Source organism: Kitasatospora sp. NPDC004614 (genome assembly GCF_042873675.1).
Taxonomy (GTDB): Bacteria; Actinomycetota; Actinomycetes; order Streptomycetales; family Streptomycetaceae; genus Kitasatospora.
This window is the reverse complement of sequence record NZ_JBIALR010000016.1, coordinates 1-115,343: the sequence shown is the minus strand read 5'-3', so window position 1 is coordinate 115,343 and position 115,343 is coordinate 1. Positions and strand designations below refer to the sequence as shown.

Genomic DNA, 115,343 nt, shown 5'->3' with positions numbered 1-115,343 from the left:
ACGCGGTACTGAACGAGCTCGCCGGGCGCTTCGTCCAGCGCGGCTTCAGCGCCGGTGAGGTACTGGTCCAGGCGGGCACCCCGATCACCGAGGTCTTCCTGATCGCGCACGGCAAGGTCGAGCGGATCGGCACCGGCAAGTACGGCGACGACACCGTGCTCGCCGTGCACGCCGACGGCGACCACCTCGGCGACGAGGCGCTCAACGTCCCCGACGGCCACTGGCCGTACACCGTGAAGGCCGCCACCGCGGGCACCGCCATGTCGCTGGCCTGGCCGGCCTTCCAGGAGGTCGTGGACCGCTCCCCGGGCCTCCAGGCACAGATCGCGCTCTTCCTCGCCGGACAGGCCGCCGGGCAGAACGAGCACGGCGAGGCCGAGATCGGCATGTCGGCCGGCCACGAGGGCGAGTACGCCCTGCCCACCGCCTTCGTCGACTACGAACTCGGCCCCCGCGAGTACGAGTTGAGCGTCGCCCAGACGGTGCTGCGGGTGCACAGCCGGGTCGGCGACCTGTACAGCAAGCCGATGGACCAGACCCAGGAACAGCTCCAACTCACCATCGAGGCGCTGCGCGAGCGCCAGGAGCACGAGATCGTCAACAACCCCGACTTCGGGCTGCTCTCCAACTGCGCCTTCGACCAGCGGATCCAGACCCACAGCGGCGCACCCACCCCCGACGACCTGGACGAACTGCTCGCGATGCGCCGCGACACCGACTACCTGTTCGCCCACCCGAAGGCGATCGCCGCGTTCGGCCGGGAGGCCAACCGGCGCGGCGTCTACTTCTCCACCGCCGAGGTGCACGGCCACCGGGTGCCCGCCTGGCGCGGCGTCCCGCTGCTGCCCTGCGGCAAGATCCCGGTCCGCGGCGGCACCACCTCGATCCTCGCGATGCGCACCGGCGAGCACAACCAGGGCGTGGTCGGCCTCACCCAGGTCGGCATCCCCGACGAGGTCGAACCCGGCCTGAACGTCCGCTTCATGGGCATCGACGAGAAGGCCGTCGTCAAGTACCTGGTCTCGACGTACTACTCCGCCGCGATCCTGGTCCCCGACGCGCTGGGCGTGCTGGAGAACGTCGAGGTCGACCACCCCCGGTCCTGACCGCCCCCACGCCGAAAGACGACCGACATGCCCTCACTGCTCACCCGGACGCTCGCCCCGCACGGCACCCACGAGCTGGCGGCGCTGGTCTCCGCCATCCTCACCCACCCCGAGCGCCCCGCCCCCGGCCGGCTCACCTGGCACGCCCCCGGCCCCACCGGACTCGGCACCAGCGGCCTGCTGACCCACCGCCCGACCGTCCCGAACCAGGCCACCGGGGCGACCGACGACATCGTCCGGGACGCCCCCAGGGCCAGGCCGATCACCAACGGCAAGGCGCCCGCGCTGTACTGCCCGCCCGCGGTGCGCGACGACCCGGCGCTCGGCGACCTGGTCAACGAGCGGCTGATCGAATGGGCCGAGGGGATCGGCATCTACCCCGGCCGCACCGACATGCTGCGCAAGGCCAACTTCGGCCGGCTGATGATGCTCGGCCACCCCGAGACCGACGACCCCGACCGGCTGCTCGCCGCCGCCAAGTGCGGCCTGGCCGAATGGTCGGTGGACGACCACATCGTGGACGCCGAGGTCGAGGAACCCCGGCACGAGGTGATCGGCCAGCGCCTGGCGATCTGCCACTCCGTCATCGACCAGGCCCAACTGCCGCTGCGCTACGCCCCCCAGCTGGAGGAGAACGTCCAGCGCGACCCGGTCGCCATGGCACTCCGCTCCTCCCTCGGAGACCTGGCCGCGTACGCCAGCTGGAACCAGGTCCGGCGGCTGCGGCACGAGCTGGCGATCATGTTCGTCGCGTACGGCCAGGAAGGCATGTGGCACACCACCGGGCACCGCCCGCCGGTATGGGAGTACCTGATGCACCGCCACGAGAACTCCTTCATCCCGTGCATGGTGCTGGTCGACGCGATCGCCGGCTACGAGGTGCCACAGGCCGAGTTCGCCGACCCCGCCGTGCGCCGCACGTTCAACCTGGCCGGCACCGCCACCGTGCTGATGAACGACCTGTACTCGATGGGCAAGGAAGACCCCAGCGACTTCAGCCTGCCGATGCTGATCGCCACCGAGGAGGGCTGCTCGCTGGACGAGGCCGTCCGGCAGAGCGTGGCGATCCACGACGAACTGATGCACACCTTCGAGGCCGAGGCCTCCGCCCTCGCCCTGACCGGCTCGCCCGAGCTGCGCCGCTTCCTGGCCGGCACCTGGGCCTGGGTCGGCGGCAACCGCGAGTGGCATGCGGGCAGCGCCCGCTACCAGACCGACTGATCCCACCGTCCCCGCCAGTTGAGGAGCACGCCGTACATGACCACCACCGCCGTCCCGAGCGCCACCAACGTGCTGCGCACCGCGTTCCAGAAGTCGGTCGCCAACTACTGGAACCTGGAGAAGGACCCGGTCAACATCAAGCTCGGTGAGGTCGACGGCCTCTACCACCACCACTACGGCCTCGGCCCGGTCGACCCCTCGGTGTTCGAGGGCCCGGACGAGACCCGCGACGAGCGCATGATCAAGGAGATGCACCGGCTGGAGACCGCCCAGGCCGACGTGCTGCTCGACCACCTCGGCGACATCGCGCCCACCCACGCGCTGCTGGACGCCGGCTCCGGCCGCGGCGGCACCAGCATCATGGCCAACCAGCGGTTCGGCTGCGAGGTGGACGGCGTCTCCATCTCCGAGCAGCAGGTGGCGTTCGCCAACGGGCAGGCGCACGAGCGAGGCATCGCCGACCGGGTCCGGTTCCACTTCCGCAACATGCTGGACACCGGCTTCGAGACCGCCTCCCGCCGGGCGATCTGGACCAACGAGACCACCATGTACGTGGACCTGTTCGAGGCGTTCGGCGAGTTCTCCCGGCTGCTCGCCCCCGGCGGCCGCTACGTCTGCATCACCGGCTGCTCCAACGACGTGATGGGCCTGCGCTCGAAGGCCGTCAGCCGGATCGATGAGCACTACATCTGCAACATCCACCCGCGCAGCCAGTACTTCAAGGCGCTGGCCGCCAACAACCTGGTGCCGATCAGCGTGGTCGACCTGACCGCCGACACCATCCCGTACTGGGAGCTGCGCGCGCAGTCCTCGGTGGCCACCGGCATCGAGGACCCGTTCCTGACGGCGTACAAGGAAGGCAGCTTCCACTACCTGATGATCGTCGCCGACCGGGTCTGACGGCCGCCTCGGCGGGAGGCCCGGGCCGGTGCCCGGGCCTCCCGTCATGCCGTCAGCAGCACGGCCGAGCGGGCGGCCAGGGTGACTTCGGCGACCGGCCCGGGCGCCGGCGGGCCTGCCAGCGCGGTGTCGATCAGCGGGCGGTGCGGGCCGGGCAGGGTGAAGTGCCGGGGCTCGGGGCCGGCGTTCAGCAGCAGCAGGAAGTCGGCGTCCTGCACGGCGTGGCCGTGCTGGTCGCGTTCGGCCATCGCGGTGCCGGACAGCCGCATCGCCAGCGCGTGGCCCGGGGCGAACCAGTCCGCCTCGGTCATCTCCCGCCCGTCCGGGGTGAGCCAGCTCAAGTCCCGCGGGCCGTCGGGCCCGGCCGGGCGGCCGGAGAAGAACGCCCGCTGCCGCAGCACCGGGTGGGCCCGGCGCAGCCGGATCAGCCGGGCCGTCAGCTCGGCCAGCGAGCGCCACTGCGGGTCGTCCAGCAGCGACCAGTCCAGCCAGCCGGTCTCGTTGTCCTGGCAGTAGGCGTTGTTGTTGCCGCGCTGGGTGCGGCCGAGTTCGTCGCCCGCCGTCAGCATTGGCACGCCGCTGGACAGCAGCAGGGTGGTCAGCAGGTTGCGCAGCTGGCGCACGCGCAGTTCGCGGATCGCCGGGTCGTCGGTGTCGCCCTCCGCGCCGTGGTTCCAGGACCGGTTGTCGTCGGTGCCGTCCCGGTTGTCCTCGCCGTTGGCCAGGTTGTGCTTGCGGTCGTAGGAGACCAGGTCGCGCAGGGTGAAACCGTCGTGCGAGGTGATGAAGTTGACGGAGGCGTAGGGGCGCCGCCCGCCGCGCTGGTACAGGTCGGAGGAGCCGGCGATCCGGGTGGCCAGCTCGCGCACGTCCGGCCGGATGCCGCGCCAGAAGTCGCGCACGGTGTCCCGGTAGCGGTCGTTCCACTCGCCCCACAGCGGGGGGAAGCCGCCCAGCTGGTAGCCGCCCGGGCCGACGTCCCACGGCTCGGCGATCAGCTTGACCCGGCTGAGCACCGGGTCCTGCGACACCGCGGCCAGGAACGGGTGCTCCATCTCCACCGCGTCGCTGCCGCGGGCCAGCGCCGCCGCCAGGTCGAAGCGGAAGCCGTCCACGCCCATCTCCTGCACCCAGTAGCGCAGCGAGTCGGTGATCAGCCGGATCACCTGCGGGCGGCGGGTGTCCAGGGTGTTGCCGCAGCCGGTGTAGTCGGCGTAGCCGCGGCGGGAGCGGTCGAGCCGGTAGTAGCCGGCGTTGTCGATGCCGCGGAAGGACAGCGCCGGGCCCATCACGCCCGACTCGGCGGTGTGGTTGTACACCACGTCGAGGATCACCTCGATGCCCGCCGCGTGCAGCGCCCGCACCATCCGCTTGAACTCGCCGACCTGCTGGCCCCGGCTGCCGGAGGACGAGTAGCCCGCGTGCGGGGCGAAGAAGCCGAGCGTGTTGTAGCCCCAGTAGTTGACCAGGCCGCGCTCCTGGAGGTGGTCCTCGCTGACGTGGTGGTGGACCGGCAGCAGCTCCACCGCCGTCACGCCCAGCCCCGTCAGGTGGGCGATCGCCGCCGGGTGCGCCAGGCCCGCGTAGGTGCCGCGCAGCTCGGGCGGGATGTCGGGGTGGCGCTTGGTGAAGCCGCGCACGTGCAGTTCGTACAGCACCGTCTCGGCCCACGGCGTCTTCGGGCGGTGGTCGTCGTACCAGTCGTCGGCGTCGTGCACCACCACCGCCCGGGGCACGTACGGCGCCGAGTCCCGGTCGTCCCGGACGGTGTCCGCGACGTCCCGCTCCGGCCAGTGGCGGACGGCCGAGCTCACCGCGTCGTGCGTCACGCAGCCGCCGTCGATGGCGCGGGCGTACGGGTCGAGCAGCAGCTTCGCCGGGTTGTGCCGGGCGCCCGTCCACGGGTCCCACCGGCCGTGCACCCGGAAGCCGTAGCGGGTGCCGGGCAGCACTCCCGGCAGGTAGCCGTGCCAGGTCTGGTAGGTCTGCTCGGTCAGCCAGTGCCGGCTCTCCCGGCCGCGGTCGTCGAACAGGCACAGCTCGACCGCCTCCGCGCCCGGTGACCAGAGCGCGAAGTTGGTGCCCCGGCCGCCCTCGCCGTCGGTGCGGAACCGGGCGCCGAGCGGCTGCCAGCTGCCCGGCCAGGGCGGCGCCGGGGCCGGCCGGGGCGCCGAGCCGTTCGGCCCGGCGGCCGGTCGTGCCTCCCGGGACGTGCTCCTGCCCAGCTCCTGCCACGCCGTCATGGCGACCCTCCCAGCCATCCGGGGGCCTGTCCCCGTTCTTCCGGTTGTTCCCTGTGCGACGGCGCTCGTCACCCCGGGTCGGAATGCGTGACGCACCGTGATCAATCCTGTGCCCAGCGCGGCCGGGTGGGGAAACCATCCGGTCGTGTCCGGGGAGTGCGATCGGTCGTTGTCCCCGGCATCGGGTGGTTCGCACGACAGCGGGAGGACGGCATGCGCGCCGCGGTACGGCTCTGGGCTCGGCGGGCGGCCGCTGCCGGACTGGTCCTGCTGACCGGCTGCTCGGGCGTGTTCTCGTCGGGCGACGCCGGGCCGCCGGTCTCCCGCGCCCAGCTCACGATCGGCCCCGCCGACGGCGCGCAGGGCGTCGCGGTGGACGGCGCGGTCAGGGTGAACGTCACCCAGGGCCGCCTGCTGGACGTCGAACTGACCGACGACAAGGGCGCCCGGGCGCCCGGCACGTTCACCGGTGACGCCACCGGCTGGACGCCCGACAACCGGCTGGCCGCCGGCACCGCCTACACCCTGGACGTGACCGCCGAGGACGCCGGCGGCCTGCGCGCCGTCCAGCACGCCCGGTTCGCCACGGTGCCACCCGACCGCACCTTCGTCGCCTTCTTCACCCCCGAGGACGGCTCCACCGTCGGCGTCGGCATGCCCGTCTCGCTGCGCTTCTCCCGCCCCGTCCCGGCCGAGAACCGGGCCGCCGTCGAACGGGCCGTCTCCGTCACCGCCGACCCGCCGGAGGAGATCGCCGGCCACTGGTTCGGCGACCAGCGGCTCGACTTCCGCCCGCACGCGTTCTGGCCGACCGGCACCAAGGTCACCCTGGGGCTGCGGCTCAAGGACGTGGAGGGCGCGCCCGGCTTCCTCGGCACCCAGAACAAGGACATCCACTTCACCGTCGGCCGCTCACTGATCGCCACCGTGGACCTGGACCGGCACACCATGACGGTCCGCCAGGACGGCCGCCTGCTGCGCACCCTGGAGGTCAGCGGCGGCAGCCCCGAGCACTCCACCTACCTCGGCACCATGGTGGTCTCCGAGCGCTACGAGGTGACCAGGATGAACTCGCAGACCGTCGGTCTCGGCGACGAGTACGACATCAAGGACGTCCCGCACGCGCTGCGGCTCACCACCTCCGGCACCTTCGTGCACGGCAACTACTGGACCGGCCGCGAGGTGTTCGGGGCCGCCAATACCAGCCACGGCTGCATCGGCCTGGCCGACACCAACGACGGCAGCCCCAACACCCCGGCCGGCTGGCTCTACCAGCACATCCAGGTCGGCGACGTGATGGAGGTGCGCGGCTCGCACGGCGACCGGGTCTCGCCCGACAACGGCCTGAACGGCTGGAACCTCTCCTGGTCGCAGTGGACGGTCGGGCGGTCGGCGCCGGTTCACTGAACGGGCACTCGGCTACCTCGGAAGATTCACTCAGCTTTGACGGTTATTGTTGCCCGCGCGCCCGACACGGTCGGGAGTGCGGTGGCTGTGCATACCGGAGGGGAGCAGCGCGGTGAAGGCGGTTCAGAAGGCCGAGGGCGGAATAGTCGGGGGCGGACGGCGGGCGCGGCAGGCCGCGACAGCCGTGCTGGTGGGCGGTGTCCTGCTGCTCGGTACGGCCTGCAGCAGCGGCGGCGGCGGCTCGAGCGACGCCAAGGGCGGCGGCGGCGGTTCCTCGTCCGCTTCGGACGCGACGCCGAAGGTGTCGACCGCTCAGCTGACGGTCACTCCGGCCGACGGGGCGAACGACGTGGCGCCCAAGGACGGTCTGCAGGTGACGGTGGCCAGCGGCAAGCTGACCACGGTCGCGGTGACCGACAAGAACGGCAAGGCGGTGGCCGGCGAGATCGCCGCCGACGGCCTGAGCTGGAAGCCCACCGAGCAGCTGACGGTCGGCACCACGTACACGGTGAACGCGCAGGCGACGGACTCGGCCGGCCTGGTGGCCGCCTCCACCACCTCGTTCACCACGCTGACGCCGGCCAAGAAGGTCGCCACCAACGACAACATCGCCGACAACGGCCAGTACGGCGTCGGCATGATCGTCTCGGTGAACTTCAGCAAGGCCGTCAAGAACAAGGACGCGGTGCTGGCCGGCATCACCGTGGTGGGCTCGGACGGCACGGTGGCCAAGGGCCACTGGTTCGGCACCTCCCGGCTGGACTTCCGGCCGGAGAAGTACTGGCAGCCCGGCACCAAGGTGACGGTGAAGTACCGGCTGAAGAACGTCGAGATCGCGCCCGACGTGTACGGCGACGTCGACAAGGACGAGCCGTTCACCATCGGCCGCTACCAGGTCTCGACGGTGGACGCCGCGACCCACCAGATGACGGTCTCGCGCGGCGGCAGCGACAACCAGACCATTCCGATCACGGCGGGCGACGACCAGAACCCGTCCTGGAACGGCACCATGGTGATCGCCACCAAGGAGAAGGTCACCCGGATGAACTCCGCCACGGTGTCCAACATCAAGGGCAAGGAGTACGACGTCCCGGACGTGCCGCACGCGATGCGGCTGACCACCTCCGGCACCTACGTGCACGGCAACTACTGGGGCGACGCGTTCGGCAAGTCGAACGCCAGCCACGGCTGTGTCGGCATCGCCGACGTCAAGGGCGGCAGCGACGGTTCGAACGCCGGCAAGTTCTTCAACACGTCGATGGTCGGCGACGTGGTCAAGATCGTGAACTCCAAGAACGGCAAGACCGTCTCCGGGGACAACGGTCTGAGCGGCTGGACCATCCCGTGGAGCCAGTGGTAGCCGATCGGTTCAACCGGCAGTGGGACGGCCCGGCGATCGTGCGATCGCCGGGCCGTCGACCGTTCGTGACCGTACCGGGACACTTGGCGCGCAACGTTTCCCGCCGCCGACCCGTCATATCAACCGAAAGACCTGTCAGCCGACAGGCAGGGTGTTGGGGAGAGCGGAACGTGAAGGCTATACGCGGGGGTTACGCGGTGGGGGCACTCGCAGGAGCCCTGGTGCTGATGGCCACGGCCGGCTGCAGCACGAACCCGGCCAAGGCCGACAGCCCGGCGGCGGCCGCGAGTTCGGCCAAGCCGAGCGTGTCGGCCGCGACCATCGCGATCGAGCCCGCCAGCGGCGCCACCGACGTCAAGACCAACGGCACCGTCAAGGTGTCGGCCACCGGCGGCAAGCTGACCTCCGTCAAGGTCACCGGCCCCGACGGCGTCGAGGTGCCCGGCGCGCTCACCTCCGACGGCGCCGGGTGGGCGCCGTCCGGCAACCTCAAGATATCCACCGCCTACACGGTGGACGCGCTCGCCGAGGACTCCCAGGGCGTGGTCGCCAACGCGCGTTCCACCTTCACCACCCTCACCCCGGAGAAGGACGCCGGCGTCAACGACAACGTCGCCGACAACGAGCAGTACGGCGTCGGCATGATCGTCTCGGTCCGGTTCAACCGGGCGGTGAAGAACAAGGACGCCGTGCTGGCCGGCATCACCTTCGAGGCCTCCGACGGCACCGTGGTCAAGGGCCACTGGTTCAACGACAAGCGGCTGGACTTCCGCCCCGAGAAGTACTGGAACCCCAACACCAAGGTCACCATCCACTACAAGCTCAAGGACGTGGAGACCGCCCCCGGCGTGTACGGCGGCGTCGACAAGGACGAGCCGTTCACCATCGGCCGCTCCCAGATCTCCACCGTCGACGTCAAGACCCACCGCATGGCGGTCGTCCGCGACGGCCAGCAGACCGACTCCATCGCGTTCACCGCGGGCAAGCCCGGCTACGACACCTGGAACGGCACCATGGTGGTCGAGGCCATGGAGGGCACCACCCGGATGACCTCCGCCGGCGTCACCAAGGCGGGTTCCGGGGACGAATACGATCTGGTGGTCCCGCACGCCATCCGGTTGACCGACACCGGCACCTACGTGCACGGAAACTCCTGGAGCGACGGGGTCATCGGCTACTCCAACGGCAGCCACGGCTGCATCGGCCTCACCGACACCAAGGCCGGCAGCGCGAGCAGCCCGGCGGGCAAGTTCTACGCCTCCACGCTGGTCGGAGACGTGATCACGGTCGTCAACTCCAAGGGCGCGGTGGTCGACCCGGTCAACGGACTCGGCGGCTGGAACGTCGACTGGGCGAAGTGGTGATCGTCGGGCGCCTGTTCGGTTGCTGACGGCATATGCCAAATGCGCGGTGATCGTTTGCTCATTGTCCGTACGCGGCTGCCCACGTTCCGCAATGATGGGCGCCATGGCGGGATGGGGCGAAGCGGAACAGGCATCACTTCCATTGGTCGACACCCGCGGTGACGGCCCGCCAGGGGCCGGCACCGCGGTCGTGCTCGCCGAACTGGAACGGATGACCGCGGACGAGATGGAGCACGCCTTCCTGGGCGTGCTCCGCGACACCGAGACCGCGGAAGAGGTGCGACTGCCCTCCCGGCCGGAGTCGGCAGGGGTCGCGCGGCGGCTGGTGCTCTCGGTCCTGGACTCCTGGAAACTCCACCACCTGCTGGAAGTCGGGGAGTTGCTCACCGGCGAGCTGGTCGCCAACGCCGTGCGACATGCCGGCGGGCGGATGATCGGACTCAAACTCGTCCGGCGACCAGGGTGGCTACGGATCGAAGTCCGGGACTCCTCGCGGGCGATGCCCTGCCTGATAGTCGCCCCCGAGATCGGCTACCAGAACGGCCACGGCCTCCAAGTGGTCAACGACCTCGCCGACCGCTGGGGAGCGGACCTGCTGCCACGCGGCAAGGGCGTCTGGTTCGAGATGAGGACCCGGGACCGAATGGCCCCCTAATTTTTTCACCCTCTGCAAAAACGATGCGGGGCCCCTGTCCGCGGTTGTTCGCGGTCCGGGGCCCCTGCGCGTCATCCGGCAGCCAAGGGGGTGCGTGCCGCCGGATGGAAGTGGCCGGGCCGTAACGCCCGACACCCATAACTATCGCACGCCGTGGTGCCAAAAACAAGTCGAAACCAAGGTCTGCATCCCGTTAAACCTTAGGATCTCAGGCCACTCGTAAATCATCTCATAATCCGGACACGCACTAACAGTCCCGAAGGTCCCGCGAACAGGGACCTTCTAGCTATACCCAAACCCCGCCGCGGGCGGAGCCCCGAGCGGCCCCTGCGGGGAGCGTCCAGGGGGGACCTGAGTCGGCAGGCTCTGTGCGGCCGGCCTGGCGGCAGCCGGGAAGCCCCCTGCGGGGAGCTTTCGGGCAGACGCACGAGCCCCTGCGGGGAGCGTCCAGGGGGGGCCTGAGTCGGCAGGCTCTGTGCGGCCGGCCTGGCGGCAGCCGGGAAGCCCCCTGCGGGGAGCTTTCGGGTAGACGCACGAGCCCCTGCGGGGACGTCACGCAGGGGCTCAGTGCTTGCGGGGGCTTGCCGAGGGGACTCCGGGTCCATCGGGAGTCCCCTCGGGGAGGTTCTGGCGGCTGTCCCGGGTTCGCAGGGCTTGCCCGGGGCCGGCTCGGGGGTGGCCGGGAATTCCTGGCTGGCGCCCGTGGGGGATCAGTGGGGTGGCCGGCCCCTGGTGGGGGCAGGTGTCAGCATTCGATGACGTTGACGGCGAGGCCGCCGCGGGAGGTCTCCTTGTACTTGATCTTCATGTCGGCGCCGGTCTCCTTCATGGTCTTGATGGCCTTGTCGAGGGAGACGTGGTGGCGGCCGTCGCCGCGGAGGGCCATGCGGGCGGCGGTGACGGCCTTGACGGAGGCCATGCCGTTGCGTTCGATGCAGGGGATCTGGACGAGGCCGCCGACGGGGTCGCAGGTGAGGCCGAGGTTGTGTTCGATGCCGATCTCGGCGGCGTTCTCGACCTGTTCGGGGGTGCCGCCGAGGACCTCGGCGAGGCCGCCGGCGGCCATCGAGCAGGCGGAGCCGACCTCGCCCTGGCAGCCGACCTCGGCGCCGGAGATGGAGGCGTTCTCCTTGAAGAGCATGCCGATCGCGCCGGCGGCGAGGAGGAAGCGGACGATGCCGTCCTCGTCCGCGCCCGGGATGAAGTTCAGGTAGTAGTGCAGGACGGCGGGGATGATGCCGGCGGCGCCATTGGTGGGGGCGGTGACGACGCGGCGGCCGGAGGCGTTCTCCTCGTTGACGGCCATCGCGTAGAGGGTGACCCATTCCATCGCGTTGCCGGGGCCGATGCCTTCCGCGCGCATGGCGCGGGCCGCGGACGCGGCGCGGCGGCGGACCTTGAGGCCGCCCGGGAGGATGCCCTCGCGGGACATGCCGGCGGCGACGCACTCCTTCATGACCTCCCAGATCTCGAGCAGCCCGGCCCGGATCTCGGCCTCGGTGCGCCAGGCCTTCTCGTTCTCCAGCATCAGGCCGGAGATGGACAGGCCGGTCTCCCGGGTGAGGCGGAGCAGTTCCTCGCCGGTGCGGAAGGGGTGGCGCAGCACGGTGTCGTCGGGCTTGACCCGGGCCTCGCCGATCGCGTCCTCGTCGACCACGAATCCGCCGCCGACGGAGTAGTAGGTCTTCTCGAGGAGGACCTCGCCGTTGGCGTCGTAGGCCCAGAGGGCCATGCCGTTGGCGTGGTAGGGCAGGGCCTTGCGGCGGTGCAGGATCAGCTCGGTGTCGGGGTCGAAGGCGATCTCGTGGCGGCCCAGCAGGTTGAGCCGCTTGGCGGCCCGGATCCGTTCGACGTCCACGTCGGCCTGGTCGACGTCGACGGTGCGGGGGGAGTTGTTCTCGAGGCCGAGCAGGACGGCCTTGGGGGTGCCGTGGCCGTGTCCGGTGGCGCCGAGCGAGCCGTACAGCTCGGCGCGGAGCGAGGCGACCTGGTCGAGGAGTCCTTCGGTGGCGAGCCGACGGGCGAACATCCGGGCGGCCCGCATCGGGCCGACGGTGTGCGAGGAGGACGGTCCGATGCCGATGGAGAAGAGGTCGAAGACGCTGATGGCCACGGGGTGACGTCCTTGTCTGGTCTCGTGGAGTGGTACGTCCGGTGGGACGGGGGCTGCGCATGGAACGGGGCACCGCGCGCACGTTCCAGTGTGCGTGGTGCCCCGGGGGTTCCGGGCGACCGCCAGGTGTCGGCGGTCACAAGGAGGGGTTACAGCTCGGGGTACAGCGGGTGCTTGGCGGCGAGCGCGGCGACCCGGGCCTTCAGCGACTCGGCCTTGGCGGCGTCGAAGCCCGGCTTGAGGGTCTCGCCGATGATGTCGGCGACCTCGCGGAAGTCCTCGGTGTCGAAGCCGCGGGTGGCGAGCGCCGGGGTGCCGATGCGCAGACCCGAGGTGACCATCGGCGGGCGAGGGTCGTTCGGGACGGCGTTGCGGTTGACGGTGATGCCGACCTCGTGCAGGCGGTCCTCGGCGTCCTGGCCGTTGAGCTCGCTGTTGCGCAGGTCGACGAGCACCAGGTGCACGTCGGTGCCGCCGGACAGGACGGAGACGCCGGAGGCGGTCACGTCGTCCTGGAGCAGGCGCTCGGCGAGGATCTTCGCGCCTTCCAGGGTGCGGCGCTGGCGGTCCTTGAACTCGTCGGTGGCCGCGACCTTGAAGGCCACCGCCTTGCCGGCGATCACGTGCTCCAGCGGGCCGCCCTGCTGGCCGGGGAAGACCGCCGAGTTGATCTTCTTGGCGAACTCGGCCTTGGACAGGATGACACCGCCGCGCGGGCCGCCCAGGGTCTTGTGGGTGGTGGTGGTGACCACGTCCGCGTACGGCACCGGGGAGGGGTGCAGTCCGGCGGCGACCAGGCCGGCGAAGTGCGCCATGTCGACCATCAGCAGGGCGCCGACCTCGTCCGCGATGCGGCGGAACTCGGCGAAGTCCAGCTGGCGGGGGTAGGCGGACCAGCCGGCGATGATCAGCTTGGGCTGGTGCTCCTTGGCGAGGCGCTCGACCTCGGCCATGTCGACCCGGCCGGTCTTCTCGTCGACGTGGTACGCGGCCACGTTGTAGAGCTTGCCGGAGAAGTTGATCTTCATGCCGTGGGTCAGGTGACCGCCGTGGGCCAGGTTCAGGCCCAGGATGGTGTCACCCGGCTGGATCAGCGCGAACATCGCCGCGGCGTTCGCCTGCGCGCCGGAGTGCGGCTGCACGTTGGCGTGCTCGGCGCCGAACAGCTCCTTGACCCGGTCGATGGCGAGCTGCTCGACCACGTCGACGTGCTCGCAGCCGCCGTAGTAGCGGCGGCCGGGGTAGCCCTCGGCGTACTTGTTGGTGAGCACCGAGCCCTGGGCCTCCATGACCGCCACCGGGGCGAAGTTCTCGGAGGCGATCATTTCCAGGGTGGTCTGCTGGCGGTGCAGCTCGGCGTCGACCGCGGCGGCGATCTCCGGGTCGAGCGCGTGGAGGGACTGGTTGAGAACCGTCATGAGGGGGATCTCCCGGTCAGGCGCCGATGAGGGCGTCGTAGCCGTCGGCGTCGAGCAGCTCGTCGGTGGCCTCGACCCGGACCTTGAACAGCCAACCGCCCTCGAAGGGCTCCGAGTTGACCAGGGCCGGGTCGTCGATGACCTCCTGGTTGACCTCGGTGACCTCGCCGGTGGCGGGGGAGAAGAGGTCGCTGACCGACTTGGTGGACTCGAGCTCGCCACAGGTCTCACCGGCGGTGACGGTGTCACCGACATTGGGGAGCTGGACGTAGACGATGTCGCCGAGGGCGTCGGCCGCGTGCGCGGTGATGCCGATCGTCGACACCCCGTCCACGGCGGCGGTCAGCCACTCGTGCTCCTTGGTGTACTGCAGGTGCGTGGGGTTGCTCATGACGTCATTCTCCAGGATCGCAAGAGGGGCGGGCGCGGCCGTCCGCTGGGCGGACGAACCGGAAACGACTGCTGGGACAGCAGGTGAAGGGCTGAGCGAAGGTCAGCGGGCGCGCTTGTAGAACGGCAGCGCGACGACCTGGACCGGCTCGGCCTTGCCGCGCACGTCCACCGCGACGGTGCTGCCCGGCTCGGCGTGCGCGGCGTCCACGTACGCGATGGCGATCGGCTTGCCCAGGGTCGGGGACGGCGAACCGGAGGTGATCCGGCCGATCACGGCGCCCTCGGCGTCCACCACGGAGTACTCGGCGCGCGGGACGCGGCGGCCCTCGGAGACCAGGCCGACCAGCTTGCGCGGCGCCTTGGCCTCGGCCGCGGCGGCGGCCTCCTCCAGCGCCTTGCGGCCGACGAACTCACCGTTGTTGGTGGTCTTGTCGAAGCGCACCACCCGGCCGAGGCCGGCGTCGAACGGGGTCAGCTCGGTGGACAGCTCGTGCCCGTACAGCGGCATGCCGGCCTCCAGGCGCAGCGTGTCGCGGCAGGACAGGCCGCACGGGACCAGGCCCTCGGCGGTGCCGGCCTCGGTCAGCGCCGTCCACAGGTGCTCGGCGTCGGCGGGGGCGCAGAAGACCTCGAAGCCGTCCTCGCCGGTGTAGCCGGTGCGGGCCAGCCAGACCTGACGGCCCGCCACGGTGGCGGGCAGCAGCGCGTAGTACTTGAGGCCGGGCAGGTCGGCGTCGGTGAGCTTGGCCAGGATGCCGTTGGCCTCCGGGCCCTGGACGGCGAGCAGCGCGTAGGCGTCGCGGTCGTCGCGGACGGTGGCGTCGAAGCCGGCCGCGCGCTCGGTCAGGGCGTCCAGCACCACCTGGGCGTTGGAGGCGTTGGCGACGACCAGGTACTCGTTCTCCGCGGTGCGGTAGACGATCAGGTCGTCCAGGATGCCGCCGTCCTCGCGGCAGATCATGGTGTAGCGGGCGCGCAGCACGCCGAGCGCGGAGATGAAGCCGACCAGCGCGTGGTCGAGCAGCTCGCCGGCCTGCGGGCCGGAGACGGTGATCTCGCCCATGTGCGACAGGTCGAACAGGCCGGCCTTGGTGCGGACCGCGAGGTGCTCCTCGCGCTCGCTGCCGTAGCGCAGCGGCATGTCCCAGCCCGCGAAGTCGGTCATGGTGGCGCCGAGCGAGCGGTGCAGCGCGTCGAGTGCGGTGAGGCGGAGGGACACGGCAGGACTCCCGGGATCTGGAAACGGGCAGGCTGGGGCGAACCTCCCCGTCTGTCGTCGAACCTGAGAGCTTCACCGCCATCCGAAAGGATGGCGGTTTGCACCGTGGGTGGGCGCACGGCACGGCCGTGTCCACTTTCCAGATCTGCCTCGCCCGGGCGGTTAGGGGGCCTGAGAGATTCCGGGGAGGACTTGCTCCTTCGGCGCCGGTCGCGACCTGGTGACGGTCGTTCCGGCTCTCCCGCGCGGGTTCGAGCGGCCGGTATGAAGTTTGGGCGGGCCCATCATGGCATGCCGGGACCCGCTGGTGGGAGTGGGGTTCGGCGGCGGCCGCCGCGGGGGACCCGTGCGCGCCGCTAACCTGATCGCAACCGTGAGTGTGGAGGGGCGAGATGAGCATCCCGCTGGGGCAGGTTCCGGAAGGCGGGAGCTGGCCGGCCAACGAGCTGGAGCAGGTGCTGATGGCGGCCCTGGGCGATCCGGGGGCGACACCCCGGGTGATCGAGGTGCTGGCCCGCAGCCAGGTGTGGATCCCGCTGCCGTCGGGCGCCGATCCGCAGTCCGGCGAACTCGACCTGCCGACCCTCGAACTGGCGGGCGCGCCCTACGTGCCGGTGTACAGCTCGCAGGAGCTGTACCTGCGGCACGTGCCGGGCATCCCGTTCGCGATCGCCCCGATGTGGGAGTTCGCCCGGGGGCTGCCGCTGGGCATCGGCATCGCGGTCAACCCCGAGGCGCCGGTGGGCATCCCGGTGCCGCCGGAGGGCGTGGGTGAGCTGCGGCGAGGGCCGCGCGGCGACCAGTGGGAGGCGCAGGGCGTCACCGAGGGCGCCAGGGTGGCGCTCAAGGAACCCGAGCCGCACCAGGAGCCGCTCGCCTTCCTGGCCGCCGCGACCGGCGAACTCGCCGCGCTGCCGGGCGTGTTGACGGCCCGCCGGGCGCTGGCCCGGGTGGAGGGCGAGTCGACCCTGCTGTACGTCGGCGTCCAGCTGGACCCGGCGGCCCCCGCCGACCCCGGCGACGTCAATCTGGCGCTCGGCCGGGCACTCGGAACCGCGGCGCCGAGCTGGGGCGTCCACCTGGTGCTGCTCGACCTGGTCGCCGACCCGGTGGTGGACTGGATGCTGGGGCGGGTACAGCCCTTCTACGTCAGACCGTGAATCCACCGGATGTCCGGGACGGCGGCATGACGGTTGTCGGGCGCGCCCCATAGGGTTGCCCCGGCACACCGCCGCGCGGTGGACGGGTGGACGAGGGAAGTCGAGAAAGAGGCGACGACGTGACGGGAGCAGCCGACGACCCGGGCGCGATCGAGCGCGCCCTCGCAGCGGTCGCACCGGAGCGCTGGGAGGCGTACGAGGGGCTGTTGCGCGCCCTCGCGGGCGGGCAGGTCTGGATGCTGCTGTGGCACGGCAGCCCGGGCAGCCCGGACGCCCAGTACGGGAACATGGACGTCGGCGGGCACGGCTACGCGCCCTGCGTGACCTCCCCGGGGCAGCTGGCGGCCAGCGGCTGGGCGCGCGGCCACGAGGTGGTGTCGGGGCCGGAGATCGCCGGCTCCCTGTACCGCTCCCGCTGGGGCCTGTGGCTGGACCCGCACCGCCCGGGCGGCGGCATCGGCGTACCGTGGGCCGACCTGCGGCGGATCGCCGTCGGCCTGGACCGGTTGCCGGCCGGGCCGCTGCGGATCTCCGAACCGGCCGGGCAGGCACCGCAGTTCTTCGCCGTGCTGGAGCAACAGGCCGCCGAGGTGCGCCCGTTGCGCTCGCTGCGCCGGGCCTGGGTGCAACCGGTGCTGGGCGAGCCGTACTTGGCGATCGGTCTGGACCTGTACGACACCTCGCCGCCGGCCGTGGAGGCCGCCCGGGCGCTGGTGCAGCGGGCCGCCGCGCACGCCCCCGAGGGGCCGGCCGTGTCGACCGTGATGATGGCCGACGAGTTCGACCCGGTGGCGATGTGGCTGTGGGCCAACGCCCGCCCGTTCTTCGACCGGCAGGGCCCGCCGCAGTCCTACACCACCGGTTTCGGTTACGCAGCGCAACCGCCGGCCGGGCCCGCGCCGGGCTGGCCGCAGCCCCAGTGGCCGGGATATCCGGGTCGCTGACCCTACCGCGACAGAACGCCGGAAGACCCCCGTACGAACCTTCTTTCGAAGGTCGGCGGGGGTTTTTCGCTGTCCGGCCCTCTACGCGCGCCACCACGGCGTCACCTGGCGTTTCCCCGCCACTGGCGGGGTGTCGTCAGTGTGCCCCTTGACGTGTGAGTGACGGCTGTGTGAAGAGCGATATGCCAGCGCAACGAAAGTGCATGCGAGCAGATCACAGTTAGGCATCCTTCGCCATGGGGGTCTTCCGTACGGCACATCCCATGACAGAGAGTGCTGCCCAATGCGGAGCGCGAGACGATCCTCACGAAGGTGAACGTGCCGCCGCCACAGCATGAACCGCACGATGCGCATCTCCGTGCGGCAGCACCATGCGCGCCGGGGCACTCCGCCCGGCGTCGAACGGCACCACCCCGCAACGCCCTGCTTGCCAAACGCACTTCTGCACCGCCGCAACGGCACCCGGCACCACCGCAACCGCTCTGCCTTCCGCACCAAACGCGACTCCGTGGGCCGGCCACCGTCGGCGAGGGGAACGAACTGACTCATGACCACACCCACCGAGACCTCGGGTCCGCCGGCCGGCGCGCAGCCTGACGGCGCGTCAAACTCCGAGCCGGCCAAGAAGATCGAGGGTCGCTCGCCGGGCCGCATCGCCTGGGACCGCCTCAAGCGCGACAAGATCGCGCTGGCCGGCGGTGTCGTGGTGCTGCTCCTGGTGCTCGCGGCGATCTTCGCGCCGGTGCTGACCGCGCTGTTCGGCCACCCGGTCGACGAACCGCACCCGGACCAGATCAACCCTGACCTCGGCCTGCCCAAGGGCGCGTTCGGCGGCATCAGTGGCGACTTCCTGCTCGGCGTCGACCCGGTGTTCGGCCGCGACGTGTTCTCCCGCGTCCTCTACGGCGCGCAGATCTCGCTGCTGGTGGCGCTCGGCGCGGCCGTGCTGTCGGTCTGCATCGGCGTGGTCATGGGCGTCATGGCCGGCTACTTCGGCGGCTGGGTGGACGCGTTCATCAGCCGGATCATGGACATCCTGCTGGCCTTCCCGCAGCTGCTGTTCAGCATCGCGCTCGTGTCGGTGATGCCCACCACCGCGTTCGGCCTTTCGGACAAGTGGCTCCGCGTGGGCATCCTCGCGGTGGTCATCGGCTTCTTCGGCTGGCCCTACATCGGACGCATCGTCAGAGGCCAGGCCATGTCGCTGCGTGAGCGGGAGTTCGTCGACGCCGCCCGCAGCCTCGGTGCCGGCCGCGCCCACATCCTGTTCCGTGAACTTCTGCCCAACCTGGTGGCGCCGATCCTGGTCTACGCGACCCTGATCATCCCCACCAACATCCTCAGCGAGGCGGCACTCAGCTTCCTCGGGGCCGGCGTCCGCCCGCCCACCCCGTCGTGGGGCCAGATGCTCTCCGACGCGGTCCGGATCTACCAGGCGGATCCCACCTACATGGTGGTCCCCGGTATCGCCATCTTCATCACCGTGCTCGCCTTCAACCTGTTCGGCGACGGCCTGCGCGACGCGCTCGACCCCAAGGGCAACTGAGCCCGCAACCCTGGAGGTTCCCAAACCCATGAAGCGAAACAGGACGCTCGCGGTCGCAGCCCTCGCGGCCACCCTCGCCCTCACCGCCACCGCCTGCGGCGGCAGCAAGGGCGGCGACGGCGGCGGCGACAACAAGGGCAGCGGCGCGGGCTTCAACGCCGCGGTCGACAAGGTGGTGAACGCCTCGGACAAGAAGGGCGGCACCCTCAACATGTGGACCACCACCGACGTGGACTCGCTCGACCCCGGTCGCGCGTACTACGCCTCGGTGTGGAACTTCGAGCGCTTCTACACCCGCACCCTGCTGGCCTTCGACGGCAAGCCGGGCAAGGAAGGCCTGAAGCTGGTCCCCGACCTGGCCGCCGCCCAGCCGGAGATCTCCGCGGACGGCAAGACCTACACCTTCAAGATGAAGCCGGGCCTGAAGTTCGAGGACGGCTCGGTCATCACCTCGAAGGACATCAAGTACGGCATCGAGCGCATCTTCGCGCAGGACGTCATCTCGGGTGGCCCGACCTACCTGATCAACGAGCTCGACCAGGGCCAGAGCTACAAGGGCCCCTACACCGACACGGACCCGAACAAGCTGGGCCTGAAGTCGGTCACCACCCCGGACGACAACACCATCGTCTTCTCGCTGGCCAAGCCCAACTCGGACTTCCCGTACCTGCTGGCCATGGGCTCCGCCGCCCCGGTCCCGCAGAAGCTGGACACCGGCTCGCAGTACGGCCAGAAGCCGGTCTCCTCCGGCCCCTACAAGTTCAAGTCGGCCGAGGCCGGCAAGAGCTACGAGCTGGTCCGCAACGAGAACTGGGACCCGGCCTCCGACCCGTTCCGCAAGGCGCTGCCGGACGTCGTCAAGCTGACCGTCACCACCAACGCCGACGACATGGACACCCAGCTGCTGGCGAACACCGCCGACCTCGACTGGGCCCAGACCGGCCTGTCGCAGGCCGCGCAGGTCAAGGTCCTGCAGGACCAGGCGCTCAAGGCCAACACGGACGACCCGTACAACGGCTTCATCCGCTACATCAGCCTCGTCCCGGCGGTCGCCCCGTTCGACAACCAGCACTGCCGCAACGCGGTGCTGTACGCGGCCGACACCACCGCCCTGCAGACCGCCCGCGGTGGCTCGGTGGCCGGCTCGATCTACGGCTCGATGCTGCCCCCGAACATCCTCGGCTCGGACGACTACGACCCGTACAAGCTGACCCAGGGCAAGCCGAACGTCGAGAAGGCCAAGGAAGAGCTGAAGGCCTGCGGCAAGCCGGAAGGCTTCAAGACCAACATCGCGGTCCGTGGCAACAAGCCGAAGGAGGTCAACTCCGCGGTGGCGCTGCAGACCGCCCTCAAGGCCGTCAACATCGACGTCACGGTCCAGCAGTACGACGGCAAGCTGATCGCCTCCGAGATCGGCGCGCCCGACGTCGTCAAGGCCAAGAGCTACGGCCTGATCGTGATGGGCTGGGGCGCCGACTTCCCGACCGGCTCCGGCTACCTGCAGCCGCTGATGGACGGCCGCTTCATCCCGAGCAACGGCAACAGCAACTACTCCGAGATCAACGACCCGGAGATCAACAGCTGGTTCGACCAGGCCGCCGCGATGACCGACCCGGCCAAGGCCGCCGAGCTGTACAAGAAGATCAACCACAAGGTTATCGACGGCGGCTACTACCTGCCGATCGTCGCCGACAAGGCCCTGAACTGGCGCAACCCGCGCCTGACCAACGTCTACATCTCCGACGCGTTCGGCGAGGTGGACTTCCAGGCCCTCGGCGTCTCCGACGGCAAGTGACCTGACCTTCCCCCTTTAGTTCGCACCGCTAGTCCGAAGGGCAGGTGAAGGCCCTGCCCGGGCCGGCCGGGGGCACCCCCACAGGGGAACCCCGGCCGGCCCGTGGCAGGGCCGACCGCAGTGCTCGTGTATCTCTTCAGGCGACTGATCAACGTCGTCCTCATGCTGCTGGTGGTCGCTGCGGTGACCTTCGGCATCTTCTTCATGGTGCCCAAGCTCACCGGAACCGACCCCGCGATGCTCTACGTGGGCAAGATCGCGGACAAGGTGGCCATCGAGGGTATCCGCCACAAGATGGGCCTCGACAAGTCGATCATCGAACAGTTCTGGCTCTTCCTGAAGGGCATCGTCGTCGGCCGCGACTACAACGCCGGTACCGACGTCACCCACTGCTACGCCCCCTGCCTGGGCTACTCGTTCAAGACCGAGCGCGAAGTGTGGCCGGTGCTGCTCGACCGGGTCGGCGTGGACTTCTCGCTGGCCGCCGGCGCCTCGATCCTGTGGCTGGTGCTCGGCACCGCCACCGGCATCATCTCCGCGCTGCGCCGCGGCACCGCGCTGGACCGCATCTCGATGTCCGTCGCGCTGGCCGGCGTCTCGCTGCCGATGTACTTCACCGGCCTGGTCTCGCTCGCCGTCTTCGTGCACCAACTCGGCTGGTTCCCGAGCAAGTACACCGACTTCACGGACGATCCGGTGTCCTGGTTCCAGGGGCTGGTACTGCCCTGGATCACCCTGGCCTTCCTGTTCGCCGCGACCTACGCCCGACTCAGCCGGGCCACCCTGCTGGACGTGCTCGGTGAGGACTACATCCGCACCGCGCGCGCCAAGGGCCTCCGGGAACCCGTGGTCATCGGCAAGCACGCGCTGCGTTCCACGCTGACGCCGATCCTCACCATCTTCGGTATGGACCTCGGCGGCCTGCTCGGTGGCGCGGTGCTCACCGAGTCCACCTTCAACCTGCGCGGGCTCGGCTACGAGGCGGTCCAGTCGATCGCCTCCAGCGACCTGCCGGTGATCATGGGCGTGACGCTCTTCGCCGCGTTCTTCATCGTGATGGCCAATCTCCTGGTTGACCTGCTGTACGCCGTCGTCGATCCCCGGGTGAAGCTGGCATGAGCAACATGGACAAGCCCCTCCAGGCAGACAAGTCCTTCCTTTCGGTTCGCGACCTGAAGGTGCACTTCCCGACCGACGACGGACTGGTCAAGTCCGTCAACGGCCTGAGCTTCGACCTGGAGCGCGGGAAGACCCTCGGCATCGTCGGCGAGTCCGGCTCCGGAAAGTCCGTCACCTCGCTGTCGATCATGGGTCTGCACCGCACCGGCACCAAGCGCGGCGCCCCGCAGATCTCCGGCGAAATCTGGCTGGACGGCCAGGAGTTGGTCTCCGCCGACCCGGACGAGGTGCGCAAGCTCCGCGGCCACAAGATGGCGATGATCTTCCAGGACCCGCTGACCGCGATGCACCCGTACTACTCGGTCGGCGCCCAGATCATCGAGGGCTACCGGGCCCACCACCCCGGCACCTCCAAGAAGGTCGCCCGCACCCGGGCGATCGAGATGCTCGACCGGGTCGGCATCCCGCAGCCCGACAAGCGGGTCGACAACTACCCGCACGAGTTCTCCGGCGGTATGCGCCAGCGCGCCATGATCGCCATGGCCCTGGTCAACGACCCCTCGCTGCTGATCGCCGACGAGCCGACCACCGCCCTGGACGTCACCGTCCAGGCGCAGATCCTCGACCTGATCCGGGACCTGCAGAAGGAGTTCGGCTCCGCCGTCATCATCATCACGCACGACCTGGGCGTGGTCGCCGAGATCGCCGACGACATCCTGGTCATGTACGGCGGCAAGCCCGTCGAGCGCGGCCCCGCCGACACCATCTTCGAAGCCCCCGAGCACCCCTACACCTGGGGCCTGCTCGGCTCGATGCCCCGCCTCGACCGGGAGCTCCAGGACCGGCTGATCCCGGTCAAGGGCACCCCGCCGAGCCTGATCAACGTGCCGTCCGGCTGCGCGTTCCACCCGCGCTGCCCGTACGCCGAGCTCACCGGCGGCCGCTCCACCAGCGAGGTGCCCGTGCTGGCCGAGGCCGCCCCCCGGCACCTCGCCGCCTGCCACCTGCCGGTCGCCGAACGCCACCGGATCTTCACCGAAGAGATCGCGCCCCGGCTGTGAGCACGTACCACCCACTTGGAGACAACCGATGACGGACAGCCAGACGGCGGCCCCGCAGGCCGCGAAGGTGCCCGCCCAGGCACCCGGCCAGGACCGTGAACCCCTGCTGCGGGTCACCGGACTGACCCGGCACTTCCCGGTCACCAAGGGCCTGCTGAAGCGTCAGGTCGGCGCGGTGCGCGCGGTCGACGGCATCGACTTCGAGGTCATGCCCGGCGAGACGCTCGGCGTGGTCGGCGAGTCCGGCTGCGGCAAGTCCACCATGGGACGCCTGGTCACCCGACTCGACGAACCCACCGGCGGGAAGATCGAGTTCGAGGGCGCCGACATCACCCACCTGGGAGTCTCGGCGATGCGGCCCTACCGCCGCGACATCCAGATGATCTTCCAGGACCCGTACTCCTCGCTGAACCCCCGGCACACCATCGGCACCATCGTCGGTGCGCCGTTCCGGCTCCAGAACGTCCAGACCGAGCACGGCGTCAAGAAGGCCGTCCAGGACCTGCTGGAACTGTGCGGCCTCAGCCCCGAGCACTACAACCGCTACCCGCACGAATTCTCCGGCGGCCAGCGCCAGCGCATCGGCATCGCCCGCGCGCTCGCCCTCCGCCCGAAGATGATCGTCGCGGACGAGCCGGTCTCGGCGCTGGACGTCTCCATCCAGGCCCAGGTGGTCAACCTGCTGGACGACCTCCAGAAGGAACTCGGCCTGACCTACCTGATCATCGCGCACGACCTCTCGGTGGTCCGGCACGTCTCCGACCGGGTCGCCGTGATGTACCTCGGCAAGGTGGTGGAGATCGCCGACCGCGACTCCCTGTACGCCAAGCCGATGCACCCCTACACCAACGCCCTGATGTCCGCGGTGCCGGTTCCGGACCCGAAGCGCAAGGAGCGGCGCGAGCGGATCCTGCTCACCGGCGACGTCCCGTCGCCGCTCAACCCGCCGTCGGGGTGCCGGTTCCGCACCCGGTGCTGGAAGGCGCAGGACATTTGCGCGAGCCAGGAGCCCCCGCTCAGTGCTGCGCGGGCCGGGCACCAGGTGGCTTGCCACTTCCCGGAGAACGCCGAGTAGTTCGCTGTCCGAGGTCCGCCCGTGGAGGGGAGTTCCCTCCGCGGGCGGATCTTGCCGTTTACGGGGGGCGTTCGCGCGGTTCCGGGGGAACCCCCGGCGCCCCTGACCGGGCGCGGGAATTGACGGTGCCGGCTGGGAGGATGGCGGGCATGCTTGAGATTGCGGTGCGGGACCAGACGGATGCGGTCCGGGTGCGGGTGTCGGAGGGCGAACTCCTCGACATGGTGCGGGACATGGGGGAATGGCCGGACTCCGTCCTGGTGCTGCAACGGGTGCCCGACCTGCCGCACACGTATGCGCAGGCGTGTCCGGAGTACGGGGCGTGGACGGTGGAGTACCGGGCGGGGAGCCCTGCGCGGCACTACGGGACCCAGGTGGGCGACGTGGAGCAGGTCGCCGCGCTGCTGCTCGGGTGGGCACGGGAGGACGAAGGCTGGGGCGTCGGGGTCGCATGGGAGCGGATCGAGTTCGAAGTCCCGGAGCCCGCGCCGCTGGAGCTGTCCGCGCAGGACGAGGCGACCGTGGTCGACGAGGTCCGGCGGCTGCTGGTGGCGGGCTATGCGACCCGCGCGCAGGCGGCCGAGGTCGCGGAGGAGTGCCTGGTGGACAAGGACTCCCGTCCGGTGACGAAGGAGCAGGCGAAGCAGCTGGTCGACCGGATGTGGCTGGAGCGGGTCGCCGAGCAGCGGTCGTGGGTGGGGGAGACCGACCCGGAGCGGGTGGCCAAGGCGTTCGCCGCGCTGGAAGCGACCGGCATCACGGCGCGGGAGAACTTCACCTGTTGCCGCAATTGCGGCAACGGGGAGATCTGGGCGGAGAACCCGGAGGCGCGCGGCTTCGTGTACTTCCACTCCCAGTGCACCGAGGGCGTGGCGTCCGGTGGGGACCTGTGGCTGCTGTACGGCGGCTTCGACGACTCGGCGGACACCACGGCGGCGGTCGGCCGGGAGGTCGTCGCGGCGCTGGAGGAGTGCGGCCTGGGGGTGAGTTGGGACGGCAGCCCGGACGACGCGATCCGGGTCACCGGCCTGGACTGGCGGCGCCGGCTGGTCGGGTAGTCCGAGTCGGCACGGCTTTCGTTCGTCCGGCGCAGTGCGGGGCGTGAGCTGTTGCCCGGGTGGTGGGGGTGCCTTGAGCTGGACCGGAATGTTCCGGCTCCCGTGCGAGGGGTAGGTCCACCATGCTGTCGGCCCGCAGTCTGTTCCAGGAGATCCACGACGACGACCGGGCGTTCCGGCTGTTCTGCTCGATCGCGGCCAAGGGGGAGGACCAGGGCGGCTGGGAGAACGGCCGGATCGCCCGGCTGGTGCCCGACCAGGAGTTGGCACCGAAGGTGGCCCGGCACGGAGCGGACGAGGACAAGCACGGGCGGATCTTCAAGGCGCTGATGCACAAGCGGGGACTGGATCCGGCCGAAGTCCCGGACGAGACCGACTACACGATGATCCTGGAACGGCAGGGCATCGGCCTGGCGCACGCCCGGCTGCGCCGGGACGAGCCGTTGTCCGAGCAGGACGTGATCACGTACCTGGCGCACAGCCGGGTGACCGAGCAGCGGGCGTCCGAGCAGATGCGGATGCTGAAGCGGATCTTCGGCGAGCACCCCGAGGTGGGCCGGGCGGTGCGGATGATCTCCAACGACGAGGACAACCATCTGGCGTTCTGCCACGAGGAGTTGCTGCGGCTCGCGTACCGCGGGCACGGCCGGTCGATCCTGGACACCCTGCAGGACACCGCGCGGGCGGAGATCCGCACCTACCGGGACGTCAGCCTGGCGGTGATGGCGCACATGGGGGAGCTGCTGCGCTGGCCGCGGGCGAAGTCGGCGGCGCTGGCGGCGGGCATCCACACGGTGTACGGGTACGAACGGGCGGGCGGGTGGCGGCGGATGACCACGCTGCGGATGCCGGCCAAGCTGAACGCGCTGGGCGGGCCGGCGCCGCACGAGTCGTTCGCCTGACCGCCCGGCGAACGGCGCCGGTCGGTCGGCATGGACACTGACCAGGTGAGCTCCGAGATCTTCCCGCACGACGTCCAGCAGATCCTCGACCTGGTGGGCATCTTCGTCTTCGCACTGTCCGGCGGCCTGATGGCGGTCCGCAAGAACATGGACATCTTCGGCATCTGTGTCCTGGCCGAGGCCACCGCGCTCGGCGGCGGTGTGCTGCGGGACTTGATGATCGGGGCGCTGCCGGTGGCCGCGTTCACCAACGCCGGTTATTTCGCGACCCCGCTGGTGGCGGGGCTGGTGGTGTTCTTCCTGCACCCGGAGGTGGAGCGGATCACCCGGTCGGTGATGGTGCTGGACGCGGCGGGCCTCGGACTGTTCGCCGTCACCGGCACCATCAAGGCGCACGACTACGGGCTGGGCGCGGTCCCCTCGGTGGCCTGCGGGATGCTGACCGCGGCGGGCGGCGGCGTGGTGCGCGACGTGCTGGCGATGGAGCCGCCCTCGCTGCTGCGCTGGGACCGGGAGATCTACGCGGTGCCGGCGCTGGTCGGCGCGGCGATCACGGCGATCCTGATCGCCGTCGGCCAACTCACCCCGGTGAACGCCGCGCTGGCGGCGGTGGCCGCCTTCACGATGCGGCTGCTGGCGCTCAAGTACGGCTGGCGGGCGCCGCGGGCCTGGCACCGCAACGGTTCGCGGGCCGGTGAGGAGTAAGGCCCTCACGGGCGCCGCGGGCCTGGCACCGCAACGGTTCGCGGGCCGGTGAGGAGTAAGGCCCTCAGCTGCGTGCGGCGCGCACCTCGTGCTTGGCGCCGCAGCGGTTCTCGCACCAGCGGGGGGTGGGGGAGCCGCCGTAGGCCAGCGAGATCGCCTCGACCGTGCAGAGCAGTTCCGGCAGCAGTTTGCTGAGTTCGACGACCGAGGCGACCTGCACCGGGGCGGAGATCGAGCAGGCGGCGATCGCGGTGCCCTCGGTGCCGGCGATCGGGGCGGCGATGCAGTTCACCGACGGGTGGTACTCGGCCTGGTCGACGGCCCAGCCGCGCCGCCGCACCTCGACCAGCTCGGCCCGCAGTTGCTCCGGGTCGCTGATCGACTGCGGGGTGCGGGCCGGGAATTCGGCCTCGGCGAGGTAGGCGGTGAGCCGGTCGGCGGGCAGGTCGGCCAGCAGCACCTTGCCGGCCGCGGTGGCCGCGGCGGGGGCGCGCCGGCCGATCCGGCTGTCCTCGCCGAGCCAGCTGCGGCCGGGGTCCGGGTACTTGGCGTCCACCTTGTCCAGGTAGAGAACCTCGTCGCCCTCCAGGACCGACAGGTGGACGGTGTGCCCGTAGCGCTCGTTGAGCACCGCCAGGTAGGGGGCGGCGACCTGGCGGATGTCGATGCCCTCGAGGGCCTGGTGGGCGAGCGCGAACAGCCGGCCGCCGAGCCGGTAGCGGTGGTCGGACTGCCGGGTGACGAAGCCGTGTTCCTGCAGGGTGCGCAGCAGCCGCAGGGCGGTGGACTTGTGCACGCCGATCCGGGCGGCGGCCTGCTCCAGCGAGGCCGGGCCCTCGCCGAGCGAGGCCAGGATGGTCAGCGCGCGGTCGACCGTCTGGGACACGGCCCTCCCCCTCTCACAGCGGCGTGGCCGGAACGCTAACGGCGCGTTGCAGAGGGTGCAATGGCCAAATCGTGACCTGCGGGCCGCCTACACTGGACCCGCTATGGCTTACCTCGACCACGCCGCCACCACCCCGATGCTGCCCGAGGCGATCGCCGCGATGACGGCGCAGTTCGGGACCGTCGGCAACGCTTCCTCCCTGCACACCGCCGGGCGGCGGGCCCGCCGGGTGATCGAGGAGTCCCGGGAGTCGCTGGGCGAGTCGCTGGGCGCGCGGCCCAGCGAGATCGTGCTCACCGCGGGCGGCACCGAATCCGACAACCTGGCGGTCAAGGGCCTGTACTGGGCCCGGCTGGCCGCCGATCCGGCCCGCCGCCGGGTGCTGAGCAGCCCGGTCGAGCACCACGCGGTGCTGGACGCGGTGCACTGGCTGGCCGAGCACGAGGGCGCCGAGGTCGAGTACCTGCCGGTGGACGAGGTCGGCCGGGTGCGCCCGGAGGCGCTGCGCGAGGCGATCGAGCGGGCGCCGGAGACGGTCGCGCTGGTCACCGTGATGTGGGCCAACAACGAGGTCGGCACCGTCCAGCCGGTACGCGAACTCGCCGCCGTCGCCGCGGAGTTCGGGATCCCGATGCATGCGGACGCGGTGCAGGCGCTGGGCCAGGTCCCGGTGTCCTTCGCCGACTCCGGGCTGACGGCGCTCACCGTCACCAGCCACAAGATCGGCGGCCCGTACGGGGTCGGCGCGCTGCTGCTGTCCCGCTCCGCGACGCCCGTTCCGCTGCTGCACGGCGGCGGCCAGGAGCGCGACGTCCGCTCCGGGACGCTGGACGTGCCCGGCGCGGCCGGGTTCGCGGTGGCGGCCGAGCTGGCCGTCGAGCGGCAGCCCGAGTACGCGGCGGGTGTCGGCATGCTGCGTGACGACCTGGTCGCGGTGGTCCGGGCGGCCGCGCCCGAGGCGCTGCTGAACGGCGACCCGGACCCGGCGGGCCGGCTGCCCGCGAACGCGCACTTCTCCTTCCCCGGCTGCGAGGGCGACGCGCTGCTGATGCTGCTGGACGCGGCCGGTGTGGAGTGCTCCACCGGTTCGGCCTGTTCGGCGGGCGTCCCGCAGCCCAGCCACGTGCTGCTGGCGATGGGCGTGGCCCCCGAACTCGCCCGCGCCTCGCTGCGGTTCTCGCTCGGCCACACCTCCACCCGGGCGGACGTCGAGGCGCTGGCCGCCGCGCTGCCCGGAGCGGTGGAGCGGGCCCGCCGGGCCGGACTGGTGCGGGCCGGTCGCTGACCGGGTTCGTTCGGTAGCGGAACCATCTGCTGCCGGACTTATTCTGGAGGGATGAACGCACCCCTGCCCGAGCGCACCGTCCGTGACCTCACCGGGCTGCTGGTCCAGGCCGCGCACGCCATGAACACCCGCCTGTCGCTGGCCCTGGCCGAGATCGACAGCTCCCCGCGCAAGCACTGCGTGCTGCTGCACGCCATGGAGGCCGAGCGCACCCAGTCGCAGCTGGCCGCGATCGCCGGGCTGGACAAGACCACCATGGTGGTCACCGCCGACGAGCTGGAGCGGGACGGCCTGGCCGAGCGCCACCCGTCCGTGACCGACCGGCGGGTGAAGGTCATCCGGGTCACCCCGGCCGGTGCGGAGCTGGTGCGGCGCGGCGAGGTGATCGTCGACCGGGTGCACGGGGACGCGCTGGGCGAACTGTCGGCCGGGGAGCGGCAGGTGTTCGTGGACGCGCTGGACCGGCTGCAGCAGGACGTGGAGTTCCCGATGGTGGGGGAGGGCGGCGTGGTGCGGAAGCCGCGGCGGTTCCGGCAGAGCTGACAATCCCGTTCTGGATCGTCTATTACAAAACTATCTGTTACGGTCTCTCTTGTTGGGGGAGCGCGCGCCCGCGTGCCCCCGGGGAGGGAGACACCCATGTCCGAAAACCCGTCACGCGCCCGCTGGTTGGCCCTCGCGGTGGTCTGCGCCGGCATGCTGATGGTGATCCTGGACGGCTCGATCACCACCGTCGCGCTGCCCGCCATCCAGGACGACCTGCACATCGGCCGGGCCGGACTGGCCTGGGTGGTGGACGCCTACGTGGTCGCCTTCGGTGGCCTGCTGCTGCTCGCCGGGCGCCTCGGCGACCTGCTCGGCCGCCGCCGGATCTACCTCGCCGGCATCGCCGCGTTCACCGCCGCCTCCGTGCTGTGCGGCCTCGCCGCCACCCCCGCGATGCTGATCGGCGCCCGCTTCCTACAGGGCATCGGCGGGGCGATGGCCTCCGCCGTCGGCCTCGGCATGGTGGTCGGGCTGTTCCCCGAACCCGCCGACCGGGCCAAGGCGTTCGGCGCCGTCGGCTTCACCGGCGCGGCCGGCGCCTCGCTCGGCCAGGTGCTCGGCGGCGTGCTCACCGAGGGCCTGGGCTGGCACTGGATCTTCTTCATCAACCTGCCGATCGGCGCCGCCGCACTCCTTGCCGGGCTGCGCCTGCTGCCCCGCGACCAGGTCGGCCGCGCGAAGGGCGGGGTGGACGTCCCCGGTGCGGTGCTGGTCACCGGCGGCCTGATGCTCGGCGTGTACACCATCGTCGAGGGCGGCCCGCACGGTTGGGCCCTGGCGGCCGGTGCGCTGCTGCTGCTCGCCGCGTTCGTCCTGCGGCAGGCCCGCGCCGCCACCCCGCTGCTGCCGCTGCGGGTCCTCGCCCGGCGCACCACCGCGCTCGCCAACCTGGTGCAGATCCTGCTGCTCGGCGCGATGTTCGGCTTCCAGGTGCTGGTGGCGCTGTACCTGCAGAACGTCCAGCACTACGGCGCGCTCGGCACCGGACTGGCCATGCTGCCTGCCGCGCTCACCATCGGCACCGTCTCGCTGCTGGCCGCCGCCCGCGCGATCGGCCGGTTCGGCGAACGCCGCACCCTGCTGATCGGCCTGGCCCTGCTCACCGTCGGCCTCGGGCTGCTGGTACGGCTACCCGCCGGCCACTTCGACTACGTCACCGACCTGCTGCCCACCATGCTGCTCGGCGCCGGCTTCGGACTCGCCGCCACCGCGCTCACCGCGCTCGGCATGGCCGACGCCCGGCCCGAGGACGCCGGACTGCTCTCCGGCGTGCTCAACACCACCCAGCAGGTCGGCGCGGCGCTCGGTGTAGCCGTTCTGACCGCGCTGGCCGGCGGCACCGGAGATGCGGTCGACGGGTTCCACCTGGCCTTCGGCGTGGGCGCGATGCTGCTGCTCGCCGCGTTCCTGCTGGCCACCGCACTTCCCGCGCGGACCGCTGCTGTCCCGAGCGCCGCCGAGCCGTCCGTCCTGGTGCCGAACTGACCCTCCGGGGCCGGGGCGAGCTGTCGGAGCCCGGTGCGGACTGACCGTCCGGCGCGCGCCCGGCCACCGTTAGGCTGGACTCCTTATGACTGACTTCCCCGGCGCCCCGACCACCCCGTCCACCGGCCGACTGCGCGTGCTCGCCGCGATGTCCGGCGGCGTCGACTCCGCCGTCGCCGCCGCCCGGGCCGTCGAAGCCGGCCACGAGGTGACCGGCGTCCACCTGGCGCTCGCCAGCAACCCGCAGTCCTTCCGCACCGGCGCGCGCGGCTGCTGCACCCTGGAGGACTCCCGGGACGCCCGCCGCGCCGCCGACGTGATCGGCATCCCGTTCTACGTCTGGGACTTGGCGGAACGCTTCCGCGAGGACGTGATCGAGGACTTCGTCGCCGAGTACGCCGCCGGGCGCACCCCCAACCCGTGCCTGCGCTGCAACGAGAAGATCAAGTTCGCCGCGCTGCTCGACAAGGCGATCGCACTCGGCTTCGACGCCGTCTGCACCGGCCACTACGCCCGGATCGTCGACCTGCCCGACGGCACCCGCGAACTCCACCGGGCCGTCGACGGCGCCAAGGACCAGTCGTACGTGCTCGGCGTGCTCGACGCCGACCAGCTCGCCCACTCGCTGTTCCCGCTCGGCGACACCACCAAGGACGTCATCCGCGAAGAGGCCGACCGGCGCGGCCTGGCCGTCGCCAAGAAGCCCGACAGCCACGACATCTGCTTCATCACCGACGGCGACACCCAGGGCTTCCTCGCCGAACGCCTCGGCACCGCGACCGGCGACATCCTCGACACCGACGGCACCAAGCTCGGCGAGCACGACGGCGCCTACGGCTTCACCATCGGCCAGCGCAAGGGCCTCCGCCTCGGCCGCCCCGCCGCCGACGGCAAGCCCCGCTACGTCCTCGACATCTCGCCGGTCAACAACACCGTCACCGTCGGCCCCGCCAGCGGCCTCGACGTGCACGCCCTCACCGCCATCCGCCCCCGCTGGTGCGGCACCCCGGCGAGCGGCGAAGGCCGCTACACCGCGCAGCTCCGCGCCCACGGCGAAGAGGTGCCGGTGACGGCGGTGATGACCGGTGACGAGCTGCACGTCCGCCTCGACACCCCCGCCCGCGGCATCGCGCCCGGGCAGGCCGTAGTGCTGTACGACGGCACCCGGGTGGTCGGCTCGGCGACCATCGCGAGCACCGAGCGGGCCATCGAGGCCTAGGGTCTGTCTTCAAACCCCCGCCTGCCCCACAGCGCGCCCCCAGCCCTTGGGGGCTGGGAGGTACCCCCAGGCACGCACTCTCGCCGCACCGGGCGAAAGACCAAGTACACCCAGTACGAGGCCTTCCACCCGGCACGCCGAGAGCACGCACCAGACGCCGCGGGGCTGCGCCGCGGGTTTGAAGACAGCCCCTAGCCACTATTGGTTTGACCCGGGCGTGGCGGGCGGTGATAGGACTGTTTGCACTATGAACATCACGGTCTTCTGTTCGGCGAACCTGCTCGATGCCAAGTACACCGCTCCGGCGGCGGAGTTCGCCCGGCTGCTCGGGGCCGGTGGGCACACCCTGGTGTGGGGCGGGTCGCACACCGGGCTGATGGGCCTGCTGGCCGACGAGGTGCAGCAGGCCGGGGGGCGGCTGGTCGGGGTGTCGGTGGAGTTCCTGCGGCACAAGGCGTACGAAGGCGCCGACGAGCTGGTGGTGACGCCCGATCTGGCCACGCGGAAGGCCGAGTTGCTGGCGCGCGGGGACGCGGTGGTGGTGCTGGTCGGCGGGCTCGGGACGCTGGACGAAGTCACCGAGGTGCTGGAGCTGAAGAAGCACGGGCAGCACGACAAGCCGATCGTGTTCCTCGACACCGAGGGGTTCTACGCCGGGACGCGGACCCAGCTCGAGCGGATGGACAGCGAAGGGTTCCTGCCGCGTCCGCTCGCCGAGCTGGTGAGTTTCGCGCAGACTCCCGCCGAAGCCCTCGCCCACGCCACCGCCAAGCAGAACTGAGGAATCCCATGGGTGTCCACCTGATCACCGGCGCCGGCTCCGGCATCGGCTCCGCCGTCGCCGACAAGCTCACCGCCCGCGGCGAAGAGGTCTGGCTGCTCGCCCGGGACGCGCGCCGCGCCGCCCAGTTGCGCGAGCGCTACCCCGAGGCGCGGACGCTGGTCGGCGACCTCGACGACCCGGCCAAGCTGTCCTGGGCGTTCGGCCACCAGGCGCTGCCCGTCGAACTCGACTCGCTGCTGCACATCGCCGGCGTGGTCGAACTCGGCACCATCGGCGAGACCCCCGTCAAGGCGTGGCAGCAGCAGCTGAACGTCAACACCGTCGCGCCCGCCGAGATCACCCGCCTGCTGCTCCCCTCGCTGCGCCTCGCCCGCGGCCACGTGGTGTTCGTCAACTCCGGCGCCGGCCTGCGCGCCGACCCCACCTGGGGCTCGTACGCGGCCAGCAAGTTCGCGGTCCGCGCGGTCGCCGACGCGCTGCGGCAGGAGGAGCACGCCAACGGGGTCCGGGTCACCACCGTCTACCCCGGGCGGACGGCCACCGCGATGCAGGTGAAGGTGCACCAGCAGGAGGGCAAGGAGTACGACCCCTCGAAGTGGATCGCCCCGGAGTCGGTCGCCACCGCGATCCTCGCCGCGCTCGACCTGCCGCGCGACGCGGAGATCACCGAGATCACGGTGCGCCCCGGCCAGTAGGGAGGTCACCCCAGGCGGTGGCGGAGCCAGGCCAGGCCGTGCGCACCGAGCGCGTCGGCGCGCAGCGTCCACAGCCCGGTGAGGGTCGCGACGAACGCAGTGACGGCCCCCGGTGAGGCTGCGCGCCACATCGACACGCCGTCGGCCCATCGTTCCGCGTTCTCGGGTGTGTGCCCCGCCTGGATCAGCCGGACGACCAGGTACGCCGTGTCGACCCAGGCCGCGCCGGGTGCGGGGAACGCCCAGTCGACGACCCGGACCGTGTCGCCGTCCACCAGGAGGTTGGGGCCGGTGAGGTCGGTGTGGACGAGAGTCCCGCCGTCGATCAGGGCCGGCGCTTCGTGTTCGGCCCCGATCAACGTACTCAACCGCTCCACGGCCCACGCGTCGAGCCGGTCCCGGTGCCGCTCGTCGAGCGTGTGCCAGAAGTCCTGGCCGGACCACCGGTCGGCCAGCCGCAGAGCTCGCAGCGGCGGAGCCGGGGTCAGCGTCTCGGCGAGGGTTTCCAGTGTTCGGGCGATCAGTGGCAGATCGGCCGATCCGGGGGACAGGTCTGCGTGCCGCCCGGGCGCGCGTTCGAATCCGAGGGCCAGCCACCCGGCGGCCTCGACCGTCCACAGCAGGCGGGGGCCAATGCCGGGCGGGAGGACGGTGTTGACGGCCGATTCCAGGCGGTGCATCCACGCCTTGGCGTTGTCCTCCCGGACCGCTTTGCAGAACACCGGCCCCCCGGCCGCGTCCAGTAGCGCAGCGAAGTCGGAGACGGTCCCGGCGGTCGGCGGCGTCGCGCGGGCAACTGGTCCGGTCCGTCCCTCGATTCCGCTTCGCAGTTCGGACGGCAGCTGGTGCCAGGCGTAGCCCATGGGAGTCCTCCGGAGTGCGGCCCGCCCCGGTCAAGTCGCGAGCGGAGCGGGCCGGTTGGTCGGTCGCTAACTGCTGTGGCAACCGCGATGGCACTGGCTGCAACTGCCGCTCCCGCTGGTGTCGCTGCCATCGCCACCGCTGCCCTCGGAGCCGTCGGCGGACATGGCCCACAGCTCGCCGTCCACGGCGAAGCCGCTGGCCTCGATGACGGCCACCCAAGGTGATCGCTCGCCATGCGTGCGACAGTACGCCGCTGCACGGTGTCCAACCAGAACGGCCAGCAGACGGCGCCTCCGCCGCGCTCGACCTGCCGCGCGACGCGGAGATCACCGAGATCACCGTCCGCCCCGGCCAGTAGCCGGGGGAGCGCGGCTGCGGTCCACTGGAGGGACGGGGCCGTGGTCGCGGCTCCACGGCGTGAGGAGCGGTCGCATGCCTGTGGCCCGGGTGAACGGAGTCGGTCTCTACTACGAGTTGGCGGGGGACGGCGATCCGCTGGTGCTGGTCCACGGGTCCTGGACCGACCATGCCACGTGGGGCGCCGTGGTGCCCGCCCTCGCCGAGCGGTACCGCGTGCTGGCCTACGACCGGCGGGGGCACAGCCAGAGCGAACGCCCCGCCGGGCAGGGGACCCGGACCGAGGACGAGCAGGACCTCGCCGCGCTGATCGAGACGTTCGACCTGGCGCCGGCGCACGTCGCCGGCAACTCCTTCGGGGCCTCGACGGCGCTGGGCCTGGCGGCGAGGCGCCCCGAGCTGTTCCGGAGCCTGGTGGCGCACGAGCCCCCGCTGATGGGGATCGTGGGCGAGGATCCGGACCTCCGGCCGCTGATGCGGGCCATGGGGGAGAAGCTGGAGTCCGTTCGCGCGCATCTGCGCGCGGGCGAGAACCTCGCGGGCGCCGAGCAGTTCGTCGAGGAGGTCGCCCTCGGCCCCGGGAACTGGGAGCAGCTCCCGGACTGGCTCCGGGACACCCTGGTCACCAACGCCCCCACCTTTCTCGACGAACTGGCCGATCCCGACTGGCTGTTCCTCGACCTCGCCGGGCTGTCCGGTTACACCGGCCCCGCCCTGCTGACCAACGGCACCGAGAGCCCGCCGTGGTTCCCGGCCATCATCTCCCGGCTCGGCGAGGCGCTGCCCCGGGCCGAGGTCAGGACGCTGGAGGGAACCGGCCACGTCCCGCACGTCTCGCACCCCGAGGACTACCTGCGCAGCCTGACCGGCTTCCTCGCCGCCGCCTGAGGGCAAGGCTGCGTAGGCTCTGTCCCGTGACTGACGTGGACGTTTTCGGAGAACTGGCCGGGGCCGCGACCGGGGTGGGGTCGATGCCCGGTGGGGATGTGCGGGACATGGTCCGGGGGGTGATGGCCGAGCTGGAGCAGCTGCCGCACCTGCCGGAGCTGCCCGGGCGCGGGCCCGGTGCGGACATGATCGGGCGCGGGGCGGGCCTGCTGACCGAGCTGTTCGTGCAGACCGAGCCGAGCGGGTGGCGGTTCACCGACCACCCCGGGCGGGACACCAAGCGGGCCCGGTCCTGGCTGGGCGAGGACCTGGACGCACTGGAGGAGTACACCCAGGGCTACCAGGGGCTGCTGAAGATCCAGGCGGTCGGGCCGTGGACGCTGGCCGGGTCGATCGAGCTGCGGCACGGCGAGAAGGCGCTCAGCGACCCCGGCGCCTGCCGGGACATCGCGGAGTCGCTGACCGAGGGCCTGCGCCGTCACCTGGAGGACGTCCGCCGCCGGGTGCCGGGAGCGACGATCGTGCTGCAGCTGGACGAGCCGCTGCTGCCCGCCGTCCTCGCCGGTTCGGTGAAGACCGCCAGCGGCTTCCAGCGGCTGCGCGCGATCGACCGCCAACTCGCCGAGCAGGCGCTGCGCGAGGTGATCCGGGGCGTGGAAACGCCGGTGCTGGTGCACAGTTGCGCGCCGAAGGTGCCGATTCCCTTGCTGCGCCGGGCCGGTGCGGCCGGGATCAGCCTGGACTTCTCGTTCCTGACGGAGCGTGACGACGACGACCTGGGCGAGGCGGTCGAGGGCGGGACGCTGATCCTCGCCGGTGTGGTGCCCTCCACCGACACGACTGCGGTTCAATCAAAAGGCGTGTCAGACCCGGCCGGTAGTGTCCAGGGTGTCAGGACGTTGTGGCGCAGGCTCGGGCTGGCCCCGGAGCTGTTGGGCCGCCGGGTGGTGGTGACGCCGACGTGCGGGCTCGCGGGGGCGTCCCCGGTGTACGCGCGGCGGGCGTTGGCCTCGGCGGTGCGGGCGGCACGGAGCCTGGTGGACAACCCGGAGTGACGAGCGAGGAGGACGGCGCGGTGGCGGCTGTGGAGGGCTGGGAGGAGATCCCGGCGGAGGTGCGGACCCGGCACGCCGAACTGGCGACCGAGATCGAGGAGCACCGGGCCCGGTACTACGACCAGGACGCCCCGGTCATCAGCGACGCCGAATTCGACGCCCTGATGCGCGAGTTGGAGACACTGGAGGCCGAGCACCCGGCGCTGGTGACGCCCGACTCGCCGACCCAGAAGGTCGGCGGCGGGGCGAACGAGCAGTTCGCGTCCGTGGTGCACCGCGAACGGCTGCTCAGCCTCGACAACGCGATGGACGCCGAGGAGTTGGCGGCCTGGGCCGAGCGGGTCGCCACCGAACTGTCCGGCATCGACTACCACTACCTGTGCGAACTCAAGGTCGACGGGCTGGCCGTCAACCTGACGTACGAGAACGGCGACCTCGTCCTCGCGGCGACCCGCGGCACCGGGCAGGTGGGCGACGACATCACCGCCAACGTCCGCACCATCAAGGGCATCCCGCACCGGCTCAAGGGCGACAACATCCCCGCGCTGGTGGAGATCCGCGGCGAGGTGTACTTCCCCACCGAGGAGTTCGACGCGCTGAACGCCTCCTTCGCCGAGGAGAACGAGCGCCGCCGGCAGGAGAACGAGGAGCGCGCCAAGGAGGGCAAGCGGCCGCGGGCGATGATCCGGCTGTTCATGAACCCGCGCAACGCCGCCGCCGGTTCGCTCCGGCAGAAGGACCCGCTGGTCACCGCCGCCCGCCCGCTGCGGATGGTGGTGCACGGCATCGGCGCCCGGGTCGGCTTCGGCATCGACAACCAGTCGCACGCCTACCAGCTGCTGCACGACTGGGGCCTGCCGACCGCCAAGCACAACAAGGTGGTCGGCTCGCTCGAGGAAGTGCGGGCGTTCATCAAGTACTTCGGCGAGCAGCGGCACTCCGTCGAGCACGAGATCGACGGCGTGGTGGTCAAGGTCGACGAGATCGCCCTGCAGGGCCGGCTCGGCTCCACCTCCAAGTCGCCGCGCTGGGCGATCGCCTGGAAGTACCCGCCGGAGGAGGTCACCGGCAAGCTCGCCGAGATCAAGATCGGCATCGGCCGCACCGGCCGGGCCACCCCGTACGCGGTGCTGGCCGAGCCGGTGAAGGTGGCCGGCTCGATGGTGCAGTACGCGACGCTGCACAACCAGCAGATCGTCAAGGCCAAGGACGTGCTGCTCGGCGACACCATCGTGCTGCGCAAGGCCGGTGACGTGATCCCGGAGATCCTCGGCCCGGTCTACGACCTGCGCGACGGCAGCGAGCGGGCGTTCGAGATGCCCACGCACTGCCCGGAGTGCGGCGGCGAGCTGCGCCCGATGTCCGAGGGCGACATCGACCTGCGCTGCCCGAACGCGCAGCACTGCCCGGCGCAGATCCGCGAGCGGATCGCGTTCCTCGGCGGCCGCCAGTGCCTGGACATCGAGGGCCTCGGCTACGTCGCGGCCACCGCGCTCACCCAGCCGCTGGAGCCCGCCGACCCGCCGGTCAAGGACGAGGGCGACATCTTCGGCCTGACCGAGGAGCAGCTGCTGCCGATCAAGGTGCTGGTGCGCGACCCGAAGACCGGCATGCCCAAGCCGGACGACAAGACCGGCAAGGAGAAGCGGACGTCCTTCTTCGCCACCACCGCCGGCGCCCCGAAGAAGAACACCGGTGTTCTGCTGGACAACCTGGACAAGGCCAGGGACCGCCCGCTGTGGCGCTTCCTGAACGGACTGTCGATCCGCCACGTCGGTCCGGTGGCCGCGCAGGAACTGGCCCGCGAATTCCGTGACCTGGACCGGATCTTCGCCGCCGACGAGACCGAACTCGCCGCCGTCGAGGGCGTCGGGCCGACCATCGCCAAGGCCATCAAGGAGTGGTACGCGGAGGAGTGGCACCGCGAGATCCTCCGCAAGTGGCGCGACGCCGGCGTGCGGTTCACCGAGGAGGCCGACGAGGAGCAGGGCGAACGCCCGCTGGAGGGGCTGACGTTGGTGGTCACCGGCACCCTCGCCGGGCACACCCGGGACGGCGCGAAGGAGGCGCTGACCTCGCGCGGCGCGAAGGTGACCGGATCGGTGTCGAAGAAGACCCACTTCGTGGTGGTCGGCGACAACCCCGGCTCCAAGTACGACAAGGCGGTGCAGCTCGGCGTCCCGGTGCTGGACGACGCCGGGTTCGCGGTGCTGCTGGAGCAGGGCGCGGACGCCGCCCGCAAGCACCTCGGGCTGGACGTCGAGGGGGGCGGCGCAGAGGGCGAGGCCGGTGGGGAAAATGCCGGAGAAGTACCGGAGGAGCAGGTTTCCTGACAGGTCGTTACCGTCCTGATGCCGCGTCAGTCGGGTGTTCGGGAGCGAAATCGGGCATTGTGTCATCGAGCAGCGCGCGGATATGACGTCGCGCTCGGAGGTGACCGGAAAGTGCGCCCGTACGGCGGACCCCGGCTTACCCTGGGCGCTACGAACTGTCAGCAGGAGTGTGTGGCACCGGTTCTGCCGGAGCCCCGGGGACACGCCCTCGTCTGACGTCCACCGGCATCCCGAGGAGGGGGTGCCTCACCGTGAGGCGGCCCAGCGGGGGCGGGCCCGACGGAGGACTGGGCTTATGGATCGTACGACCGGCGGCGCGCCCACACGCCCGCCGCAGGGGATGGCGGGGGCGGTGCTGCTGCTCGGCGTCCTGCTGGCCGGGGCCGCGCCGCTGATCCCGCTGGCCGTCCTGGTGTACCGCTACGAACCCGAACTGCTCCCGCTGTTCGCGGTTCCGCTGGCCGTACTGGTCGCCGCCTGGCGGATCGCCCGGGACCGGGCCAGGGACCAGCTCACCGACCCGCTGACCGACCTGCCCAACCGGCAGGCCCTGCTGATCGCCACCCAGGAGGCGCTGGCCGCGCACGAGGGCGAGGACGGCTACAGCGTCGGCCTGATCCTGCTCGACCTGGACCGCTTCCGGTCGCTGAACGACGCGCTCGGGCACACCGCCGGCGACCGGCTGCTGGTGCACATCGCCCGCCGCCTGCACCGGGCGCTGCGCTCCGGCCCCAGCTTCGCGCCGGGCCCGGACACCGCCGTGCTGCCCCCGCAGGTGCGCCGCCGCAGCGAACGCCCGGTGGTGGCCCGGATGGGCGGCGACGAGTTCGCGGTGCTGCTCCCCGGCGTCGGCAGTCCCGAACTGCTGGAGCGGATCGCCAAGGCGCTGATCACCGAACTTGCCGCACCGATCCGGCTGGACGGGCTGCTGCTGGTGCTGGAGGCCAGTGCCGGGGTCTGTGTGCACCCGACGCACGCCCAGGACGCAGAATCGCTTCTGCGGCGCGCCGACGTGGCGATGGGCCACGCCCAGCACAGCCGCAGCGGCGTCGAACTGTACGACGAGGCACGGGACTTGGAGACCCCGTACCGGATCGGCCTGCTCGGCGACCTGCGGCGGGCGCTGGAGATGAACGAGGTCGCCCTGCACTACCAGCCGAAGGTCGCCTTCGACGGCCGGGTGGTCGGCCTGGAGGCGCTGGTGCGCTGGGAACGGCCCGGGCAGGGCCGGGTGCCCCCCGACGAGTTCATCAGCCTCGCCGAGTCCTCCGGCCTGATGCCCCGGCTCACCGACTACGTGCTGGAGAGCGCCGTCGGGCAGATCGCCCGCTGGCGCCACCAGGGCCTGATGGTGCCGGTCGCCGTCAACGTCTCGCCGCGGGACGTCCTCAATCCGGGTTTCGCCGCCCGGGTCGCCGGACACCTCACCCGGCACCAGGTCCCCGCCGAGGCGCTCCAACTGGAGATCACCGAACGGCTGCTGCTCGACGACAGCCGGCGGGCCGCCGACACACTGGCCGAACTGCGCCGCTACGGCGTGCGGATGTCGCTGGACGACTTCGGCACCGGGCACTCCTCACTGGTGCGGCTGCGCAGCCTCCCGGTCGGCGAACTGAAGATCGACCGCTCGTTCGTCTCCCGGATGGTCGCCGACGACCACGACGCGGCGGTGGTCCGCTGCTCCGTCGAACTCGCCCACTCGCTGGGCCTGACGGTGGTCGCCGAGGGCGTCGAGGACGACGAGACCTGGGAGCGCTTGCACGACCTCGGGGTGGACGCCGTGCAGGGGTGGCTGGTGTCGGCCGCGCTGCCGGTCGACCAGGCGACGGCGTGGCTGCAGGTGCGGCGGACGGGGGCGGTTTCCTCGCTGCCGCGATAGTTGTTCGTTCGCGAGGTCCGTCCGGGGAGGGAGTTCTGTCCCCGGGCGGACCTTGCTGTTGGTCCCCTTCCGCCTCGCGCAGTTCCCCGCGCCCCTGAAGGGGCACATAGGATGGCCCTCAAGACCAAAAAGGACGGGTGTGCCCAGGGCCGCCCGGTCTACCGGAACTCACCCTTGAGGATCGCTGCATGCCTGGCATCACGCGCGAGGAGGTCGCCCACCTCGCCCGGCTGTCGCGTCTGGAGTTGCAGGCGGAGGAGTTGGACCACTTCGCCGAGCAGCTCGACGTGATCATCGGCGCGGTCGCCCGCGTTTCCGAGGTCGCGGGGCAGGACGTCCCGCCGACCTCCCACCCGCTCCCGCTGAGCAACGTCATGCGGGCGGACGAGGTGCGACAGTCGCTGACCCCGGAGCAGGCGCTGTCCGGCGCCCCGGCGAGTGAGGACCAGCGTTTCCGCGTGCCGCAGATCCTCGGGGAGGACTGACCGAGATGACCGACCTGATCAAGTACACGGCGGCCGAGACGGCCTCCGCGATCGCCAAGGGCGAGGTGTCGGCCGTCGAGGTCGCGCAGGCCCACCTGGACCGCATCAACGCCGTCGACAAGAAGGTCAACGCCTTCCTGCACGTCGACAACGAGGGCGCGCTGGCCGCCGCCCGCAAGGTCGACGACAAGCGGGCCAAGGGCGAGCAGCTCAGCCCGCTGGCCGGTGTGCCGCTGGCGCTGAAGGACGTCTTCACCACCAAGGGCATCCCGACCACCTGTGGTTCGAAGATGCTCGAGGGCTGGATCCCGCCCTACGACGCCACGCTGACGCGGCGTCTGAAGGACGCCGACGTCGTCATCCTCGGCAAGACCAACATGGACGAGTTCGCGATGGGCTCCTCCACCGAGAACTCGGCGTACGGCCCGACCGGCAACCCGTGGGACCTGACCCGGATCCCCGGCGGCTCCGGCGGCGGCTCCGCGGCGGCGCTCGCCGCGTTCGAGGCGCCGCTGGCGATCGGCACCGACACCGGCGGCTCGATCCGCCAGCCCGGCGCCGTCACCGGCACCGTCGGCGTCAAGCCGACCTACGGCGCGGTGTCCCGCTACGGCCTGGTCGCCTTCTCGTCCTCGCTGGACCAGGGCGGCCCGTGCGCCCGCACCGTGCTGGACGCGGCGCTGCTGCACGAGGCGATCGCCGGCCACGACCCGCTGGACTCCACCTCGATCGACGCGCCGGTGCCGGCCGTCGTCGAGGCCGCGAAGATGCGTGACATCCGCGGCATGCGGATCGGCATCGTCAAGGAGTTCGCCGGCGAGGGCTACCAGCCCGGCGTCATGCAGCGCTTCAACGAGTCGGTGGAGCTGCTGCGCGAGCTGGGCGCCGAGGTCGTCGAGGTGTCCTGCCCGTCGTTCACGCTGGCGCTGCCCGCGTACTACCTGATCGCCCCGTCCGAGTGCTCCTCGAACCTGGCCCGGTTCGACGCGATGCGCTACGGCCTGCGGGTCGGCGACGACGGCAACCGCTCCGCCGAGCAGGTCACCGCGCTGACCCGTGAGGCCGGCTTCGGTGACGAGGTCAAGCGCCGCATCATCCTCGGCACCTACGCGCTGTCCTCCGGCTACTACGACGCCTACTACGGCTCGGCGCAGAAGGTCCGGACGCTGATCTCCCGGGACTTCGACGCCGCGTTCGCCGGTGTGGACGTGCTGATCTCCCCGACCACGCCGACCACCGCGTTCCCGATCGGCGAGCGGGCGGACGACCCGATGGCGATGTACCTCGCCGACCTGTGCACCATCCCCTCGAACCTGGCGGGCAACGCGGCCATGTCGCTGCCCTGCGGGCTCGCCCCGGAGGACAATCTCCCGGTCGGCCTGCAGATCATCGCCCCCGCGATGGCGGACGACCGCCTCTACCGCGTGGGCGGCGCCGTCGAGGCCGCGCTCAACGACAAGTGGGGTCACACCCTGCTGGAGGAGGCACCGGCACTATGAGCAAGATCGAGAAGGCCAAGGGCTGGAAGCACTCGAAGCCCGGCCTGTGGCTGTCCATCGGCGGAAGCGCGTTCGGGGCGATCTCCATCGTCAAGGACATCCGCCACGCCCGTGAGGACAACGACACCCTCAAGCTGATCAACGCCGTGGTCGGGGCCGCCGCCCTGATCACCGGGACCGCGCTCCTCGTCCGCGAGCTCAAGCGTCTCGGCGACGACGACGTCCTGCTCGGCTGAACCTCCCATGACTGAAGAAGGGACGCTGTGAGCGTCATGAGCCTGGTCTCCTACGAGGAGGCACTCGCCTCGTACGACCCGGTGATGGGCCTTGAGGTCCACGTCGAGCTGGGTACCAAGACCAAGATGTTCTGCGGCTGCTCCACCGAGCTGGGCGCGGAACCGAACTCGCAGACCTGCCCGACCTGCCTCGGCCTGCCCGGCTCGCTGCCGGTGGTCAACGCGGTCGGTGTGGAGTCGGCGATCCGGATCGGTCTCGCGCTGAACTGCGAGATCGCGGAGTGGTGCCGGTTCGCCCGGAAGAACTACTTCTACCCGGACATGCCGAAGAACTTCCAGACCAGCCAGTACGACGAGCCGATCGCCTTCAACGGCTACCTCGACGTGCAGCTGGAGGACGGCGAGGTCTTCCGCGTGGAGATCGAGCGCGCCCACATGGAGGAGGACACCGGCAAGTCCACCCACGTCGGTGGCGCGACCGGCCGCATCCACGGCGCCGAGTACTCGCTGCTCGACTACAACCGGGCCGGCATCCCGCTGATCGAGATCGTCACCAAGCCGATCGAGGGCGCGGGCCACCGGGCCCCCGAGGTCGCGAAGGCGTACGTCGCCGAGCTGCGCGAGCTGATCAAGGCGCTGGGCGTCTCCGAGGCCCGGATGGACAAGGGCCAGATGCGCTGCGACGTCAACCTGTCGCTGCGCCCCAACGGCACCGAGAAGTTCGGCACCCGCAGCGAGACCAAGAACGTCAACTCGCTGCGCAGCGTGGAGCGGGCCGCCCGGTTCGAGATCATGCGCCACGCCACCGTGCTGACCGACGGCGGGACGATCGTCCAGGAGACCCGGCACTTCCACGAGGAGGACGGCTCCACCACGGCCGGCCGGATCAAGGACAACGCCGAGGACTACCGGTACTTCCCGGAGCCCGACCTGGTCCCCGTCGCCCCGGCCCGTGAGTGGGTCGAGGAGCTGCGGGCCGAACTGCCCGAGCTGCCGCGGGTCCGCCGGGCCCGGCTGCAGGCCGAGTGGGGTCTGAACGACCAGGACATGCAGTCGGTGCTGAACGCCGGCGCGGTCGAGCCGATCACCGAGACCATCGCGGCCGGCGCCCCCGCCGACCAGGCCCGCAAGTGGTGGATGGGCGAGCTGGCGCGGCGCGCCAACGAGACCGGCACCGAGCTGTCCGAGCAGCCGATCACCCCGGCGCAGGTGGCCCGGGTGTGCGCGCTGGTCGCCGAGGGCAAGCTGAACGACAAGCTGGCCCGCCAGGTCATCGAGGGCGTCCTCGCCGGCGAGGGCGAGCCGGACCAGGTCGTCGAGAAGCGCGGCCTGGCCGTGGTCTCGGACGACTCGGCGCTCGGCGCGGCCGTCGACCAGGCGATCGCCGACAACCCCGACGTCGCCGCGAAGATCCGCGACGGCAAGGTGCAGGCGGTCGGCGCGCTGGTCGGCGCCGTCATGAAGGCCACCCGCGGGCAGGCCGACGCGGCGAAGGTCAAGGACCTGATCCTGGAGAAGCTGGCCTGAGGCTGCTGCTCCGTACGGTGCCCGTCCCCGAACCGGGGGCGGGCACCGTCGTTTTCCGGCACCGTCGTTTTTCGGCACGGTTCGTTCTCCGGCGCGGTTCGAGCGGCGCTCCAGCCGTCGGCCGGATCCTGCCCACCGCGATATGCCGGAGACGAAGCGAGGTGGAGTAATGGCCGGGGTGACCCGTTCGGGACGGAGGCTGCTGGGGGCGGCCGTGAGACGGCTGCTGTGGGGACTGTCGCTGCTCGGCGACATGTATCTCTGTACGGCGGCGTCCCGGTACGAGGCGATGCTGCTGGGGCGGCCGGTGGAGCGGCCGTGGCCGCTGGAGCCGCCGATCACGCTGCTGCCGCCGCCGCCCGGGCACCCCGAGCAGCTGATCCCGGACGTTCCGCTGAGCGCGGTCGAACTCGAGCTGCGGTCCGAACTGCTGCACCTGAGGCGGCTGCTGCCCGGTGACGGGGTGCGGCGATGACCGTGCGGGAGCGGCCGAGCCGGAGGAGAGCGGGCTTCAAGAGGCGGTTGAGCGGCCCACCGGAGACTGGACGCAGCGCCGCCCGACGAGCGGGCCGGGCGCGGAACCTCCGGAGGTGCGGAATGCGGGAGCCGGCGACTCTGACCGAGGCCCTGGCCGAGCGGTTCGCCCGTGCGGCCGCCGACCCTGCGGTCCTCGAACCGGGCGATCCACACGATCCCGCTCCCGGTGCGCGCTCCGCGAGCTACGGCGAACTCGACCGTCGGGCCCGCGAGTTGGGCCAGTGGCTGACGGAACGCCAGGTGGCCGGCCGGCCGGTGCTGGTGGCGCTGGAGACCGGCGTCGACCTCGCCGTCGCGGTGGTGGCCTGCCTGTACGCGGGCGCCGTCGCGGTGCCCGTCCCGCCGCCGTCGACGTCCGCGGCCGCCGCCGAGCGGACCACCGCGATCGCCCGGGAGACCGGCGCGGCCGTGGTGCTCACCGTCGCCCGGCACGCCGCGGACGTCTCGCGCCGGCTGTCCGACGCGGGGCGCGGCGCGGTGCTCTGCCTGGCCGTCGACACGGCGCTGCCGGCGGCGGACGGGTGGCAGCCGGCCCGGCTCGGCCCGGAGGCGGTCGCGCTGATCCAGTACACCTCCGGCACCACCGCCGCCCCGCGCGGCGTCCAGGTCACCCACGCCAACCTGCTGGCCACCATGCGGGAGATCCAGCAGGCGCTCGGCACCCACGCCGGTTCGCGGATCGGCGGCTGGCTGCCCTGCTACCACGACCTGGGCCTGATCGGGCAGTTGCTGCACCCGCTGTGGCTGGGCGCGACCGCCGTGCTGATGCCGCCCCGGCTGTTCCTGGGCCGTCCGGCGCGCTGGCTGGAGGCGATCGACCGGTACGGCGTGACGGTGGCCGCGGCCCCCGACTCGGCGTACGCCCGGTGCGCCGCCGAGGTCACCGACGCGGAACTCGCCGGACTCGACCTGTCGCGCTGGGAGACCGCCGTGAACGCCGCCGAGCCGGTGTCCGCCGCCACCGTGGAGGCGTTCGCCGGGCGGTTCGCCGCGGCCGGGCTGCGGCCCGGGGCGATGGTCGCCGGGTACGGGCTGGCCGAGGCCACCCTGCTGGTCAGCACCACCGGCGGCGGCCCGGTCGCGGTCCGGACCGGGCTGCCGGTGGGCGCGGGCGACGGCCGGCGGGTGGTCAGCTGCGGCCGTCCGCGCGGTGGCGAGGTGCGGATCGTCGACCCGGCTTCCCGGGCCGAGTTGCCCGACGGCGCCGAGGGCGAGGTGTGGGTGCGCGGGGCGGCCGTCGCCGCCGGCTACTGGCAGCGGCCGCTGGAGACCGCCGAGGTGTTCGGCGCCGTCACCGCCGACGGCGCCCGCGGCTTCCTGCGCACCGGTGACCTCGGCGTCCTCAGCGACGGCGAGCTGTACCTGACCGGACGGCTCAAGGACACCGTGGTGGTGGCCGGGCAGAGCGTCCACCCCCAGGAGATGGAACGCCGCCTGATCGACTGCGGCGAACGCCTGGCCTCCGCCGTGGTGTTCGGCGCCGACCAGCCCGACCGGCTGGTCGTCGTCCAGGAGGTCCGGCACCCCGGCCGCGACCAGGCCGCGCTGGCGGCGCTGGCCGCGCGGGTGCGCGGCTGCCTGGCCGACGAGTTCGGCGCCCGGCCGGCCGGCGTGCTGCTGGTCCGCCCCGGCTCGGTGCGCCGCACCACCAGCGGCAAGGTCCGGCGCTCGACGATGCGGCAACTGTTCCTGCGCGGAGACCTGCGACCGGTGTACGCCGAACTCGACGAGACGCTGCCGGCGCCGCCCCGGGAGGTGGTCCGGTGAACGTGATCGAGCAGCAGGACGAGTGGGCCGAACTCGCCGTCGCCGCGGGCCCGGTGGGCGTCACCGAGCAACGGGTCCGGGAGCGCGTCGCGGAGTGGGAGCGGCGGCTCGGGGATCCCGACGACCCGGAGAATCCGGCCGGGTTCCGGGCGCTGCTGGCCGCCGACGAGCGGGCCGAGCCCGCCGAGGGCGCGGTGGCCGTGCTGCACGAGGGCGGGTTCGGGGCCGAGCTGGTGCCGGTGGAGCTCGGCGGGCGCTTCGAGCGGGCCGACGTGCTGGCGCGGGTGCTGCGGCCGGTGTTCCGGCGGGACGTCTCGCTGGGATTCGGGCACGGGATCACCTCGCTGTTCGCCGCCGCCCCGGTGTGGGCGGCCGGCAGCCCGGGGCAGCGGCGCCGGCTGGCCCGGCTGCTGCTGGACGGGCGGCCGGTGGCGATCGCGCACCACTCGCTGGCGCACGGCAACGCGATGTGGCAGGGGGAGTTCAGGGCCGTCGCGGACGGCGACGGGTACCTGCTGCGCGGGCGCAAGGACGTGGTGATCAACGCCGACCGGGCCGGTGCGGTGGTGGTGTACGCCCGCACCGGGCAGCAGGGCGGCAGTCACTCGGTGCTGCTGGTGGACCCGGCGGAGGCCGGCGGCGCGCTGACGGTGCTGCCGCGGCGGATCAGTACGGGCCTGCGCGGATGCCGGTTCGCGGGGCTGGAGTTCACCGACCTCCCGGTGCCCGAGGACGCGCGGGTCGGACCGGACGGCGAAGGCGTCCGGCTGGCGCTGCGCACCTTCCAGCTGAACCGGACGCTGATCCCGGCGGTGGTGGTCGCCGCCGCCGACACGGTGCTGCGGGCCGCCGCCCGGGCGGCCAGCGGGCCGCGCCACCGGGCGCTGCTGGCAGGGGTGTTCGCCGATCTGCTGGTGTGCGACGCGATGGCCACCGCCGTGCTGCGGGCCCTGCACCTGCTGCCGGACAGCGCCCACCTGGGTGCGGCGGCCGTGAAGTACCTGGTGCCCGACCTGCTGCAGGAGGACGTGGAGGAGCTGTCCACGGTGCTCGGCGCGGCCGGGTACGACCGGGCGGGCGGGCCCGGCAGCCTGCAGAAGCTGCTGCGGGACCTGCCGGCGGCGAGCCTCGGGCACGTCGGGACGGCCGCCTGCCAGGCCGTGCTGATCCCGCAACTGCCGCTGCTGGCCCGGGAGTCCTGGCTGCGGGCGGACGAGCCGCCGGCCGCGCTGTACGCCTGGGAGGAGCCGCTGCCGCCGCTCGACCTGGGCGGGCTCGGGGTGGCCGGCGGCACCGACTTCCTGGCGGCCACGCTGACGGGCGCGGCGGCCCGGCTGCGCGCCCGCCCGCCCGCGGGGCCGGACGGGGCGGCCCTGGCCGAACTGGCCGGGGTGCTGGCCGAGGAGCTGTCGGCGGTGCGGGAACGGGCGCTGGCGCTGCCCGCGGACAGCGCCGCCGCCCTGGCCAGCCCGTCCTGGTGCGCGCTGGTGGAGCGGTACGCGCTGCTGGCGGCGGCGGGGTCGGCGCTCGGCGGCTGGGAGGCCCGGCGGGGCGGGGGCGGTTTCCCGGCCGACCCGGCGTGGCCGGCGCTGGCGCTGTCCCGGCTGGCCCGCCGGCTCGGCCTGCCGGTTCCGCCGCCGTCCGCGGACTGCGTGCGGCGGGTGCACGACGAGGTGCTGGAGCGGGTGGCCGGCGGGCGCTCCCTGGACCTGTACGACACGCCGCCGGCCGGAGGAGGGGCGCAGTGACGAGCTATCAGGAGGCGGTGAACGCGCCACTGCTGATGCCCGGGCCGGGCGCCAAGTGGCTGCAGGTGCGGCAGGCGATGGCCTGGCACGGGCACGCGGTGGTGTACGCCTACACCGAGCAGTGGCAGGACGCGGTGCTGGCCGAGCCGGACCTGCGGCAGTTCCTCGGCAACCGCGACTGGCAGCGGCTCAGTTCGCTGGAGCAGGTCCGCACCCGGGAGCGGTTTGCGGCGTCCCGGCTGCTCGTCAGGTACGCGGCGGGGGCCGCGTTGCAGGTGCCGCCGGACGCGGTGGAGCTGGGCTACAAGCCCGGCGGCCGGCCGTACCTGCGGGGCTGCGACCAGATCGACGTCAGCATCAGCCACACCCGGGACCTGATCGTGGTGGGGCTGAGCCGGCGCGGCCGGATCGGGGTGGACACCGAACTGGCCGACCGCAAGGTCCGCTACCAGGACATGCGGCGCCTGCTGTGCACGCCCGCCGAGCGGGGCTGGCTGGGCGGGCTGCCGGCGCGGCGGCAGGAGAAGCAGCTGCTGCGGCTGTGGACGCTGAAGGAGGCGTACACGAAGGCGCTCGGGCAGGGCATGCGGCTGGGCTTCACCGAGTTCGGGTTCGCCGAGTTCGGTTCCGGCCCGGGGACGGCCCTGCACACCCCGGACGGTGCGGCGGCCGGGTTCGGCGAGTGGACGTTCGGTACGTATGCCCTCAAACGCGGCTACCTGGTGAGCATCGCCTGTCACGACGCCGGGCATCAGGCGGTGGCGGACACCGCGGTCTCCACCATGCTCGACGGCGGCTTCCTCGCGGAGGTGGTGAACCTGTTGAAGGCCGGTGCCCGGTAGCCGCGGACCCTGAAAATCCGTTTGCCCCAGAAGATCACAAGCTGCGCTGAGATCGTTATTGTTCAGCCTGATCGTGTGTCAAGTCTGTGGAAATAACGGGGGCAAGCCAATGATTCGCGTGCTGTTGGCGGAGGACATGCAGGTGCTGCGCAGAGCCCTGGTCGCGCTACTACAGCTGGAACCCGACCTGGACGTGGTGGCGGAGACCGGGTCCGGAGCGGAGGTGGTGACCCGGGCGAAAGAGAGCGCGCCGGACGTCGCCGTGCTCGACATCGACCTGCCGGGAATGGACGGCATCACCGCGGCCGGAGAACTGGCCAGGGAAGTGCCGGCCTGCCGGACGCTGATCCTCACCAGTCTCGGCCGGCCCGGCAATCTGCGCCGGGCCATGGCCGCGCACGTCGCCGGGTTCCTGCTGAAGGACATCGAACCGGGCCAACTGGCCGCCGCCATCCGGACGGTGGCGGCCGGCGGGCGGGCGATCGACCCGGCGCTGGCGGTCGCCGCGCTCGACTCCGAGCCCTCGCCGCTCACCTGCCGCGAGCTGGAGGTGCTCCGGCTCGCCGCGGACGGCATGGAGGCCGGGCAGATCGCCGCCCGGCTGTTCCTGTCCGCCGGGACCGTCCGCAACTATCTGACCACCGTGGTCGGCAAGTTGAACGCCCGCAACCGGGTGGACGCGATCCGGATCGCCCGGGACGCCGGCTGGCTCTGACGGTTCGCCGGAACGCGCCCGCTCAGGCCGCCTGGGCGGGCGCGTTCCGGCGGCCGGTGCCGCCGGAGCCCGACAGCGCCAGCGTCGCCGCGTCCAGGTCGATCGCGGCCTCCACCACGAACCAGCCGGTGCCGTGCGGGCCCGCGGTCAGCGTGCCGCCGAGCTCGCGCGCCCGAGTGGTGAGGTTGCCGATGCCGCTGCCGCCGCCGGTGTCCCGCACCAGCGGCGGCTGCCCGGGCACGGTGCGCCCGACGCCGTCGTTGGCCAGCCGGAACCGGACGATCCGGCCCTCGCGGACCGCCGAGATCTCGCACTGCTCGACCTTGCTGTGCCGCAGCATGTTGGTCAGTCCCTCGCGCAGCACCGTCGCCAGCACCGTCTCGACCTGCTGCGGCAGCAGCCCGAAGTCCAGCCGGGCGGTGCAGCGCACCCCGAGCGTGGCCAGCATCGCCTTGGCGCTCTCCACCTCCGCGCTGAGCGACATCTCCCGGTAGCCGCGGGCCACCGCCCGGACGTCCGATAGGGCTTGACGGGCCGTCTGCAGAATCTCCGTCAACTCCTGCTGTGCCAGCTCGTGCTGGCCTGGCACCAGCCGGTACGCGAGTTCACACTTGAGGGTGATCGCGGAGAGGCTGTAGCCGAGCAGGTCGTGCAGGTCGCGGGCGAACCGCAGACGCTCCTGCGCCACCGCCAGGTTGGCGAGTTCGGCGCGCGAGCGGTGCACCTCGATCACCAGGTCGGTCAGGCGGGACAGTCCGAAGATCACCAGGCCGTTGGTGACCGTGGCGACCGAGATGTAGAAGGTCTCACCGACCGGGTCACCCATCAGCAGCATCAGCACGTTGCTGCCCACCACCACGCCGACGAACCCGGGCCAGGCCACCACCGGCCGCAACAGCAGCAGCATCGATCCGGCCAGGAAGCTCGGGATGCCGATCCACAGCGGGCCCAGCCAGCAGAACGGCACGTAGGTGATCACCGCCTGCACGGCCAGCGTCACCGGCCAGCGCCTGGCCAGCGAGGGGACCAACCGCGGGAAGGAATGCACCAGTTGGATGCCCAGCAGCAGCGCCAGCAGGACCAGCGTGCCGGACAGCAGCAGGCCGCTGGGGTGCAGTGCGAGGACGTAACTGGTCGCCACTCCGGTGTAGCCGAGGAACACCAGGGCGGTGATCGTCACCGCGGCCTTCGGTGCCAGCTGGTTGCCGCCCGGGTCGGGTTTCGGCCATGAAGCCTCATCGTTCACGATTTCCCCCTCGGACTCGTACGTTTCCCGCTTGCCGCTGCTCCCGGATCGTACGGGACATGCCTAGCCCAGGTCTGCTGCCGGCGGGCTCGTACCGACCACGAACTCTCCGACGCTCGACTCGACGGCCCAGTCCAGTCCGAAGGCGCGGGCGGCGGTGTCCGAGTTGCCGGAGGCGAGCGCGCACGGGGCCAGGCCCATCGCGGTCGACACCAGGTAGAGGTTCTGCATCAGCACGCCGACGTCCTTCATCAGGCTGGTGTAGGCGATGCCGCTGAAGGCCTGGGTGGCGCGCCGGAACCGGGCGGTGATCACCAGCAGCAGCGGCGGCGGCCTGTCGGCGGCCAGCGTGGCCTGGGCGGCCTCCCGCAGCTCGGCGGTCTCGGCGGCGGGCGCGTCCAGCGGCTCCAGCAGGTGGCCGAGCGGGTCGTAGTGGTAGACGCCGGGCGGCAGTTCGGTGTCCGGGCCGGCCACCAGGTACAGCTCCAGGGCGTACACCGAGCCCATGCTCGGGTACGGCCGCCGGTCCCGGTCGGCGCCCTCGCGGATCCGGCAGGCCCGGAACAGCAGTTCGCCGATCTGACGGGTGCTCAGCGGTGCCGGGCCGTACCGGCGCAGCGAGCGGCGGCGCTCCAGCACCGAGCTGAACGGCTCGTCGGAGGTGCGCAGTTCGCCGAGGTCGGGGCGGGGCAGCGGGACGGCGGTGCGGGCGCCGAGCGGCTTGACGGCCGGCTCGGCGGGCATCCGGCCCAGGTGGGCGAAGGTCGCGCCGAACGGGCCGTCGCTGCGGCCGAGCCGGCTGCGGGCGTGCACCATCATGTCGTCGGCGGACCAGCCGGCCAGCGTCGGGTCGTCGTCCTCGGCGTACCGGGGCGCGTCGGCGCCGACGGCGGGGTGCTCGGCGGCGACCGCGATCCGGGAGGCCAGCAGGTAGCCGATCGCGGCCTCGGTCACCTCCTGGTCGAGCTGCAGGCCCACCGGCCGGTCGCCGCCGGACAGCAGGCCCAGCAGCTGCACCATCTCGGGGCGGTGCAGCTGCACCCGGTGGTGGGCGAGCGGCGACTCCAGGCGCAGCCCGCCCTCGGCCCAGCGCAGCACCGCGAACCGGGACAGCCGGCACGGCCGGTCCTCGGGCACCGGCTGCGGGACGAACCAGGTGTCGCGGGCCAGCGGGACGACGCTCAGCAGCGGGGTGCCGCCGAGCGCCAGGGTGCGCACCAGGCAGTGGCGGATCCGGCGCAGCCCGCGCAGCAGCGCGGCCACCTCGGGGGAGTGGGCCTCGGGCCGGTCGAGGTCCTCCAGGCCGGGGAAGCCCGGCAGCACGTTGCTCAGTGACACCGGGCCGAGCGTCATCCGCTCCAGTGCGGTCCGCAGCACCGGGTCGGGGTTCTCGAAGTGCACCGGCCCCCAGCGGGTCTGGACGGTGAGGGTGCCGTCCGGCCCGTCGTCCGGGTCGACCAGGGTGTCCTCGCGCAGCGACCACAGCTCGTTGAGCTGCGGGGCGGCCAGGCATTCGATACGCATCAGTCATCCAGCACGGTGAGCGGGGCGCTGTTCAGACGAACAGCGGTACGGGGTTGAGCAGGTGGTACGGGGTGGGCGCGGTGAGGCGGCCCAGTCGCACCGGCACGTCGAACAGGCGGCCGGGGGCGAACCGGTTCCAGTGCGGGCGCAGGCCCGGCACCACGACCTTGGCGACCGGCAGGCCGGCCTCCGGGCGGGTCTGGTCGAGCACCAGCAGTTCCATTCCGGCCCGGCGGACCAGCTGCTCGGCGGCCGTGACGTCGTCGCGCAGGTCGTCGTGCGGGCCGAATACCGAGGAGCGGCCCTGGGCCGGGCGGGCCGGGTCGGGCAGCAGGTACGGGAGTTCGGCGACCTTCGCGGTGCGCATCCAGTCCATCGCCTGCGGGTCGGTGAAGCCGTAGCCGGTGCCGTCGGCGCGGGCGTCCACCACGTTCGGCAGCAGCTGGTTGACCTCGGCGAGGGCGCGGCGCAGGGCGATCGCCGGGTCCAGGTGGGCGCCGAAGCCGGGCATGATGTCCTCGGCCGGCTTGTCGGTGCGGCGGGAGAACGCCGCGACCACCGGGATGCCCAGGTCGGAGGTCAGCTCGATCGCCCACACCTCGCGGTGCAGCGAGGCGTGCAGGTCGCGCAGCCGGGCGACCCACGGGTCGGGGCAGGCGTCCAGGTCGATGCCGGGCTGCGCGGTGCGGTTGTACCACCACAGCGCGATGGCGTCGCGTTCCACCAGTTCCAGGAAGCCCTGCAGGACGGCGTCCTCCAGGGTGCCGCCGGCCGCCGCGCCGTTGGAGTTGGCCAGGCAGTAGCGGCGGCCGCGCTGCTGCGGGGCGTTGTAGTAGAGGAGTGCGGCGGGCATCAGCTTCTGCCGCTGCTCGGTCAGCGACCACACCGGCAGCCAGTCGATCGGGTCGTTCTCGTCGAACGGGTCGGCGATCTGGTGGAAGGCGCCCGCCCGGGCGTTCCACTCCTCGCGGCCGGCGAACTGCCGCGGGTCGAACAGCTGGACGGTGTCGGGGTGGACGGCGTCCGCCGCCAGCTCCCGGTAGCGGCCGCGGACGATCGGCTCGCCGCCCTGCAGGTGGCCGGAGTGCCGCTCCAGCGACTCGGCGAGCGCGCCGACCTCGGCCTGCAGGGCGGTCTGCCCCTTGCCGGAGGCGTTGGCGCGCAGCCCGGCGCGGACCGAGGCCAGGCCGGCGGCGCCGCCCACCGGGTTCAGCCCGGCGTGGAAGCAGTTCAGCTCGGCGGGTCCGCGCGGGTCGCGGCGGATCTCCTTGACCAGGCCGGTCAGCGGATCGACGTGGTGGCCGTAGCGCTCCATCATCTGTTCCAGCGTCAGCGCCCGGTGCCCGCCGCCGTCGGTCTGCGCCTTGGGCCGCGAACGCAGCACCACGGGTGCGTTGATGCGTGCGGCGACCAGTCCGGGGTCGCCGCACTGCGGGCACTCCGGGCGGCGGGTGACGGGGTGCCGGCGGCCGTCCAGGGTGAGCGAGTCCAGCGTCCACAGCTGCCGCTGGCCCGGATACCGGTGGCCGGCCAGCCACTTGGTGGCCTCCAGCGCGGACAGTTGCAGCGCCGCGGTGCGGGCCGCGGGCAGCGAGCAGGCGCGGCGCGGGGCCGGGCCGGTGCGCTCCAGGGCGCGCTGGACGTGCGCCTCGACCTGCCGGCCGCACCACAGCCGGTCGGCCAGGCAGCTCCAGCACGCCCCGTCGGGCCCGAAGAACGGGCCGATCCAGGACTCCACGCCGTTCGCCCGGACCGGCAGCCAGGGCCGGCCGGCAGCCCGGTGCGCGGCGTCGATCGCGCCGAGCGCCGGGTCCAGGTAGTCCTCGCAGAGCACCACCGTCAGGTCGGCGCGGAGGCCTTCGGTGACGGTGTGCAGGCCCGCGGCGTCCAGCGCGCCGCGCAGCTCGGGCCGGTCGGCGCCGTCCGGGCCGATCGCCCGTACGGTGGCCGCGCCGAGCCGCTCGCCCGCCGCGAGTTCGTCCTGCCCGGCGGCCGACCAGTAGCCGTGCTGGGCGGTGGCCGGCCCGGCCGGGCGTTCGGACACCAGCCCGGCCCGGCGCAGTTTGGCGACCAGAGCGGCGGTCTGCTCCGCGCCGAGCTGACCGGCGGTCTCCCGCTGGAGGTCGTGCAGACTCCTCGTCCCGTCCAACAGCGGTGCCAGCCGGGCGATCTGCGCTCCGTGCAGCGCGGTGACCTGCTGGTCCGAGATCAGGTAGACCGCCTCGCCGGGAACCTGCTGCACGCTCAGGTGCGGCCGGAAGGCGAGGAACGGGCCGGGGCCGGCCGGGTCGAGGAGGTCGCTCACGCCAGGCGTCCGGAGGTGGCCTCGGCCGGGGCGGTCAGGTAGGCGTCGGCGGCGCGGCAGAAGCAGAAGATGCCGGGGCCGGTCGGCCGGGCGGCGGAGGAGTGCTGGCTCAGATCCTCGATGAAGAGGTCGTCGTCCTGACCGATGACACTGGCGTGGGGGCCCATGGTCTCTCCCGTGGTCGAGTTCGAGTCGCTGTTCGCTCGATGTGACCAGAAGTCTCCTGGCGGCGGCCCGGTGGCAGCCAGTGCCAGCCTCACGAGCCGGATGTGAAGGATTCACGTCCGCCGGGTGCCGAAACGCATGCCCCGCTCGGGAGCCTGGCACTGGCCGCCGCGGAGCCGGCCGAGGGAGCCTGATGACGGCAGCGGAACCGCTCCGGTCCCGCATCCCCCACGGCGCGTCCCGGCAGTCGCCGGACGGGCCAATCCACGGGAGGAACCCTCATGGACATCAGAGTGCTCGGCCCGCTGAGCGCCGAGACGCGGCGCAGCTCCATCGTGCCGAGCGCCGGCAAGCCCCGGCAGATCCTCGCGCTGCTCGCGCTGTACGCCAACCAGGTCGTCCCGGTGCCGACCCTGCTGGAGGAGCTGTGGGGCATGGACGCCCCGCGCAGCGCCCTCACCACCCTCCAGACGTACATCCTCCACCTGCGCCGGCTGCTCGGTCAGGCGCTCGGCCCGGACGCCCCCTGCGGGGCCAAGGACATCCTGGTCACCCGGCACGGCGGCTACCTGCTGGAGGTCCAGCCCGGCGCCGTCGACGTGCACGAGTACGACCGGCTCGCCGAACTCGGCCGGGACACCACCGACGCCGGCGACGACGAGACCGCCGCCGAGATCTACCGCGAGGCGCTGGCGCTGTGGCGCGGCCCCGCACTGGTGGACGTCAAGGTCGGGCCGATCCTGGACATCGAACTGGCCCGGCTGGAGGAGAGCCGGCTGCGGGTGCTGGAGCGCCGCATCGAGGCCGACCTGCGGCTCGACCGGCACGCCGACCTGGTCGCCGAACTCACCGGACTGACGGTCCGTCACCCTCTGCACGAGGGGCTGCACGCCCAGGCCATGGTCGCGCTGTACCGGTCCGGCCGGCAGTGGCAGGCGCTGGAGGTCTACCAGGGGCTGCGGGGGCGCCTGGTGGAGGAACTCGGCCTGGAACCGTCGCCGCGGGTGCGCAAGCTCCAGCAGGCGATGCTGGCCGCCGACCCAGCCCTCGACGGACGGTCCGGCCGCCGCACCCCGGTCCTCGACCTGTTCGCCGCCTGACGGCCCGGCGGCCCCAGCGCCGCCCTGCCCCGCCTCGAACGAGGTTCGAGGCGGCGACCGCACAGTGCTCCCACGCGTTCCGCCGCCCACCTGGCGCGGAACCCCGCACCCGACCGTGGGGGAGAACTTGCGGATCATCGACCTGTCGTCACCGGTGGACGCGGCCGGCTGGGAGCCGGACCCGATCGTCCACGAGATCATGACGCCCGCCGAGGGCGCCCGTCACATGGCCGACGAGATGCGCCTGCACTTCGGCCTCGACTTCGACCCGGCCGACCTGCCCGGCGGTGAGCTGCTGTCCCTGGACACACTCACCCTCACCAGCCACACCGGCACCCACGTCGACGCGCCGTCGCACTACGGCTCGGTCGGCGACTACGGGACGCCCCGCCACATCGACGCCATGCCGTTGGACTGGTTCCTGCGGCCGGCCCTGGTGCTCGACGTCTCCGACGTCGGGATCGGGGTGATCGGCGTCGAACGGATCGAGAAGGCCTTCGCCGAACTCGGCCACCGGCCCGCGCCGATGGACATCGTGCTGCTGTACACCGGCGCCTCGAGGCACGCCGGTACCCCGCGGTACTTCACCGATTTCGCCGGACTCGACGGCCCGGCCACCGACCACCTGCTCGACCTCGGGGTTCGGGTGATCGGCACCGACGCCTGGAGCCTGGACGCCCCGTTCGGGCACATGATCCGCAGCTACCAGGAGACCGGCGACAAGTCCGTACTGTGGCCCGCCCACTTCGCCGGGCGGCGCCGCGAGTACTGCCAGGTCGAACGGCTCACCAACCTGGACCAGCTGCCCGGACACGGCTTCACCGTCTCCTGCTTCCCGGTCAAGATCGCCGGCGCCGGAGCGGGCTGGACCCGCGCCGTCGCCCTGGTCGAGGAGTGAGCGGCACCCCGCCACCCCGGCTGATCTGCTTCCACCACGCCGGGGCCGGGATCTCCGCCTTCGCCCGCTGGCAGTCCGTCATCGGCCCCTCCGCCGACGTGGTGCCGCTGCTGCTGCCCGGGCGCGGCCCGCGGATCAGGGAACGGCGGATCACCGACCCCGACCGGCTGATCGCCGAACTCGACTCCCTGATCGAACCGTTGCTCGACCGCCCGTTCGCCCTCTACGGCCACAGCCTGGGCGGACTGGTCGCACACGCCTGGGCCGCCGCACGCCAACGCTCCGGCGGCCCGCAACCCGAACTGGTCGCGCTCGGCGCCGTCCTGCCCCCGCACCTGCGCTCGCCGGTGCTCGCCGCCGCCGCCCTGCCCGACCCCGAACTGCTGCGCCGGCTGGTCGGATACGGAGTACTGCCGCCCGGCGCCGTCGAGGAGGACGAGGCGACCGGACTGTGGCGGCGCCGGGTGCTGCCCGCGCTCCGCGACGACCTGTACCTGGGCCGGGCGATCTGCGAACGCGGCGGCGAGCCGCTGCACACCCGGGTGCTGGCGGTGGCCGGCGAGGGCGACCCGATCGCCCCGCTGTCCGGGGTCTCGCAGTGGGCCCGGTACGCGCCGGGCGGCTTCGAGCTGCGCACCGTCCCCGGCGGCCACTTCTTCGTCCGGGAACGGGCCGCGCCGCGGCTGCTCGCCGAGCAACTCGACGGCCCGCGGGCCGGGTCGCGAGCGTTGCCCCGCCCGGCGTCGAGCGCGGCTTGAGGACGCCGCCGCAGGCTACCGGCGAACGCGGCGCGACCGCGGACGGCGACGCAGGCTACCGGCGAACGCGGCGCGACCGCGGACGGCGACGCAGGCCACCGGCGAACGCGGCGCGACCGCGGAACCACGAGCGGCGAAACCGCAGAACCACAAGAGGAAGGAACGGCGTTGAACACGACTAAGGGGAGGCGGCCATGAGCCGGCGAGTGGTCATCACCGGGATCGGCGTGGTCGCCCCCGGCGGGGTCGGCAGCAAGGAATTCTGGTCGCTGCTCACCGACGGCCGGACCGCGACCAGGGCGATCTCGCTCTTCGACGCCTCTTCGTTCCGCTCGCGGATCGCCGCCGAGGCCGACTTCGACCCGGTCGCCGCCGGGCTGAGCCCGCAGGAGATCCGCCGGATGGACCGGGCGGCCCAGTTCGCCGTGGTCAGCGCCCGCGAAGCGGTCGCCGACAGCGGACTCGACCTGGCCGCGCTCGACCCGTTCCGCACCGGCGTCACCGTCGGCAGCGCGGTCGGCGCCACCATGGGCCTGGACACCGAGTACAACGTGGTCAGCGACGGCGGCCGCGGCTGGCTGGTCGACCACCGCTACGCCGTCCCGCACCTGTTCGACTACTTCGTGCCCAGCTCGTTCGCCGCCGAGGTCGCCTGGAGCGTCGGCGCGCAGGGCCCCGCCGGAGTCGTCTCCACCGGCTGCACCTCCGGCCTGGACGCCGTCGGCCACGCCGTCGAACTCATCCGCGAAGGCAGCGCCGACGTGATGATCGCCGGCGCCACCGAGGCCCCCATCTCGCCGATCTCGGTCGCCTGCTTCGACGCCATCAAGGCCACCTCCCCGCGCAACGACGACCCCGAGCACGCCTCCCGGCCGTTCGACCGCACCCGCAACGGCTTCGTGCTCGGCGAAGGCTCCGCGATCTTCGTCCTGGAGGAACTCGGCGCCGCCCGCCGCCGCGGCGCCCACATCTACGCCGAGATCGCCGGGTTCGCCACCCGCTCCAACGCGTACCACATGACCGGACTGCGGCCCGACGGCAAGGAGATGGCCGAGTCCATCCGGGTCGCCCTCGACGAGGCCCGGCTGCCCGGCACCGCCGTCGACTACATCAACGCGCACGGCTCCGGCACCAAGCAGAACGACCGCCACGAGACCGCCGCGTTCAAGCGCAGCCTCGGCGACCACGCGTACGCCACCCCCGTCAGCTCCATCAAGTCGATGATCGGTCACTCGCTGGGCGCCATCGGCTCGCTGGAGATCGCCGCCAGCGCCCTCGCCATCGAACACGGCGTCGTGCCCCCCACCGCCAACCTGCACGAACCCGACCCCGAGTGCGACCTCGACTACACCCCCCTCACCGCCCGCGAGCGGAAGATCGACACCGTGCTGAGCGTCGGCAGCGGCTTCGGCGGCTTCCAGAGCGCCATGGTGCTCACCCGACCCGAGCGGAGGACCGCATGAGCAGCGACCTGCTGGAACGTACTGGGACTGCCACGGCCGTGTTCACCGGCATCGGCGTGGCCGCCCCCAACGGCCTCGGCACCGACGCCTGGTGGCAGGCCACCCTCGAAGGCCGCAGCGGCATCCGCCCCGTCCAGCGGTTCGACGCCGCCCAGTACCCGGCCACCCTGGCCGGCGAAGTCCCCGGCTTCGCACCCGCCGAACACATCCCCGGCCGACTGCTCCCGCAGACCGACCACATGACCCGGCTCGCCCTGGTCGCCGCCCAGGAAGCCATCGGCCACGCCGGCCTCGACCTCGAGCAACTCCCCGAATACGCCGCGGGCGTGGTCACCGCCGCCTCCGCCGGCGGCTTCGAATTCGGCCAGCGCGAACTGGAAGCGCTGTGGAGCAGAGGCGGCAAGCACGTCAGCGCGTACCAGTCCTTCGCCTGGTTCTACGCCGTCAACACCGGCCAGATCTCCATCCGGCACGGACTGCGCGGCCCCAGCGGCGTCCTGGTCAGCGAGCAGGCCGGCGGCATCGACGCCGTCGCCCAGGCCCGCCGCCAGCTCCGCAAGGGCAGCCGGGTCATCGTCACCGGCGGCGTCGACGGCTCCATCTGCCCCTGGGGCTGGGCCGCGCAACTCGCCGGCGGCCGGCTCTCCACCGCGACCGACCCCGCCCGCGCCTACCTGCCGTTCTCGCCCGACGCGGCCGGATACGTGGCCGGGGAGGGCGGGGCGATCCTGATCCTCGAGAACGCCGAATCGGCGCGGGAACGCGGCGCCACCGTCTACGGGCAACTCGCCGGATACGCCGCGACCTTCGACCCGCGGCCCGGCAGCGGGCTCGAACCCGGGCTGCGACGCACGATCTTGCTTGCGCTTGCCGAGGCCGGGGTGACCCCCGACCAGGTGGACGTGGTGTTCGCCGACGCCGCCGGCACGACCGAACCCGACCGGCAGGAGGCCGACGCGCTGCGCGCCGTCTTCGGGCCGCGCGGCGTCCCCGTCACCGCCCCCAAGACCATGACCGGACGCCTCTACGCCGGCGGCGGCTCGCTCGACCTGGCCGCCGCGCTGCTCACCCTCCGGGACCAGGTCATCCCACCCACCGTCAACGTCGAACACGTCGCGGACGGCCTCGACCTCGACCTCGTCCTCGGCACGGCCCGACCCGCGACGGTCCGCACCGCCCTCGTCCTCGCCCGCGGCGCCGGCGGCTTCAACTCCGCCGCCGTCGTCACCGCCTGAACCTCCCCCACACCCCGCACCCCACACCCCGCACCGCACACCAGAAAGGCACCACCAGCCATGGCCGAGATGACCCTGACCGAACTCACCGCCCTGCTCCGCGAATGCGCCGGCGAGGACGAGAGCGTCGACCTCGACGGCGACGTCCTCGACACCCCGCTCGACGACCTCGGCTACGACTCGCTGGCGGTCCTCCAGACCACCGGCCGGATCGAGCGCGAGTACAACATCGAACTCGCCGAGGAGACCGTCGCCGAGGCCCACACGCCGCGCCTGCTGCTCCAGTTCATCAACGCCGGCCTCACCGAGAACGCGGCCGTCGCCGCCTGACACCCACCACCCAGGGGCGCGAGCGCCCGCACCCGCCGGAAGGGACCCCCCTCCCCTTCCGCCGGGTGCGGGCCCTCGCGCCCCTTCGCCGTGCCCGGCAGCGAGGCCCGTTCGCGGGTTCGGTGTTTCGGACGATGCGGCCCAGCAGGTGTTCCGTCCCGGGCGTGGCTGTGCCCGCCGGCCGGGGGAGGGGGCGGGCGGGCACAGCGGGGTGGGGGTGGGGTCAGAGGTCGTCGCGGGTGACCTGGCGGTGCTGGACGAGCCAGTGGCCGGATTCGCGGACGAGGAGGTCCTCGCAGAGGGTGCTGACGCGGATGGCGGCCTGGCCGCCCTTGGGGGTTTCGACGACGACGGCGTAGCTGCGGACGGCGGCGGTGTTCTCGTCGCGGGGTTCGACGGTGACCATGCCGAGCCAGTGGCGTCGCTGGATGCCCTTGGCGGCGTACGCGTCGGTCGCGGCCTGGGCGGCGGCGGTGATGGCGGCGCGGCCGGCGGCGGGTTCGGGGTGGGCGTTGGCGGCGAAGACGCCGTCCTCGGTGAAGGTGGCGGCCCATTCGGCGACCCGGCCGCTGTCGAGCAGCTGCATCTGGGACGCGAGGAACTGCTGGACCTGGAAGTACAGCTCGGCGGTGGCGGTGGCGGGCACCTGCTCCGTCGCGGTCATGGGGGAAGTCCTTTCCTGGCCGGTGCGGTCTGTCGCAGCGTCGCCGTCCGGGGTCGTGGGGGCCTCGAACGGAACTGGAGCCGCGGGGTCCGAGCGCGGCTCGATCGGGTGTCGAGACGGCGTCGGCACGCTGTTCGCCGTTGACGAGCGAAGCGAGAGGAGTGCGCCGATGAGCGGCGAGCAGCGGGTGGCTCTGGTGACGGGTGCGACCAGCGGTATCGGTCTGGCGGTGGCCCGCGGTCTGGCGGCGAGCGGTCTGGCGGTGTTCATCTGCGCGCGCAGCGCGGACGCGGTCGAGCTGACCGTGAAGGAGCTGCGGGCGGAGGGCCTGGAGGTGGCCGGCGCGACTGCCGACATCCGTAAGCCCGAGCAGGTGAAGGCGCTGGTGGACGCGGCGCTGGAGCAGTACGGCCGGATCGACGTGCTGGTGAACAACGCCGGGCGCAGCGGCGGCGGGGTGACCGCGCAGATCGCCGACGAGCTCTGGTACGACGTGATCGACACCAACCTGAACAGCGTGTTCCTGACCACCCGTGAGGTGCTGAACCGGGGTGGTCTGCAGGAGCGCGGCTGGGGCCGGGTGATCAACATCGCGTCGACCGGCGGCAAGCAGGGCGTGGTGCTGGGTGCCCCGTACTCGGCGTCGAAGCACGCGGTGGTGGGTTTCACCAAGGCGCTGGGCCTGGAGCTGGCGAAGACCGGTGTCACGGTCAACGCGGTGTGCCCGGGTTACGTGGAGACGCCGATGGCGCAGCGGGTCCGGCAGGGGTACGCGGCCGCGTACGACGCCACCGAGGAGCAGATCCGGGAGCGCTTCCAGGCGAAGATCCCGCTCGGCCGTTACTCGTCGCCGGAGGAGGTGGCCGGCCTGGTCGGCTACCTGGCGACCGACACCGCCGCTTCGATCACCGCGCAGGCGCTGAACGTCTGCGGCGGACTGGGCAACTACTGAGCCGGTCAGGACAAGGAGACAGAGACATGGCCGAGCAGCACCGCACCGTCCACAGCACCACCGTCGCCGCACCCGCCGAGGCGGTGTACGGGATCGTCGCGGACGTCACCACCTGGCCGCTGTACTTCGCGCCGAACGTGCACGTCGAGCACCTGGAGCAGTCCGAGGGCAGTGAGCGGATCCGGATCTGGGCGACCGCGAACGGCGAGGTGAAGACCTGGGTGTCGCGCCGCGAGCTGGACGCCGAGGGATTGAAGGTGACGTTCCGGCAGGAGATCTCGACGCCGCCGGTGGCGTCGATGGGCGGCACCTGGGCGGTCACCGCGATCGATGAGAGCACCTCGCTGCTCGAGCTGCACCACGACTTCACCGCGGTCGACGACCTGCCGGAGAACGTGGAGTGGATCAACGCGGCGCTGGACCGCAACAGCGCGTCCGAGCTGGCCGGGATCAAGCAGATCGCCGAACTGGGCTCCGAGCTGGACGAGTTGGTGTTCAGCTTCGACGACACGGTGCACGTGGCCGGCGCCGGTGCGGACGTCTTCGAGTTCCTCAACCGGGCCGACCTGTGGCCGGAGCGGCTGCCGCACGTCGCCGCGCTGGACCTCCAGGAGGACGTCCCCGGCATCCAGGTGATGTCGATGGACACCAGCACCGCGGACGGCTCGGTGCACACCACCAAGTCGATCCGGGTGGTGTTCGGCGAGGACCGCATCGTCTACAAGCAGATCGCCGTCCCCGCGCTGATGACCGCGCACACCGGCCGCTGGACCATCGTCCAGGTGGACGGCGGCGTGGACGTCACCTCCCGGCACTCCGTCACCCTGAAGCCGTCGGCGATCGAGAAGATCCTCGGCGAGGGCAAGACCGTCGCCGACGCCCGCGAGTACGTGCACCGGGCGCTGTCCACCAACAGCACCACCACGCTGAAGCACGCGATGGCGTTCGCGGAGGCCCGCCGTGTCTGACCGGGCACTGCCCGGCCCCGGGCGGCTGGACTCGCTGCCGGCGCGGGCCGCCGCCGACCACCCCGGGCGGGTCGCCGTCGCGGGTGTCGAGGGCGCCGAGCTGGACTTCGCCACGCTGGACGCCCGGGCCACCGCGGTGGCCCGGGCGCTGGCCGGGCGGCTGGACGGGCCCGGCACCGTCGCGGTCGCCTCCGCGTTGCACCCGGACTTCGCGGTCGCCTACTACGGCGCCGCCCGCGCCGGGCAGGTGGTCGCGGTGGTCAACCCGCTGATCCCGGAGATCGGGGTGCAGCACGTGCTGGCCACCAGCCGGGCCCGGCTGGCGTTCGTGGACGCCGGCCTGCTGCCCAAGCTGAACGCGGTGCGGGCCAACCTGCCGGAGCTGCGCGAGGTCGTGCTGATCGGCGGCGCGGAGGACGGCGAGGCGGAGACGCTGGCCGCGCTGATCGCGGGCGCGCCGGACGGTGACGGCTGGCAGCCGCCCGCCGTCGAGCTGGACGACACCGCCTGCCTGCAGTTCACCAGCGGCACCACCGGCCTGCCGAAGGCCGTCCGGCTCACCCACCGCAACCTCACGGTGAACGCCGCTCAGATCGCCGCCGCGCACCTGCTGGACGCGGACGCGACCACCCTCAACCACCTGCCCACCTACCACCCGATGCACCTCAACTCGGCGGTCGCCGCGGCCGCCACCCAGGTGCTGTGCGCCGACCCCGAGCCGGTGGACGCGGTGCACGCCGCCAACGCCCACGGCGCGACGCACTTCTACAGCCTGCCGGTGCGCCTGGCCCGGCTGGCCGCCGATCCGGCCCTCGACGGGCTCGCTCTGCGCACCGTCACCCGGATCGCCTCCGGTGGCTCCGCGCTGCCCGTGGAGGCCGCGCGTACGCTGACCGAGCGGTTCGGCATCCCGGTGTTCCAGGGTTACGGCCTGGCCGAGACCTCCCCGCTGACCCACAGCGACGACCCCGAGCACCCCGTGCACGGCTCGGTCGGCCGGACCGTGCCGGGCACCGAGTGCCGGGTGGTGGACCTGGACAGCGGCGCCGAACTGGCCGCCGGGCAGACCGGCGAAGTCCAGCTGCGCGGGCCGCAGGTGATGAAGGGCTACCTCGGCGGGCCCGACCTGGCCCCCGGCGAGTGGTTCACCACCGGCGACATCGGCCGGACCGACGAGCAGGGACGGCTGTTCCTGATCGACCGGCTCGGTGACGTCTTCAAGGTCGACAACTTCCTGGTCGCCCCGTCCGAGGTCGAGCAGGTGCTCACCGCGCACCCGCTGGTGCGGGAGGCGGTCGTGGTCGGCCTGCCCGACGGGCAGGGCTACCGGGTGGCCGGCGCCCTGCTGGTGCTCGATGAGCCCGGGCGGCTCGCCGAGGTGCTCGAGCAGGTGGGCGGCGAACTGCCGTACTACCAGCGGCCGGTGCACGCCGAGGCGGTCGGGTCGATCCCTCGCTCGGGCAACGGAAAGATCCAACGACGCGTCCTGGCCGGGCAGTTCGCCGCCCGCCTGGGCCTCGCCGACCCAACGACCGAAGGGAGCCAGGAGATGGCCGCCCCGCAGTTCACCGTCATCAACACCTTCACCCTCAAGGACCCGGCCGGCGGCGACGCCTTCGAGGAGCGCTTCCTGGACCACGTCCAGTGGATGCGCGCCCAGTTCGGGTTCCGCGCGCACCAGGCCGTCCGGGCCGCCGACCGGCCCGAGGTGTACGTCAACTTCGGCTGGTGGGCCACCCCCGGCGACTTCCAGCAGGTACTCGGCAGCGACACCTTCAAGGCGCACGCCGAGGAGTTCCACCGGATCGTGGACGTCCAGGCCGAGCCGTCGATGGGCGTGCTGCGGGTGGACGGCGAGGCCACCGGCGACGGCGCGGTGCTGGTCGTGGAGCGCTTCACCGTCACCGAGGACGCCGACAAGTTCGAGGCCGCGTACGGCAGTTGGATCGAGGCGCTGGCCGGCGGCCTCGGGCACGCCGACCTGGCCAAGGCGCTGATGCGGCCCGGCGGCTACACCGCGCTCACCCGCTGGGCGAGCGAGCAGGCCTGGCAGGCCGCCCGCGAACTGCCCGAGTACGCCGACCTGGCCGCGCTCGCCACCGTCGAGACGCAGCTCGCCGCGCCGGTGGCCGGCACCCGCACCGCCCCGGCGGCCGACGGTGCCTGAGCCGTCCGACCTCGGGCTGTCCGGGAAGACCGCGGTCGTCACCGGGGCGACCCGCGGCGTGGGGCTGGCGGTCGCCCGCCGGCTCTGCGCCGGGGGCGCCCGGGTGGTGCTCAACTACGCGCACTCCGAACAGGACGCCGCCCGGGCCGTCGAGGAGCTCGACGGTCTGGGGGGCGGCGCGCACGCCGTCCGCGCCGACATCACCACCGCGGCGGGCCTGGACCAACTGCTCGGCGAGGTCCGCGACCGGTACGGCCGGCTCGACGTGTTCGTGCACAACGCCGCACCGTGGCGGCCCACCCCCGCCGTCGGCGGGGACGCCGCCGCCGTCACCGCCGCCGTCGGCGCCGCGCTCGACCCGCTGCTGCGCGGCGGCGCCGCGATCGCCGAGCTGATGGGCGGCGGACCGGGCCGGATCGTCGCCGTCTCCAGTTCCGGCGCCCGCTCCGTGGTGCCCCGGTACGTCGCCGCGGGCGTCGCCAAGGCCGCGCTGGAGTCCCTGGTGCGCTACCTGGCGGTCGAACTGGCCGGCCGCGGCATCACCGTCAACGCGGTCTCCACCTCGAAGATCGACAAGGGCCCCGCCACCCCGCAGCCCGAGGTCGCCGCGATGCTCGCCGCCCGCACCCCGGCCGGCCGGCTCACCACCCCCGAGGACCTGGCCGACGTCGTCGCGCTGCTGTGCAGCCCCGAAGCGGCCTGGCTGCACGGCCAGACCGTCACCGCCGACGGCGGCCTCGGACTCCTCTGAAACCCCTGCACCGGAGAGGAACGGCATGAGCGAGGACACCGGCCGGGAGGCCGAGGCGGACGTCTGCGTGGTCGGCGCCGGGCCGGCCGGGCTGGTGCTGGCGCTGCTGCTGCTGAAGTCCGGGCTGCGGGTCGCGGTGGTCGAACGGGCCCGCGCCCACCAGCGGGAGTTCCGCGGCGAGATCCTGCAGCCCGGCGCGATGGCGCTGCTGGACCGGCTGGGCGTGCTGTCCGGCGCCCGCACCCGCGGCGCGCACGAGCACGAGCGGTTCCGGCTGGTCGAGGGCGGCCGCGTGCTGCTCGACATCGACTACCGCCGCCTGCCCGCCCCGTACGACCACCTGCTGAGCCTGCCGCAGGCCCACCTGCTGGACGAACTGCTGCTGCACTGCGAGAAGTTCGAGGGCTTCGCGTACTTCGACGGCCACCGGGTCGGCGAGCTGCTCCAGGACGGCGGCCGCACCACCGGCGTCCGCGCGGGAACACTGACCGTCCGGGCGGCCGTGGTGGTCGGCGCGGACGGCCGGTACTCCAAGGTGCGCCGGCTGGCCGGGATCGAGGCCGGCCGCACCGAGGCGTTCGACCTGGACGTGCTCTGGTTCAAGCTCAAGCTGCCCGGCCGCCGCCCGGGCGAGCGCCGCGACGTACGGGTGTTCCGCGACGGCGGCAACCCGGTGCTGGCGTACGACTCGTACCCGGACAGCGCGCAGATCGGCTGGACCCTGCCGCACAAGGGCTACCAGCAGGTCGCCGTCCACGGTATCGACCACATCCGCGAGCAGCTGGCCGCGGCGATCCCGCCGTACGCCGAACTGATCCGGGAACAGATCCGCTCCACCCGCGACGTCACCCTGCTCGACGTGTTCTCCGGCCGGGCCGACCGCTGGGCCGCCGACGGCCTGGTGCTGATCGGCGACGCCGCGCACACCCACAGCCCGATCGGCGCGCAGGGCATCAACCTGGCCGTCCAGGACGCCGTGGTGCTGCACCCGATCCTGGTGCGGGCACTGGCCGACGGGGACACCTCGGCGGCCCGGCTGAGCGAGTTCGAGACCCTGCGCGGGCCGGACATCGCCGCGACCATGAAGCTCCAGGGCCTGCAGAGCAAGGCCATGCTGTCCCGGGGCGGACTGGCCGCGAAGATCCGGCCGAAGCTGGCGGCGGTCGTCCAGCGCACCCCGCTGGGGCGCAAGATCCTCGACCGGATCGCGTTCGGCAACCGCCGGGTGCGGATCGCCGAGGAGTGCTTCACCGACTGAGCCCCGGAACTGAGCCCCGGAACCGGGTCCCGGAGAAGACGAAGAGCGCCTCCCCGCGGGGAGGCGCTCTTCGGCGTTCCGTTTCGGGCGTTCCGTTTCGTCAGTCCGTCGCCGGGACCAGGAACGGTGTCAGCAGGCCGGGCAGCACCTGGTCGGCGACGCCCGGCAGCTGCTCGACGGGCAGGTCGATCACCTGGTACTTCTTGCGCCCGGCGGCGGTGGTCGCGGTCAGCGTCACCAGGCCGGCCCGGCGCTGGCCCCAGGAGCGGCGCAGGTTCCAGCCGATCACGCCCTCGCCCGACAGCACCGTCCGGCGGCGCACCAGCGAACCGTGCCGGGACACCAGGAAACCGTCCGCCACGGCGTGCCCCAGCGAGCGGTACCGGTCCAGGGCCAGCGGCACGGTGAACGGCAGCAGCGCCGCCCAGCCGAGCGCGCACCAGGCCGGCAGCAGGTCCAGTGCCGCCGCCGCGCCGAGCAGCGCCAGGCCCAGCGCCCAGCCGCCCAGCGCCCTGGTCAGCCGGCGGGTGCGGGCCCGCGGGCCGTGCCCGACCAGCGGCGCGCGCAGCGGCCCGTCGCCCACCACCTCCTCGGCCACCGCCAGCGCGGTCGCCAGCGGCGCGGCCGGGACCAGCGGCGGGCCGCCGCGCTCGCGGTGCGCGACCGTCGCGACGGCCGAGCAGCGCGCGCCGCCGAGCAGCCGCACCGGCAGGCTCTCGGCCAGCTCGACGCCGTACACCCGGCGCTTCTCCAGCGCGATGGCCCGCTTGCTCACCACCCCGTGCCGGATCTCCAGGGACCCGCCGGAGCCGCGCAGCAGGGCGAAGCCGACGGTGCGTTCGGCGAAGGTCAGCAGGTTGATCGCGGTGCCGACGAGCAGGATCACCAGCGGCAGCCGGACGGCCTTCGGGCCGAGCGCGTCGATGTGCAGCAGCCATTCCACCGTCGACCCGATCGGGGTCTGCTGGGTGATGCTGGACATCGGGCCGGTCAGCGACAGGCCGATCGCCAGCAGCGGCAGGAAACCGGTCAGCGCGAACGGCGCGTACCGGAGCCAGGTGGGCGAGAACCGCAGCAGTACGGTGGAGGGCTCCTGGGCGGCCACCGGGGTGGCCCGGGCGCCGGCGAGGAGTTCCTCGCGCAGCGCCAGCGCCTCGGTGCGCCGCAGCGCGTCCAGCTTCAGCCGGTCCCCGCGCGCGGTCGCCGCCTGCCCGGTGCCGACGGACACGGTGGCCAGGCCCAGCATCCGGTGGACGGCGCCGGAGTGCAGGTCGACGGTGCGCACCCGGTCGGCGGGCACCGCGATGTGACGCCGTATCAGCAGGCCGTGCCGCAGCTCCACCAGGCCCGGGGCGACCCGGAACCGGGTGGTCCACCAGCGCAGCAGGCCGGCGCCGACCGCCAGCGCCGTCACCAGGTACGCCCAGTTGTTGTGGTGCCCGGAGCTGTGCCCGAAGACGAGCGCCGTGATCAGCAGCGGCAGCATCTTGACCACCTCGTGCACCGGGTGGACCAGCAGCATCCGCGGGTCGAGCCGCCGCCAGCCGTCCTGGTCGGCCGGCGCCTCGGCGGGCGGGGCGGGCGGGGCGGGGACGGCGGTCATGTGGCGTCCCCCGTGCCGGACCTGACGGCGGCGGTGAGGTCGGCGGTGAGCCGGCTCGCGGTGTCCTCGGCCAGGCCGCGGATCTTCAACGGGCCGGCCGAGGACGCGGTGGTGACGGTGATGGTGGTCAGGCCGAGGCGGCGCTCCAGCGGCCCGCGCTCGTGGTCGATGGTCTGCACCCGGGCGAGTGGGGCGATCCGCCGCTCCTCGACCAGCCAGCCGCTCTGGGTGTAGATCGCGCTGTCGGTGGTCTCCCAGCGGTGGACGGCGAAGCGGCGGCGCGGCATCACGGCCAGGTGGACGGCGGCCAGCACCACGGTCAGCGCCAGCGCGGCCAGCCGGGGGACCGTCGCCCAGGACGGCAGCAGCACCAGCAGCGCGATCTGCGCGGCGGCGGCGAGCAGCCAGCGGAGCAGCGCGCTCAGCCGCCACCAGCGCACCGCGCGCGGGTCGACGGAATGCTCGGGCGGCCTCAGCCGCAGTGCGGGGGGCGGGAGTTGGGACCCGGGCGGGGGCGTGGTGGCGGACATGTCGATCAGCATCGCGCAGCCCTGGCGTGCCCCGCCGGTGATTCGCTCGACTTCCGCTGGAGCCGGCCCGCGGCCCGGCCCACCGATCCTGACGGCCGGGTTCGAGGGATTCTCCACCGCGAGCTCCCATCCTCCGGCTGTCCGCGCCATTGACCGTTGAGGAAGAGGACCCCGATGAAGGCTCTGGTGCTGTCGGGCGGGTCGGGAACCCGTCTGCGTCCATTCACCTATTCGATGCCCAAGCAGCTCATCCCGGTCGCCAACCGCCCGGTGCTCGAACACGTCCTGGAGAACATCCGCGAGCTCGGGGTCACCGAGATCGGCGTGATTGTCGGCGAACGGCGCCCGGAGATCGAGGCCGTGCTGGGCGACGGCGCCCGGCTCGGGGTGCGCATCACCTACCTCCACCAGGAGCAGCCGCTCGGCCTGGCGCACACCGTGACCGTCGCCCGGGAGTTCCTCGGCGACGACGACTTCGTGATGTACCTCGGCGACAACATGCTCCCGGACGGGATCGTGGAGATCGCCGAGGAGTTCCGGGCCAACCGGCCGGCCGCCCAGGTGGTGGTCCACAAGGTCGCCGACCCGCGGGCGTTCGGGGTGGCCGAGGTCGCCCCCGACGGCACGGTGCAGCGCCTGGTCGAGAAGCCCCAGCAGCCGCGCAGCGACCTGGCGCTGATCGGCGTCTACTTCTTCACCCCGGCGATCCACCGGGCGGTCGCCGGGATCGAGCCCAGCCCCCGCGGCGAGCTGGAGATCACCGACGCCATCCAGTGGCTGGTCACCGAAGGGGCGCAGGTCAGCGCCAGTGAGTACCGGGGATACTGGAAGGACACCGGCCGGGTCGACGACGTCCTGGACTGCAACCGGCAACTGCTGGACGGCCTGCGCCGCTCGGTCGCCGGCGAGGTCGACGAGAGCAGCGAGCTGATCGGCGAGGTGCTGGTCGAGCCCGGCGCCAAGGTGATCCGCTCGCGGATCGAGGGCCCGGCGGTGGTCGGAGCGGGCAGCGTGATCGAGGACAGCCACATCGGCCCGCACACCTCGATCGGCCGGGACTGCGTCCTGCGCGACACCCACGTGTCCTACTCCATCGCGCTGGACGGCGCGACCGTCCGCGGTGTCAGCGGCGTGCACGGCTCGTTGATCGGCCGTTCCGCCAACGTCACCAGCGTGCAGAGCACCCTGCGTCACCACCGCCTGGTGGTCGGCGATCACACTCAGGTCGAGGTGGCAGCATGAGAATCCTGGTCACCGGCGGTGCCGGTTTCATCGGGTCGCACTACGTCCGGACGCTGCTCGAGGGCGGCTACCCCGGCTACGAGGACGCGCAGGTCACCGTCCTCGACAAGCTCACCTACGCCGGCAACCGGGACAACCTGCCGGCCTCCGGCCCCCGGCTGGACTTCGTCCAGGGCGACATCTGCGACCTGCCGCTGCTGCTCGAACTGATGCCCGGCCACGACGCCGTGGTGCACTTCGCCGCCGAATCGCACGTGGACCGCTCGCTGGAGTCCGCCGCCGAGTTCGTCCGCACCAACGTCGGCGGCACCCAGAACGTCATGGAGGCCGCGCTGCGCTCCGGCGTGCCGCGGGTGGTGCACGTCTCCACCGACGAGGTGTACGGCTCCATCGACGAGGGCTCCTGGACCGAGGAGTGGCCGCTGCTGCCGAACTCCCCGTACGCCGCCTCCAAGGCCGGCTCCGACCTGATCGCCCGCGCCTACTGGCGCACCCACGGGCTGAACGTCTCGGTCACCCGCTGCTCCAACAACTACGGGCCCTACCAGCACCCCGAGAAGCTCATCCCGCTGTTCGTCACCAACCTGCTGGAGGGCAAGCAGGTCCCGCTGTACGGCGAGGGCGCCAACATCCGCGAATGGCTGCACGTCGACGACCACTGCCGGGCCATCCAGCTGGTGCTGACCGGCGGCCGGGCCGGCGAGATCTACAACGTCGGCGGCGGCAACGAGCAGACCAACCTGCAGATCACCGAACAGCTGCTGGAGCACCTGGGCGCCGACTGGAGCGCGGTGCGCAAAGTCTCCGACCGCAAGGGCCACGACCTGCGGTACTCGCTGGACGAGAGCAAGATCCGTGAGGAACTCGGCTACGCACCGCGGATCCCGTTCGCTCAGGGCCTGGCCGACACCGTCGACTGGTACCGGGACAACCCGGGCTGGTGGAAGACCGTCAAGCACGGCCTGGAGGAGAGCCGGTGACCACCGCACAGGTCCTGGTCGTCGGCGCCGGGCCGGTCGGCCTGACCGCAGCCCACGAACTCGCCCGGCACGGCGTCACCGTCCGGCTGGTCGACGCCGCCGACGGCCCCGCCACCACCAGCCGGGCCCTGGCCACCCACGCCCGCACCCTGGAGGTCTACGACCAGATCGGCATCCTGGACGAGGTACTGCCGCGCGGCCAGCGCGTCGAACACTTCACGCTGCACCAGAACGGCCGCCGGCTGGCCCGCTTCGACACCGACTACAGCCACCTGCCCACCCGCTTCCCGTTCACCCTGATGGTCGACCAGGTGATCACCGAGGAGGTGCTGCGCACCGCCTGCGCCCGCCAGGGCGTCCAGGTCGAGTGGGGCGTGCGGCTCGCCTCGTTCGACGACCGCGGGGACGGCGTCGGGGCCGTGCTCACGCACCCCGACGGCCGCACCGAAGACGCCTCGTTCGACTGGATGATCGGCTGCGACGGCGGGCACAGCACCGTCCGCAAGCAGCTCGGCATCCCGCTGATCGGCGAGAGCAGCGAGACCTGGCTGATCGCCGACGCGGTGGTCGACTGCGACCTCCCCCGGGACAGCATCCACTGGATGCGCACCCCCGCCGGCACCGTGATGATGGTGCCCTTCCCCGACCCCGGCAAGTGGCGGCTGCTGGACACCGCCGACGCCTCGTACCCCAGCGACGAGGCGGTTGCCCGGCGCTTCGCCGAGAAGATCTCGATCGGCACCGGACGGCCCGTCGAGGTCGAACTTCCCACCTGGGTCTCGGTGTTCACCATCCAGCAGCGGATGATCGAGCAGATGCGCAGCGGCCGGGTGTTCCTGGCCGGCGACGCCGCGCACGTCCACAGCCCCGCCTCCGGCCAGGGCCTGAACACCGGCATCCAGGACGCCGTCAACCTGTCCTGGAAACTCGCCGCGGTGGTCAACGGCGAGGCCGCCGAAACCCTGCTCGACAGCTACAGCGCCGAACGGGTCCCGGTCGGGGCGACCCTGCTGAAGTCCACCCGGATGGCCACCATGCTGGTGCAGCTCCGCAGCCGGAAGGCCGCCGCCGCACTGCGCACCCTCTTCACCGTGGTCCGCTCGGTACGGCCGCTGAAGTCGAAGATCGAACGCAAGATCATGGGCGGCATGTCGGCCCTGGACCTCTCCTACGCCGACGGCCCGCTCGCCCTGCCCGCCGCACCCGCCACCGGCTCCGGCCCGGCACCCGGGCAGCGGGTCGCCAAGGTCACCGACCCGTCGCCCGCCTGGACCGCGCTGCTGGACGAACTGCGCACCCCCGGCTGGACACTGCTGGCCCGCGCCGTCCCCGCCCAGTACCCGGCGCTGCACCGGCTCGCCGAGGAGCACCCGGCCGTCCGGGTCCGCACCCTGGGCGAGGACGGGCCAGGACCGCTCGCCGACCCCGACGGCGCGCTCGCCGCCGACCTCGGCGTCCCGGCCGGCGGCTGGCTGCTGATCCGACCCGACGGCCACCTCGCCGCGTCCGGGCCCGGCCTGGACGCCGCCCCGCCCGCCGAGGCGTTCGCGGCGCTCGGCCTCCGCGCGGGCGCCGCGGACCGGCTCGCCGTCGGCTGACGCGGCGAGGTGGCGGGGCGGCGCACCGCCACCTCGCCACCCCACCGCGCCGGCCACTTCTTTCACCGACCACTTCGCAGACGGAGACATGTGATGGGAAAGCTGACCGGACGTACCGTCCTCATCAGCGGCGCGGCCGGCGGCCAGGGCGCCGTCACCGCACGGCGGTTCGTCGCCGAGGGCGCCCGGGTGGTGCTCGGCGACCTGCGCGAGGACGTGAAGGAACTCGCCGACGAGCTCGGCGAATCGGCCGCGGCGATCCGGCTGGACGTCCGCCGCGAGGAGGACTGGGCGGCCGCCGTCGCACTCGCCGAGCAGACCTTCGGCGGACTCGACGGCCTGGTCAACAACGCCGGCATCCTGCACCAGGGCCTGCTGGAGGCCACCACCCGCGACGACTACCTGAACGTGATCGAGGTCAACCAGCTCGGCGTGTTCCTCGGCATGCGCGCCGTCGTCCCCGCGCTGCGCGCCGCCGGCGGCGGAACGATCGTCAACATCGCGTCCGTCAACGCCCAGCAGGGCGTGCCGATGCTCACCGCCTACTGCGCCAGCAAGTTCGCGGTGCTCGGCATGACCAAGGTCGCCGCGCTGGAACTCGGCCGCGACGGCATCCGGGTCAACGCCGTCTGCCCGGGCGTGATCCGCACCGACATGACCGGCGGCATGCCCGAGCGGATCGAGCAGCGGCTGCTGGAGGGCATCCCGCTCGGCCGGTTCGGCGCCCCCGACGAGATCGCCGCCCTCACCCTGTTCCTCACCAGCGCCGAGTCCGGGTACTGCTCCGGCGGCGAGTTCGTCGCCGACGGCGGCTGGACGGCCGGCTGACACCCCGTTCGAGCGGCCCTCGACCGGCCGCGGCCAGACTCCCCGCACGGACCGAGACCACGACAGGACACCGCACATGACCGACGACCAGACCACCGACCGCCCGATCACCGTGGTCGCCACCTTCACCCTGAAGGGCGACGCCGCCGAGTTCGAGCAGCTGCTCGCCGAGCAGGCCGAACTGATGCGCGCCGGCGACGGCTTCGAACTCGGCGTCCTGGCCCGCTCCACCACCTCGCCCGACACCTACGTCAACCTCGCCTGGTGGCGCGACTCCCAGTCGTACCTGTCGGTGGTGCGCTCCTACGCCTTCGCGGCCAAGGCGATGAGCGAGCTGCCCCGGCTCGCGGACGCCCGGATCGACCGCTTCGTCCCCACCGCCGACCACGGCACGCTGCTGCCCGCCGACGGCGCCGAGCAGGGCGTGCTGGTGCTGGCGGTGCACGCCGCCGACGAGTCCGCCGCCGAACAGGTCGAGGCCGGCTGGGCCGCGCACACCGAGCAGCTGGCCGGCCAGGAGGGCTTCCTGGGCGCGGCCCTCGGCCGCTCCGAGGTCCGCCCCGGCGGCCACGGACAGCTCGGCTGGTGGCGCGACGAGGCCGCGGCCGCCGCCGCGCCCGGCTACCGCGCGGAGGGCACCGAGACGCTGGTGCTCCGCCCGGTGCACACGGTCTCCGGCCGGACCGCCTGAGCCGCGCCGCAATCGCAATCGCGACCGCCCGCCCGCCGGTACCACGGCCGGGCGGGCGGCCGTCTGCGTTGGACCGGTGGCGGGCAACGAGAAGGCCCCCGCCGGGGCGGGGGCCGTTCGGGCCCGGGGGAGCGGTGAACGCTCAGGCGGCGCCGGCCAGTTCGACCAGCACCGGGACGGTCTCCGCCGGGCTCGGCTGCCCGGCCATGCCCGCGCGCAGCCGGGCCGCGCCCTCCGCGTGGGCCGGGTCGGACACCAGCGCCCGCAGCGCCTTGTGCACGGCCTCCACGTCGTTCTGCTGCGCCGCCTCGTCCAGGCTCAGGCCCGCGCCGCAGGCGACGATCCGGTCGCCGACCACGAAGGTGTCCAGGTGGCCGGGCAGCACCAGCTGCGGCAGGCCGAACGCGGTCGCCGTCAACTGGGTGCCGGAGCCGCCGTGGTGGACCACCGCCGTGCAGCCGCCGAGCACCGCGTCCAGCGGCACCGGGTCGACCAGCCGCACCGAGGACGGCACCGGGCCGAGCTGCTCCCGGTATGGGGCGCCGACGGTGACCAGCGCCTCGGTGTCCGGGATGCCGTCGAAGGCGTCGACGATCCGGCGCAGCAGCGGCAGCCCGTTCATCGCCAGCGTCAACTGCCCGAGCGACACGCACACCCGGTGCCCGGCCGGCTCGTCGAACGCCCAGTCGGGCACCGGGCCTGAGCCGTTGCTCGGCACGTACCGGATCGGGGTGCCGGGGGTGACGGACGGGTCCTGGAAACCGGGCGGGCACGGGTCGAGCACCAGGTCCGGCTGCGGCAGGCCGTCCGGCAGGCCGAGGCGGGCGCACACCCCGCTCAGCGAGTGCGCGCCCACCGCGTGCGCGACCTCGCCGACCGGGTCGACGCCCCAGCGGTGCTGCACCACCGGGACGCCCAGCAGGCCGCCGACGATCAGCGCGCCGTACTCCAGCCGGTCGGAGAGCACCAGGTCCGGCTTCCAGGAGCGGGCGATCTCCAGGTACGCGCCCACCGTGTACCGGGTGTGCATGGTCCACGGGCGCACCGCGCCGGCGAACGCGGCCGGCGCCGGACGCCCGCCGGCCTCGATCGGACGCAGCCCGGCCGGCAGCCCCAGCGACATCAACTCGCCCGCGTGGAAGGCCTCGCCGACGCTGTGGCCGCTCAGCCCGGCCGCGTGCGCGGCGGCGATCACGTCCGGCTGGCCGGCCACCAGCACCTCGTGCCCGGCCCCGCGCAGCGCCCAGGCCAGCGGGGCGAGCGGGGCGAAGTGGGTTGCCACCGGGGTGGTGATGATGAGTACCTTCATCGGGGTCCTCGGCTCCTCGAACAGGTGTCAACTGACGGACGCAGACGGTCCGTCGGCGCGCTGGAGCCGCCCTCGGCGGCGGCTGGAGCCGGGTCGTCCGGCCGCTCCGGGCACGTTGTCCGGCCGCTCCAGCGGGCTTCGAGCGGTACCCGAGGTGCGGTCGTTAGCGTCGGCGTCGCCACCGCCCATGACCCCGGAAGGATCATCCGTCATGTCCGAATTCGCCATCCACGCCAGGGGACTGCGCAAGCGGTACGGCGACACGCTCGCGGTCGACTCGGTCGACCTGGACGTCCGGCACGGCGAGATCTTCGCGCTGCTGGGCCCGAACGGCGCGGGCAAGACCACGACCACCGAGATGCTCGAGGGCTTCCGCACCCGCGACGGCGGCGAGCTGAACGTGCTCGGCGAGGACCCCGGCAAGGCCGGCCCGGCCTGGCGCTCGCGGATCGGCATCGTGCTGCAGGGCTCCAAGGACTTCGCGGACCTCACCGTCGCCGAGGTGGTGCACCACTTCACCGCCTACTACCCGCAGCCGCGGGACGCCGACGAGGTGATCGAGGCGGTCGGCCTGACCGAGAAGCGCAAGACCCGCGCCGCCTCGCTCTCCGGCGGCCAGCGCCGCCGCCTGGACGTGGCGCTCGGCATCATCGGCAATCCCGAACTGCTGTTCCTGGACGAGCCCACCACCGGTTTCGACCCCGAGGTGCGGCGCAAGTTCTGGGCGCTGATCGCGGGCCTGCGCAGCACCGGCACCACCATCCTGCTCACCACCCACTACCTGGACGAGGTCGAGTACCTGGCCGACCGGGTCGGCGTGGTCACCTCCGGCCGGGTGGTGGAGGTCTCCACCCCCGAGCGGCTCGGCGACCGGCACCTGGCGCCCGCCACCGTCCGCTGGATCGGCGCGGACGGACCGCAGGAGATCCAGACCGCCACCCCCACCCGCACCGTCTCCGAGCTGGCCGCCCGCTTCGGCGGCGAGGTCCCGGAGCTGACGGTGACCCGCCCGTCGCTGGAAGACGTCTACCTGCAGATGATCGGAGACCGGTGATGGAAGCGACCAGGACGCCCGCGGTGGCCACCGCCACCACCGCCGGCCGGGCCCGCACCGCGGCCGGGCCCGCGCTGCTGAGGATCGCCGCCGCCCGCGCGGTGCTGGAGATCCGCGGCTTCTTCCGCTCCCGCGGCCAGATGATCCTCACCTTCTCGACGCCGATCGTGCTGCTGATCCTGTTCAGCGCGATCTTCGGCGGCAAGGTCGAGGGCACCGACCTGCAGATGTCCCAGCTGTACTCGACCGGCATGCTCGCGGTCGGCGTGATGTCCACCAGCTTCCAGACGCTGGCCCTGCAGGTCGCCGCCGAGCGCCGCAACGGCGCGCTCAAGCGGCTGCGCGGCACCCCCATGCCGCCGGTCGCCTACTTCCTCGGCAAGATCGCCATGGTGCTGGTCTCCAGCCTCGGCCAGGCCATCGTGCTGATGGTCATCGGCTCGCTGTTCTTCGGCCTCAAGCTGCCCACCGACGTGACCAGTTGGCTGACCTTCGGCTGGATCTACCTGCTCGGCATCTCCGCGTGCAGCCTGCTCGGCCTGGCCTTCTCCTCGCTGATCGGCGGCGAGGAGGGCGGCGGCCCGATCGTGATCCTGCCGTTCATGGCGCTGCAGTTCATCTCCGGCGTGTTCGTGCCGTTCCAGACCCTGCCGCACTACCTCCAGCAGATCGCCTCGTTCTTCCCGCTCAAGTGGCTGTGCCAGGGCATGCGTTCGGTGTTCCTGCCGGACACCTACCTGTCCCAGGAGCTGGCCCACTCGTGGGAGCTCGGCCGGGTCGCGCTGGTGCTCGGCGGCTGGGTGGTGGTCGGCCTGGTGATCTGCCTGACCACCTTCCGCTGGAAGACCCGCCACGACGGCTGAGCCACCCCGTCCCCCACACGTACGACACCGGCCCGCCGGGGCAGACCGCCCCGGCGGGCCTCGCCGTGCCCGCGCCCGGCCCGGAGCTCCCAGCGGGATTCGAGCAGCCGTCGTCCGGGCGGCAGCAGGCTGATGGCCGAACCGGCATGGGCCGTGCGGCCGGTGTCGACCCGCGGACGAAACAGGAGAGCACGAGATGGCGAACCCGGTGCAGCCGGATCCGGCTCCAAGCCCCTACCGACGGGGCGGGACCATGCACGACCTCTTCCGGTGGAGCGCCGAGCGCACCCCCGACGCGACCGCCCTGGTGGACGGCGAACGGCGGATCGGTTACCGGCAGCTCGACGACGCCTCCGACCACTTCGCCGCCGCCCTGGAGGACGCCGGCGTCGGCCCCGGCCGGATCGTCCCGCTGCTGCTGCCGCGCGGCCCCGAACTGGTGGTCGCCATGCTGGCCGTGCTCAAGCGCGGCGCCGCGTACGCCGCCCTCGACCCGCGCTGGCCCGCCGACCGCACCGCCGGCCTGGTCGCCCAGCTGGACGCGCCGCTGCTGGTCACCGACCTGCCCGGTGACTGGCCGGTCCCGGTGGCCGCCCCGCCCGCCGACCCGGCCGCCCCGCCCGCCGGACCGCAGCGCCGCCCCACCCCCGTCGAGGTGCGCGGCGAGGACGTCAGCACCGTCTTCTTCACCTCCGGCACCACCGGCGCCCCCAAGGCCGTGCTCTCGCCGCACCGCGGCACCGTCCGGCTCTTCGACGACTGCGCGTTCTCCGACTTCGGCCCCGGCAGCGCCATCCTGCAGATCGCCGCCGCCCCCTGGGACGGCTTCACGTGCGACTGCTGGGGCGCGCTGCTGTGCGGCGGCAAGGTGGTGTTCACCGACTCGCTGCTGATGCCCGACACCCTGCGCGCGCTGATCGCCGCCGAGGGCATCACCCACGGCTTCATCACCACCTCGCTGTTCAACATGATCGTCGACGAGGGCGTGGACGCCTTCGCGGGCCTGCGCAAGGTGCTGATCGGCGGCGAGAAGGTCTCGCCCCCGCACGCCCGCCGCTTCCTGGAGCGCCACCCCGGCATCCCGCTCGGCAACGGCTACGGCCCGGTCGAGTGCACCGTGTTCGCCACCGAGTACGAGATCACCGCCGCGGACTGCGACTCCCCGGACGGCATCCCGCTCGGCCACCCGCTGCCGCACACCGAGGTGTTCGTGCTGGACGGCGACCGGCTGTGCGCGACCGACGAGGAGGGCGAGCTCTGCCTGGCCGGCGACGGTCTCGCGCACGGCTACCTCGACCCGGAACTGACGGCCCGCAAGTTCACCGAGGTCACCGTCGAGGGCCGCACCGTCCGGGTCTACCGCACCGGCGACCGCGGCCGGCGGCGCGCCGACGGGCTGCTGCGCTACGGCGGCCGGATGGACCGGCAAGTCAAGATGCGCGGCCTGCGGATCGAGGTCGAGGAGATCGAGGCGCACGCCGCCGCCGTCCCCGGCGTCGCCGACGCCGTGGTCGTCCCGGTGCTCGACCCCGGCGGCGCGTGCACCGCGCTGAACCTGTTCTTCACCGCCCTGGGCACCCCGCCGCTCGACCCCGACGGCCTGCGGGCCGCGCTGTCCGCGGCCCTGCCCGGCTACCTGGTGCCCGCCCGGCTGATCCGGCTGGAGCGGATGCCGCTCACCGCCAACTCCAAGCTCGACCGCAAGGCCCTGGACGCCCTCGCCGCCGCCCCGGACGCCCCCGAGGAGGCCGAGGAGGAGACCGCCGACCCCACCGAACGCGCCGTCGCCGAGGCCTTCGCCGCCGTCCTGCGCCGGCCGCACGTCCCGCTCGCCGCCTCGTTCTTCGACCTCGGCGGCAGTTCGCTGGACGCCGCCCGGCTGTGCGCCCGCCTCGGCGCGCACGGCCACGCCGTGGTGGCCGCCCAGCTGTACCGCACCCCGACCGTGCGCACCCTCGCCGCCTGGCTCGACCGGGCCGACCCCGCCGCGCCCGCCGCCACCGGCCCCGCGCTGCCCGCCGGCGCCGTCGAACTCACCTCCATGCAGGACGTGTTCCTGGTGCTCGACGACATCTCGGTGTCCGCCTGGCGGCTCGACGGCGACCTCGACCCGGCCGCGCTGCGGGCCGCCGCCGGCGACCTGCACCGCCGCCACCAGGCCCTGCACGCCCGCTACCAGGCCCGCGGCCGCTCCGTCGCGGTGCTGCCCGAGCAGCCCGGCGAGGCCGAGTTCGCACAGCTCCCCGACGCGGACGGAACCACCGCCGCCGCCCGGGCGCTGCGGGCCCACCTGGCGAGCCCGCTGTCGGTCGGCGCCGGCCGGATCTGGCGCACCGCCGCCGTCCGGATCCGGGAGACCGGCAGCTGGCTGATCGGCGTCGCCGTGCACCACATCGCCTTCGACGGCTGGTCCCAGGCGCTGCTCGCCGAGGACCTCTCCACCGCGTACACCGCCCGGGCGCGCGGCGAGCAGCCGGTCTTCGCCAGCCCCGCCGGCACCCTCGCCGAGGCGGCCGAGGAGCACCGCCGGCACCTCGCCCGGGTCGACCTGGACGCCCAACGGGCGTTCTGGCGCGAGGAATTGACGGGCCTCGCGGCGCTGGAGCTGCCCGGAGCGCAGTCGGTACGCGCCGCGCAGCTCGGCCCGGTGCGCACCGACCGGATCCGGCTGACCGCCGAGCAGCGCGCCCGGCTGGAGGAGGCCGCCCGGGAGTCCGGCAGCACCCCGTTCGCGCACTGGTACGGCGCGCTGGTCGGCGTGCTGCGGTCGCTGACCGGGCAGGAGGACGTGACCGTCGGCGTGCCCGTCGCCCGGCGCGGCGGCCCGCGGATGGACGCCACCGTCACCACCCGCGTCGACCTGCTCTGCCTGCGGGCCCGCCCCGGCGGCGGGGGCCTCGCGCAGGTCGTCGGCCGGGCCCTCGCCCACCAGGAACTCCCGTTCCGCGACGTGGTGATGGCGCTCGCGCTGGCCGGCCAGGACATCGGCCGGCTGCTGGCCGTGCCGCTGTTCGTCCTCCAGGACAACGCGCTGCCCCGGCTCACCCTGCCCGGCCTGCCCGCCACCCCGCTCGACCTGGACGAGGAGCAGTCCGCGCAGGCCCTGGTGATCGAGGTCGGCCCGCTGCCCGACGGCGGCGCCGAGGTGACCGTCCGGACCCGCACCGACCTGCTCCCGGACGGCCTGGGCGACCGGATCGGCCGCGAACTGGTGGCAGCGGCACAGGAATTCGCGCGGCCCGCAGCAGCGGGTCGCGCCGGGACGGGACGCGTGCCGGCCGGCGCGGCGTCCGCGGTGTGAGGAGCGAGTCGTGCGGGTGTTGTTCACGGTGTCGGACTGGTTCGGCCACTGGTCGGCGATGGTGCCGCTGGGCTGGGCGCTTCAGGGCGCCGGCCACGAGGTGCGGGTGCTGTGCGCGCCCTCCCAGGCGGACGCGCTGACCCGGGCCGGACTGACCGCCGTCCCGGTGCTGGACGGCTGGGACATGGCCTTCCAGGGCCGGCTGCAGAACTACTTGAACGCGGGGAAGGGCCTGTGGTCCTACCCCGAGCCGCCGCCGCACCCCGTCACCGGGCAGCCGCTGGCCGATCTCGCCGACTTCGACCTCGGCGGCTGGTTCGGCGCGAACCTGCCCGCCCTGGCCGAGCGCGCCCGGCAGTCCACCGACGCCGCCGTCGCGTACGCCCGCCGCTGGCAGCCCGACGTCCACGTCCACGACCTGGTCAGCATCGAGGGACTGCTGCTCGGCCGGGTGCTGGACGTCCCGTCCGCCATCCACCTGTGGGGGCCGGCCGGGACCGACGAGCAGGAGCCCGGGCTGACCCTGGTGCCCGTCGACATGAGCAAGTCCTTCGAACGGTACGGCGTCGGCGAACCCGGGTTCGAGCAGGTCACCCACGTGATCGACGCCAACCCGGCGAGCCTCGCCCCCGCCGTCCAGGGCGCCGAACGGCTGCCCGTCCGGTTCGTCCCGTACAACGGTCCCGGCGCCGAGCCGGACTGGCTGGCCGGGCTGCCCGAGCGGCCCCGGGTCTGCGTGGTGTGGGGGACCTCGGTGTCCGAGATGTTCGGCGAGGTGTCCTTCACCGTGCCGCAGGTGATCGAGGAACTGGCCGCGCTGGACGTCGAGGTGGTACTCACGCTGACCGGCGCCGACCGCGAACGCCTCGGCGAACTCCCGTCGAACGTCCGCCTGTTGGAGCGGGTGCCGCTGCACCTGCTGCTGCCGCACTGCGACCTGGTGGTGCACCACGGCGGCGCCGGGTGCGTGATGACCGCGCTCGCCGCCGGCACCCCGCAGCTCGCCCTCACCAACGGCGTCGAGCAGCGGCTGAACGCCGACCGGATCGCCGCCGCCGGGGCGGGCCTCGGCCTGCCCAACGCCGGCCTGGAGCCCGGGGCGGTCCGCGCGGCCGCCGCCGCGCTGCTCGGCGACCCCGCCCACCGGGCCGCCGCGAGAAGGCTGCGCGAGGAGAACGACCGGCGGCCCGCCCCGGCCGAACTGGTCAGCGTCCTGGAGGAGTTGGCCGCCGCCCGGCAGCCCGCCACGGTCGGCGGTGGCCGCTGATGCGGGTGCTGTTCACCGTCTCCGACTGGCCCGGCCACTGGTCCGCGATGGTGCCGCTCGGCTGGGCGCTGCAAGGCGCCGGCCACGAGGTGCGGGTGCTGTGCGCGCCCTCGCAGACCGAGCCGCTGACCCGGGCCGGACTGACCGCCGTCCCGCTGCTCGGCGGCTGGGACATGGCCGTCCAGGGCCGGCTGCAGAACTACGTCTCCGCCCGGGACGGCCAGTGGCGGTTCGCCGAACCCCCGCCGCACCCCGTCACCGGGCAGCCGCTGGCCCGGCTCGCCGACTTCGACCTCGGCGGCTGGTTCGCCCAGTACCACCCCACCCTGGTCGCCGACGCCACCCGCTCCACCGACGCCGCCGTCGGCTACGCCCGGCACTGGCAGCCGCAGTTGGTGGTGCACGACCAGCTCAGCATCGAAGGGCCGCTGGTCGGCCGGGTGCTCGACGTCCCCGCCGTGCTCCAGCTCTGGGGCCCGGTCGGGCCCGCCGACGAGGGCGAGGGGCTGATCATGCTGCCGCCCGACTACAGCGGCGCCTTCCGCCGCCACGGCGTCGGCGACCACGGGCCGCAGCACTACGCGTACGCCATCGACCCCTGCCCGCCTGCCGTCGCCCCGCCGCTGCGCGGCGCCGCCCGCCGGCTGCCCGTCCGGTTCCTGCCGTACAACGGGCCCGGCGCCGAGCCCGGCTGGCTGGCCGGGCTGCCCGAGCGGCCCCGGGTCTGCGTGGTGTGGGGGACCTCGGTGTCCGACATGTTCGGCGAGGTGTCCTTCGCCGTCCCCAAGGTGATCGAGGCACTTGCCGCGCTGGACGTCGAAGTGGTGCTCACGCTGACCGGCGCCGACCGCGAACGGACCGAACGCCTCGGCGAACTCCCCCCGAACGTCCGCCTGTTGGAACGGGTGCCGCTGCACCTGCTGCTGCCGCACTGCGACCTGGTGGTGCACCACGGCGGCGCCGGATGCGTGATGACCGCACTCGCCGCCGGCACCCCGCAACTCGCCCTGCCCAACGGCCTCGACCAGCACCGCAACGCCGAACGGATCACCGCCGCGGGCATCGGCCTCGGCCTGCCCAACGCCACCGCCCGGGCCGACGACATCCGGACGGCCGCCACCACCCTGCTCGGCGACCCCGCCCACCGGGCCGCCGCGAGAAGGCTGCGCGAGGAGAACGACCGGCGGCCCGCCCCGGCCGAACTGGTCCGCACCCTCCAGGAGCTGGCCGCCGTCGCCGCCCGCTGAAGGGACACACAGACAATGCACATCGTGGGAACCGGGTTCCTCGCCCGCAGCCTCACCCCGATCGCCGACGCCCACCCCGACACCGTCGTACTCGCCGCCGGCGTCTCCTGGGCCTCCGGCACCTCCGACACCGACTTCACCCGCGAGGCCGACCTGCTGGCCGACACCGCCCGCCGGTGCGCCGCCGACGGACGCCGACTGCTGTTCTTCTCCACCGCCTCCACCGGCATGTACGGCAACGCCCACGGCCCCGGCCGGGAGGACGAACCCGTCGAACCCTGCACCCCCTACGGACGCCACAAGCTGGCGCTGGAACGGCAGTTGCAGGACTCCCGAGCCGAGTACCTGATCCTCCGCCTCGGCCACCTGGTCGGCCCCGGCCAGCCCCCGCACCAACTGCTGCCCGCCCTGCTCCGGCAGGTCCGCTCCGGCGCCGTGCAGATCCACCGCGGCGCCGCCCGCGACCTGATCAGCGTCGCCGACGTGATCACCGTCATCGACCGGCTGCTCGGCCGCGGCCTGCGCGGCGAAGTCGTCAACGTCGCCTCCGGCTTCGCCGTCCCCGTCGAACGGATCGTCGACCACCTGGAACAGCGGCTCGGCCTGCACGTCGACCGCGGATACGCCGACTCCGGGGCCGCCCAGCACGCCATCGCCACCGACCGGCTGGCCGCCCTGGTGCCCGACGTCGCCCGGCAGTTCGGACCCGAGTACTACCGGCCGGTGCTGGACACCTTCCTGGCCGCTGCCTGACGGATTCCTGGCCGCTGCCTGACGGAGCGCGGGGCTGCCGTGCGCGGGTGGACGGTCAGGCCCACGGCCGGGACGTCCGGGCCTGCCGCGAAGGTCTGCCCGGAGGCGTCCGGTGGCCACCGGGCCGGCCGGGCCACGCAGCCGCCTGACGGAGCGCGGGGCTGCCGTGCGCGGGTGGACGGTCAGGCCCACGGCCGGGACGTCCGGGTCTGCCGCGCAGGTCTGCCCGGAGGTATCCGGTGGCCACCGGGCCGGCCGGGCCACCGGGTGCGGGAACCGGCCGGCCCCGCAGGACGCAGGCCGGGACGGGTGCCCGCCGTCCGCCCCGAGCGGCCCAGCCACCCCCATCAGCCGGTCCGGCCCGAACGCGCCCGCGCCGGAGCCGTCGGGCGCCGCTGTGGTGTGGCGGCATTGCCTTCCGCGCGGCCCGGGTCGGCATCCCGGTCTGCTGGGCCCACTGCGTGTCCGGGTCGTGCAAGCCGCCGCCTGCGCCGGCCGTTGCCCGCCGCTGTGGTGTGGCGGCATTGCCTTCCGCGCGGCCCGGGTCGGCATCCCGGTCTGCTGGGCCCACTGCGTGTCCGGGTCGTGCAAGCCACCGCCTGCGCCGGAGCCGTCGCCGCCGCCGTGGTGCGACGGCATTGCCCTCCGCACCGCCCGGGCCGGCGCCCCGGCCCACCGTGCGTCCGGGTCGCGCGAGCCCCCCGCCTCGGCCGGAGCCCGCCGCCCGCCGAGCTTCGAGCCGGACCCGAGCGGCGGCCCGCACGCTGCACGCCAGCAGCCGTCCGGCGCCTCGCCGCCCGCGCGGGCGAAGCCGCCCGACCGCCCCCGAACGCCGACGAGAGGACACCGCCGTGCGCGTCCTGGTGATGGCCAGCCCCGTGCCCACCCACCTGCTCCCGCTCCTGCCGATCGCCTGGGCCGCCCGCGCCGCCGGCCACGACGTACTGGTCGCCGGACAGCCGGACCTGGTCGAGGCCGCCCGCGGCGGCGGCCTGTCGATCGCCGTGGTCGGCCACGAGCAGCGCGAGATCGAGGAACGCCGCCAACGCCGGGCGCTCGGCCAGGCCGACCCCGGCGGGGACGGCGGCGCGCGCCGCGAACCGCCGTGGAAGTCGCTCGCCGACCGCTGGCGGGCCCGGGTCGAGGACGTGCTGCCGGACCTGCTGCGGATCGCCGAGCGGTGGCGGCCCGACGTGGTGCTCGCCGACCCGCTCGAGTACGCCTCGCTGATCGTCGGCGCGGTGCGCGGCATTCCGGTGGTCCACCACCGGTGGGGCGTCGACTCGTTCACCAGCCGCGACTTCGACCGGATCCAGGAAGCCCTGGCCGGCATCTGCCAGGCCCACGGCCTGCCCGGCCTGCCCACCCCCGACCTGGTGCTCGACCCCTGCCCGCCCAGCCTCCAGCACCCGGACGCGGCACCCGCCCGCCCGGTCCGCTTCGTTCCGAGCAACGGCGTCGGCCTGCGACCCGACTGGGCGCCGAAGCCCGCCGGGACGCGCCGGATCTGCGTCTCGCTCGGCCTGCGCACCCTCGCCCTGGAAGGGCCCGCCGTGATCGCCGCCGCACTGCGCGGCCTCGGCTCGCTGCCCGGCGTGCAGACCGTCGCGACCGTTCCCGCCGAGCACCGGGCCGGCCTCGGCGAACTCCCCGCCTCGGTACGGCTGGTCGACCCCACGCCGCTCGACCTGTTCCTGGACGGCTGCGACGCCGTGGTCCACCACGGCGGCAGCGGCACCGGCCTGGCCGCGATCGCCCGCGGCCTGCCGCAACTCGTCCTGCCGCAGACCCCGTGGACCGCCGAGCACGCCGAACGCGTCACCGCCCTCGGCATCGGCCTGAGCCTTCCCACCGACGAGCAACAGCGCGATCCGCACGCCGTGGCCCACGCCGCCGCCCGGCTCCTCGACGACCCCACCTTCCGCACCGCCACCGCCCACCTGCGCACCGAGATCGCGGCCATGCCCACCCCGGCGGACGTCGTCACCACCCTCGCCGCCCTCGCCGGGTAGGCGCTGGCCTTCCGTCCGGGTTCGATCGTGGGTCGAGCGGGGCGCCGGACGCTGGGCCCGCGTCCGTCGTCGCGGCGGAGTCGAACCGAGCGCATGGAGGAGAACAGTGCGCGTCCTCTTCACCACCTGGGCCTCCCCGTCCCACCTGTTTCCGATGGTCCCGCTGGCCTGGGCGTTCCAGGCGGCGGGTCACGAGGTGCGGGTCGCCGTGCCGCCCAACTGCACCGCTCATGTGTCGGGGGCGGGGCTGACGCCGGTGGCGATCGGTCCGGTGCCCGGGGCGATGGCCGGGAGCGGGCAGGGGCAGGCGAAGGGGCAGTTGAAGGTCTGGCATTCGCAGCGGTCCTGGCCGGCCGACTGGCCGTTGCACCTCGACCGGTTGGACGAGGGTCAGCTCGGCCTGCTCCAGGCGCTGGTTGACCGGCAGGCGGTGACCGCCGAGGCGATGGTGCCCGAACTGCTGGAGTTCGCCCGGCACTTCGGGCCGGACCTGATCGTCCGGGACGCGGGCACGTACGCGGCCGCGGTGGTCGCCGACCTGCTCGGGGTGCCGCTGGCCAGCCACCAGTGGGGCAGCCCGGCGGTGCTCGACGTCGAGCACTCCGCGCCCGGGGGAGAGGCGTGGCCGGGCTACCGGGCGCTGTTCGAGAAGTTCGGCGCGCAGGCCGACGACGGCACCGGCGTGTTCGTCGACCCGTGCCCGCCGTCCCTCCAACTTCCCACCCCGGCAACCCGGTTGAACACCCGGATCGTGTCGTACAACGGCCCGGGCGAGCTGCCCGACTGGCTGCGGAAGGAGCCGGAGGCGCCGCGGGTGTGCATCACCTGGGGAGTCACGGCGGGCAAGCTGGACCCGAAGTCCGCGCTGCCCGCGCCGCTGCTCGGCGCCGCCCACTCGCTGGCGGCGGCCGGCCTGGAGGTGGTGCTCGCCGTCACCGAGGCGCAGCGCGAGCTGCTGGGGGAGCTGCCGAGCGGCATCCGGACGGTGTCGATGCTGCCGCTGCACCTGCTGCTGCCGACCTGCGCGGCGGTGGCGCACCAGGGCGGTGGCGGCACCGCGATGACCGCGGTCGCGGCCGGCACCCCGCAGCTGATCCTCTCGCCGCGCCCGGAGCAGATGCTCACCGGTGACCGGCTGACCGGCGCCGGCGCGGCCCGGCACGTCCCGTACAACGAGCTGATCGAGGACGAGCGGGCCGGGCAGCGGGTGCACGAGGACGTGCTCGCGCTGGTCGAGGACCCGGCCCACCGGGACGCCGCCGCCCGGCTGCGCGAGGAGTCGCAGGCGCAGCCCAGCCCGGCGCGGACCGCGGAGCGCCTGCTCGAACTGGTGCGCTGAGCCGACGAAGCTGAGCCTACGGAGCTGAGCCTACGGAGCTGAGCCGACGAAGGTGGGCCGACGAAGGGGCGGCCCCGACCACTGCGGTCGGGGCCGCCCCTTCAGCGACTTCAGGGGACTCAGGCCACCGCGTCCACCAGCACCGCGACCCGCTCGGCGGGCGTCGGCTCGGCGAGCATCTCCTCGCGCAGCGCGGCGGCGGCCTTGCCGTACCGCGGGTCGTCCAGCAGCGCGGCGACCGAGGCGCCGATCACCGCCGGGTCGTGCTGCTCGCCGGGTGCGGGGAGCAGCCCGGCGCCGGCGTGTGCCAGCCGTTCGCCGATCTCGGCGGAGATCGGCACCTGCGGCAGCACGAGTTGCGGTACGCCGTGCGCGGCGGCGGTCAGGCCGGTGCCGGACCCGCCGTGGTGGACGACGGCCGCGCAGGTCGGCAGCAGCGCGGTCATCGGCAGCGATTCGGCGACCCGGACGCCGTCCGGCAGGCCGCCGAGCTTCCCGGCCTGGCCGGCGCCGACGGCCAGCACCACCTCGACGTCGAGTGCGGTGAGTGCGGCCAGTGCGCCGGTGAGGACGTCGGGCAGCCGGTCGGGGGAGACCTTGCCGCCGGACACCCCGGCGGTGACGCAGACCCGGGGGCGGCCGGAGTCGGTGTGCAGCCAGTCGGGCAGCAGGCCGGGGCCGTTGTACGGCACGTAGCGGACGGGGATGCGCCGGCGCGGCGCCGGGTCGGGCAGCCGCAGCGAGGGCGGGCACGGGTCGAACCAGCCGATCGGCCCGCGCTCGGGGTCGGCGCCGTGCCGCTCGAACAAGTCGCGGTAGCCGGGCCGGAGTTCACCGTCCAGCCGGTCCGTCTCGATCCGGATCACGGTGGCGGTGCCCCAGGTGTGGCCGAACGCGGGGACGCCGAGGACGGCGGCGGTCAGCGGGCCGGCGAAGGTCAGCGAGTCGTGCACCACGACGTCGGGCCGCCAGGCGCGGGCGAACGCGATCAGGTCGTCGGCCATCGCGTCGGCGACGGTGAGCTGCTTGTCCGCCAGCGCGGCCAGCACGGTGCGGTGCCCGTCGTCCAGCAGCTCGGGGCGGGCGGCCCAGCTCTCGGGCCAGCGGCCGAAGCTGCGCCACGGTGCGAGGTCCGCGCGGTTGCGGATCTGGGCGACCGCGACGTCCTGCCCGACCGCCACCCCGATCAGCCCGGCCCGGGCGACCGCGGGGGCGCTGGCCGGCGGGGTGGCGAACCGTACCTCGTGGCCCGCCGCCTGGCAGGCCCAGGCCAGCTGGACCAGGCTGTACAGGTGCCCGGGCTCCGCCCAGGTGGCGAACAGCACTCGCATGTCATCTCCTCGGTGGGCGCTGCCGCGCGTAGAGCGCGCGGCACTCGTCATAGGTGGACAGGACCCCGCGTTCGGTCAGCTCGGCCAGCGACGGCGCGCACCGGTCCTTCTCGGACAGCAGCGGTTCACCGTCGAGCCAGTTCTTCCACGGGATGTTCAGCTCGGGGTCGAAGGGCTGGATGTCGAACTGCGTCCCGGGGACGAACTGGGTGGAGCACAGGTAGCTGATGCAGGCGTCGTCGGTGAGCGCCACGAAGCCGTGCGCCAGGCCCTCGGCGACGAACACCGCGGTGCCCTCCTTGGCGTCGAGCACGGTGGTGACGTGCGTGCCGAAGGTGGGCGAGCCGAGCCGGACGTCGACCACCACGTCCAGCAGGACGCCGCGCACGCAACTGACGTACTTGGCCTGCCCGGGCGGGATGGTGACCCCGTGGATCCCGCGCAGCGTGTTGCGGGACGAGGTCGAGTAGTTCACCTGCAGTGGCGTGAACAGGTGGCCGGTCGCCTCGGCGAGCGCGTCGCGCTTGTACGACTCGAAGAAGTTGCCCCGGGAGTCGGGGTGTTGACGCGGGGTGATCCGATAGGCGTCGGGCACCGCGGTGGCTTGTATCCCCATGGGTGCGGACTGTAGGGAGCGCCGCTAGAGCACCGGTAGCGGCGGCGGCGAGCAGCGGCCCGGCCGTCCACCAGGATTCGAGCCGACTGCTGCACCATGCGGCGCGACCACGGAGAGGCACGCGGCGATCCGGCCGCGGGCCGATGCAGACGGAGGTGCCGACGGTGTCCCAGTTCGACGTGCGGAGCGCGGATCGACCACCGGCCGCCCAGGGCCGGCGGGTAGCGGTCCTCGGCGCGACCGGATTCGTCGGCCGTCGTGTCTGCCAGGCGCTCGCCGCGGCCGGCGCCCGGGTGTACGGGGTCGCGCGCAGCGCCGCCGGCGCCGCGGACTTCGAGCCGATCCCGCTCGACCTCGCCGCCACCTCGCCCGAGCGGCTCGCCGAGGTGCTGCGCAGCACCGGCGCCGACGTGGTGGTGAACGCGGCGGGCGCGGTGTGGGGTGTGACGGACCAGCAGATGGCGCAGGCCAACGCCGAGTTGCCGGAGCGGCTGGTCACGGCGGTCGGCCTGCTGCCCGGGCGGCCGCGGGTGGTGCACCTCGGTTCGGTGCACGAGTACGGGCCGGGCCCGTGGGGCGTGGCCATCCCGGAGAGCCTGCCGCCCGCGCCGGTCAGCTCGTACGGGCGGACCAAGCTGCTCGGCACCGAGGCGGTGCTGGCCGCCGCCCGGGACCGCGGGCTGGACGGGGTGGTGCTGCGGATCGTCAACGTGTCCGGGCCCGGCACCCCGGCGGGCAGCCTGCTCGGCATGATCGCCGGCCGGCTCGCCGAGGTCGCCCGCGGCGGCCCGGGCGAGCCGCTGCGGCTCACCCCGCTGCGGGCCCGGCGGGACTTCGTGGACGTCCGCGACGTCGCCGACGCGGTGGTGGCGGCCGCCGTCGCGGACGCCCCCGGCGGGCTGGCCGGCCAGGTGATCAACATCGGCCGGGGCGAGGCCGTCGCGGTGCGCCGGCTGGTGGACCGGCTGATCGAGCTGAGCGGCCTGCCGCTGACCGTGGCCGAGGAGCCGGACACCGCCCCGCAGCGCGGCGCGGTGGACTGGCAGCAGGTCGACATCGGCAAGGCCGCCCGGCTGCTCGACTGGCGGCCGCAGCGCGACCTGGACACCTCGCTGCGCGACCTGCTGACCTCGACGCCGGGGCTCGTCCCGGAGCCGGAGGCGGTGGCCGGGTAGTCCGCCCAACTGACCTTCCAGGAGCCGAAGTTGCCGCCCGCCCGCGAGCGCCGCGCCGGCCGGGGCTCGTCCCGGAGCAGGAGGCGGTGCCCGGGTGGTCCGCCTTCAGCGCCAACTGACCTGCCAGGAGCCGTAGTTGCCGCCCGTCTGCGAGTGTCGCGCCGGCCGGTGCTTGCCCCGGAGCTGGAAGCGGTGGCCGGGTAGTCCGCCTTCAGCGCCAACTGACTTGCCGGAAGGTGAAGTTGCTGCCTATCCGCGAGTGCCGCGCCGGCCGGTGCTTGCCCCGGAGTCGGAGGCGGTGTCCGGGTAGTCCGCCTTCAGCGCCAACTGACCTGCCAGGGCGCAGAGTTGCGACCCTCCTGTGACACCGCGCCGGCCCGGGATCGTCCCGAAGTCGGAGGCGGTCGCCGGGTAGTCCACTTCCAGCGCCAACTGTCCTGCCGGGGCGCGGAGTTGCGAGCCTCCTGCGAGTACCGCGCCGGCCCGGGGTTCGTCCCGGAGCCGGGGAGGTCGTCGGATGGCCCTTACAGGCGCGCCAACCTCCCTGCCATGACGCCGAGTTGCGACCCGTCCGCGAGCACCGCTCCAGCCCGCGGGCGCAGGCTCGGGGCTGCCGTCGACGGCGGGTCGGCACCCGGCGGCCGGGCCGCCCCGCGTCGGGGCGGGACCCGTCCGGGCCGGCCGCGCACCGAGGAGTGGCATGGACCTGGGACTGCGAGAGCGCGTCGTACTGGTGACCGGGGCGACCGGCGGGATCGGGCGCGCGGTCGCCCGGGCGTACGCCGCCGAAGGGGCCCGGGTGGCCGTTGCCTACCGCTCCGACCGGGCTGCCGCCGAGCAGCTCGCCGACGAACTCGGCGGCCCCGAGCGGGCGTTCGCGCTGCCGTACGACCTGGAGGACCCGAAGTCGCCGCAGCTCGCGGTGGCCGAGGTCGAGCAACGCTGGGGCCGGCTGGACGTGCTGGTGGCGAACGCCGTCCGCTGGGGCGAGCGGCGCATCCCCGGCACCCGGTTCGAGGACGTTCCGGAGCCGGACTGGCTGCCGGTGATCGACGGCAACCTGGCGCCGACCGTCCGCACCGTGCAGGCCGCCGTCGGCGGCATGCGGGCCCGCGGCTGGGGCCGGATCGTGCTGATCTCCTCGCACAACGCGCTCGGCGGCAACCGCGGACAGGAGTTCTACGGCGCCGCCAAGGCCGGACTGCACGGCCTGACCCGCAGCCTGATGTGGGACCTGACCGGCACCGACGTGCTGGTGAACGTGGTCTGCCCCGGCCTGACCACCACCGAGCGGGTCGCCGCCGGGCTGCCCGCGCCGGTCCGCGAGCGGGAGACCGCCGCCACCCCGAGCGGCCGGCTCAGCTCCCCCGAGGAGGTGGCCCGGGCCGTGCTGTACCTGGGCTCGGCCGCCAACGGCAACGTCACCGGCGAGGCCCTCGCCGTCGCCGGCGGCCGCTGAACCGGCCGCTGAACCGGCCGCTGAACCGGCCGCTGAACCGGCTGCTGAACCGGCTGCTGAACCGCCCGCCGAGGCACTGTCGAGTCCGGCTCCAGCAGCCGCCCGCAAGCTGGACCGGACCGACGAGAAGACCCCACCCGATGCCCCATCAGAAGGAGACCGGCGATGAGCGTGCACAAGGAGCTCGTCCTCGACGAGGTTCGCAAGTTCCACCAGGAGCAGGAGGACGACGGCGCGTTCGTGCCCGGGGTCACCGAGATCTGGCCGTCCGGCGCGGTGCTGGACGCGGAGGACCGGGTGGCGCTGGTCGAGGCCGCGCTGGAGATGCGGATCGCGGCCGGCCGCAGCTCCCGCAAGTTCGAGTCGCTGTTCGCCAAGAAGTGCAAGCGGCGCAAGGCGCACCTGACCAACTCCGGCTCGTCCGCCAACCTGCTGGCGATGACCGCGCTGACCTCCGACCACCTGGAGGACCGCAAGCTGGTCCCGGGCGACGAGGTGATCACCGTCGCGGCGGGCTTCCCGACCACCGTCAACCCGATCCTGCAGAACGGGCTGATCCCGGTCTTCGTCGACATCGAGCTCGGTACCTACAACACCACTGCCGACCGGGTGGCCGCCGCGATCGGCCCGCGCACCAAGGCGATCATGATCGCGCACGCGCTGGGCAACCCGTTCCCGGTCGCCGAGATCGCGCAGCTCGCCGAGGAGCACGACCTGTTCCTGATCGAGGACAACTGCGACGCCGTCGGCGCCACCTACAACGGCCAGCTCACCGGCACCTTCGGCGACCTGACCACCGTCAGCTTCTACCCGGCGCACCACCTGACGATGGGCGAGGGCGGCTGCGTGCTGACCTCCAACCTGGCGCTGGCCCGGATCGTCGAGTCGCTGCGCGACTGGGGCCGGGACTGCTGGTGCGAGCCGGGCGAGAGCAACAAGTGCCTCAAGCGCTTCGACTACCAGATGGGCACCCTGCCCGCCGGGTACGACCACAAGTACATTTTCTCGCACGTCGGTTACAACCTGAAGGCCACCGACATCCAGGCCGCCCTCGGCCTCACCCAGCTGGCCAAGCTGGACTCCTTCGTCGATGCCCGCAAGGCCAACTGGCAGCGCCTGCGCGACGGCCTGGCCGACGTGCCGTGGCTGCTGCTCCCGCACGCCACCCCGAACTCCGACCCGAGCTGGTTCGGCTTCGTGCTCACCGTCGACCCCGAGGCCCCGTTCACCCGGGCCGCGCTGGTCGACTTCCTGGAGGCCCGCAAGATCGGCACCCGCCGCCTGTTCGCCGGCAACCTGACCCGTCACCCCGCCTACATCGGCAAGCCGCACCGCGTCGTCGGCGACCTCACCAACAGCGACATCGTCACCGAGCACACCTTCTGGGTCGGCGTGTACCCCGGCCTGAGCGAGGCCCAGCTCGACTACATCATCGAGTCCGTCCGCGAGTTCGTCGCCAAGAACAGCTGAGAGGGAACGCCCGATGCCCGCACCGGACACCGCCGCCGCCCGCCCGCGCGCGACCGCCCGCCCCCGCGGGGACGCCGGCCCGGCCGCCAGGATCGCCCGCTCCGCCGCCGCCACCGAGGGCGCCAGGCTGAGCACCGCCGCCTTCGCCGACTGGCTGGCCGGGCGCGGCCGGGCCAACGACTTCACCGTGCGGAAGATCCCGTTCGCCGAACTGAACGGCTGGTCCTTCGCCGAGGGCACCGGCAACCTGGTCCACCGCAGCGGCCGCTTCTTCTCCGTCGAGGGCCTGCACGTCACCCTCGACGACGGCCCCTACCGGGAGTGGTACCAGCCGATCATCAAGCAGCCCGAGGTCGGCATCCTCGGCATCCTGGTCAAGGAGTTCGACGGCGTCCTGCACTGCCTGATGCAGGCCAAGATGGAACCCGGCAACCGCAACCTGCTCCAGCTCTCGCCGACCGTCCAGGCCACCCGCAGCAACTACACCAAGGTGCACCAGGGCGCCGACGTGAAGTACATCGAGTACTTCACCGGCGGCCGCCCCCGCCGGGTGCTCGCCGACGTGCTGCAGTCCGAGCACGGCTCCTGGTTCTTCCACAAGAGCAACCGCAACATGATCGTCGAGGCGCTGGACGACGTCCCCGAGGACGACGACTTCTGCTGGCTGACGTTCGGCCAGATCGCCGAACTGCTGCGCCGCGACAACGTGGTGAACATGGACTCCCGCACCGTGCTGGCCTGCGCCCCGGTCGCCGACCCGGACGGCCGCGCCCTGCACACCGACACCGAGCTGCTCTCCTGGTTCACCGGGCAGCGCTCCCGCCACGACATCCACGCCGAACGCGTCCCGCTGGCCGACCTGCCCGGCTGGACGCAGGACGAGGAGACCATCGCGCACGAGCAGGGCCGGTTCTTCAAGGTCGTCGCGGTCAACGTCACCGCCGGGAACCGCGAAGTCACCAGCTGGACCCAGCCGTTGATCGAACCCGTCGGCCGCGGCGTCGCCGCCTTCCTCACCCGCCGGATCGACGGCGTCCGGCACGTCCTGGCGCACGCCAAGGTCGAGGGCGGCTTCCTCGACGCCGTCGAACTCGCCCCCACCGTCCAGTGCACCCCCGGCAACCACGAGGAGCGGCCCCCGTTCCTCGACCGGGTACTGAACGGGCAGGTCGCCTACCGGGCCGTGCACTCCGAGGAGGGCGGGCGCTTCCTGCACGCCGAGGCCGACTACCTGCTGGTCGAGACCGGCGACGACGAACCGGTCGACGAGCCCGAGGGCTACGCCTGGGTGACGCCGGGTCAGCTCTCCGAGCTCGTCCGGCACGGCCACTACGTCAACGTCCAGGCCCGCACCCTGCTGGCCGTACTGAACGGCCTGGACGACCGTGCCTGACCCCCTGCGGATCGGCGTGCTGGGCTGCGCGGAGATCGCCCGGCGGCGGATGCTGCCCGCGATCGCCGCCCAGCCCGGCCTGCGCCTCACCGCGATCGCCAGCCGCGACCCGGAACGCGCGAAACCGCTCGCCGCCCAGTACGGCTGCCGGGCCACCGACTACCGCGCACTGGTCGAATCCCCCGACGTGGACGCGGTGTACGTGCCGCTGCCGATCGCCCTGCACGCCGAGTGGGTGGCCGCAGCCCTCGACGCCGGCAAGCACGTCCTCGCCGAGAAGCCGCTCACCGCCGACCCGGCTGCCACCGCGGCCCTGCAACGCCGGGCCGAGGAGCGCGAGTTGGTGCTCCGGGAGAACGTGATGTTCGTCCACCACCCGGTGCACGAGCAGGTCCGGCGGCTGGTCGCCGACGGCGCGATCGGCGAACTGCGGATGTTCTCCGCCGCGTTCGCCATCCCCGCGCTGCCCGCCGACAACATCCGGCACCGGCCCGAACTCGGCGGCGGCGCCCTGCTGGACGTCGGCTACTACCCCGTCCGGGCCGCCCTGCACTTCCTGGGCCCGGAACTCACGGTGACCGGCGCCGCCCTGCACCGCGGCGCCGGCAGCGCCGTGGAGACCTCCGGCGCGGCCGTGCTGACCACCCCCGGCGGCGTGCTCGCCCAGCTCGCCTTCGGCATGGACCACGCCTACCGCAACAGCTACGAACTGTGGGGGAGCACCGGCCGGATCCGGGTCGAGCGCGCTTTCACCCCGCCCGCCGACCAGCCCCCCACCGTCCTGCTGGAACGCGGCGGCAGCACCGAGCAGCCCTTGTTCGCCGCCGCCGACCAAGTCGCCGAAACACTCGCCGCGTTCACCCGCGCCGTCGCCGAAGGAGCCACCGCCGCAGACGAATTGACCCACCGGCAGTCCGAACTGCTGTACCGGCTCCGCGCCGCCGCCACCCCCACCGCCTGAGCCGAACGGGCGACACCCGCCCGAAGGTCCCCCGCCCCACCTGCCAATCATTACGCTGAGTTGAGACTGCGTGCCGGTGCGTGACCGGATTGGTGTAGGGTCCGAAGCGGGAACACCGGTACGGCCACGGGCCGGAGGGGGAGATGTCGATTGAACTCCACCGAATCGGTGCTGCCTGCCCATCCCGCCCTGCGCAGGCTCACGGCCGTGCTGCTCGCGGTGCTCTGCGCCGGGTACGCGGTGGGTTCCGGACTTGGCTGGGGTTCGTGCGAACTCGCCCTGGTGATGGGCGACTTCGGCCTCGCCGGGGCGGCCCTCGCGGCCGCCCTGTCCTGCCTCGCGCACGGCATCGCGGTCGGCGGCCACACCCGGCCTGCCTGGCTGCTGTTCGGCCTCTCCTCCGCCGTGGTCGCGTTCGGCAACGGCCTGTGGGGCTGGTACGAGGTGGTGCTCGGCCGGCCGCTGCCGCCGGACTCCTCCGCCGAGTACCCGTTCCTGCTGTTTGCCCCGCTCGCCATCACCGGCCTGCTGGTGCTCGCCCAGCGCCCGCGCAACCCGGCCGGCTGGCTCTGCCTGATGCTGGACGGCTGGCTGGTGGCCGGCTCGCTGTTCACCCTCAGCTGGAGCCTGGCACTCGGCCGGGTCGCCGCCGGCGACGGTGACGACCCGCTGAAGCTCGCCATCGGCCTCGGCTACCCCGTACTGGACATCCTGCTGGTCGGCCTGGTGGTCGGCCTCAACGTCCGCGGCCGGGACCGCAATCGGGCCGCCGTGCACACCGCGATGATCGGCCTGGTCGTCACCGTGGTCTGCGACGCCCTGTTCACCACCCCGCAGTTCCACAGCGACTACCACTCCGGCGAACTGCTGGACGCCGGCTGGTTCGCCGGCTCCCTGCTGCTCGCCTGGGCCCCCTGGTCGCACACCCGCCGCCCCAGCCGCCAGCACCCCTCCACCCAGGGCGGGCCGCGCCGCCGGGTCGCCTCCACCTTCAGCGCGCTCACGCCCTACGCCGCCGCCGCGGTGTGCACCGCCGGCATCCTCTACAACACGCTCGGAGGCCGCCCGCTGGACCGGGTGATGCTCGCCGCCGCCAGCACCGTCGGCCTGGCCCTGATCGTCCGGCAGGGCGTGATGCTGCTCGACAACCTGTCGCTCGCACAGGAACTCGCCACCAAGGAAGCCCACTTCCGCTCCCTGGTGCAGGGCTCCAGCGACGTCATCATGATCGCCGGGCCGTCCGGCGCGCTGTCCTACGTCAGCCCCGCCGCGCTGCGGGTCTACAACCGTGACCCGGGAGACCTGGTCGGCGGCAACCTGCTCAACCTGGTCCACCCCGAGGACGTCGACCGGGTGCTCGCCGAGGTGCGCCGCATCCTGGCCCGCAGCCGGGGCGCCCGGTTCCAGCCCGGGGAACCCTCCGCCCGGGTCGAATGCCGGATCCGCTCGGGCGAGAACGAGGGCGAGGGCGAGGGGGAGTGGCTGCACGTCGAATCCACCGTCAACCCGTACCGCGACGGACTGATCCTGAACAGCCGCGACATCACCGAACGGGTGCGCCTGCAGGCCCAGTTGCAGCACAACGCGTTCCACGACCCGCTCACCGACCTGCCCAACCGCGCCCTGTTCGCCCAGCGCGTCCGGGCCGCGCTCACCTCGCAGGGCCCGGCCGGCACCGCCGTCGCCGTGCTCTTCCTCGACCTGGACGGCTTCAAGGCCGTCAACGACACCGCCGGCCACCAGGTCGGTGACGAACTGCTGGTGCAGGCCGCCCGCCGCCTCCAGGCCGCCGTCCGCACCGAGGACACCGTCGCCCGGTTCGGCGGCGACGAGTTCGCCGTCCTGGTCCGCGGCCGGCTCGGCCACCCCCAGGTCCGCGACCTCGCCGAACGCATCCGCGCCGCCCTCTCCGAGCCGTACTGGATCGGCGGCACCGAACTCGGCGTCGCCGCCTCGATCGGCATCGCCTTCGGCCCCGACGCCCCACTGCCCGTCCCCGAACCCGCCCCCGGCGAGGACGAGGACGCCCGCGCCCGCAGCGCCGACAGCCGGGCCGCGAGCGCCGCCGACGAACTGCTCCGCAACGCCGACCTCGCGATGTACCAGGCCAAGTCCCGCGGCAAGGGCCGGGTGGTGCTCTACACCCCGGCGATGCGCGCCGAACTCGACCGGCGCGGCGAACTGGAGGAGCGGCTGCGCGCCGCCGTCCGCGAAGGCTCCTTCGCGCTGCTCCACCAACCCGTGGTCGAACTGGCCGGCGGCCGGCTCACCGGCGTCGAGGCCCAGGCCCGCTGGCGCTCCGCCGAAGGCCTGCTGCTCACTCCCGCCGAGTTCCTGCGCACCGCCGACACCGGCGACGGCGCCACCCGGTTCGCCCGCTGGCTGGTCACCGAAGCCGTCGCCGCCGCCGCCCGCCGCCGCGCCGACGGCCCCGCCGCCCCGCCCGTCCCCGTCACCGTCCGGCTGGCCGCCGAACGGCTCTGCGCCCCCGGCATGTACGAAACCCTGGCCGGTGCCCTGCGGGACACCGAACTGCCGCCCGACCTGCTCGTCCTGGAAGTCTCCCGGACCGGCCCCGACGCGCTCGCCGACGAACTCGGCCGCCGCCTGGCCGCGTTCCGCCGCCTCGGGGTGTCCACCGCGCTCGCCGGGTTCGGCGCCGGCGGCGGCTCGCTCGGCGCACTCGCCCGGATGCCGTTCGACGCGCTCAAACTGGACCGCAGCCTGGTCCAGGACATCGCCGACTCCACCCTCACCCGGGCACTCGCCGGGCACGCCCTGCGCCTCGGCCGCGACCTCGGCCTGGTCACCGGCGCCGACGGCGTCGACCACCCCCGGCAGCTCGCCGTGCTCCAGGAACTCGGCTGCCGGCGCGGCCAGGGCCTGGCCTTCGACCGCCCGCTCGACGAACTGCGGCTGCGCCGCGCCCTGCTGCGCCGCGGCTACTCCGTCCCGCGCCCCGGCCAGGGCCACCCCGGCCGCCGCCCGCTGCTCACCCCCGAGGCCCGCACGAGCGGATTGGCGGAGACTTCCGCGGCCCGCCCGGGGCACCTGCACAGCGGCCTTGAGCTGCCGCAACGGCACACCGTCGGGGGTCCGAGCGGTGGCCCGCATGGTGAGACGGCGGTCCCACCAGCTTGACACCCACCACTGCGTGGGAGGAAGGTCGGTGCCATGACCACCCGAATTCTCGTACTTGGCGGGCGCGTCGGCTGAAGAACAGCCTGACGCGCCTCCCCCTCGCATGCCCTTGGCACGAGGGGTTTTTTGTTGCACGAATCCGGGTCGGCCACCGCAGGAATCCTGGCCTCAACCCCCCGAAATCCGGACGATCGAGGCACCGCCGGAGACCGCCCAGGGAGCCACCGCCCCCGGGCCGGCGCCACCCCGAGCAGAACCCGAGAAGAGACAGGCAGATGACTGAGCACGCCGCAACCCCCCGTCGTGGGGACCACCCGGCCGCCCACGCTCCGGGTCAGCAGACCATCGAGACCATGACCGGCGCACAGTCGCTCATTCGCTCGCTCGAGGCCGTCGGGGCCGACACGGTCTTCGGCATTCCGGGCGGTGCCATCCTCCCTGCGTACGACCCGCTGATGGACTCCACCAAGGTCCGGCACATCCTGGTCCGCCACGAGCAGGGCGCCGGCCACGCCGCGACCGGCTACGCGCAGGCCACCGGCCGGGTCGGCGTCTGCATGGCCACCTCGGGCCCCGGCGCCACCAACCTGGTCACCCCGATCGCCGACGCCTACATGGACTCCGTCCCGATGGTCGCGATCACCGGCCAGGTCGCCTCCAAGGCGATCGGCACGGACGCCTTCCAGGAGGCGGACATCTGCGGCATCACGATGCCGATCACCAAGCACAACTACCTGGTCACCGACCCCGCCGAGATCCCCCGGGTGATCGCCGAGGCCTTCCACATCGCCGCCACCGGCCGCCCCGGCCCGGTCCTGGTCGACATCGCCAAGGACGCCCTGCAGGCCACCACCACCTTCCGCTGGCCGGTCGAGACCTCGCTGCCCGGCTACCGCCCGGTCACCAAGCCGCACGCCAAGCAGATCCGCGAGGCCGCCAAGCTGCTGGTGAACTCCAAGCGCCCGGTGCTGTACGTCGGCGGCGGCGTGCTGAAGGCCAACGCCGGCGCGGAGCTGCGCATCCTGGCCGAGCTGACCGGCGCCCCGGTGGTCACCACCCTGATGGCGATCGGCGTCTTCCCGGACAGCCACCCGCAGCACCTGGGCATGCCCGGCATGCACGGCTCGGTCCCCGCGGTCACCGCGCTGCAGAAGTCCGACCTGCTGTTCACCCTGGGCGCCCGCTTCGACGACCGGGTCACCGGCAAGCTCGACTCGTTCGCCCCGAACGCCAAGGTCGTGCACGCCGACATCGACCCCGCCGAGATCGGCAAGAACCGCCCGGCGGACGTCCCGATCGTCGGCGACGCCCGCGAGGTGCTGGCCGACCTGATCGTCGCCGTCCAGGCCGAGTTCGACGCCGGCCACCGCGGCGACTACGCGGACTGGTGGACCAAGCTGAACCAGTGGAAGCAGACCTACCCGCTGGGCTACGAGCCCGCCCCCGAGGGCATGCTGTCGCCGCAGCAGGTGATCGAGCGGATCGGCCAACTGGTCGGCCCGGACGCCATCTACGCCGCGGGCGTCGGCCAGCACCAGATGTGGGCCAGCCAGTTCATCAAGTTCGAGAAGCCCGCCACCTGGCTGAACTCCGGCGGCGCCGGCACCATGGGCTACGCCGTCCCGGCCGCGATGGGCGCCAAGGCCGGTCAGCCCGACGTCCCGGTCTGGGCGATCGACGGCGACGGCTGCTTCCAGATGACCAATCAGGAACTGACCACCTGCAGCCTGAACAACCTGCCGATCAAGGTCGCGGTCATCAACAACGGTTCGCTGGGCATGGTCCGCCAGTGGCAGACGCTGTTCTACAACCAGCGCTACTCCAACACCGTCCTGCACTCCGGCCCCGGCCATGACGGCATCGAGCAGCCCGCCCAGGGCACCCGGATCCCGGACTTCGTGAAGCTGTCCGAGGCGATGGGCTGCGTCGGCCTGCGCTGCGAGCGCCCCGAGGACCTGGACGCCGTCATCAAGCAGGCCATGGAGATCAACGACCGCCCGGTGGTCATCGACTTCATCGTCCACCAGGACGCCATGGTCTGGCCGATGGTCGCGGCCGGCACCAGCAACGACGAGATCCAGTTCGCCCGGGGCGTCCGCCCCGACTTCGGCGACGACCAGGACTGACGGACCAGAAAGCGATGACCACCATGTCCAAGCACACCCTGTCCGTCCTGGTCGAGAACAAGCCCGGCGTGCTCGCCCGGATCGCCGCACTGTTCTCCCGCCGCGGCTTCAACATCGACTCGCTGGCGGTCGGCCCGACCGAGCACCCCGACATCTCCCGGATGACCATCGTGGTCAACGTCGAGGAGCTGCCGCTGGAGCAGGTCACCAAGCAGCTCAACAAGCTGGTCAACGTGATCAAGATCGTCGAACTGGACCAGACCCAGGCCGTCCAGCGCGAACTGATCCTGGTGAAGGTCCGTGCCGACGCCGAGACCCGCTCCCAGGTCACCGAGATCGTCCAGCTGTTCCGCGCCAAGACCGTCGACGTGTCGCCCGACGCGGTGACCATCGAGGCGACCGGCGCATCGGACAAGCTGGAGGCCATGCTGAAGATGCTGGAGCCTTACGGCATCAAGGAGTTGGTGCAGTCCGGCCTGGTCGCGATCGGCCGCGGCGCCCGCTCCATCACCGACCGCTCGCTGCGCGCGCTCGACCGCACCGCCTGACGCGGCCCGTCTTACACCCTGAGCAGTACCACCGAACCCCCGCCGGGTGCGCCTACGGTAGGAACCCCCGGCAACACCACCACGCAAGGAGATGTGCCCCCGTGGCCGAGCTGTTCTACGAAGACGACGCCGACCTGTCCATCATCCAGGCCCGCAAGGTCGCGGTCATCGGCTACGGCAGCCAGGGCCACGCCCACGCGCTGTCGCTGCGCGACTCGGGCGTCGACGTCCGCGTCGGCCTGCTGGAGGGCTCCAAGTCCCGTGCCGCCGCCCAGGAGGCCGGCCTGCGCGTGGTCACCCCGTCCGAGGCCGCGGCCGAGGCCGACGTCATCATGATCCTGGTGCCGGACCCGATCCAGGCCGACGTCTACAAGGAGGCCATCGAGCCGAACCTGAAGGCGGGCGACGCCCTGTTCTTCGGCCACGGCCTGAACATCCGCTTCGGCTTCATCCAGCCGCCGGCCGACGTCGACGTCTGCATGGTCGCCCCGAAGGGCCCTGGCCACCTGGTCCGCCGCCAGTACCAGGAGGGCCGCGGCGTTCCGTGCATCGTGGCCGTCGAGCAGGACGCCACCGGCAAGGGCTTCGACCTGGCGCTGTCCTACGCCAAGGGCATCGGCGGCACCAAGGCCGGCGTCATCAAGACCACCTTCACCGAGGAGACCGAGACCGACCTGTTCGGTGAGCAGGCCGTCCTCTGCGGTGGCACCGCCGCCCTGGTCAAGGCCGGCTTCGAGACCCTGGTCGAGGCGGGCTACCAGCCCGAGATCGCCTACTTCGAGTGCCTGCACGAGCTGAAGCTGATCGTCGACCTGATGTACGAGGGCGGCCTGGAGAAGATGCGCTGGTCGGTCTCCGAGACCGCCGAGTGGGGCGACTACGTCACCGGCCCCCGCATCATCACCGCCGACACCAAGGCCGAGATGAAGAAGGTCCTGACCGAGATCCAGGACGGCACCTTCGCCAACACCTGGATCGCCGAGTACAAGGCCGGTCTGCCGAAGTACAACGAGTACAAGAACGCGGACGCCGACCACCTGCTGGAGACCACCGGCAAGAAGCTCCGCAAGCTGATGAGCTGGGTCGACGAGAGCGCCTGATCCTCGCCATCCAGGTTGTACAACAAGGCTGTTCCCGTCCGGGTGATTTCGCCGGACGGGAGCAGTCCCCCCGGCGCCCCGCCGATAGACTCCCGAATACGCGTCAGGCCCACAGCGTCGTGCGTCTAGCTACGCGACATGCCACCTTCCCCCGCCCAGTGCACGCCACCTTCGTGTGGCGGGGTGAACCGGACAGTTAAGGACAACACTGTCGTGAGCAAATCTGTCGTTCTGATCGCTGAAGAGCTCTCGCCGGCCACGGTGGACGCGCTGGGCCCCGACTTCGAGATCCGGCACTGCAACGGCGCCGACCGCGCCGAGCTGCTGACCGCGATCGCCGACGTGGACGCCATCCTGATCCGCTCCGCCACCAAGGTGGACGCCGAGGCACTGGCCGCCGCGAAGAAGCTCAAGGTGGTCGCCCGCGCCGGCGTCGGCCTGGACAACGTGGACGTCGCCGCCTCCACCAAGGCCGGCGTGATGGTCGTCAACGCGCCGACCTCCAACATCGTCACCGCCGCCGAGCTCGCCTGCGGCCTGCTGATCTCGGTCGCCCGCAACATCGCGCCCGCCAACGCCGCGCTCAAGGGCGGCGAGTGGAAGCGCAACAAGTACACCGGCGTCGAGCTCAGCGAGAAGACCCTCGGCGTGGTCGGCCTCGGCCGGATCGGCGTGCTGGTCGCGCAGCGGATGTCCGCGTTCGGCATGAAGATCGTCGCCTACGACCCCTACATCCAGGCCGCCCGCGCGGCCCAGATGGGCGTCAAGCTGCTCTCGCTCGAGGAGCTGCTGGAGGTCGCGGACTTCATCACCGTGCACCTGCCGAAGACCCCGGAGACCATCGGCCTGATCGGCGACGAGGCGCTGCACAAGGTCAAGCCGAGCGTGCGGATCGTCAACGCCGCCCGCGGTGGCATCGTCGACGAGGAAGCGCTGCTGCGCGCCCTCCAGGACGGCCGGGTGGCCGGTGCCGGCCTGGACGTGTACGCCAAGGAGCCGTGCACCGACTCGCCGCTGTTCGCCCTCGACAACGTGGTCGCCACCCCGCACCTGGGCGCCTCCACCGACGAGGCCCAGGAGAAGGCCGGCATCGCCGTCGCCAAGTCCGTGCGCCTCGCGCTGGCCGGCGAACTGGTACCGGACGCGGTCAACGTCCAGGGCGGCGTGATCGCCGAGGACGTGCGCCCGGGCCTGCCGCTGGCCGAGAAGCTCGGCCGGATCTTCACCGCGCTGGCCGGCGAGGTCGCCGTCCGCCTCGACGTCGAGGTCCGCGGCGAGATCACCCAGCACGACGTCAAGGTGCTCGAACTCTCCGCGCTGAAGGGCGTGTTCGAGGACGTGGTGGCCGAGACGGTGTCCTACGTCAACGCCCCGCTGTTCGCCCAGGAGCGCGGCGTCGAGGTCCGCCTGACCACCTCCAGCGAGTCGCCCGAGCACCGCAACGTGATCACCGTCCGCGGCACCCTGGCGGACGGCGGCGAGGTGTCGATCTCCGGCACCCTCTCCGGCCCGAAGCTGACCCAGAAGATCGTCGGCGTGGACGGCTTCGACGTGGACGTGGCCCTCACCGACCACATGGCGTTCTTCCACTACGAGGACCGCCCCGGCGTGGTCGGCACCCTCGGCCGGATCCTCGGCGACGCCGGCATCAACATCGCGGGCATGCAGGTCGCCCGCGACGGTGACAACGCGCTCGCCTCGATCACCGTGGACACCGAGGTCTCGCAGGAGGTCCTCGCCGAGATCGCCGGCGCCATCGGCGCCCGCTTCGCCCGCGCGGTGAACCTCGGCTGACGCCCCCTCAGCGCCCCCGAACGGCCCTTCCGACCTTGAGGCGGAAGGGCCGTTCGCATACCCGGTGGTCGTCGCCGTCTCAGATAGTAGGAAATCCAAGTAATTCGGCGACACCGCGGCCCGCCCGCCGTACTGTGGAGTAGTCATACGGTGCGCCACCCCCGCAACGCCGGGGAGCGTGGCCCGTGTGCACGTACGCGGTGCGGCAGGCGACCCCTGCCAGGCGTACTTCTTGTAGTCACCACCCTCGCGCGCTGCTGCGCCCCCGTATGCAAGGAGCCCGGTATGCCCTTCGTCGCAGACCGCACCACCGCCCCCACCACCGCCACCGCCGTCGCCACGCTCGTCCAGCGCCGGCGCCGCCGCGCCCAGGCCGACCCCCGCGCCGCCGCCGCCCTGCAGCGCGCCCTCGACCGGCGCGACAACGGCGCCCCCGCCGAGCACTGAGCCGCACGCACGCCACTGCGCCAGCCGGGTGACTTACCGTCACCCATGCGGTGAACGTCCGCACCCGGCCCGGCGGCCCCTCCTAGGTTGGGCGGGGTGCGTACCGCCCTCGGCCTTCTCGCCACCCTCGCCCTGCTCGCCCCGGCCACCCCGGCCCATTCGGTCGGGACACCCGGGTCCAGCACCGCCGTGCTGCTGGAGTTAGCCACCGAACCCGCCGCCACCGCCTGGCAACGCGCCCAGGACGGCGCCCGGCGTGAACACCGCACCCCCGACCAGACCTGGCGCGCCGCGGCCGCCGCCGGCAGCGCCCAGCGCGCCGCCGCCGACCGCTCGCTGGACGCCCTCACCGCCACCCTGCGGCACGCCGTCCCCGACGCCCGCCCGCTGTACCGCACCCGCACCCTGGTCAGCGGCCTCGCCCTGCGGCTGCCCGCCGACCAACTCCCGCGCCTGGCCGGCCTGCCCGGCGTCAAGGCCGTCCACCCCGTGGCGCTCAAACAGCGCACCAACGGGTACGCGGTGCCGCTCACCGGCGCCCCCAAGGTGTGGGACGGCCCGGAGGGGCACACCGGAGAAGGCGTCCGGATCGGCATCGTCGACTCCGGCATCGACTACACCCACGCCGACTTCGGCGGCCCCGGCACCCCCGAGGCCTACGCCGCCGTGGACGGCGCCGAGCCCGCGCCCGCCGGACTCTTCCCGAACGGCAAGGTGATCGGCGGCAAGGACCTGGTCGGCGACGACTACGACCCCGACCCGGCCGCCGAACACCCGCAGCCCGTCCCGCACCCCGACGACAACCCGCTCGACTGCGCCGCCAACGGCCACGGCACCCACGTCGCCGGCACCGCCGCCGGCCTCGGCGTCACCGCCGACGGCAAGCCCTACCGCGGCCCCTACCGGCCCGGCCTGAACCCCGCCGACTTCAAGGTCGCCCCCGGCGCGGCCCCCGGCGCCCAGCTGTACGCCATCAAGGTGTTCGGCTGTCACGGCTCCACCGACCAGCTCGCCGCCGCCCTCGACCTGGCCGCCGACCCCAACGGCGACGGCGACCTGAGCGACCGCCTCGACGTGGTCAACCTCTCCCTCGGCAGCCCGTTCGGCAGCCCCGCCGACGCCGACGCCCTCGCCGCCGACCGGCTAGCCGCACTCGGCACCCTGGTGGTCGCCGCCTCCGGCAACGAGGGCGACGTGTACGGCGTCGGCGGCAGTCCCGGCACAGCGGGCCGAGTGCTCACCGCCGCCGCGTCCGTCGACCCGCACGGCGACGCCGACGGCATCACCGTGCTCGCCCCCGCCGCTCTCGCCGGAACCGTCCCCGCACACTGGAGCGGCCGGTACACCCAGTGGGACACCGCCACCGTCAGCGGCGAACTCGCCGTTCCCGCCCAGGACTTGGACGGCTGCGCGGCCTTCGGCGCCGACGATCTCGAACGGCTGCGCGGAAAGATCGCCGTCCTGCGCTGGACCACCAAGGACGCCGACCGGGCCTGCGGCTCCGCCCCGCGCGCCGACCACGCCGCCGACGCCGGAGCCATCGGCGCGCTGTACGCCGCCGACGGCGACGACCTCGGCGAGATCGCCGGCGACGAACGGATCCCCGCTGCGATCCTGGCCCGCGCCGACGGCGAACGCCTCCTCGCGGGCCTGCGGGACGGCCCCGTCACCGTCCGGCTCGCCACACCCGGCAACCCGCTGCACGGCGCCGTCCCGCAGGACCAGCCGCAACGCACCGACACCCTCGCCACGTTCACCTCCCGCGGCATCGGCGTCGACGGCATCGTCAAACCCGACCTGGCCGCACCCGGCGAAACCGTCTGGTCCGCGAAAGCCGGCTCCGGCAGCGCCGGCATGCGCGAGGACGGCACCTCCATGGCCACCCCGCACCTGGCCGGCCTCGCCGCACTGGTCCGCTCCGCCCACCCCGAACTGGGCGCCGCCGAGATCAAGGCCGCACTCATGAACACCGCCACCGACACCTACCGGCACGACAACCGCACCGGCCCCGTCTACGGCCCCGAACGCACCGGCAGCGGCCGGGCCCGCGCCGACGACGCCATCCGCACCCCCGTCCTCGCCTACGGCACCCAACTCGACGGCGCGGTCGGCGTCTCGTTCGGCGTGGTCGAAGCCACCGGGGCCCTGACGGCCACTCGCGAGGTCGAGGTCCGCAACCTGGGCGACCGCCAACTCGCCTACGGCGTCGGCTACTCCGGCTCCACCTCCGTCCCCGGCGCATCGTTCGCACTCTCACCCGCCCGGGTCGTCCTCCCGCCGCACGGCACCGCGACCGTCACCGTCACACTCCGCCTCACCAGCGGCCTCGGCCGCGCCCCCGACCCCACCCTCGACCTGATCCAGGCCGGCCACGCCCGCACCTACCGCGGCGAACTCTCCGGCCGCCTCACCCTCACCCCCACCGACGCCACCCTCCCCGCGCTGCGCGTCCCGCTGTTCGCCGCCCCGCGCCCCGCCACGGACGCCACCGCGTTCGGCACCCCCACCAACTTCGCCCTCACCGGCGGCATCCGCCCTGACCTGCTCACCGTCCTGCAACCCGGCGGCGAAGGCTCCGGCGAGCTGCGACACGCTGCCGCCGCCGTCGACGACCAGGGCACCCTCTACCTCGCCGCCGTGCTGGCCGCCCCCACCGCCACCCCCGTCGGCGCCTCCGCCGTCCGCGCCACCCTCGACCTCGACGGCGACGGCACCCCCGACGCCGCTGTCACCGCCGAACGCCTCCCCGGCAGCGACGTCCTGGTCGCCCGCACCCGCGACGCCCGCATCGGCACCGAACTCGACGTCCAACCCCTGGGCGGCCGCTGGGGCGACACCGACACCGCCCTCCTCGACTCCGACACCCTCCTGCTCCCCGTCCGCCTCGCCGCCCTCCCCCCGGCCACCAACGTCCACTACACCCTCTCGACCGGCCCCTCCACCCTCGGCCCCTTCACCGTGGACCTCACCCGCCCCACCCCCGCCCTCCACCTCACCCACCCCGGTGAACTCCTCCACACCCCCCTGCCCACCGCCCTCCTCCTCCACCACCTGAACCCGGTCGGGCAGCGCGTTCAGGTCCTCACTCCGAAGGGTGATCCCGGGCGGGAAACCACCCGGTAGCCTGACAGCACAGGCCAGAATCCCCGCCATGGGAGCACTGATGAGCGTCGACCCGTACCCGGACTGGCTCCGCCCGCCGGTCGGCGGCTACACCGCCGACGACCTGGACCGACTGCCGGACCTCCCGCCGCACACAGAGCTGATCGACGGGAGCCTGATCTTCGTGAGTCCGCAGGCGAAGTTCCACATTCGGGTCATCCTGACGCTGCACATGGCGTTGGCGGCAGCCGTTCCCGACGGGTGGGAATCCTGGCCGTTGATGACGGTGAAGCTGGACGACAGGAACCGGCCGGAGCCCGACCTCGTGGTGGTCAACAGCGCATCGGACAAGGGGCTTGGGCAGACCTACTTCCTGGGCAGGGACGTTCTGCTCGCAGTCGAGGTTGTCTCGCCCGAGTCGCGGACACGCGACCGCGAGATCAAGCCCCGCAAGTACGCCGCCGCCGGCATCCGCTACTTCTGGCGGGTGGAGAACGTGGATGACCGACCCGTCGTCTACACCTACGAGTTGGACCCGGCTACCAACCGCTACACCCCCACCGGCATCTTCCACGACCGTCTCAAGGTCGAGCACCCCTTCCCCGTCGACATCGATCTGAGCTGACGTCCCGTCCGAATGGTGGACGGCATGTGCTCAGGGCCTGGGACGGTTGTACTGTCCGAAACATGTCTCGCACCATTCGTCTCGCAGTGATCCCGGGTGACGGCATCGGCCAGGAGGTCGTGGCCGAGGGCCTCAAGGTGCTTCGCGCCGCCCTGCCCTCCGATGTGAAGCTGGAGACCACCGAGTACGACCTCGGTGCCCGGCTGTACCACCGGACCGGGGAGACCCTGCCGGATGCGGTGCTGGAGGAGCTGAAGGGGCAGGACGCCATCCTGCTCGGCGCGATCGGTGACCCGAGCGTGCCGTCCGGCGTGCTGGAGCGCGGGCTGCTGCTGAAGCTGCGGTTCGCCTTCGACCACCACATCAACCTCCGCCCCGGCAAGCTGTTCCCGGGCGTGCAGTCGCCGCTGGCGGGGCAGCCGGAGATCGACTTCGTGGTGGTCCGCGAGGGCACCGAGGGCCCGTACGTCGGCAACGGCGGCACGCTGCGCACCGGCACTCCGCAGGAGGTCGCCACCGAGGTCAGCCTGAACACCGCGTTCGGCATCGAGCGGGTCGTCCGGGACGCGTACCGTCGCGCCCAGGCCCGTCCGCGCAAGAAGCTGACGCTGGTCCACAAGAACAACGTGCTGGTGCACGCCGGCCACCTGTGGACCCGGATCTTCGAGCAGGTCGGCCGGGAGTTCCCCGAGGTCACCACCGACTACCTGCACGTGGACGCGGCGACGATCTTCTTCGTCACGCAGCCCGAGCGGTTCGACGTGATCGTCACCGACAACCTGTTCGGCGACATCCTGACCGACCTCGCCGCGGCCGTCACCGGCGGCATCGGCCTGGCCGCGTCCGGCAACATCAACCCGAGCGGCGACTTCCCGTCGATGTTCGAGCCGGTGCACGGCTCCGCCCCGGACATCGCCGGACAGGGCAAGGCCGACCCGACCGCCACCGTGCTCTCGGTCGCCATGCTGCTGGAGCACCTCGGCTTCGCCGCCGAGGCCGCCCAGGTCGAGGCCGCGGTCGCCGCGGACCTCACCGCGCGCACCGGCCCCCGGTCCACCTCCGCGGTCGGCGACGCGCTCGCCGCCCGAGTATCGGGCTGACCGGCCGGATCACAATTCCGGCCGACGGGCCGGTTCATAGACGTACAGCCTCCCGGCTGTTCGGCACGGCCCTCTGGATGCGAGTATCGACAGTGGGCCGTGCCGTCATGCGTTCCTCCGCCCGGCGGTGGCCCAGCCAAACCCCACGGTGAAGGACAGACAGCCATGAGCACGCCCACCCAGGCGCCCATCACGTTCGACCTCAAGCCCTCGGCGCAGCCGCTGTCCGACGCGGAGCGCGAGGCCCGACTGGCCAACCCCGGCTTCGGCCGGATCTTCACCGACCACATGGTGACCATCCGCTGGACCGAGGGCCGCGGCTGGCACGACGCCCAGCTGACGCCGTACGCGCCGCTGGAGATCGACCCGGCCAACATGACGCTGCACTACGGCCAGGCGATCTTCGAGGGCCTGAAGGCCTACCGCCAGGCCGACGGCTCCATCGCGACCTTCCGCCCGGAGGCCAACGCGGAGCGCTTCCAGGCCTCCGCCCGCCGCCTGGCGATGCCCGAACTGCCCGTCGAGGCCTTCGTCGAGGCGGTCGAGCTGCTGGTCCAGCAGGACCAGGCGTGGGTGCCGAACCAGCCGGAGCAGAGCCTCTACCTGCGTCCGTTCATGTTCGCCACCGAGGTCGGGCTGGGCGTGCGCCCCGCCAACTCCTACATCTTCATGATCATCGCCTCGCCGGCCGGCGCGTACTTCCCCGGCGGCGTCAAGCCGGTCTCGGTCTGGCTCTCCGAGGACTACGTGCGCGCCGCGCCGGGCGGCACCGGCGCCGCGAAGTGCGCCGGCAACTACGCGGCCTCCCTGGTCGCCCAGGCCGAGGCCGCCGCCAAGGGCTGCGACCAGGTGGTCTGGCTGGACGCCGCCGAGCACAAGTGGGTCGAGGAGATGGGAGGCATGAACCTCTACTTCGTCGTCGGCGAGGGCGAGAACGCCACCGTCGTCACCCCCGAACTCTCCGGCGCCCTGCTCCCCGGCATCACCCGCGACTCGCTGCTCGCCCTCGCGGGCGACCTCGGCTACCGCTCCGAGGAGCGCAAGATCTCCACCGGCGAGTGGAAGCAGGGCAACGCCGACGGCACCATCACCGAGGTCTTCGCCTGCGGCACCGCCGCCGTCATCACCCCCGTCGGCCACGTCAAGTCCGCCACCGCCGACTGGACCATCGGCACCGGCGAGCCCGGCCCCATCACCATGCAGCTCCGCGAGGCCCTCCTCGCCATCCAGGGCGGCCACCGCCCGGACACCCACCACTGGCTCCACAAGATCGTCTGACGACGCCGGCCCGGGCATTCCATGGCGGAATGCCCGGGCTGACAACCTTTGGCGCGGCGGCACGTTGGGCTCGGTGACAGAAGGAGCCTGCCGTGTGTGCGATCGAACCGGAAGACCCGTACCTGGTGGCCGACTTCCTCGCCATGGAGACCCCGGAGGGCTACCGCACCGAGCTGGTCGCGGGCGAGATCGTGGTGTCCCCACCGCAGGACGGCGGCCACGACACCGTGATCAGCCGGGTCCTCCGGCAGGTGTTCCGTTCGGGGGGTGACTTCGACGCCGGCCTGCGGAAGGGGCTGATCGTGCCGGGAGGCTACTACATCCCCGACGCGATGTTCACCGAGCGGAACGCGATGAACGGACAACCGCCGTGGTGGGTGCCGTCCGGTGTGGTGCTGGTGCTGGAGGTGACCTCGCGGCTGCCGATCCGGGAGCGCGCCATCAAGAGGCTGGGATACGCGGCGGCGGGGATCCCGCTGTACCTGCTGGTGGACCGCAGCGTCGACGAAGTGGTGCTGCACAGCATCCCGGCCCACGGTGATTACGCCACCACCGGAACGGTGCCCGTCGGTGTCTTGCTCCCGCTGCCCGAGCCGTTCGGGTTCGAGCTCGACACGGCCGAGCTGTTCGCGTAGGCGTTTCGGATGGCGAGACGGGTCTGTCGTATCGCGGACCGTGTGCAAGACTGCAAAGGTGTCCTCGCTTTCGCTGATTATTAGCAGCAGGCGCGCCGGTCCGCAGTGACCGCTTCCGTGGCAACACCCTGATCGCGGAGCGACCACCAGCGTCCAGACCCGCGCGCAGACCTCTCGCACCCGCGAGGGGTCTTTTGTTTTGTCCCGGACCGGCCCGGGCCCTCACGAGGGGGCCGGAGACACCGGGGGAGCGCGCGGGATGCTGGACAGTGGAGCCGGATCACGATCCCGGCAAAATGCATGAAAATACTCCACCGAACGGAGAACCCAGGGCCATGACCGAGGCCAACGACCGTCCGCACGACGGCTTCCACGTCTTCGACACCACGCTCCGCGACGGCGCCCAGCGTGAGGGGATCAACCTCACGGTGGCGGACAAGCTGGCCATCGCGCGCCACCTGGACGAGTTCGGCGTCGGCTTCATCGAGGGAGGCTGGCCCGGCGCCAACCCCCGGGACACCGAGTTCTTCGCCCGCGCGCAGGCCGAACTGGAGCTGAAGAACGCCCAGTTGGTGGCGTTCGGGGCGACCCGCCGGGCCGGCGGGAAGGCTGCCGAGGACCCGCAGCTCGCGGCGCTGGTGGCGTCCGGCGCGCCGGTGGTGACGCTGGTGGCGAAGTCGCACGACCGGCATGTGGAGCTGGCGCTGCGCACCACGCTGGAGGAGAACCTGGAGATGGTCCGGGACAGCGTGGAGTTCCTGCGCTCCCAGGGCCGCCGGGTGTTCATCGACTGCGAGCACTTCTTCGACGGGTACCGGGCGAACCCGGAGTACGCGCTGGCCGTGGTCAGGGCCGCCCACGAGGCCGGCGCGGACGTGGTCGTGCTGTGCGACACCAACGGCGGGATGCTGCCGTCCGGTGTGCGCGAGATCGTCGCGACGGTGCTGGCGGAGACGGGCGCCCGGCTGGGCATCCACGCGCAGGACGACACCGGCTGCGCGGTCGCCAACACGCTGGCCGCGGTGGACGCGGGCGCCACGCACGTGCAGTGCACCGCGAACGGCTACGGCGAGCGGGTCGGCAACGCCAACCTGTTCCCGGTGGCGGGGGCGCTGGAGCTGAAGTACGACCGCCGGGTGCTGCCGGCCGGCAGTCTCGCCGAGATGACCCGGATCTCGCACGCCATCGCCGAGGTGGTGAACCTGACCCCGTCCACCCACCAGCCGTACGTCGGCTTCTCGGCGTTCGCGCACAAGGCGGGCCTGCACGCCTCGGCGATCAAGGTGGACCCGGACCTGTACCAGCACATCGATCCGGAGCGGGTCGGCAACACCATGCGGATGCTGGTGTCCGACATGGCGGGCCGGGCGTCGATCGAGCTGAAGGGCAAGGAGCTGGGCTACGACCTGTCCAGCGACTGTGACCTGGCGGGCCGGGTGGTGGCCCGGGTGAAGGCGCAGGAGAACCTGGGCTACACCTACGAGGCGGCGGACGCGTCGTTCGAGCTGCTGCTGCGCGACGAGGTGAACGGCGGCGAGCGGCTGCGGTTCTTCGAGCTGGAGTCCTGGCGGACCATCAGCGAGCAGGGCCCGGAGGGCCGGGCGGGCAACGAGGCCACGGTGAAGCTGTGGGCGCGGGGCGAGCGGAAGGTCGCCACCGGCGAGGGCAACGGCCCGGTGGACGCGCTGGACAAGGCGCTGCGGGCGGCGCTGGAGCCGATCTTCCCGCCGCTGGCGAAGCTGGAGCTGGTGGACTACAAGGTCCGCATCCTGGAGGGCCAGCACGGTACGGGCTCGAAGACCCGGGTGCTGATCCAGTCCACCGACGGCACCGGGACGTGGTCCACGGTCGGGGTGGCGGACAACGTGATCGCGGCGTCCTGGGTGGCGCTGGAGGACGCGTACACCTACGGCCTGCTGAGGGCCGATCAGCGGCCGTAACCGCGGTCGGTGCGAGGAAGTGCCCAGGGGGCGTGCGGATGGCTCCGCACGCCCCCTGCTGGCGTGGCCATGCCCGTGTCTCGTCAGCGCAGGCGGGCGAGGAGGGCGTGCTCGACGAGGGTGATGAGTGCGCTCTTGGCGCTGTCCCGGCGTCGGGCGTCGAGGGTGATGATCGGGATGTCCGCGTTGAGCTGGAGGGCTTCGCGGACTTCGTCGCCGGTGTGGGGCTGGTGTCCGTCGAAGCCGTTGAGGGCGACGACGAAGGGGAGTCCCGAGTTCTCGAAGTAGTCGAGGGCGGGGAAGCA

Annotated in this window: 93 protein-coding genes, 2 pseudogenes and 1 riboswitch (1 of these 96 running past the window's edge); of the genes and pseudogenes, 77 read left to right on the top strand and 18 right to left on the bottom strand. The window is 72.7% G+C overall.

Translation table 11 applies throughout. The annotated features are described in order from the left end of the window. The 3 genes in view from ACFYST_RS27780 to ACFYST_RS27770 are tightly spaced (at most 36 nt apart) and all read left to right on the top strand, a layout consistent with a single transcriptional unit that may run on beyond the window. A protein-coding gene (locus tag ACFYST_RS27780; RefSeq protein WP_387637140.1) for a family 2B encapsulin nanocompartment shell protein crosses the window boundary here: on the top strand, window positions 1-1,106 show its 3' portion. The gene continues 304 nt to the left of window position 1, outside the view; 1,106 of the gene's 1,410 nt are visible here — the last part of the coding sequence; its start codon lies off the left edge, out of view; the stop codon is at window positions 1,104-1,106. Between the two features lie 27 nt (window positions 1,107-1,133). Further along, window positions 1,134-2,327 carry a family 2 encapsulin nanocompartment cargo protein terpene cyclase gene (locus ACFYST_RS27775; protein ID WP_387637137.1) on the top strand — a complete coding sequence of 398 codons (1,194 nt, stop codon included), beginning with the start codon at window positions 1,134-1,136 and terminating at the stop codon, window positions 2,325-2,327. A gap of 36 nt (window positions 2,328-2,363) precedes the next feature. Further along, complete coding sequence (locus ACFYST_RS27770) at window positions 2,364-3,227, top strand: geranyl diphosphate 2-C-methyltransferase (RefSeq protein WP_387637134.1); 864 nt, start codon at window positions 2,364-2,366, stop codon at window positions 3,225-3,227. Between the two features lie 44 nt (window positions 3,228-3,271). Here ACFYST_RS27770 and glgX read toward each other — a convergent pair whose 3' ends face one another. Then, window positions 3,272-5,470, bottom strand: coding sequence for a glycogen debranching protein GlgX (gene glgX, locus ACFYST_RS27765; RefSeq protein ID WP_387866214.1), 2,199 nt, complete (start codon window positions 5,468-5,470; stop codon window positions 3,272-3,274). A 213-nt stretch (window positions 5,471-5,683) separates the two neighbouring features. Here glgX and ACFYST_RS27760 point away from each other — a divergent pair, with 213 nt between their 5' ends. The 4 genes from ACFYST_RS27760 to ACFYST_RS27745 all read left to right on the top strand — a co-directional run bounded on the left by ACFYST_RS27760 (window position 5,684) and on the right by ACFYST_RS27745 (window position 10,256). Then, complete coding sequence (locus tag ACFYST_RS27760) at window positions 5,684-6,877, top strand: Ig-like domain-containing protein (protein ID WP_387866211.1); 1,194 nt, start codon at window positions 5,684-5,686, stop codon at window positions 6,875-6,877. Between the two features lie 112 nt (window positions 6,878-6,989). Beyond that, on the top strand, window positions 6,990-8,237 hold the full coding sequence (locus ACFYST_RS27755; protein ID WP_387866208.1) for an Ig-like domain-containing protein: 1,248 nt from the start codon (window positions 6,990-6,992) through the stop codon (window positions 8,235-8,237). A gap of 170 nt (window positions 8,238-8,407) precedes the next feature. Next, window positions 8,408-9,601, top strand: coding sequence for an Ig-like domain-containing protein (locus ACFYST_RS27750; RefSeq protein WP_387637123.1), 1,194 nt, complete (start codon window positions 8,408-8,410; stop codon window positions 9,599-9,601). Between the two features lie 103 nt (window positions 9,602-9,704). Next, window positions 9,705-10,256, top strand: coding sequence for an ATP-binding protein (locus ACFYST_RS27745; RefSeq protein ID WP_387866205.1), 552 nt, complete (start codon window positions 9,705-9,707; stop codon window positions 10,254-10,256). 745 nt (window positions 10,257-11,001) lie between these two features. Here the strand turns inward: ACFYST_RS27745 and ACFYST_RS27740 are convergent. The 4 genes from ACFYST_RS27740 to gcvT form a co-directional block, all read right to left on the bottom strand. Next, a complete protein-coding gene (locus ACFYST_RS27740; RefSeq protein ID WP_387866203.1) occupies window positions 11,002-12,369 on the bottom strand; it encodes an L-serine ammonia-lyase in 1,368 nt (455 codons plus the stop codon). 149 nt (window positions 12,370-12,518) lie between these two features. Beyond that, complete coding sequence (gene glyA / locus ACFYST_RS27735) at window positions 12,519-13,787, bottom strand: serine hydroxymethyltransferase (RefSeq protein ID WP_387637114.1); 1,269 nt, start codon at window positions 13,785-13,787, stop codon at window positions 12,519-12,521. A gap of 16 nt (window positions 13,788-13,803) precedes the next feature. Continuing rightward, window positions 13,804-14,178 carry a glycine cleavage system protein GcvH gene (gene gcvH / locus ACFYST_RS27730; protein ID WP_387637113.1) on the bottom strand — a complete coding sequence of 125 codons (375 nt, stop codon included), beginning with the start codon at window positions 14,176-14,178 and terminating at the stop codon, window positions 13,804-13,806. Between the two features lie 102 nt (window positions 14,179-14,280). Next, on the bottom strand, window positions 14,281-15,399 hold the full coding sequence (gene gcvT / locus ACFYST_RS27725) for a glycine cleavage system aminomethyltransferase GcvT (RefSeq protein WP_387866200.1): 1,119 nt from the start codon (window positions 15,397-15,399) through the stop codon (window positions 14,281-14,283). A 149-nt stretch (window positions 15,400-15,548) separates the two neighbouring features. Further along, a riboswitch (glycine riboswitch) is annotated at window positions 15,549-15,653 on the bottom strand. 138 nt (window positions 15,654-15,791) lie between these two features. Between gcvT and ACFYST_RS27720 the strand changes: the two genes are divergently transcribed. The 10 genes from ACFYST_RS27720 (at window position 15,792) to ACFYST_RS27675 (ending at window position 26,764) form a co-directional block, all read left to right on the top strand. Next, on the top strand, window positions 15,792-16,559 hold the full coding sequence (locus ACFYST_RS27720) for an enhanced serine sensitivity protein SseB (protein ID WP_387866198.1): 768 nt from the start codon (window positions 15,792-15,794) through the stop codon (window positions 16,557-16,559). 119 nt (window positions 16,560-16,678) lie between these two features. Beyond that, window positions 16,679-17,503 carry an enhanced serine sensitivity protein SseB C-terminal domain-containing protein gene (locus ACFYST_RS27715; protein WP_387866195.1) on the top strand — a complete coding sequence of 275 codons (825 nt, stop codon included), beginning with the start codon at window positions 16,679-16,681 and terminating at the stop codon, window positions 17,501-17,503. A gap of 547 nt (window positions 17,504-18,050) precedes the next feature. Then, window positions 18,051-19,049 (top strand): ABC transporter permease, encoded by a 999-nt coding sequence (locus ACFYST_RS27710; protein WP_387866192.1) that lies wholly within the window; start codon window positions 18,051-18,053, stop codon window positions 19,047-19,049. Window positions 19,050-19,077: 28 nt separating this feature from the next. After that, entirely contained in the window at window positions 19,078-20,844 is a 1,767-nt protein-coding gene (locus ACFYST_RS27705) for an ABC transporter substrate-binding protein (protein WP_387866190.1), read from the top strand. A gap of 120 nt (window positions 20,845-20,964) precedes the next feature. Continuing rightward, window positions 20,965-21,963: an ABC transporter permease gene (locus ACFYST_RS27700; RefSeq protein ID WP_387866189.1), complete on the top strand. Its 999-nt coding sequence runs from the start codon at window positions 20,965-20,967 to the stop codon at window positions 21,961-21,963. Beyond that, window positions 21,960-23,024 carry an ABC transporter ATP-binding protein gene (locus tag ACFYST_RS27695; RefSeq protein ID WP_387866187.1) on the top strand — a complete coding sequence of 355 codons (1,065 nt, stop codon included), beginning with the start codon at window positions 21,960-21,962 and terminating at the stop codon, window positions 23,022-23,024. The genes ACFYST_RS27700 and ACFYST_RS27695 overlap by 4 nt, the downstream gene beginning before the upstream one ends. A gap of 28 nt (window positions 23,025-23,052) precedes the next feature. Beyond that, window positions 23,053-24,099: an ABC transporter ATP-binding protein gene (locus tag ACFYST_RS27690; protein ID WP_387637093.1), complete on the top strand. Its 1,047-nt coding sequence runs from the start codon at window positions 23,053-23,055 to the stop codon at window positions 24,097-24,099. Between the two features lie 149 nt (window positions 24,100-24,248). Further along, the gene (locus ACFYST_RS27685) at window positions 24,249-25,157 is read left to right on the top strand and encodes a DUF6891 domain-containing protein (RefSeq protein ID WP_387866185.1); all 909 of its coding nucleotides are present in this window, start codon (window positions 24,249-24,251) and stop codon (window positions 25,155-25,157) included. 122 nt (window positions 25,158-25,279) lie between these two features. Continuing rightward, window positions 25,280-26,059 (top strand): ferritin-like domain-containing protein, encoded by a 780-nt coding sequence (locus tag ACFYST_RS27680; RefSeq protein WP_387637089.1) that lies wholly within the window; start codon window positions 25,280-25,282, stop codon window positions 26,057-26,059. A 30-nt stretch (window positions 26,060-26,089) separates the two neighbouring features. Beyond that, the gene (locus ACFYST_RS27675) at window positions 26,090-26,764 is read left to right on the top strand and encodes a trimeric intracellular cation channel family protein (RefSeq protein ID WP_387637086.1); all 675 of its coding nucleotides are present in this window, start codon (window positions 26,090-26,092) and stop codon (window positions 26,762-26,764) included. 64 nt (window positions 26,765-26,828) lie between these two features. Here the strand turns inward: ACFYST_RS27675 and ACFYST_RS27670 are convergent, their stop codons facing one another. Continuing rightward, the gene (locus tag ACFYST_RS27670) at window positions 26,829-27,650 is read right to left on the bottom strand and encodes an IclR family transcriptional regulator (protein ID WP_387637084.1); all 822 of its coding nucleotides are present in this window, start codon (window positions 27,648-27,650) and stop codon (window positions 26,829-26,831) included. A gap of 103 nt (window positions 27,651-27,753) precedes the next feature. Here ACFYST_RS27670 and ACFYST_RS27665 point away from each other — a divergent pair, with 103 nt between their 5' ends. From ACFYST_RS27665 to ACFYST_RS27640, 6 genes are all read left to right on the top strand, one after another. Continuing rightward, window positions 27,754-28,935, top strand: coding sequence for a cysteine desulfurase family protein (locus tag ACFYST_RS27665; RefSeq protein ID WP_387637082.1), 1,182 nt, complete (start codon window positions 27,754-27,756; stop codon window positions 28,933-28,935). 51 nt (window positions 28,936-28,986) lie between these two features. After that, on the top strand, window positions 28,987-29,478 hold the full coding sequence (locus ACFYST_RS27660) for a MarR family winged helix-turn-helix transcriptional regulator (protein WP_387637080.1): 492 nt from the start codon (window positions 28,987-28,989) through the stop codon (window positions 29,476-29,478). A gap of 96 nt (window positions 29,479-29,574) precedes the next feature. Beyond that, window positions 29,575-30,966, top strand: a complete 1,392-nt coding sequence (locus ACFYST_RS27655; protein WP_387866182.1) for an MFS transporter — start codon at window positions 29,575-29,577, stop codon at window positions 30,964-30,966. Window positions 30,967-31,051: 85 nt separating this feature from the next. After that, complete coding sequence (gene mnmA, locus ACFYST_RS27650; protein ID WP_387866180.1) at window positions 31,052-32,185, top strand: tRNA 2-thiouridine(34) synthase MnmA; 1,134 nt, start codon at window positions 31,052-31,054, stop codon at window positions 32,183-32,185. Window positions 32,186-32,432: 247 nt separating this feature from the next. Further along, the gene (locus ACFYST_RS27645; protein WP_387637073.1) at window positions 32,433-32,966 is read left to right on the top strand and encodes a TIGR00730 family Rossman fold protein; all 534 of its coding nucleotides are present in this window, start codon (window positions 32,433-32,435) and stop codon (window positions 32,964-32,966) included. A gap of 8 nt (window positions 32,967-32,974) precedes the next feature. Next, the gene (locus ACFYST_RS27640; RefSeq protein ID WP_387637070.1) at window positions 32,975-33,664 is read left to right on the top strand and encodes an SDR family oxidoreductase; all 690 of its coding nucleotides are present in this window, start codon (window positions 32,975-32,977) and stop codon (window positions 33,662-33,664) included. A 5-nt stretch (window positions 33,665-33,669) separates the two neighbouring features. Here ACFYST_RS27640 and ACFYST_RS27635 read toward each other — a convergent pair whose 3' ends face one another. Further along, window positions 33,670-34,527: a phosphotransferase gene (locus ACFYST_RS27635; protein WP_387866178.1), complete on the bottom strand. Its 858-nt coding sequence runs from the start codon at window positions 34,525-34,527 to the stop codon at window positions 33,670-33,672. A 433-nt stretch (window positions 34,528-34,960) separates the two neighbouring features. On the opposite strand from ACFYST_RS27635, the gene ACFYST_RS27630 reads away from it, so the two are divergent. From ACFYST_RS27630 to ACFYST_RS27570, 13 genes and pseudogenes are all read left to right on the top strand, one after another. Next, entirely contained in the window at window positions 34,961-35,773 is an 813-nt protein-coding gene (locus ACFYST_RS27630; RefSeq protein WP_387866176.1) for an alpha/beta fold hydrolase, read from the top strand. 83 nt (window positions 35,774-35,856) lie between these two features. Continuing rightward, window positions 35,857-36,828 carry a methionine synthase gene (locus ACFYST_RS27625; protein ID WP_387638826.1) on the top strand — a complete coding sequence of 324 codons (972 nt, stop codon included), beginning with the start codon at window positions 35,857-35,859 and terminating at the stop codon, window positions 36,826-36,828. Further along, a complete protein-coding gene (ligA, locus tag ACFYST_RS27620; protein ID WP_387866175.1) occupies window positions 36,825-39,161 on the top strand; it encodes an NAD-dependent DNA ligase LigA in 2,337 nt (778 codons plus the stop codon). Before ACFYST_RS27625 ends, ligA begins: the two co-directional genes overlap by 4 nt. Before the next feature lie 358 nt (window positions 39,162-39,519). Continuing rightward, window positions 39,520-41,007, top strand: a pseudogene (locus tag ACFYST_RS27615) (putative bifunctional diguanylate cyclase/phosphodiesterase); the annotation flags it as partial. 221 nt (window positions 41,008-41,228) lie between these two features. Further along, window positions 41,229-41,525, top strand: coding sequence for an Asp-tRNA(Asn)/Glu-tRNA(Gln) amidotransferase subunit GatC (gatC, locus tag ACFYST_RS27610; RefSeq protein WP_035866399.1), 297 nt, complete (start codon window positions 41,229-41,231; stop codon window positions 41,523-41,525). Between the two features lie 5 nt (window positions 41,526-41,530). Continuing rightward, on the top strand, window positions 41,531-43,024 hold the full coding sequence (gene gatA / locus ACFYST_RS27605; RefSeq protein ID WP_387637059.1) for an Asp-tRNA(Asn)/Glu-tRNA(Gln) amidotransferase subunit GatA: 1,494 nt from the start codon (window positions 41,531-41,533) through the stop codon (window positions 43,022-43,024). Then, window positions 43,021-43,260, top strand: a complete 240-nt coding sequence (locus ACFYST_RS27600) for a hypothetical protein (protein WP_387637056.1) — start codon at window positions 43,021-43,023, stop codon at window positions 43,258-43,260. Before gatA ends, ACFYST_RS27600 begins: the two co-directional genes overlap by 4 nt. A gap of 27 nt (window positions 43,261-43,287) precedes the next feature. Continuing rightward, a complete protein-coding gene (gene gatB / locus ACFYST_RS27595) occupies window positions 43,288-44,787 on the top strand; it encodes an Asp-tRNA(Asn)/Glu-tRNA(Gln) amidotransferase subunit GatB (protein WP_387637053.1) in 1,500 nt (499 codons plus the stop codon). Between the two features lie 169 nt (window positions 44,788-44,956). Then, window positions 44,957-45,262, top strand: coding sequence for a DUF6059 family protein (locus ACFYST_RS27590; RefSeq protein ID WP_387637050.1), 306 nt, complete (start codon window positions 44,957-44,959; stop codon window positions 45,260-45,262). Window positions 45,263-45,384: 122 nt separating this feature from the next. Further along, window positions 45,385-47,091, top strand: coding sequence for a fatty acyl-AMP ligase (locus tag ACFYST_RS27585; protein ID WP_387866172.1), 1,707 nt, complete (start codon window positions 45,385-45,387; stop codon window positions 47,089-47,091). Further along, the gene (locus ACFYST_RS27580) at window positions 47,088-48,839 is read left to right on the top strand and encodes an acyl-CoA dehydrogenase (RefSeq protein WP_387866169.1); all 1,752 of its coding nucleotides are present in this window, start codon (window positions 47,088-47,090) and stop codon (window positions 48,837-48,839) included. The genes ACFYST_RS27585 and ACFYST_RS27580 overlap by 4 nt, the downstream gene beginning before the upstream one ends. Further along, entirely contained in the window at window positions 48,836-49,681 is an 846-nt protein-coding gene (locus ACFYST_RS27575; RefSeq protein ID WP_387637042.1) for a 4'-phosphopantetheinyl transferase family protein, read from the top strand. The genes ACFYST_RS27580 and ACFYST_RS27575 overlap by 4 nt, the downstream gene beginning before the upstream one ends. Before the next feature lie 109 nt (window positions 49,682-49,790). Beyond that, window positions 49,791-50,396 carry a DNA-binding response regulator gene (locus ACFYST_RS27570; protein ID WP_387866166.1) on the top strand — a complete coding sequence of 202 codons (606 nt, stop codon included), beginning with the start codon at window positions 49,791-49,793 and terminating at the stop codon, window positions 50,394-50,396. A gap of 22 nt (window positions 50,397-50,418) precedes the next feature. On the opposite strand, the gene ACFYST_RS27565 is transcribed toward ACFYST_RS27570, so the two are convergent. The 4 genes from ACFYST_RS27565 to ACFYST_RS27550 all read right to left on the bottom strand — a co-directional run bounded on the left by ACFYST_RS27565 (window position 50,419) and on the right by ACFYST_RS27550 (window position 55,638). Beyond that, on the bottom strand, window positions 50,419-51,642 hold the full coding sequence (locus tag ACFYST_RS27565; protein WP_387866164.1) for a sensor histidine kinase: 1,224 nt from the start codon (window positions 51,640-51,642) through the stop codon (window positions 50,419-50,421). A 63-nt stretch (window positions 51,643-51,705) separates the two neighbouring features. Beyond that, window positions 51,706-53,166 (bottom strand): SagB family peptide dehydrogenase, encoded by a 1,461-nt coding sequence (locus tag ACFYST_RS27560; RefSeq protein WP_387866162.1) that lies wholly within the window; start codon window positions 53,164-53,166, stop codon window positions 51,706-51,708. 31 nt (window positions 53,167-53,197) lie between these two features. After that, on the bottom strand, window positions 53,198-55,471 hold the full coding sequence (locus tag ACFYST_RS27555; RefSeq protein ID WP_387866160.1) for a TOMM precursor leader peptide-binding protein: 2,274 nt from the start codon (window positions 55,469-55,471) through the stop codon (window positions 53,198-53,200). Next, window positions 55,468-55,638 carry a hypothetical protein gene (locus ACFYST_RS27550; protein ID WP_387637028.1) on the bottom strand — a complete coding sequence of 57 codons (171 nt, stop codon included), beginning with the start codon at window positions 55,636-55,638 and terminating at the stop codon, window positions 55,468-55,470. The genes ACFYST_RS27555 and ACFYST_RS27550 overlap by 4 nt, the downstream gene beginning before the upstream one ends. Window positions 55,639-55,917: 279 nt before the next feature. Here ACFYST_RS27550 and ACFYST_RS27545 point away from each other — a divergent pair, with 279 nt between their 5' ends. The 6 genes from ACFYST_RS27545 to ACFYST_RS27520 all read left to right on the top strand — a co-directional run bounded on the left by ACFYST_RS27545 (window position 55,918) and on the right by ACFYST_RS27520 (window position 61,420). Then, window positions 55,918-56,736: a BTAD domain-containing putative transcriptional regulator gene (locus ACFYST_RS27545; protein WP_387637026.1), complete on the top strand. Its 819-nt coding sequence runs from the start codon at window positions 55,918-55,920 to the stop codon at window positions 56,734-56,736. Between the two features lie 127 nt (window positions 56,737-56,863). Further along, the gene (locus tag ACFYST_RS27540) at window positions 56,864-57,634 is read left to right on the top strand and encodes a cyclase family protein (protein ID WP_387638824.1); all 771 of its coding nucleotides are present in this window, start codon (window positions 56,864-56,866) and stop codon (window positions 57,632-57,634) included. Further along, the gene (locus tag ACFYST_RS27535) at window positions 57,631-58,392 is read left to right on the top strand and encodes a thioesterase II family protein (RefSeq protein ID WP_387637024.1); all 762 of its coding nucleotides are present in this window, start codon (window positions 57,631-57,633) and stop codon (window positions 58,390-58,392) included. Before ACFYST_RS27540 ends, ACFYST_RS27535 begins: the two co-directional genes overlap by 4 nt. Before the next feature lie 194 nt (window positions 58,393-58,586). Further along, window positions 58,587-59,855 (top strand): beta-ketoacyl-[acyl-carrier-protein] synthase family protein, encoded by a 1,269-nt coding sequence (locus ACFYST_RS27530; RefSeq protein WP_387637022.1) that lies wholly within the window; start codon window positions 58,587-58,589, stop codon window positions 59,853-59,855. Further along, window positions 59,852-61,090 (top strand): ketosynthase chain-length factor, encoded by a 1,239-nt coding sequence (locus ACFYST_RS27525; RefSeq protein ID WP_387637020.1) that lies wholly within the window; start codon window positions 59,852-59,854, stop codon window positions 61,088-61,090. The genes ACFYST_RS27530 and ACFYST_RS27525 overlap by 4 nt, the downstream gene beginning before the upstream one ends. A 60-nt stretch (window positions 61,091-61,150) precedes the next feature. Continuing rightward, window positions 61,151-61,420, top strand: a complete 270-nt coding sequence (locus ACFYST_RS27520; RefSeq protein ID WP_387637018.1) for an acyl carrier protein — start codon at window positions 61,151-61,153, stop codon at window positions 61,418-61,420. Window positions 61,421-61,643: 223 nt separating this feature from the next. Here ACFYST_RS27520 and ACFYST_RS27515 read toward each other — a convergent pair whose 3' ends face one another. Next, window positions 61,644-62,084 carry a nuclear transport factor 2 family protein gene (locus tag ACFYST_RS27515; RefSeq protein ID WP_387866158.1) on the bottom strand — a complete coding sequence of 147 codons (441 nt, stop codon included), beginning with the start codon at window positions 62,082-62,084 and terminating at the stop codon, window positions 61,644-61,646. A gap of 169 nt (window positions 62,085-62,253) precedes the next feature. On the opposite strand from ACFYST_RS27515, the gene ACFYST_RS27510 reads away from it, so the two are divergent. The 5 genes from ACFYST_RS27510 to ACFYST_RS27490 are packed head-to-tail and all read left to right on the top strand — an operon-like array spanning window position 62,254 to window position 68,180. Continuing rightward, on the top strand, window positions 62,254-63,036 hold the full coding sequence (locus tag ACFYST_RS27510; RefSeq protein WP_387866157.1) for an SDR family NAD(P)-dependent oxidoreductase: 783 nt from the start codon (window positions 62,254-62,256) through the stop codon (window positions 63,034-63,036). Window positions 63,037-63,062: 26 nt separating this feature from the next. Beyond that, a complete protein-coding gene (locus ACFYST_RS27505) occupies window positions 63,063-64,004 on the top strand; it encodes an aromatase/cyclase (RefSeq protein ID WP_387637012.1) in 942 nt (313 codons plus the stop codon). Beyond that, the gene (locus ACFYST_RS27500; RefSeq protein WP_387866154.1) at window positions 63,997-66,171 is read left to right on the top strand and encodes an AMP-binding protein; all 2,175 of its coding nucleotides are present in this window, start codon (window positions 63,997-63,999) and stop codon (window positions 66,169-66,171) included. Before ACFYST_RS27505 ends, ACFYST_RS27500 begins: the two co-directional genes overlap by 8 nt. Continuing rightward, the gene (locus ACFYST_RS27495; protein ID WP_387866151.1) at window positions 66,164-66,922 is read left to right on the top strand and encodes an SDR family oxidoreductase; all 759 of its coding nucleotides are present in this window, start codon (window positions 66,164-66,166) and stop codon (window positions 66,920-66,922) included. Before ACFYST_RS27500 ends, ACFYST_RS27495 begins: the two co-directional genes overlap by 8 nt. A gap of 25 nt (window positions 66,923-66,947) precedes the next feature. Continuing rightward, entirely contained in the window at window positions 66,948-68,180 is a 1,233-nt protein-coding gene (locus ACFYST_RS27490) for an FAD-dependent monooxygenase (protein WP_387866149.1), read from the top strand. A gap of 100 nt (window positions 68,181-68,280) precedes the next feature. Here ACFYST_RS27490 and ACFYST_RS27485 read toward each other — a convergent pair whose 3' ends face one another. After that, window positions 68,281-69,783 (bottom strand): PH domain-containing protein, encoded by a 1,503-nt coding sequence (locus ACFYST_RS27485; RefSeq protein ID WP_387866147.1) that lies wholly within the window; start codon window positions 69,781-69,783, stop codon window positions 68,281-68,283. Then, window positions 69,780-70,313 (bottom strand): PH domain-containing protein, encoded by a 534-nt coding sequence (locus ACFYST_RS27480; protein WP_387866144.1) that lies wholly within the window; start codon window positions 70,311-70,313, stop codon window positions 69,780-69,782. Before ACFYST_RS27480 ends, ACFYST_RS27485 begins: the two co-directional genes overlap by 4 nt. A gap of 174 nt (window positions 70,314-70,487) precedes the next feature. On the opposite strand from ACFYST_RS27480, the gene ACFYST_RS27475 reads away from it, so the two are divergent. The 5 genes from ACFYST_RS27475 (at window position 70,488) to ACFYST_RS27455 (ending at window position 75,652) form a co-directional block, all read left to right on the top strand. Then, a complete protein-coding gene (locus tag ACFYST_RS27475; RefSeq protein WP_387636998.1) occupies window positions 70,488-71,555 on the top strand; it encodes a glucose-1-phosphate thymidylyltransferase in 1,068 nt (355 codons plus the stop codon). Further along, window positions 71,552-72,535, top strand: a complete 984-nt coding sequence (gene rfbB / locus ACFYST_RS27470) for a dTDP-glucose 4,6-dehydratase (RefSeq protein WP_387866143.1) — start codon at window positions 71,552-71,554, stop codon at window positions 72,533-72,535. Before ACFYST_RS27475 ends, rfbB begins: the two co-directional genes overlap by 4 nt. Then, on the top strand, window positions 72,532-74,133 hold the full coding sequence (locus tag ACFYST_RS27465) for an FAD-dependent oxidoreductase (protein ID WP_387866140.1): 1,602 nt from the start codon (window positions 72,532-72,534) through the stop codon (window positions 74,131-74,133). Before rfbB ends, ACFYST_RS27465 begins: the two co-directional genes overlap by 4 nt. A gap of 93 nt (window positions 74,134-74,226) precedes the next feature. Continuing rightward, window positions 74,227-74,961, top strand: a complete 735-nt coding sequence (locus ACFYST_RS27460) for an SDR family NAD(P)-dependent oxidoreductase (protein WP_387636990.1) — start codon at window positions 74,227-74,229, stop codon at window positions 74,959-74,961. Window positions 74,962-75,037: 76 nt separating this feature from the next. Next, window positions 75,038-75,652, top strand: coding sequence for an antibiotic biosynthesis monooxygenase family protein (locus tag ACFYST_RS27455; protein WP_387866137.1), 615 nt, complete (start codon window positions 75,038-75,040; stop codon window positions 75,650-75,652). Window positions 75,653-75,794: 142 nt separating this feature from the next. On the opposite strand, the gene ACFYST_RS27450 is transcribed toward ACFYST_RS27455, so the two are convergent. Then, a complete protein-coding gene (locus ACFYST_RS27450; RefSeq protein WP_387636985.1) occupies window positions 75,795-76,961 on the bottom strand; it encodes a nucleotide disphospho-sugar-binding domain-containing protein in 1,167 nt (388 codons plus the stop codon). A gap of 211 nt (window positions 76,962-77,172) precedes the next feature. Between ACFYST_RS27450 and ACFYST_RS27445 the strand changes: the two genes are divergently transcribed. The 8 genes from ACFYST_RS27445 (at window position 77,173) to ACFYST_RS27410 (ending at window position 88,797) form a co-directional block, all read left to right on the top strand. Continuing rightward, entirely contained in the window at window positions 77,173-78,015 is an 843-nt protein-coding gene (locus ACFYST_RS27445; protein ID WP_387636983.1) for an ABC transporter ATP-binding protein, read from the top strand. Further along, window positions 78,015-78,878, top strand: coding sequence for an ABC transporter permease (locus tag ACFYST_RS27440; RefSeq protein ID WP_387636980.1), 864 nt, complete (start codon window positions 78,015-78,017; stop codon window positions 78,876-78,878). The genes ACFYST_RS27445 and ACFYST_RS27440 overlap by 1 nt, the downstream gene beginning before the upstream one ends. A 253-nt stretch (window positions 78,879-79,131) precedes the next feature. Next, window positions 79,132-82,179: an amino acid adenylation domain-containing protein gene (locus ACFYST_RS27435; protein WP_387866136.1), complete on the top strand. Its 3,048-nt coding sequence runs from the start codon at window positions 79,132-79,134 to the stop codon at window positions 82,177-82,179. A 10-nt stretch (window positions 82,180-82,189) separates the two neighbouring features. After that, window positions 82,190-83,446, top strand: coding sequence for a nucleotide disphospho-sugar-binding domain-containing protein (locus ACFYST_RS27430; RefSeq protein WP_387866134.1), 1,257 nt, complete (start codon window positions 82,190-82,192; stop codon window positions 83,444-83,446). Beyond that, window positions 83,446-84,693: a nucleotide disphospho-sugar-binding domain-containing protein gene (locus ACFYST_RS27425; RefSeq protein WP_387866131.1), complete on the top strand. Its 1,248-nt coding sequence runs from the start codon at window positions 83,446-83,448 to the stop codon at window positions 84,691-84,693. The genes ACFYST_RS27430 and ACFYST_RS27425 overlap by 1 nt, the downstream gene beginning before the upstream one ends. Window positions 84,694-84,708: 15 nt before the next feature. Continuing rightward, window positions 84,709-85,446 carry an NAD-dependent epimerase/dehydratase family protein gene (locus ACFYST_RS27420; RefSeq protein WP_387636970.1) on the top strand — a complete coding sequence of 246 codons (738 nt, stop codon included), beginning with the start codon at window positions 84,709-84,711 and terminating at the stop codon, window positions 85,444-85,446. An 851-nt stretch (window positions 85,447-86,297) separates the two neighbouring features. Further along, on the top strand, window positions 86,298-87,458 hold the full coding sequence (locus ACFYST_RS27415) for a nucleotide disphospho-sugar-binding domain-containing protein (RefSeq protein ID WP_387866128.1): 1,161 nt from the start codon (window positions 86,298-86,300) through the stop codon (window positions 87,456-87,458). A 106-nt stretch (window positions 87,459-87,564) separates the two neighbouring features. Beyond that, complete coding sequence (locus tag ACFYST_RS27410; RefSeq protein WP_387636966.1) at window positions 87,565-88,797, top strand: nucleotide disphospho-sugar-binding domain-containing protein; 1,233 nt, start codon at window positions 87,565-87,567, stop codon at window positions 88,795-88,797. 119 nt (window positions 88,798-88,916) lie between these two features. Here ACFYST_RS27410 and ACFYST_RS27405 read toward each other — a convergent pair whose 3' ends face one another. Next, a complete protein-coding gene (locus ACFYST_RS27405) occupies window positions 88,917-90,128 on the bottom strand; it encodes a nucleotide disphospho-sugar-binding domain-containing protein (protein ID WP_387866126.1) in 1,212 nt (403 codons plus the stop codon). Window position 90,129: 1 nt separating this feature from the next. Beyond that, the gene (locus tag ACFYST_RS27400; protein WP_387636960.1) at window positions 90,130-90,744 is read right to left on the bottom strand and encodes a dTDP-4-dehydrorhamnose 3,5-epimerase family protein; all 615 of its coding nucleotides are present in this window, start codon (window positions 90,742-90,744) and stop codon (window positions 90,130-90,132) included. Between the two features lie 164 nt (window positions 90,745-90,908). Between ACFYST_RS27400 and ACFYST_RS27395 the strand changes: the two genes are divergently transcribed. From ACFYST_RS27395 to cimA, 17 genes are all read left to right on the top strand, one after another. Then, complete coding sequence (locus ACFYST_RS27395; protein WP_387866123.1) at window positions 90,909-91,919, top strand: NAD-dependent epimerase/dehydratase family protein; 1,011 nt, start codon at window positions 90,909-90,911, stop codon at window positions 91,917-91,919. A 700-nt stretch (window positions 91,920-92,619) separates the two neighbouring features. Then, window positions 92,620-93,378 carry an SDR family NAD(P)-dependent oxidoreductase gene (locus tag ACFYST_RS27390; RefSeq protein WP_387866120.1) on the top strand — a complete coding sequence of 253 codons (759 nt, stop codon included), beginning with the start codon at window positions 92,620-92,622 and terminating at the stop codon, window positions 93,376-93,378. A 165-nt stretch (window positions 93,379-93,543) separates the two neighbouring features. Further along, window positions 93,544-94,848: a lipopolysaccharide biosynthesis protein RfbH gene (gene rfbH / locus ACFYST_RS27385; RefSeq protein ID WP_387636954.1), complete on the top strand. Its 1,305-nt coding sequence runs from the start codon at window positions 93,544-93,546 to the stop codon at window positions 94,846-94,848. Window positions 94,849-94,861: 13 nt separating this feature from the next. Then, window positions 94,862-96,241 carry an NDP-hexose 2,3-dehydratase family protein gene (locus ACFYST_RS27380; RefSeq protein WP_387866118.1) on the top strand — a complete coding sequence of 460 codons (1,380 nt, stop codon included), beginning with the start codon at window positions 94,862-94,864 and terminating at the stop codon, window positions 96,239-96,241. Next, window positions 96,234-97,202: a Gfo/Idh/MocA family protein gene (locus tag ACFYST_RS27375; RefSeq protein ID WP_387866115.1), complete on the top strand. Its 969-nt coding sequence runs from the start codon at window positions 96,234-96,236 to the stop codon at window positions 97,200-97,202. The genes ACFYST_RS27380 and ACFYST_RS27375 overlap by 8 nt, the downstream gene beginning before the upstream one ends. Window positions 97,203-97,352: 150 nt before the next feature. Continuing rightward, window positions 97,353-100,343, top strand: coding sequence for a putative bifunctional diguanylate cyclase/phosphodiesterase (locus ACFYST_RS27370; protein ID WP_387866114.1), 2,991 nt, complete (start codon window positions 97,353-97,355; stop codon window positions 100,341-100,343). A 275-nt stretch (window positions 100,344-100,618) separates the two neighbouring features. Next, the gene (locus ACFYST_RS27365) at window positions 100,619-102,469 is read left to right on the top strand and encodes an acetolactate synthase large subunit (RefSeq protein WP_387636944.1); all 1,851 of its coding nucleotides are present in this window, start codon (window positions 100,619-100,621) and stop codon (window positions 102,467-102,469) included. Between the two features lie 23 nt (window positions 102,470-102,492). Beyond that, window positions 102,493-103,017 (top strand): acetolactate synthase small subunit, encoded by a 525-nt coding sequence (ilvN, locus tag ACFYST_RS27360; RefSeq protein WP_387638821.1) that lies wholly within the window; start codon window positions 102,493-102,495, stop codon window positions 103,015-103,017. 101 nt (window positions 103,018-103,118) lie between these two features. Next, window positions 103,119-104,117 (top strand): ketol-acid reductoisomerase, encoded by a 999-nt coding sequence (ilvC, locus tag ACFYST_RS27355; RefSeq protein WP_387866112.1) that lies wholly within the window; start codon window positions 103,119-103,121, stop codon window positions 104,115-104,117. Between the two features lie 213 nt (window positions 104,118-104,330). Next, window positions 104,331-105,911, top strand: a complete 1,581-nt coding sequence (gene serA, locus ACFYST_RS27350) for a phosphoglycerate dehydrogenase (protein WP_387636939.1) — start codon at window positions 104,331-104,333, stop codon at window positions 105,909-105,911. Window positions 105,912-106,196: 285 nt separating this feature from the next. Further along, on the top strand, window positions 106,197-106,358 hold the full coding sequence (locus tag ACFYST_RS27345) for a hypothetical protein (RefSeq protein WP_387636936.1): 162 nt from the start codon (window positions 106,197-106,199) through the stop codon (window positions 106,356-106,358). A 96-nt stretch (window positions 106,359-106,454) separates the two neighbouring features. Next, window positions 106,455-109,481 (top strand): S8 family serine peptidase, encoded by a 3,027-nt coding sequence (locus tag ACFYST_RS27340; protein ID WP_387866111.1) that lies wholly within the window; start codon window positions 106,455-106,457, stop codon window positions 109,479-109,481. 28 nt (window positions 109,482-109,509) lie between these two features. Continuing rightward, the gene (locus ACFYST_RS27335; RefSeq protein WP_387866109.1) at window positions 109,510-110,085 is read left to right on the top strand and encodes a Uma2 family endonuclease; all 576 of its coding nucleotides are present in this window, start codon (window positions 109,510-109,512) and stop codon (window positions 110,083-110,085) included. 62 nt (window positions 110,086-110,147) lie between these two features. Then, the gene (locus ACFYST_RS27330; protein ID WP_387636929.1) at window positions 110,148-111,185 is read left to right on the top strand and encodes a 3-isopropylmalate dehydrogenase; all 1,038 of its coding nucleotides are present in this window, start codon (window positions 110,148-110,150) and stop codon (window positions 111,183-111,185) included. Window positions 111,186-111,350: 165 nt separating this feature from the next. Beyond that, window positions 111,351-112,463, top strand: coding sequence for a branched-chain amino acid aminotransferase (locus ACFYST_RS27325; RefSeq protein WP_387866107.1), 1,113 nt, complete (start codon window positions 111,351-111,353; stop codon window positions 112,461-112,463). Window positions 112,464-112,555: 92 nt separating this feature from the next. Further along, complete coding sequence (locus ACFYST_RS27320) at window positions 112,556-113,098, top strand: Uma2 family endonuclease (RefSeq protein WP_387866105.1); 543 nt, start codon at window positions 112,556-112,558, stop codon at window positions 113,096-113,098. A 335-nt stretch (window positions 113,099-113,433) separates the two neighbouring features. Further along, window positions 113,434-115,038 carry a citramalate synthase gene (cimA, locus tag ACFYST_RS27315; protein WP_387866103.1) on the top strand — a complete coding sequence of 535 codons (1,605 nt, stop codon included), beginning with the start codon at window positions 113,434-113,436 and terminating at the stop codon, window positions 115,036-115,038. Window positions 115,039-115,121: 83 nt separating this feature from the next. On the opposite strand, the pseudogene ACFYST_RS27310 reads toward cimA, so the two are convergent. Next, window positions 115,122-115,343: pseudogene (locus ACFYST_RS27310) on the bottom strand (ATP-binding protein); the annotation flags it as partial.

Excerpts from the sequence above, each read along its gene's own strand:
- ACFYST_RS27775 (WP_387637137.1), top strand. The coding sequence starts at position 1,134 with ATGCCCTCACTGCTCACCCGGACGCTCGCCCCGCACGGCACCCACGAG.
- ACFYST_RS27770 (WP_387637134.1), top strand. The coding sequence starts at position 2,364 with ATGACCACCACCGCCGTCCCGAGCGCCACCAACGTGCTGCGCACCGCG.
- glgX (WP_387866214.1), bottom strand. The coding sequence starts at position 5,470 with ATGACGGCGTGGCAGGAGCTGGGCAGGAGCACGTCCCGGGAGGCACGA.
- ACFYST_RS27760 (WP_387866211.1), top strand. The coding sequence starts at position 5,684 with ATGCGCGCCGCGGTACGGCTCTGGGCTCGGCGGGCGGCCGCTGCCGGA.
- ACFYST_RS27745 (WP_387866205.1), top strand. The coding sequence starts at position 9,705 with ATGGCGGGATGGGGCGAAGCGGAACAGGCATCACTTCCATTGGTCGAC.
- glyA (WP_387637114.1), bottom strand. The coding sequence starts at position 13,787 with ATGACGGTTCTCAACCAGTCCCTCCACGCGCTCGACCCGGAGATCGCC.
- gcvH (WP_387637113.1), bottom strand. The coding sequence starts at position 14,178 with ATGAGCAACCCCACGCACCTGCAGTACACCAAGGAGCACGAGTGGCTG.
- ACFYST_RS27720 (WP_387866198.1), top strand. The coding sequence starts at position 15,792 with ATGAGCATCCCGCTGGGGCAGGTTCCGGAAGGCGGGAGCTGGCCGGCC.
- ACFYST_RS27710 (WP_387866192.1), top strand. The coding sequence starts at position 18,051 with ATGACCACACCCACCGAGACCTCGGGTCCGCCGGCCGGCGCGCAGCCT.
- ACFYST_RS27705 (WP_387866190.1), top strand. The coding sequence starts at position 19,078 with ATGAAGCGAAACAGGACGCTCGCGGTCGCAGCCCTCGCGGCCACCCTC.
- ACFYST_RS27695 (WP_387866187.1), top strand. The coding sequence starts at position 21,960 with ATGAGCAACATGGACAAGCCCCTCCAGGCAGACAAGTCCTTCCTTTCG.
- ACFYST_RS27690 (WP_387637093.1), top strand. The coding sequence starts at position 23,053 with ATGACGGACAGCCAGACGGCGGCCCCGCAGGCCGCGAAGGTGCCCGCC.
- ACFYST_RS27685 (WP_387866185.1), top strand. The coding sequence starts at position 24,249 with ATGCTTGAGATTGCGGTGCGGGACCAGACGGATGCGGTCCGGGTGCGG.
- ACFYST_RS27680 (WP_387637089.1), top strand. The coding sequence starts at position 25,280 with ATGCTGTCGGCCCGCAGTCTGTTCCAGGAGATCCACGACGACGACCGG.
- ACFYST_RS27675 (WP_387637086.1), top strand. The coding sequence starts at position 26,090 with ATGGACACTGACCAGGTGAGCTCCGAGATCTTCCCGCACGACGTCCAG.
- ACFYST_RS27665 (WP_387637082.1), top strand. The coding sequence starts at position 27,754 with ATGGCTTACCTCGACCACGCCGCCACCACCCCGATGCTGCCCGAGGCG.
- ACFYST_RS27660 (WP_387637080.1), top strand. The coding sequence starts at position 28,987 with ATGAACGCACCCCTGCCCGAGCGCACCGTCCGTGACCTCACCGGGCTG.
- ACFYST_RS27655 (WP_387866182.1), top strand. The coding sequence starts at position 29,575 with ATGTCCGAAAACCCGTCACGCGCCCGCTGGTTGGCCCTCGCGGTGGTC.
- mnmA (WP_387866180.1), top strand. The coding sequence starts at position 31,052 with ATGACTGACTTCCCCGGCGCCCCGACCACCCCGTCCACCGGCCGACTG.
- ACFYST_RS27645 (WP_387637073.1), top strand. The coding sequence starts at position 32,433 with ATGAACATCACGGTCTTCTGTTCGGCGAACCTGCTCGATGCCAAGTAC.
- ACFYST_RS27640 (WP_387637070.1), top strand. The coding sequence starts at position 32,975 with ATGGGTGTCCACCTGATCACCGGCGCCGGCTCCGGCATCGGCTCCGCC.
- ACFYST_RS27635 (WP_387866178.1), bottom strand. The coding sequence starts at position 34,527 with ATGGGCTACGCCTGGCACCAGCTGCCGTCCGAACTGCGAAGCGGAATC.
- ACFYST_RS27630 (WP_387866176.1), top strand. The coding sequence starts at position 34,961 with ATGCCTGTGGCCCGGGTGAACGGAGTCGGTCTCTACTACGAGTTGGCG.
- ACFYST_RS27625 (WP_387638826.1), top strand. The coding sequence starts at position 35,857 with ATGCCCGGTGGGGATGTGCGGGACATGGTCCGGGGGGTGATGGCCGAG.
- gatC (WP_035866399.1), top strand. The coding sequence starts at position 41,229 with ATGCCTGGCATCACGCGCGAGGAGGTCGCCCACCTCGCCCGGCTGTCG.
- gatA (WP_387637059.1), top strand. The coding sequence starts at position 41,531 with ATGACCGACCTGATCAAGTACACGGCGGCCGAGACGGCCTCCGCGATC.
- ACFYST_RS27600 (WP_387637056.1), top strand. The coding sequence starts at position 43,021 with ATGAGCAAGATCGAGAAGGCCAAGGGCTGGAAGCACTCGAAGCCCGGC.
- ACFYST_RS27590 (WP_387637050.1), top strand. The coding sequence starts at position 44,957 with ATGGCCGGGGTGACCCGTTCGGGACGGAGGCTGCTGGGGGCGGCCGTG.
- ACFYST_RS27585 (WP_387866172.1), top strand. The coding sequence starts at position 45,385 with ATGCGGGAGCCGGCGACTCTGACCGAGGCCCTGGCCGAGCGGTTCGCC.
- ACFYST_RS27570 (WP_387866166.1), top strand. The coding sequence starts at position 49,791 with ATGATTCGCGTGCTGTTGGCGGAGGACATGCAGGTGCTGCGCAGAGCC.
- ACFYST_RS27560 (WP_387866162.1), bottom strand. The coding sequence starts at position 53,166 with ATGCGTATCGAATGCCTGGCCGCCCCGCAGCTCAACGAGCTGTGGTCG.
- ACFYST_RS27550 (WP_387637028.1), bottom strand. The coding sequence starts at position 55,638 with ATGGGCCCCCACGCCAGTGTCATCGGTCAGGACGACGACCTCTTCATC.
- ACFYST_RS27545 (WP_387637026.1), top strand. The coding sequence starts at position 55,918 with ATGGACATCAGAGTGCTCGGCCCGCTGAGCGCCGAGACGCGGCGCAGC.
- ACFYST_RS27530 (WP_387637022.1), top strand. The coding sequence starts at position 58,587 with ATGAGCCGGCGAGTGGTCATCACCGGGATCGGCGTGGTCGCCCCCGGC.
- ACFYST_RS27525 (WP_387637020.1), top strand. The coding sequence starts at position 59,852 with ATGAGCAGCGACCTGCTGGAACGTACTGGGACTGCCACGGCCGTGTTC.
- ACFYST_RS27520 (WP_387637018.1), top strand. The coding sequence starts at position 61,151 with ATGGCCGAGATGACCCTGACCGAACTCACCGCCCTGCTCCGCGAATGC.
- ACFYST_RS27515 (WP_387866158.1), bottom strand. The coding sequence starts at position 62,084 with ATGACCGCGACGGAGCAGGTGCCCGCCACCGCCACCGCCGAGCTGTAC.
- ACFYST_RS27510 (WP_387866157.1), top strand. The coding sequence starts at position 62,254 with ATGAGCGGCGAGCAGCGGGTGGCTCTGGTGACGGGTGCGACCAGCGGT.
- ACFYST_RS27505 (WP_387637012.1), top strand. The coding sequence starts at position 63,063 with ATGGCCGAGCAGCACCGCACCGTCCACAGCACCACCGTCGCCGCACCC.
- ACFYST_RS27490 (WP_387866149.1), top strand. The coding sequence starts at position 66,948 with ATGAGCGAGGACACCGGCCGGGAGGCCGAGGCGGACGTCTGCGTGGTC.
- ACFYST_RS27485 (WP_387866147.1), bottom strand. The coding sequence starts at position 69,783 with ATGACCGCCGTCCCCGCCCCGCCCGCCCCGCCCGCCGAGGCGCCGGCC.
- ACFYST_RS27480 (WP_387866144.1), bottom strand. The coding sequence starts at position 70,313 with ATGTCCGCCACCACGCCCCCGCCCGGGTCCCAACTCCCGCCCCCCGCA.
- ACFYST_RS27475 (WP_387636998.1), top strand. The coding sequence starts at position 70,488 with ATGAAGGCTCTGGTGCTGTCGGGCGGGTCGGGAACCCGTCTGCGTCCA.
- rfbB (WP_387866143.1), top strand. The coding sequence starts at position 71,552 with ATGAGAATCCTGGTCACCGGCGGTGCCGGTTTCATCGGGTCGCACTAC.
- ACFYST_RS27460 (WP_387636990.1), top strand. The coding sequence starts at position 74,227 with ATGGGAAAGCTGACCGGACGTACCGTCCTCATCAGCGGCGCGGCCGGC.
- ACFYST_RS27455 (WP_387866137.1), top strand. The coding sequence starts at position 75,038 with ATGACCGACGACCAGACCACCGACCGCCCGATCACCGTGGTCGCCACC.
- ACFYST_RS27450 (WP_387636985.1), bottom strand. The coding sequence starts at position 76,961 with ATGAAGGTACTCATCATCACCACCCCGGTGGCAACCCACTTCGCCCCG.
- ACFYST_RS27445 (WP_387636983.1), top strand. The coding sequence starts at position 77,173 with ATGTCCGAATTCGCCATCCACGCCAGGGGACTGCGCAAGCGGTACGGC.
- ACFYST_RS27440 (WP_387636980.1), top strand. The coding sequence starts at position 78,015 with ATGGAAGCGACCAGGACGCCCGCGGTGGCCACCGCCACCACCGCCGGC.
- ACFYST_RS27435 (WP_387866136.1), top strand. The coding sequence starts at position 79,132 with ATGCACGACCTCTTCCGGTGGAGCGCCGAGCGCACCCCCGACGCGACC.
- ACFYST_RS27425 (WP_387866131.1), top strand. The coding sequence starts at position 83,446 with ATGCGGGTGCTGTTCACCGTCTCCGACTGGCCCGGCCACTGGTCCGCG.
- ACFYST_RS27420 (WP_387636970.1), top strand. The coding sequence starts at position 84,709 with ATGCACATCGTGGGAACCGGGTTCCTCGCCCGCAGCCTCACCCCGATC.
- ACFYST_RS27405 (WP_387866126.1), bottom strand. The coding sequence starts at position 90,128 with ATGCGAGTGCTGTTCGCCACCTGGGCGGAGCCCGGGCACCTGTACAGC.
- ACFYST_RS27400 (WP_387636960.1), bottom strand. The coding sequence starts at position 90,744 with ATGGGGATACAAGCCACCGCGGTGCCCGACGCCTATCGGATCACCCCG.
- ACFYST_RS27390 (WP_387866120.1), top strand. The coding sequence starts at position 92,620 with ATGGACCTGGGACTGCGAGAGCGCGTCGTACTGGTGACCGGGGCGACC.
- rfbH (WP_387636954.1), top strand. The coding sequence starts at position 93,544 with ATGAGCGTGCACAAGGAGCTCGTCCTCGACGAGGTTCGCAAGTTCCAC.
- ACFYST_RS27380 (WP_387866118.1), top strand. The coding sequence starts at position 94,862 with ATGCCCGCACCGGACACCGCCGCCGCCCGCCCGCGCGCGACCGCCCGC.
- ACFYST_RS27365 (WP_387636944.1), top strand. The coding sequence starts at position 100,619 with ATGACTGAGCACGCCGCAACCCCCCGTCGTGGGGACCACCCGGCCGCC.
- ilvN (WP_387638821.1), top strand. The coding sequence starts at position 102,493 with ATGTCCAAGCACACCCTGTCCGTCCTGGTCGAGAACAAGCCCGGCGTG.
- ACFYST_RS27345 (WP_387636936.1), top strand. The coding sequence starts at position 106,197 with ATGCCCTTCGTCGCAGACCGCACCACCGCCCCCACCACCGCCACCGCC.
- ACFYST_RS27335 (WP_387866109.1), top strand. The coding sequence starts at position 109,510 with ATGGGAGCACTGATGAGCGTCGACCCGTACCCGGACTGGCTCCGCCCG.
- ACFYST_RS27330 (WP_387636929.1), top strand. The coding sequence starts at position 110,148 with ATGTCTCGCACCATTCGTCTCGCAGTGATCCCGGGTGACGGCATCGGC.
- ACFYST_RS27325 (WP_387866107.1), top strand. The coding sequence starts at position 111,351 with ATGAGCACGCCCACCCAGGCGCCCATCACGTTCGACCTCAAGCCCTCG.
- cimA (WP_387866103.1), top strand. The coding sequence starts at position 113,434 with ATGACCGAGGCCAACGACCGTCCGCACGACGGCTTCCACGTCTTCGAC.